This window comes from Paenibacillus xylanexedens, assembly GCF_007676705.1.
Taxonomy (GTDB): domain Bacteria; phylum Bacillota; class Bacilli; order Paenibacillales; family Paenibacillaceae; genus Paenibacillus; species Paenibacillus xylanexedens_C.
The window spans coordinates 56556-171898 of sequence record NZ_VEBF01000004.1; the positions used below are offsets into that span (position 1 = coordinate 56556).

Annotated in this window: 101 protein-coding genes and 1 riboswitch (2 of these 102 cut by a window edge); of the genes, 76 read left to right on the top strand and 25 right to left on the bottom strand. The window is 46.3% G+C overall.

Annotated features, from left to right (window positions below):
- From FS628_RS21620 to FS628_RS21650, 7 genes are all read left to right on the top strand, one after another.
- Positions 1 to 105: the final stretch of a transglutaminase domain-containing protein gene (locus FS628_RS21620; RefSeq protein WP_145325071.1), read on the top strand. 1041 nt of this gene lie to the left of the window's left edge; only the last 105 of its 1146 coding nucleotides appear in the window; its start codon lies off the left edge, out of view; it ends in the stop codon at positions 103 to 105.
- A 105-nt stretch (positions 106 to 210) separates the two neighbouring features.
- Positions 211 to 2247, top strand: coding sequence for a peptidoglycan D,D-transpeptidase FtsI family protein (locus tag FS628_RS21625; protein WP_145325072.1), 2037 nt, complete (start codon positions 211 to 213; stop codon positions 2245 to 2247).
- Between the two features lie 364 nt (positions 2248 to 2611).
- Complete coding sequence (locus tag FS628_RS21630; protein ID WP_145325073.1) at positions 2612 to 4588, top strand: peptidoglycan D,D-transpeptidase FtsI family protein; 1977 nt, start codon at positions 2612 to 2614, stop codon at positions 4586 to 4588.
- A gap of 236 nt (positions 4589 to 4824) precedes the next feature.
- Positions 4825 to 5769 (top strand): metal ABC transporter solute-binding protein, Zn/Mn family, encoded by a 945-nt coding sequence (locus FS628_RS21635; protein WP_145325074.1) that lies wholly within the window; start codon positions 4825 to 4827, stop codon positions 5767 to 5769.
- A 31-nt stretch (positions 5770 to 5800) separates the two neighbouring features.
- Positions 5801 to 6622, top strand: coding sequence for a metal ABC transporter ATP-binding protein (locus FS628_RS21640; RefSeq protein WP_260871136.1), 822 nt, complete (start codon positions 5801 to 5803; stop codon positions 6620 to 6622).
- A gap of 3 nt (positions 6623 to 6625) precedes the next feature.
- Complete coding sequence (locus FS628_RS21645) at positions 6626 to 7585, top strand: metal ABC transporter permease (protein ID WP_145325075.1); 960 nt, start codon at positions 6626 to 6628, stop codon at positions 7583 to 7585.
- Positions 7585 to 8457 carry a metal ABC transporter permease gene (locus FS628_RS21650; protein ID WP_145325076.1) on the top strand — a complete coding sequence of 291 codons (873 nt, stop codon included), beginning with the start codon at positions 7585 to 7587 and terminating at the stop codon, positions 8455 to 8457. The genes FS628_RS21645 and FS628_RS21650 overlap by 1 nt, the downstream gene beginning before the upstream one ends.
- A 150-nt stretch (positions 8458 to 8607) precedes the next feature.
- On the opposite strand, the gene FS628_RS21655 is transcribed toward FS628_RS21650, so the two are convergent.
- Positions 8608 to 9741, bottom strand: coding sequence for an SMP-30/gluconolactonase/LRE family protein (locus FS628_RS21655; RefSeq protein WP_145325077.1), 1134 nt, complete (start codon positions 9739 to 9741; stop codon positions 8608 to 8610).
- A 358-nt stretch (positions 9742 to 10099) separates the two neighbouring features.
- Here FS628_RS21655 and FS628_RS32050 point away from each other — a divergent pair, with 358 nt between their 5' ends.
- From FS628_RS32050 to FS628_RS21675, 5 genes are all read left to right on the top strand, one after another.
- A complete protein-coding gene (locus FS628_RS32050) occupies positions 10100 to 10375 on the top strand; it encodes a hypothetical protein (RefSeq protein ID WP_222125269.1) in 276 nt (91 codons plus the stop codon).
- 444 nt (positions 10376 to 10819) lie between these two features.
- On the top strand, positions 10820 to 10966 hold the full coding sequence (locus FS628_RS32055) for a hypothetical protein (RefSeq protein ID WP_222125270.1): 147 nt from the start codon (positions 10820 to 10822) through the stop codon (positions 10964 to 10966).
- A 133-nt stretch (positions 10967 to 11099) separates the two neighbouring features.
- Positions 11100 to 11849, top strand: coding sequence for a Cof-type HAD-IIB family hydrolase (locus FS628_RS21665; RefSeq protein ID WP_076211034.1), 750 nt, complete (start codon positions 11100 to 11102; stop codon positions 11847 to 11849).
- Between the two features lie 54 nt (positions 11850 to 11903).
- Entirely contained in the window at positions 11904 to 12344 is a 441-nt protein-coding gene (locus FS628_RS21670; protein ID WP_047841365.1) for a DUF456 domain-containing protein, read from the top strand.
- A 61-nt stretch (positions 12345 to 12405) separates the two neighbouring features.
- Positions 12406 to 14034: a putative polysaccharide biosynthesis protein gene (locus FS628_RS21675; protein WP_145325078.1), complete on the top strand. Its 1629-nt coding sequence runs from the start codon at positions 12406 to 12408 to the stop codon at positions 14032 to 14034.
- A gap of 102 nt (positions 14035 to 14136) precedes the next feature.
- On the opposite strand, the gene FS628_RS21680 is transcribed toward FS628_RS21675, so the two are convergent.
- Positions 14137 to 15423: a DUF2515 family protein gene (locus FS628_RS21680; RefSeq protein WP_145325079.1), complete on the bottom strand. Its 1287-nt coding sequence runs from the start codon at positions 15421 to 15423 to the stop codon at positions 14137 to 14139.
- A 142-nt stretch (positions 15424 to 15565) separates the two neighbouring features.
- Here FS628_RS21680 and FS628_RS21685 point away from each other — a divergent pair, with 142 nt between their 5' ends.
- From FS628_RS21685 to FS628_RS21710, 6 genes are all read left to right on the top strand, one after another.
- Complete coding sequence (locus FS628_RS21685; RefSeq protein WP_145325080.1) at positions 15566 to 15910, top strand: thioredoxin family protein; 345 nt, start codon at positions 15566 to 15568, stop codon at positions 15908 to 15910.
- A gap of 489 nt (positions 15911 to 16399) precedes the next feature.
- Positions 16400 to 17338, top strand: a complete 939-nt coding sequence (locus FS628_RS21690; RefSeq protein WP_145325081.1) for a COX15/CtaA family protein — start codon at positions 16400 to 16402, stop codon at positions 17336 to 17338.
- A 206-nt stretch (positions 17339 to 17544) separates the two neighbouring features.
- Positions 17545 to 18261: a Cthe_2314 family HEPN domain-containing protein gene (locus FS628_RS21695; protein ID WP_145325082.1), complete on the top strand. Its 717-nt coding sequence runs from the start codon at positions 17545 to 17547 to the stop codon at positions 18259 to 18261.
- Between the two features lie 129 nt (positions 18262 to 18390).
- A riboswitch (SAM riboswitch) is annotated at positions 18391 to 18525 on the top strand.
- A gap of 126 nt (positions 18526 to 18651) precedes the next feature.
- Positions 18652 to 19686 (top strand): methionine ABC transporter ATP-binding protein, encoded by a 1035-nt coding sequence (locus FS628_RS21700; protein WP_145325083.1) that lies wholly within the window; start codon positions 18652 to 18654, stop codon positions 19684 to 19686.
- A 1-nt stretch (position 19687) separates the two neighbouring features.
- A complete protein-coding gene (locus FS628_RS21705; protein ID WP_145325084.1) occupies positions 19688 to 20347 on the top strand; it encodes a methionine ABC transporter permease in 660 nt (219 codons plus the stop codon).
- Between the two features lie 75 nt (positions 20348 to 20422).
- The gene (locus tag FS628_RS21710; RefSeq protein WP_145325085.1) at positions 20423 to 21262 is read left to right on the top strand and encodes a MetQ/NlpA family ABC transporter substrate-binding protein; all 840 of its coding nucleotides are present in this window, start codon (positions 20423 to 20425) and stop codon (positions 21260 to 21262) included.
- Positions 21263 to 21380: 118 nt separating this feature from the next.
- Here FS628_RS21710 and FS628_RS21715 read toward each other — a convergent pair whose 3' ends face one another.
- Positions 21381 to 22379: a DUF2167 domain-containing protein gene (locus FS628_RS21715; protein ID WP_186327915.1), complete on the bottom strand. Its 999-nt coding sequence runs from the start codon at positions 22377 to 22379 to the stop codon at positions 21381 to 21383.
- A 174-nt stretch (positions 22380 to 22553) separates the two neighbouring features.
- On the opposite strand from FS628_RS21715, the gene FS628_RS21720 reads away from it, so the two are divergent.
- Positions 22554 to 23333 carry an SDR family oxidoreductase gene (locus FS628_RS21720; protein WP_145325087.1) on the top strand — a complete coding sequence of 260 codons (780 nt, stop codon included), beginning with the start codon at positions 22554 to 22556 and terminating at the stop codon, positions 23331 to 23333.
- A 135-nt stretch (positions 23334 to 23468) separates the two neighbouring features.
- Here the strand turns inward: FS628_RS21720 and FS628_RS21725 are convergent, their stop codons facing one another.
- Complete coding sequence (locus FS628_RS21725; RefSeq protein WP_053783253.1) at positions 23469 to 23714, bottom strand: NifU family protein; 246 nt, start codon at positions 23712 to 23714, stop codon at positions 23469 to 23471.
- 80 nt (positions 23715 to 23794) lie between these two features.
- Between FS628_RS21725 and FS628_RS21730 the strand changes: the two genes are divergently transcribed.
- Complete coding sequence (locus tag FS628_RS21730; protein ID WP_145325088.1) at positions 23795 to 24049, top strand: YuzB family protein; 255 nt, start codon at positions 23795 to 23797, stop codon at positions 24047 to 24049.
- Here the strand turns inward: FS628_RS21730 and FS628_RS21735 are convergent.
- Both FS628_RS21735 and mqnE read right to left on the bottom strand, forming a co-directional pair.
- A complete protein-coding gene (locus tag FS628_RS21735; protein ID WP_145325089.1) occupies positions 24046 to 25107 on the bottom strand; it encodes an NAD(P)/FAD-dependent oxidoreductase in 1062 nt (353 codons plus the stop codon). The two genes, FS628_RS21730 and FS628_RS21735, sit on opposite strands and share 4 nt — an antisense overlap.
- A gap of 235 nt (positions 25108 to 25342) precedes the next feature.
- Positions 25343 to 26449, bottom strand: coding sequence for an aminofutalosine synthase MqnE (gene mqnE / locus FS628_RS21740; protein WP_145325090.1), 1107 nt, complete (start codon positions 26447 to 26449; stop codon positions 25343 to 25345).
- Between the two features lie 445 nt (positions 26450 to 26894).
- Between mqnE and FS628_RS21745 the strand changes: the two genes are divergently transcribed.
- Positions 26895 to 27251 carry a HesB/IscA family protein gene (locus tag FS628_RS21745; protein ID WP_076333177.1) on the top strand — a complete coding sequence of 119 codons (357 nt, stop codon included), beginning with the start codon at positions 26895 to 26897 and terminating at the stop codon, positions 27249 to 27251.
- Between the two features lie 137 nt (positions 27252 to 27388).
- On the opposite strand, the gene FS628_RS21750 is transcribed toward FS628_RS21745, so the two are convergent.
- Entirely contained in the window at positions 27389 to 29686 is a 2298-nt protein-coding gene (locus tag FS628_RS21750) for a helix-turn-helix domain-containing protein (RefSeq protein WP_186327916.1), read from the bottom strand.
- A gap of 297 nt (positions 29687 to 29983) precedes the next feature.
- On the opposite strand from FS628_RS21750, the gene FS628_RS21755 reads away from it, so the two are divergent.
- The 11 genes from FS628_RS21755 (at position 29984) to rarD (ending at position 40795) form a co-directional block, all read left to right on the top strand.
- Positions 29984 to 30943: an ABC transporter permease subunit gene (locus FS628_RS21755; RefSeq protein WP_145325291.1), complete on the top strand. Its 960-nt coding sequence runs from the start codon at positions 29984 to 29986 to the stop codon at positions 30941 to 30943.
- A gap of 13 nt (positions 30944 to 30956) precedes the next feature.
- Positions 30957 to 31838, top strand: a complete 882-nt coding sequence (locus FS628_RS21760) for a carbohydrate ABC transporter permease (RefSeq protein ID WP_145325092.1) — start codon at positions 30957 to 30959, stop codon at positions 31836 to 31838.
- Between the two features lie 36 nt (positions 31839 to 31874).
- The gene (locus FS628_RS21765; RefSeq protein ID WP_145325093.1) at positions 31875 to 33488 is read left to right on the top strand and encodes an extracellular solute-binding protein; all 1614 of its coding nucleotides are present in this window, start codon (positions 31875 to 31877) and stop codon (positions 33486 to 33488) included.
- Positions 33489 to 33538: 50 nt separating this feature from the next.
- Positions 33539 to 34576, top strand: coding sequence for a Gfo/Idh/MocA family protein (locus FS628_RS21770; RefSeq protein WP_145325094.1), 1038 nt, complete (start codon positions 33539 to 33541; stop codon positions 34574 to 34576).
- Positions 34573 to 35595 (top strand): Gfo/Idh/MocA family protein, encoded by a 1023-nt coding sequence (locus FS628_RS21775; protein ID WP_145325095.1) that lies wholly within the window; start codon positions 34573 to 34575, stop codon positions 35593 to 35595. The genes FS628_RS21770 and FS628_RS21775 overlap by 4 nt, the downstream gene beginning before the upstream one ends.
- Before the next feature lie 195 nt (positions 35596 to 35790).
- The gene (locus tag FS628_RS21780) at positions 35791 to 36432 is read left to right on the top strand and encodes an NAD(P)-dependent oxidoreductase (RefSeq protein WP_145325096.1); all 642 of its coding nucleotides are present in this window, start codon (positions 35791 to 35793) and stop codon (positions 36430 to 36432) included.
- Between the two features lie 287 nt (positions 36433 to 36719).
- Positions 36720 to 37085, top strand: a complete 366-nt coding sequence (locus tag FS628_RS21785; protein ID WP_145325097.1) for a hypothetical protein — start codon at positions 36720 to 36722, stop codon at positions 37083 to 37085.
- A 292-nt stretch (positions 37086 to 37377) separates the two neighbouring features.
- A complete protein-coding gene (locus tag FS628_RS21790) occupies positions 37378 to 37851 on the top strand; it encodes an HIT family protein (protein WP_145325098.1) in 474 nt (157 codons plus the stop codon).
- A gap of 263 nt (positions 37852 to 38114) precedes the next feature.
- A complete protein-coding gene (locus FS628_RS21795) occupies positions 38115 to 38999 on the top strand; it encodes an AraC family transcriptional regulator (protein WP_145325099.1) in 885 nt (294 codons plus the stop codon).
- Between the two features lie 175 nt (positions 39000 to 39174).
- Positions 39175 to 39765, top strand: a complete 591-nt coding sequence (locus tag FS628_RS21800; protein WP_222125271.1) for a hypothetical protein — start codon at positions 39175 to 39177, stop codon at positions 39763 to 39765.
- A gap of 151 nt (positions 39766 to 39916) precedes the next feature.
- Entirely contained in the window at positions 39917 to 40795 is an 879-nt protein-coding gene (rarD, locus tag FS628_RS21805) for an EamA family transporter RarD (protein WP_145325101.1), read from the top strand.
- A 524-nt stretch (positions 40796 to 41319) separates the two neighbouring features.
- On the opposite strand, the gene FS628_RS21810 is transcribed toward rarD, so the two are convergent.
- The 3 genes from FS628_RS21810 to FS628_RS21820 all read right to left on the bottom strand — a co-directional run bounded on the left by FS628_RS21810 (position 41320) and on the right by FS628_RS21820 (position 43855).
- A complete protein-coding gene (locus FS628_RS21810) occupies positions 41320 to 41787 on the bottom strand; it encodes a hypothetical protein (RefSeq protein ID WP_145325102.1) in 468 nt (155 codons plus the stop codon).
- Positions 41788 to 42228: 441 nt separating this feature from the next.
- Positions 42229 to 43278: a glycosyl hydrolase 53 family protein gene (locus FS628_RS21815; RefSeq protein WP_145325103.1), complete on the bottom strand. Its 1050-nt coding sequence runs from the start codon at positions 43276 to 43278 to the stop codon at positions 42229 to 42231.
- Positions 43279 to 43627: 349 nt separating this feature from the next.
- Positions 43628 to 43855, bottom strand: a complete 228-nt coding sequence (locus tag FS628_RS21820; protein ID WP_145325104.1) for a hypothetical protein — start codon at positions 43853 to 43855, stop codon at positions 43628 to 43630.
- A 249-nt stretch (positions 43856 to 44104) separates the two neighbouring features.
- On the opposite strand from FS628_RS21820, the gene ppk1 reads away from it, so the two are divergent.
- Positions 44105 to 46186 (top strand): polyphosphate kinase 1, encoded by a 2082-nt coding sequence (ppk1, locus tag FS628_RS21825; protein ID WP_145325105.1) that lies wholly within the window; start codon positions 44105 to 44107, stop codon positions 46184 to 46186.
- On the opposite strand, the gene FS628_RS21830 is transcribed toward ppk1, so the two are convergent.
- Together FS628_RS21830 and FS628_RS21835 are read right to left on the bottom strand one after the other, a co-directional pair.
- Complete coding sequence (locus FS628_RS21830; protein WP_186327917.1) at positions 46146 to 47672, bottom strand: Ppx/GppA phosphatase family protein; 1527 nt, start codon at positions 47670 to 47672, stop codon at positions 46146 to 46148. The genes ppk1 and FS628_RS21830 overlap by 41 nt on opposite strands.
- A gap of 26 nt (positions 47673 to 47698) precedes the next feature.
- Positions 47699 to 47953, bottom strand: a complete 255-nt coding sequence (locus tag FS628_RS21835) for a hypothetical protein (RefSeq protein WP_062837940.1) — start codon at positions 47951 to 47953, stop codon at positions 47699 to 47701.
- Positions 47954 to 48190: 237 nt separating this feature from the next.
- Between FS628_RS21835 and FS628_RS21840 the strand changes: the two genes are divergently transcribed.
- A complete protein-coding gene (locus FS628_RS21840; protein WP_145325107.1) occupies positions 48191 to 48850 on the top strand; it encodes a YheC/YheD family protein in 660 nt (219 codons plus the stop codon).
- 356 nt (positions 48851 to 49206) lie between these two features.
- Positions 49207 to 49350 carry a sporulation histidine kinase inhibitor Sda gene (locus FS628_RS21845; RefSeq protein ID WP_017692430.1) on the top strand — a complete coding sequence of 48 codons (144 nt, stop codon included), beginning with the start codon at positions 49207 to 49209 and terminating at the stop codon, positions 49348 to 49350.
- 21 nt (positions 49351 to 49371) lie between these two features.
- Here the strand turns inward: FS628_RS21845 and FS628_RS21850 are convergent, their stop codons facing one another.
- Together FS628_RS21850 and FS628_RS21855 are read right to left on the bottom strand one after the other, a co-directional pair.
- Positions 49372 to 49623 carry a hypothetical protein gene (locus FS628_RS21850; RefSeq protein ID WP_145325108.1) on the bottom strand — a complete coding sequence of 84 codons (252 nt, stop codon included), beginning with the start codon at positions 49621 to 49623 and terminating at the stop codon, positions 49372 to 49374.
- A 76-nt stretch (positions 49624 to 49699) separates the two neighbouring features.
- On the bottom strand, positions 49700 to 50674 hold the full coding sequence (locus FS628_RS21855) for an NAD(P)/FAD-dependent oxidoreductase (RefSeq protein ID WP_222125272.1): 975 nt from the start codon (positions 50672 to 50674) through the stop codon (positions 49700 to 49702).
- Between the two features lie 551 nt (positions 50675 to 51225).
- Between FS628_RS21855 and FS628_RS21860 the strand changes: the two genes are divergently transcribed.
- Together FS628_RS21860 and FS628_RS21865 are read left to right on the top strand one after the other, a co-directional pair.
- Complete coding sequence (locus FS628_RS21860; protein WP_145325110.1) at positions 51226 to 52419, top strand: NAD(P)/FAD-dependent oxidoreductase; 1194 nt, start codon at positions 51226 to 51228, stop codon at positions 52417 to 52419.
- The gene (locus FS628_RS21865; protein ID WP_145325111.1) at positions 52416 to 52667 is read left to right on the top strand and encodes a hypothetical protein; all 252 of its coding nucleotides are present in this window, start codon (positions 52416 to 52418) and stop codon (positions 52665 to 52667) included. The genes FS628_RS21860 and FS628_RS21865 overlap by 4 nt, the downstream gene beginning before the upstream one ends.
- Positions 52668 to 52937: 270 nt before the next feature.
- On the opposite strand, the gene hemQ is transcribed toward FS628_RS21865, so the two are convergent.
- Positions 52938 to 53684 carry a hydrogen peroxide-dependent heme synthase gene (hemQ, locus tag FS628_RS21870; RefSeq protein WP_145325112.1) on the bottom strand — a complete coding sequence of 249 codons (747 nt, stop codon included), beginning with the start codon at positions 53682 to 53684 and terminating at the stop codon, positions 52938 to 52940.
- A gap of 228 nt (positions 53685 to 53912) precedes the next feature.
- Between hemQ and FS628_RS21875 the strand changes: the two genes are divergently transcribed.
- Both FS628_RS21875 and FS628_RS21880 read left to right on the top strand, forming a co-directional pair.
- A complete protein-coding gene (locus FS628_RS21875; RefSeq protein ID WP_145325113.1) occupies positions 53913 to 54206 on the top strand; it encodes a YuiB family protein in 294 nt (97 codons plus the stop codon).
- A 386-nt stretch (positions 54207 to 54592) separates the two neighbouring features.
- A complete protein-coding gene (locus FS628_RS21880; RefSeq protein ID WP_091037865.1) occupies positions 54593 to 56128 on the top strand; it encodes a helicase DnaB in 1536 nt (511 codons plus the stop codon).
- 112 nt (positions 56129 to 56240) lie between these two features.
- On the opposite strand, the gene FS628_RS21885 is transcribed toward FS628_RS21880, so the two are convergent.
- Positions 56241 to 56933, bottom strand: coding sequence for a hypothetical protein (locus FS628_RS21885; protein WP_145325114.1), 693 nt, complete (start codon positions 56931 to 56933; stop codon positions 56241 to 56243).
- Between the two features lie 293 nt (positions 56934 to 57226).
- Positions 57227 to 58192: a helix-turn-helix transcriptional regulator gene (locus tag FS628_RS21890; protein WP_145325115.1), complete on the bottom strand. Its 966-nt coding sequence runs from the start codon at positions 58190 to 58192 to the stop codon at positions 57227 to 57229.
- Between the two features lie 117 nt (positions 58193 to 58309).
- Between FS628_RS21890 and FS628_RS21895 the strand changes: the two genes are divergently transcribed.
- The 3 genes from FS628_RS21895 (at position 58310) to FS628_RS21905 (ending at position 59839) form a co-directional block, all read left to right on the top strand.
- The gene (locus FS628_RS21895; RefSeq protein ID WP_145325116.1) at positions 58310 to 58732 is read left to right on the top strand and encodes a DoxX family protein; all 423 of its coding nucleotides are present in this window, start codon (positions 58310 to 58312) and stop codon (positions 58730 to 58732) included.
- Positions 58733 to 58868: 136 nt separating this feature from the next.
- Positions 58869 to 59348: a GyrI-like domain-containing protein gene (locus FS628_RS21900; protein WP_145325117.1), complete on the top strand. Its 480-nt coding sequence runs from the start codon at positions 58869 to 58871 to the stop codon at positions 59346 to 59348.
- Between the two features lie 23 nt (positions 59349 to 59371).
- Positions 59372 to 59839 carry a phage tail protein gene (locus tag FS628_RS21905; protein ID WP_145325118.1) on the top strand — a complete coding sequence of 156 codons (468 nt, stop codon included), beginning with the start codon at positions 59372 to 59374 and terminating at the stop codon, positions 59837 to 59839.
- Between the two features lie 390 nt (positions 59840 to 60229).
- On the opposite strand, the gene FS628_RS21910 is transcribed toward FS628_RS21905, so the two are convergent.
- Positions 60230 to 60634, bottom strand: coding sequence for a VOC family protein (locus FS628_RS21910; protein WP_145325119.1), 405 nt, complete (start codon positions 60632 to 60634; stop codon positions 60230 to 60232).
- 483 nt (positions 60635 to 61117) lie between these two features.
- On the opposite strand from FS628_RS21910, the gene FS628_RS21915 reads away from it, so the two are divergent.
- On the top strand, positions 61118 to 61579 hold the full coding sequence (locus tag FS628_RS21915) for a hypothetical protein (protein ID WP_145325120.1): 462 nt from the start codon (positions 61118 to 61120) through the stop codon (positions 61577 to 61579).
- Positions 61580 to 62036: 457 nt separating this feature from the next.
- Positions 62037 to 63020: an alpha/beta fold hydrolase gene (locus tag FS628_RS21920; protein WP_145325121.1), complete on the top strand. Its 984-nt coding sequence runs from the start codon at positions 62037 to 62039 to the stop codon at positions 63018 to 63020.
- Positions 63021 to 63227: 207 nt separating this feature from the next.
- Here the strand turns inward: FS628_RS21920 and FS628_RS21925 are convergent, their stop codons facing one another.
- Positions 63228 to 63722 (bottom strand): arsinothricin resistance N-acetyltransferase ArsN1 family A, encoded by a 495-nt coding sequence (locus FS628_RS21925; protein ID WP_145325292.1) that lies wholly within the window; start codon positions 63720 to 63722, stop codon positions 63228 to 63230.
- Positions 63723 to 63889: 167 nt separating this feature from the next.
- Here FS628_RS21925 and FS628_RS21930 point away from each other — a divergent pair, with 167 nt between their 5' ends.
- From FS628_RS21930 to FS628_RS21970, 9 genes are all read left to right on the top strand, one after another.
- A complete protein-coding gene (locus tag FS628_RS21930; RefSeq protein ID WP_260871138.1) occupies positions 63890 to 64306 on the top strand; it encodes a MarR family winged helix-turn-helix transcriptional regulator in 417 nt (138 codons plus the stop codon).
- A gap of 64 nt (positions 64307 to 64370) precedes the next feature.
- Positions 64371 to 65783: an NAD(P)-binding domain-containing protein gene (locus tag FS628_RS21935; protein WP_145325122.1), complete on the top strand. Its 1413-nt coding sequence runs from the start codon at positions 64371 to 64373 to the stop codon at positions 65781 to 65783.
- 76 nt (positions 65784 to 65859) lie between these two features.
- Positions 65860 to 66888, top strand: a complete 1029-nt coding sequence (locus tag FS628_RS21940) for a flavin-containing monooxygenase (protein WP_260871148.1) — start codon at positions 65860 to 65862, stop codon at positions 66886 to 66888.
- A 19-nt stretch (positions 66889 to 66907) separates the two neighbouring features.
- Positions 66908 to 67087, top strand: a complete 180-nt coding sequence (locus FS628_RS21945) for a hypothetical protein (protein ID WP_145325124.1) — start codon at positions 66908 to 66910, stop codon at positions 67085 to 67087.
- A 139-nt stretch (positions 67088 to 67226) separates the two neighbouring features.
- Entirely contained in the window at positions 67227 to 67556 is a 330-nt protein-coding gene (locus FS628_RS21950; RefSeq protein WP_145325125.1) for an ArsR/SmtB family transcription factor, read from the top strand.
- Positions 67553 to 68989, top strand: coding sequence for an arsenic transporter (locus tag FS628_RS21955; RefSeq protein ID WP_145325126.1), 1437 nt, complete (start codon positions 67553 to 67555; stop codon positions 68987 to 68989). The genes FS628_RS21950 and FS628_RS21955 overlap by 4 nt, the downstream gene beginning before the upstream one ends.
- 2 nt (positions 68990 to 68991) lie before the next feature.
- The gene (gene arsC, locus FS628_RS21960) at positions 68992 to 69417 is read left to right on the top strand and encodes an arsenate reductase (thioredoxin) (RefSeq protein WP_186327918.1); all 426 of its coding nucleotides are present in this window, start codon (positions 68992 to 68994) and stop codon (positions 69415 to 69417) included.
- Position 69418: 1 nt separating this feature from the next.
- Complete coding sequence (locus FS628_RS21965; protein ID WP_145325128.1) at positions 69419 to 69856, top strand: protein-tyrosine phosphatase family protein; 438 nt, start codon at positions 69419 to 69421, stop codon at positions 69854 to 69856.
- 351 nt (positions 69857 to 70207) lie between these two features.
- Positions 70208 to 71785, top strand: a complete 1578-nt coding sequence (locus FS628_RS21970) for a class I adenylate-forming enzyme family protein (RefSeq protein WP_145325129.1) — start codon at positions 70208 to 70210, stop codon at positions 71783 to 71785.
- Between the two features lie 123 nt (positions 71786 to 71908).
- On the opposite strand, the gene FS628_RS21975 is transcribed toward FS628_RS21970, so the two are convergent.
- Complete coding sequence (locus tag FS628_RS21975; RefSeq protein WP_145325130.1) at positions 71909 to 74731, bottom strand: endo-beta-N-acetylglucosaminidase; 2823 nt, start codon at positions 74729 to 74731, stop codon at positions 71909 to 71911.
- 402 nt (positions 74732 to 75133) lie between these two features.
- Between FS628_RS21975 and FS628_RS21980 the strand changes: the two genes are divergently transcribed.
- The 11 genes from FS628_RS21980 to dnaI all read left to right on the top strand — a co-directional run bounded on the left by FS628_RS21980 (position 75134) and on the right by dnaI (position 96493).
- On the top strand, positions 75134 to 76963 hold the full coding sequence (locus FS628_RS21980; RefSeq protein ID WP_145325131.1) for a histidine kinase: 1830 nt from the start codon (positions 75134 to 75136) through the stop codon (positions 76961 to 76963).
- 1 nt (position 76964) lies between these two features.
- On the top strand, positions 76965 to 78479 hold the full coding sequence (locus FS628_RS21985; RefSeq protein ID WP_145325132.1) for a response regulator transcription factor: 1515 nt from the start codon (positions 76965 to 76967) through the stop codon (positions 78477 to 78479).
- Positions 78480 to 78760: 281 nt separating this feature from the next.
- The gene (locus FS628_RS21990) at positions 78761 to 80233 is read left to right on the top strand and encodes an ABC transporter substrate-binding protein (protein WP_145325133.1); all 1473 of its coding nucleotides are present in this window, start codon (positions 78761 to 78763) and stop codon (positions 80231 to 80233) included.
- Positions 80234 to 80310: 77 nt separating this feature from the next.
- The gene (locus FS628_RS21995) at positions 80311 to 81240 is read left to right on the top strand and encodes an ABC transporter permease (RefSeq protein WP_145325134.1); all 930 of its coding nucleotides are present in this window, start codon (positions 80311 to 80313) and stop codon (positions 81238 to 81240) included.
- 23 nt (positions 81241 to 81263) lie between these two features.
- On the top strand, positions 81264 to 82184 hold the full coding sequence (locus tag FS628_RS22000) for a carbohydrate ABC transporter permease (RefSeq protein ID WP_145325135.1): 921 nt from the start codon (positions 81264 to 81266) through the stop codon (positions 82182 to 82184).
- Positions 82185 to 82220: 36 nt separating this feature from the next.
- Entirely contained in the window at positions 82221 to 84521 is a 2301-nt protein-coding gene (locus tag FS628_RS22005) for a glycoside hydrolase family 3 N-terminal domain-containing protein (RefSeq protein ID WP_145325293.1), read from the top strand.
- Positions 84522 to 84525: 4 nt separating this feature from the next.
- Positions 84526 to 87723, top strand: a complete 3198-nt coding sequence (locus FS628_RS22010; RefSeq protein WP_145325136.1) for an alpha-mannosidase — start codon at positions 84526 to 84528, stop codon at positions 87721 to 87723.
- Positions 87724 to 87978: 255 nt separating this feature from the next.
- On the top strand, positions 87979 to 89298 hold the full coding sequence (locus tag FS628_RS22015) for a glycoside hydrolase family 125 protein (protein WP_145325137.1): 1320 nt from the start codon (positions 87979 to 87981) through the stop codon (positions 89296 to 89298).
- Complete coding sequence (locus tag FS628_RS22020; protein ID WP_145325138.1) at positions 89295 to 92474, top strand: beta-galactosidase; 3180 nt, start codon at positions 89295 to 89297, stop codon at positions 92472 to 92474. The genes FS628_RS22015 and FS628_RS22020 overlap by 4 nt, the downstream gene beginning before the upstream one ends.
- Positions 92471 to 95254: an alpha-mannosidase gene (locus tag FS628_RS22025; RefSeq protein ID WP_145325139.1), complete on the top strand. Its 2784-nt coding sequence runs from the start codon at positions 92471 to 92473 to the stop codon at positions 95252 to 95254. Before FS628_RS22020 ends, FS628_RS22025 begins: the two co-directional genes overlap by 4 nt.
- Positions 95255 to 95542: 288 nt before the next feature.
- Entirely contained in the window at positions 95543 to 96493 is a 951-nt protein-coding gene (dnaI, locus tag FS628_RS22030) for a primosomal protein DnaI (protein ID WP_145325140.1), read from the top strand.
- 127 nt (positions 96494 to 96620) lie between these two features.
- Here the strand turns inward: dnaI and FS628_RS22035 are convergent, their stop codons facing one another.
- Complete coding sequence (locus tag FS628_RS22035; RefSeq protein ID WP_017692450.1) at positions 96621 to 96776, bottom strand: hypothetical protein; 156 nt, start codon at positions 96774 to 96776, stop codon at positions 96621 to 96623.
- Positions 96777 to 97039: 263 nt separating this feature from the next.
- Here FS628_RS22035 and trxA point away from each other — a divergent pair, with 263 nt between their 5' ends.
- Both trxA and uvrC read left to right on the top strand, forming a co-directional pair.
- Positions 97040 to 97357, top strand: coding sequence for a thioredoxin (gene trxA / locus FS628_RS22040; RefSeq protein WP_017692451.1), 318 nt, complete (start codon positions 97040 to 97042; stop codon positions 97355 to 97357).
- A gap of 306 nt (positions 97358 to 97663) precedes the next feature.
- Positions 97664 to 99751: an excinuclease ABC subunit UvrC gene (uvrC, locus tag FS628_RS22045; protein ID WP_145325141.1), complete on the top strand. Its 2088-nt coding sequence runs from the start codon at positions 97664 to 97666 to the stop codon at positions 99749 to 99751.
- Here the strand turns inward: uvrC and FS628_RS22050 are convergent.
- Positions 99720 to 101417, bottom strand: coding sequence for a CPBP family intramembrane glutamic endopeptidase (locus tag FS628_RS22050; protein WP_145325142.1), 1698 nt, complete (start codon positions 101415 to 101417; stop codon positions 99720 to 99722). The genes uvrC and FS628_RS22050 overlap by 32 nt on opposite strands.
- Positions 101418 to 101937: 520 nt before the next feature.
- Between FS628_RS22050 and FS628_RS22055 the strand changes: the two genes are divergently transcribed.
- Positions 101938 to 103257 carry a TrkH family potassium uptake protein gene (locus tag FS628_RS22055; RefSeq protein ID WP_440131302.1) on the top strand — a complete coding sequence of 440 codons (1320 nt, stop codon included), beginning with the start codon at positions 101938 to 101940 and terminating at the stop codon, positions 103255 to 103257.
- Positions 103258 to 103396: 139 nt separating this feature from the next.
- On the top strand, positions 103397 to 104068 hold the full coding sequence (locus FS628_RS22060) for a potassium channel family protein (protein WP_091020848.1): 672 nt from the start codon (positions 103397 to 103399) through the stop codon (positions 104066 to 104068).
- Positions 104069 to 104115: 47 nt separating this feature from the next.
- Here FS628_RS22060 and FS628_RS22065 read toward each other — a convergent pair whose 3' ends face one another.
- Complete coding sequence (locus FS628_RS22065; protein WP_145325144.1) at positions 104116 to 105039, bottom strand: LysR family transcriptional regulator; 924 nt, start codon at positions 105037 to 105039, stop codon at positions 104116 to 104118.
- Positions 105040 to 105334: 295 nt separating this feature from the next.
- Here FS628_RS22065 and FS628_RS22070 point away from each other — a divergent pair, with 295 nt between their 5' ends.
- The 6 genes from FS628_RS22070 (at position 105335) to FS628_RS22095 (ending at position 111750) form a co-directional block, all read left to right on the top strand.
- Positions 105335 to 106003: a succinate dehydrogenase cytochrome b558 subunit gene (locus tag FS628_RS22070; protein ID WP_091020850.1), complete on the top strand. Its 669-nt coding sequence runs from the start codon at positions 105335 to 105337 to the stop codon at positions 106001 to 106003.
- A 43-nt stretch (positions 106004 to 106046) separates the two neighbouring features.
- Positions 106047 to 107789 (top strand): succinate dehydrogenase flavoprotein subunit, encoded by a 1743-nt coding sequence (gene sdhA / locus FS628_RS22075; protein WP_036673387.1) that lies wholly within the window; start codon positions 106047 to 106049, stop codon positions 107787 to 107789.
- A gap of 469 nt (positions 107790 to 108258) precedes the next feature.
- A complete protein-coding gene (gene sdhB, locus FS628_RS22080; RefSeq protein ID WP_062837919.1) occupies positions 108259 to 109023 on the top strand; it encodes a succinate dehydrogenase iron-sulfur subunit in 765 nt (254 codons plus the stop codon).
- 175 nt (positions 109024 to 109198) lie between these two features.
- Positions 109199 to 110173, top strand: coding sequence for a metallophosphoesterase (locus FS628_RS22085; protein WP_145325145.1), 975 nt, complete (start codon positions 109199 to 109201; stop codon positions 110171 to 110173).
- Between the two features lie 58 nt (positions 110174 to 110231).
- Positions 110232 to 110963, top strand: a complete 732-nt coding sequence (locus tag FS628_RS22090; RefSeq protein ID WP_145325146.1) for a metallophosphoesterase family protein — start codon at positions 110232 to 110234, stop codon at positions 110961 to 110963.
- A 154-nt stretch (positions 110964 to 111117) separates the two neighbouring features.
- Positions 111118 to 111750, top strand: a complete 633-nt coding sequence (locus tag FS628_RS22095) for a GNAT family N-acetyltransferase (protein WP_145325147.1) — start codon at positions 111118 to 111120, stop codon at positions 111748 to 111750.
- A gap of 231 nt (positions 111751 to 111981) precedes the next feature.
- Here FS628_RS22095 and FS628_RS22100 read toward each other — a convergent pair whose 3' ends face one another.
- On the bottom strand, positions 111982 to 112791 hold the full coding sequence (locus FS628_RS22100; protein WP_145325148.1) for a histidinol-phosphatase: 810 nt from the start codon (positions 112789 to 112791) through the stop codon (positions 111982 to 111984).
- Between the two features lie 30 nt (positions 112792 to 112821).
- Complete coding sequence (locus FS628_RS22105) at positions 112822 to 113724, bottom strand: LysR family transcriptional regulator (protein ID WP_145325149.1); 903 nt, start codon at positions 113722 to 113724, stop codon at positions 112822 to 112824.
- 457 nt (positions 113725 to 114181) lie between these two features.
- On the opposite strand from FS628_RS22105, the gene FS628_RS22110 reads away from it, so the two are divergent.
- The gene (locus FS628_RS22110; protein WP_036605799.1) at positions 114182 to 114640 is read left to right on the top strand and encodes a chemotaxis protein CheX; all 459 of its coding nucleotides are present in this window, start codon (positions 114182 to 114184) and stop codon (positions 114638 to 114640) included.
- Positions 114641 to 114694: 54 nt separating this feature from the next.
- On the top strand, positions 114695 to 115343 hold the 5' portion of the coding sequence (locus tag FS628_RS22115; protein WP_145325150.1) for an SDR family NAD(P)-dependent oxidoreductase. Its footprint extends 125 nt past the window's final position; the window shows 649 of its 774 coding nt (coding positions 1-649); the start codon lies at positions 114695 to 114697; its stop codon lies off the right edge, out of view.

Here is a 115343-nt window from a genome sequence, read left to right on the forward strand (position 1 = left end):
GATTCCGAGAGCTGGGTTCCGCTTGATCCGACATGGGCAATCAGTGGAGACTGGTTTAATCCTCCTAATTTTGCCGACACCCATTTAAAGGATCAATCAGCTTAACATTACAACGGACATGGGTCCGTAATATGACGACGTTGCCAGGTTATCATGCCGGGAAGAACCAGTTTGAGCGGTATGCATCAAGTCATGAAAGAGGTAGGATGGATGAAAAAGCATTCCAATGAGAAGGATGAACTTACAGATAAACGGCGCTTTAGCTACCGGATGAACGTATTTTTCTTCGCTTCCTTTGTTATTTTTAGCGTTATTATTGTACGCTTGGCCTTTTTGCAATTCGTGGAGGGCCCTGAACTTAGTCAGGAAGAAGCAAGTAACATTACCAAGGATGTACCGCTGCCTCCTGTGAGAGGCACGATCTATGATTCGACAGGTGAAGTGAAGCTGGCTTATTCCAAGCCCATTCAGTCGCTATACCTGACGCTGTATAAAAACTATGGGGATGTGGACGGAAAACCGAGTCCTAACATAGGGGAAATTCAGGATATCGCAACCCGGTTACATGACGTGTTTGAACAGTACAAGCTGAAGGATTCAGAACCACTCACGGTGGAGCAGATCATTGAAGCTATGGACTTGAACTCACGCAAGGCAAATGGTTTCATGCCCCGACTTATTAAGAGTGATCTGTCCGAGGAAGAAGTCGCTTATTTCCTGCAGCATAAGGATGAGTTCAAAGGCATTCAGATTGTCGAGGAAAGTGTACGATTCTATGATCCGGACACGGTAGCGGTTCAGACGATCGGTTATCTGAAGAAGTTCAGAAGCTCGAAAACCTTGAATAAGTACAAAGAGGTGGACGAGGCCAATAAAAAGCAAACGGATCCGGGCCTTGTGTATACGGAGAATGAATTCGTAGGCTTTGACGGACTGGAGCTGCAATATCAGGATGCTCTCCGCGGCAAAAGCGGATATACATCGGTTGATGTTGATTTGCGTAACTTGCCTGAAGGCGTGGCAGGTTCTACCCCGCCGGAGAAAGGGTATGACCTGATTTCCAGCATTAACAAGAACGTTCAGATGAAAACGGAACAGGCCATCCTGGACCAGTTGAGCTGGCTACACCGGAACCCGGTTTCCGGTCGATTGCATCCGAATGCCAAGACCGGGTTTGCGGTTGCGATGGAAGTGGATACCGGGAAAATCGTATCTGCTGCCAGTATGCCGGACTATGATACTAACGTATGGAGAACCGGCGGTATAAGCAATGAAGATTACGATAAAATAAAATATATCTATCAAAATGGTACGATCCGTGGATTCCCGCCAGATGATACTGGTAAACGGGCGGAATCTGTTGTGTTGCTCGGTTCAACGATCAAACCACTTAGTGTATTGATCGGTTTGAAAGAAGGTTTCTTCACTACAAATACCGTATATTCAGATAGAGGTTCAACGACCTTTGGTGGAGACAACCGTAGAGTGCAGAACTCTTCAGGCCATGTGTATGGTGCGATGCGTCCGCATGATGCGATTCGTCATTCCTCGAACGTGTTCATGATCGACGAGATCGGGAAGAAGCTGTATTCGAAGTATGGTGCGGAGGGTGTTGATGTATGGGATGAATATATGGAGCAATTCGGCCTTGGTGTATCTACAGGGGTGGATCTGCCGAATGAGCGGCCTGGTCTCAAAGAATACAGGGAAAGCTCCGAGAGTTCCTTGACCAAATTGGTATATGCCTCTTTTGGTCAGCAAGGGAAATATACAACCATGCAGTTAGCACAGTACACCACAATGCTGGCGAACAAAGGAAAACGGATGGAACCACAATTGGTTAGCGAGTTCCGGGATTCGGAAGGCAACGTGGTCGAGAAAGTGAAACCGAAAGTACTGAGCAAGGTAGAGTTTAACGATGCCTACTGGAACGAAGTGCAACGAGGCATGGCCACTGAAGTGTCGGCATTTAGCGGCTTCCCATATGATTTCGCCAGAAAAACAGGGACATCGACGCAACTCGTTGGCGGTAAACTGGTGGATAACGGGGTGTTTATCGCCTATGCACCACGTAATAATCCGAAGCTTGCTGTCGCTGTGGTTATCCCCGAAGGGGGCTTTGGATCGAGCAGTGCGGCTCCGGTTGCACGTGCGATCTTCGATGCCTATGACGAGGAGTTCGGTCTCGACGGTGTACCAAAAAAAGACAAGAATAAAGAATCAGAATCGGAATCAGGCACACAGTGATGTGAGGCATTAGTTACAGAGGGGACCCTTCGTGGGTCCTTTTTTTTTCACGCGGAGAATGGATCGTGGGGATGGACTAATTAATTGCATTAATGTGTAACCAAATGAGCTATACCACGTTTATATAAGGGAAGGGTAAACGCTTTCCGGAGAACTGGATAACGTTGATATGTCAGTGTTTACATTTAAATCGGTAGATTGGTTAATGTAACAGTTCTGTTTACGAAAATGTAACCAAAATTTGAAAGACGTGACAGCTAACCTTTGGTAGACTTGTATGAGAAAGGATTAAATATCGGATTGAACAGGTGCACAATACAGATAGGACATTATTTTTATAGAGGAACGGGAGAGGCTTAAAAATATGTTTAACCGATTGAAAAAGAAACCCATGACTGAGGAAGATACACCCGTCAACAAGCCTTCCACCGCAAGGCTGAATCTGTTTTTTTTCGCGGCATTTGTCATATTCAGTATTCTCATTTTCAGGTTGGCCTTTGTGCAATTTGTGGAGGGTCCTGAACTCACGTATATGGAAACGAGTCGTAATACCAAAGACATTCCACTCGCACCTGTTCGTGGTCCCATCTATGATGCGACAGGGGAAGTCGCGCTCGCTTATTCCGAACCTGTACAGTCCCTGTATGTGCTGTTGTATGAGGATTACCGGAATGATGAACGTAGACAGGAAGCAGAGGAACTGGCTCATGATCTGGCGGCTGTGTTTAAGCAGTTTAATCCAGGGGACAAAGAGCAGCCGGACGCGGAAGAGATCATCAAACGATTGGATCTGGATTACCAGAAAACGTTTGGCTATGTGCCGAGGCTGGTGAAGTCTGATCTATCGACCAAAGAAATTGCCTTTTTCATGGAGAAAAAAGCGGATTATCCGGGCGTTATGGTGCTGGAAGAAAACATAAGAAAATATGACCCGGATGGCGTAGCCGTTCAGGTTGTGGGATACACAAGAGAGTTCAAACGAGCACCAGATTCCATTGCCAAATATAAGGCCATCCGTGAAGGGGCAAGTACCCAGCGTGATCCAGGGCTTGTCTATCATGAAGAAGAGAAGGTTGGCTTCGATGGGCTGGAGCTTCAATACCAGGAAGAACTCCGTGGACGAAGCGGTTACCAATCCATTGATATTGACGCACGTAATCTGCCAGATGGAACGATGTTACAAACACCACCGGAGAAAGGCTACAGCCTGGTCTCCACCATTAACAAGGAAATTCAGATGGCCGCACAAGAGGCGATAACGGATGAGTTGCGCAGACTCCCTAAGGCAATTACCGGATACGCAGTAGCCATGGAAGTGGATACGGGGAATGTGGTGGCTATGGCGAGTATGCCGGATTATGATCCGAATGATTGGGATTATGACAAAATCAAATATGTGTTTCGGAATGGAACCACCGAGTCGTTCCCACCGAATGATGATAAGCCTAGTCGGGCGGAATCCGTTGTACTTCTTGGGTCAGTGATCAAACCGCTAAGTGTGCTGATTGGATTGAAAGAGGGATTATTTACAGCAGGAGAGACCTATCATGATCAGGGATATGCGGTTTTGGGGAAAGACGGACGACAAGTGAAGAACTCGCATTCTGCTTATAATGGTTCTATTACGGCGAGAAGAGCGATTGAGAAATCCTCCAATGCCTTCATGATTGATATGGTGGGTAAACGTTTGTTACGTAATTATGGCTCAGAGAAAGGCATCGATGTCTGGCACAAACACATGCAGGAATTTGGCTTGGGTGTGTCCACTGGTGTAGATCTGCCTAATGAATTTCTGGGTAGGCTAGAATATAATAATAAAGACGAATCAGCTCTAACACGTTTGGCATTTGCCTCCTTTGGACAACAAGCCAAGTACACCACGATGCAACTCGCACAATACACGACCATGCTTGCCAATAAAGGCAAACGGATGGAACCACATCTGGTGAAGGAAATTCGTGACGCGGATGGCAATGTAGTGAAAGAGATCAAACCTAAAGTGCTCAATGAAGTTGATTTTGCCGATGCGCACTGGAATGAAGTGCACAAAGGAATGGTTACCAAAGTAAGTTCATTTGACGGTTTCCCTTACGATTATGCCCGGAAAACAGGAACATCAGAGCAGGGGACCGGACCGAACAAGAAAGAGAATGGTGTATTTATTGCCTTTGCACCACGAGATAATCCTAAGCTTGCTGTAGCTGTTGTTGTACCGGAAGGTGGGTTCGGGTCAGTCAGTGCCTCGCCGATTGCACGGAAAATCTTCGATGCATACGATGAAGTATATGGTCTCGACGGAACGCCAAAAGGGAAGAAAGACGAAGGAAAAGACAACGAGTAATGTAAAAGAACGTCGCGGAAGTTAGCTCTTTTAATCTCATATCTAACAGGTTAATGAAGTGAATTAAATATATTTGGACAGGCAGGGGAAATTATCCCTTGCCTTTTTTTTTGGCTTCGGATAAAATTTGCACAAGGGAAACATTATTAGTCTTGATTAAAACTTAATACCTTGTACAACAAAATTAGATGTGGACAAGTATTTTAGGAGAGGGAAAGGGGACGGTTGAATTGTTAATGGTGAAGATGAGGAGTATTCAGAGGGGATTCATTACGCTAGCGGCTCTGGTGCTAGTTGTGGTGCTTACAGCGTGTTCAAGCAATGCAGAGACAGGCAGTGGAGGGAAAGTACAGGTAACAGCGACAACGGGTATGATTGCGGATGTAGCACGTGAGGTAGGCGGGGCATATGTTGATGTTACCGGTCTGATGGGCCCGGGCGTTGACCCCCACCTGTACAAGGCATCCCAAGGTGATATTCGCAAGCTGGAGCAAGCGGAAGTCATTTTCTATAATGGACTGCATCTCGAAGGTAAAATGACAGACATTTTGGAGAAAATGTCCTCAAACAAGCTGGTTACAGCCGTTACAGAGACCATTCCAGTCGAGGAACTGCACTCAGGCAAAGATACAGGCGGCACCGAATATGATCCACACGTCTGGTTTAACGTCAGCCACTGGATGCATGCGGCAGAAGCCGTACGCGATACGCTCGTGGAGGCGGACCCGGACCATACGGAAGAATACAAGGCTCAGGCAGAGGCGTATCTGGCGAAGCTCGAAGCACTGGATGCCGAGGTGCGTGAGAAGATTCTGGAGATTCCGGAAGCAAGCCGGGTATTGGTTACGGCGCATGATGCATTTGGATATTTCGGTCAGGCTTATGGCATGAAAGTGATGGGGCTTCAGGGCATCAGTACAGCAGCCGAATATGGTGCAAAAGATGTTAGCGAACTGCGGGATTATCTCGTAGATAACCATATCAAAGCAGTATTTGTTGAATCGAGTGTGCCTGCAAAAGCAATGGAAGCCATCATTGCCGGAGCAGCTCAAAAAGGACATACGGTCAGCATTGGTGGAGAACTGTTCTCGGATGCCATGGGGGCTGAAGGAACGGAAGAAGGCACATACATCGGTATGATTCGCCACAATGTTGAGACGATTGTAGCAGCCCTGAAATAATGAATCACATGAAGAGAGGAGTTACAGGATTATGGAAGATACAACTTTATTGGAACAAACTCCTACGAGACTGAACAACAGCCACTTGCAGGGAACGCAGCCAACATCGGCTCCTCTTAGTGTGAGGGATCTGGCTGTTGCGTATCATAAAAAACCAGTACTTAGCAGCGTATCCTTTGATATTCCGGAAGGACAACTCATCGGAATTCTCGGACCTAATGGCGCAGGGAAATCCACCCTGATCAAAGCGGTTCTGGGACTGGTACCGAAGATGCATGGCGAGGTTCGGATATTCGGACAATCGTACCGGGAACAACGTCGTCGTATCGGATATGTGCCACAACGGGAATCGGTCGACTGGGATTTTCCAACGCATGCACTCGATGTGGTTATGATGGGACGGTATGGTCATCTGGGTTGGTTCCGTCGTCCGGGAAAAAAGGAGCGGGACCTGGCTGCACACTGCCTAGAGCAAGTCGGCATGGGCGATTATATGTACCGCCAGATCAGTCAGCTGTCCGGTGGACAACAGCAGCGTGTCTTTCTGGCGCGGGCACTTGTGCAAGACGCGGATCTGTATTTCATGGATGAGCCGTTTGCAGGTGTGGATGCCACCACGGAGAAAGCGATCATATCGCTTTTGGAACAGCTGAAGAAACAAGGCAAGACGGTACTGGTCGTTCACCATGATCTGGCGACAGTCGAGGAATACTTCGACCATGTGCTGCTGCTCAATGGACGACTGGTGGCTGGCGGACCGACAAGCGAAGTATTTGTACCGGATACACTGCAAGAGACGTACGGAGGCCGGATTGCGATGATCGGAAGCCGGACGGAGAAAGGCCAGGTGTAGTGCATGTGGAACTGGATCATTGCCATCTTGTCCGACCCCAATACACGTTGGATATTGCTTGGCTGTCTGCTGCTGGGATTCAGTAGCGGAATTATTGGCACCTTCACCTTTCTTCGTAAGCAGAGCCTGATGGGGGACACCCTCGCTCATGCTGCTCTGCCCGGGATCTGTATTGCATTTATGTTGACGGAAACGAAGTCTGTAGGCTTATTCCTGTTCGGTGCTCTGGTGGCTGGCATTGTCGCAACCTTCGGAATCTCGTGGATTACACGCTACTCACGGATCAAGCAGGATGCGGCAATGGGAATCGTGTTAACCGTATTTTTCGGGGTTGGCGTAGTGATGCTGACGCGCATCCAGCATGGGGCGAGCGGAAGCCAAAGCGGACTTGATAAATATTTGTTTGGGCAGGCAGCCTCCATGGTCATGACGGATGTGTATGTCATGGGTGGCGTATGTCTCGTATTACTGATTGCCTGTCTTGCCTGGTTCAAGGAATTCAAACTGGTGAGTTTTGACCCGGGCTTTGCACGAGGTATGGGACTTCCAGTTGCCATGTTGGAGCAACTCATTTTGCTCTTGACGGTGATCGCGGTGGTTGCCGGGATTCAGGCCGTTGGTGTCGTGCTTGTTGCGGCCTTGCTGGTAACTCCGGCAGCAGCGGCACGTTGCTGGACCGACTCACTCGCACTCATGGTGTTGCTCGCTGGCATATTTGGTGCATTGAGCGGAGCAACAGGAACCATCTTCAGCACACTCGTACCTAATCTGCCGACAGGACCTGTAACGGTTCTTGCGGCCACGGTATTGTTTGCCGGATCAGCATTGCTGGCTCCACGTCGTGGACTGTTAGCTCGACGGTTGCGCAGTATTCAGGCGAAGTCCGCATATATGCGTGAAGAGCGAGCTACACTTCAGACTCTCGCCGCACAGCGAAATCAGCAGGAACGGGGGGAGATGTAATGGCAACGTTTTGGATTATCTTGACGGCCGTACTGGTTTCTTCTGCCTGCGCCATCCTCGGTTGTTTTCTGATCCTGCGGCGAATGGCTCTGGTCGGTGATGCGATCAGCCATGCGGTTCTCCCCGGTATTGCGATTGCTTTCCTGTGGAGCGGTTCCAGAGATTCGTTATGGATGCTGCTCGGTGCCACCGTGTTTGGTCTACTGACGGTATTCTTCATACAGAGTTTGCAGGCGGGTGGTCTATCGTCTGATGCTTCCATCGGAATTGTGTTCACGGCACTCTTTGCAGTAGGTGTCATTCTCATTAGTCTAAACGCCCAGCACATTGATCTGGATCTGGACTGTGTCTTGTTCGGTGAGATCGCTTATGTGCAGTGGGATACGCTAACCCTTGGGGGCACGGATGTCGGGCCGAGGGCGGTCTGGATGCTAGGCATCACTTTGCTGGTCATCCTCATTGTCATCGGACTGTTCTACAAACAGTTCAAGCTGTGTGCCTTCGATCCGGCGCTGGCTGCAGCCTGTGGCATTCCAGTAGTGCTGTTCCACTATTTGCTCATGGGACTCGTTTCCATGACGTCCGTAGCTTCATTTGAAAGTGTTGGGTCGATCCTCGTTGTGGGTATGTTAATTGTACCTGCGGCGACGGCTTACCTGCTTACAGATCGTCTGGGCAAAATGATTCTGTATGCTGTCCTGATCGGAGCAGCTTCCTCGGTTGGGGGTTACATCATGGCTTACGCCCTGGATGCTTCCATCGCGGGCTGCATGGTGGCTGTTGCTGGAATGTTATTTGTTCTCGCACTGCTGCTGTCCCCGAAACATGGCATTGTATTTCGTTATGCTCGTCGCAAATTTGCGGCACGTTAATTCATGGAGATTGTTAGCCGCCTGCTTTGCAGGCGGTTTTTTTGATTGGACTGTGAACTAAGAAAAATCCTAATAGCAGCTCCTCCTGCCAGAGTGAGCTGCTATTAGGATGCCTAAAGGTGGCAATGAGGTAGATGAATATAACAATCCTTACGGTTTCAAAGGCACCCGATGAACCCCTTGGCTTCCTCCCGGTGCGGTTCCGAGATACAAATATTTCCCTTGGCTTACGGCCGTGGTGATGCCATACAATGTTCCTTCCGGATCATGCCAACTACTAATAAGCTCTCCTTCTGGTCCATATTCTGCAACAAGACCGTGTTTCACCGGGGCACTGGCTCCATTTAACAAGGACTGTGGAACTTTGGACATCGTCGCTGCTAACCAAGGGTGACTATGCATGTAATCGGCAAAAGACAGACGGGTTGTGAATACCCCTACCCAGAAGTGTCCCTGTGCGTCACGGGTGATATTGTCCGGAAACCCAGCCAGATTCTCCGCAAAAATATCAGAGGTGCCTTGTTTGGGGCCCTTCAACCAGTACCGGGTCAACTGATAATGATACGATTCTGCGACAAGCACGAAGTCTTCTTCGGCAGACAGTACGACCCCATTGGCAAAATATAAATCCTCAAGCAGAACGGTCGTCTGCTTGGTCAGTGGATCATATTTCAACAATCGTCCATGCGGTTTATTCTCGGCAATTTCCTTGAACATGACTTTGCCATAGTTAGAGGTATCGGAGAAATAAATCGATCCGTCTTGCGCGATGTCCAGTTCGTTCGCCAGATAGATCGGCCCCCCATCTACTTCAGTAGTTAGTACTTCGATGTTTCCGTTCGGGTCAATGGACAGGAGCCCTTTCTGAATATCCGCCACAATCAAATTTCCGGCAGCATCAAATTTCAGGCCGTTAGGTGTTCCGTGGGTATCGGCGAATACCTCTGCTGGCTGTGCCTTGTCCTCGGCGTCAAAGGTCACTCTGTAGATTTTGCCGTCGGAGTCACCCGCATACAGTCGCCCTTCTTTATCAAAAGTGATAAATTCCGGGAACTCCGCGCGGTCTGTAACCAATTCAGCGGAGCTAAGTTTGTTGTTCTCTTTCCAGGGACCCTCCTTCTCAAAAGAAGGAGCAGCAGGTGCAGACCAAACAGCGGGTTCTACCGGGGCGGGTATCAGCAGGAATGCAACGATTCCCAGCACAATTACCCCTAGCAGGGTCAGGCTCCATCTACGAATTTGTTGACCAGTGGATGGTTTGCGTTGTTTTTGTTCTGTTGACATATTAATCCTCCTAATAGTGTTTCTGTTGTTGTCATAGCGTGCAGTATAACTGCCACTACACGTTCCGGCGTGTCCTTCGCGCCGACAGAGGCATCCTCCCCCTGTGCCATTCACGTTGAGAAACCCATCTCCGTCGAGCCTCGCACATAAAGAGAAATTGCACGCGACGGTTACGATTCTTCCACCCAAAGGGCATCAATTAACAATACGTTGTTTTTTTAAAGAAACGATGTTACCTTAACTTCAAAAAAAATAATACAAAGTTAAAAATGAGCATAAGACCATATCTGGTAACACTGTTTCCTGTAAGAATCATAGTAACCAAAATGAAACGAATGTGTCAAATTCTTTTTTTATCATGATGACTCCATTGCAACTTTTCTGCAAATGGTTAGAATGCCTGTTAGAACTAATTAGCACTGCCCAGAAGCAAGGGCAGATTTCGGACCAGGAAGAGACCGGGACTCTTGTCAGCACTATATGGGCATCGCTGCACGGTGTAATTCACCTGCATATGGGCGGGTTCCTTGGTGATGTAAAGGCAACCCATACCGTATACAAACAAACCATGAATTTGATGTCCCAATCCTTGTTTGCAGTATCCAAGCCAGACAGAGGAGCGAACAGGGGATAATTGGATTTAATCTTAGCTACGGGTTAGGCTGGTAAAACAGGCAGAGTGAAAAAAGTTAAGCTAAAAGCGGTTCATCCTGTAGGAGGTGGATCGTTTTTTTATTTAGGAAAATATACATCACATAAAATGTAATAACTTCGAAGTTTAATCCTGAGCGGGTTATTTTGTTGCAGGTCGACGATCTGTGGTAAAATGTCGTTAGCTGTGACGTCCGGAGCGTCCGTTTTTGCGGATGCCGGGCGACCTTGTCATGAGAGAATGTTTAAAATTAGATAAAGAGAACCTTTAAGTTGAACTGGAGAACCATCAAGGACGGAGAGGGCAGATAGGACCTAGAGAAGGGAAATTTGTTTATGAATTTCCTTCTTGATGGTAGGTGTTATGAGCTCTAAATACAAAGGTGATGTAGTGAAGGGGGCGGAATCGATCTGAAGAAGCGATAGCGTGCGCCTGAAAGCTTTCTGCAAGAAAGCTGCTTCGAAAGCATACGCTGTCTCCGAATTTCTAACCTTTAAGAAGAGAGAATCTAGAAAATTCGGAGACAACAGCGATCGGAAGACGATCCGTACACGTAACGGTTACCTCGTATAATCTCAATACACTAAAGAAAAAGGTAATTCTAAAACAAAGATACTACGACTCGAAAAATTTTCTGCCCGCTTAGTGCATGAATGGATATCCATGAGTTCAACTTGGAGAGAGACAACCTAGGAGGAACTACTGTATGAGTGAATTGAAATACAAATTGCTAGCATTGGATATGGATGGAACATTACTTAACGATAATCATGAAATTACACAGGAGACCGCCAAGTGGATTCAAATTGCCATTCGTCGGGGTGTACATGTGTGCCTTTCCACGGGAAGAGCCGTATTCCACGCGATGCCTTATGCGGTTCAACTTGGACTGGAGACACCAATGGTTACCGTTAACGGTAGTGAGGTCTGGAAAGCTCCGCATGATCTGCATATGCGTCATCTGATGGACCCGGCATTAATTCGCAAAATGCAGGAAATTGGTGAGAAATATAACAGCTGGTACTGGGCATACTCGGTGGAAGAGCTGTTCAACCGTGATCGCTGGACGGACAATATTGAAGGTCTGGAATGGCTAAAATTCGGTTTCAATACCGAAGTGGATGAAGCTCGTCACCAGATTATGATGGAACTGCAACAAATGGGTGGTCTGCAGATGACGAATTCTTCACCTGTTAATATCGAGATCAACCCTGCTGGAATATCCAAAGCCAGTGGTGTAGCTGAGGTTTGCAAACTGCTGGGTATCGAGATGTCCGAAGTCGTTGCTGTCGGAGACAGTCTGAATGATCTGGCTGTCATTGAGGCCGTAGGTCTGGGTGTAGCGATGGGCAATGCGCAAGAGCAGGTGAAGGAAGCGGCTGATCTGATCGTAGCGAGTAATAATGAAGACGGCATCGTCGAAGTGATCCGTGAACATATTTTGAAGGGGGAGTAACTTTTGCTTGCAACCATTGCCTGGATTTTAATTGTACTGCTGTTTGCAGTGGGGATGGCTGGAACGGTATATCCCATACTGCCTGGTGCTGTAGCGATTTTCTTCGCGTTTCTGGTCTACGGCTGGTTCTTCAGCTTTGATCCGTTCGGTGTGTGGTTCTGGATCATCCAGATTCTGATTGTTGTTGTGCTGTTCGTGGCTGATTATGTTGTCAGTGCATGGGGCGTGAAGAAGTTCGGTGGCTCCAAACTTTCGACCACGCTCAGTACCATTGGTGTTATCATTGGCCCATTTGTCATTCCGGCATTCGGACTGGTGCTGGGACCATTTATCGGTGCTTTTATCGGGGAACTGATCGGAGGGTCTTCACCTTCCAAAGCGTCGAAAGTTGGGTTTGGTTCTGTGGTGGGGCTGTTTACGAGCACCGTAATGAAAATTATTTTGCAGATCGTCATGATAGTTCTCTTTATTATCTGGGTGGTAAGATTCGCCTAAACATGAGGGATTAGTTTCAACGGGATGCACGTCCGGTGTGGAGGAAAGAAGGGGAATTGGTTTGTCTAAGAAAGAAACATTCATTAAGGGTACGCTCATTCTGGCGGCAGCTGCACTGATCGCGAGGGTACTCGGATTGGTTCAACGGGTGCCGCTGGAGCATATCCTCGGGGATATCGGTAACGCATCGTTTACCATCTCCAATACGGTATATTTAATGCTGTTAACTGTAGCAACGGCAGGCATACCAAGTACACTTAGCAAAATGGTGTCGGAACGCTACGCACTCGGTCGCGCGGGTGAAGCACAACAGATCTACCGTGCAGCCCTGATCTTTGCGGCTGTCGCCGGGGTAGTCATGTCTGCTTTATTGTGGTTCGCGGCGCCTTATTATGCTACCTATGTCTCCAAAGTACCGGAATCGGTCAGCGCCATTCGTGCCTTGGCCCCAGCCTTGCTGCTCTTCCCAGCCATTGCGATGATGCGTGGATATTTCCAGGGACGCGGCAACATGACAGCAGGCGGTATTTCACAGATTGTGGAACAGTTCGCCCGTGTAGGTACAGCCATTATCGTGGCATATGTCATGCTGCAATGGAATTATGATGATCAGACAATTGCCGCAGGTGCCTCATTTGGTGGGGTATTGGGAAGTGTTGGTGCCTTCGGTGTCATGCTGTACTTTACCTTGAAGCTGCGTCGTAGCGACCGTGCTGCGCAATTGAATTACGAGCGTGCAGAGCAACTGCCGATGCGAGGCATCTACAGTGATATCTTCAAATTGTCTATTCCAATTGTGCTGTCCTCGCTTGCAGTTCCAGCCATTAACTTTATCGATTCATCCCTTGTGGTTCCACTGCTTAGTGGCCAGATCGGACTTGAAGAGGCGACAGGCGTACTTGCGATCCTCGGTGCCAAAGCCCAAAGTATTGCGGGTATTCCGCCAATTCTGGCTATCGCTTTAAGTCAATCGTTGGTGCCTGTCATTTCGGCAGCATTTGCCCGGAAGGATGAAGCCCATCTGAAGAATCAGGTTACACTTGCATTGCGCATTTCGATTCTGACAGGTATGCCGATTGTTATTGCACTTTGTGCGGCAGCGTATTCGGTTAATGGATTGCTGTTTACCAATCTGGATGGAACGCCGATCATTGCCTTACTGACATTCGGCACCATTTTCCAGATTACAATGATGACCACCAACTCCATTTTACTCGGGGTGGGAAAACCACGGATTACGATGATCAGTGTCGCAGCAGGTGTTGTGATCAAACTGATCGCAAGTCTGATTCTGGCGCCGTTCTTTGGCATTTACGGCATCATTATTGCAACGGCCCTTTGTTTCCTGGTTATCACATACCTGAATCTGCGGGTCCTTCGCAAAATCGTTGATTTCTCCATCATGGGAGACCGCTGGAGAGGGTTTATCATTACAGTGGTGCTTGCAGCAGGTGTAGGATTTGCAGCGAACTGGATTGGCAATATGATCTTTGGGCTCTTCCTGCCAGCACGCGTATCCTTCTTGCTTACATGCCTTGTGGTCGGTGTGCTTGTTGTGGTGGTGTATCTGGTTCTCATGGTCGTGCTCCGTGTATTGCGCAAGGACGAGCTGGGCGGTTACCCCCGTATCCTTCAAAAAATTCTCCGTCCACTCATGCGTCTCCAACGTGGAGGCGTGCAAAGAGGATAATCCTGCACGAAACATCTGGCGCATCATTCGGTTAGATACGATACAAGCTCTGTCTGCTGTTGAAGCGGACAGGGCTTTTTGTATATTTAACGGTCGCCAGCATTAGTGAATGGCCGCTTTGGCATCATGAGCCAGTGCTGTTTTCAGCATGCCATACCGGTGTTCGTGACTCATCTCAAATAGCCATGGACGGCGCGGTGCCGTCAGATAACCGAGACAATCCCGAGTCTGAAGCCAGTCCTGTCTGGTGATCGGTTCATAAGGCGTGTCCCCCCATACAGAGAGCAGTTCTGGACTATACAATCGTTGCCCTTCTGGAAGCCATTCTTCATCCAGTAGCGCCTGAGCGTAAAATGTACGATCACCCGCCTTGTTTTCGCGCTCGGTAAACAGACCGGGCCAATACTCGGCTCGCGAGCCATGATGGGGAACTGCACGAGCGAATTCCAACACTTGTGTGTGGACTTGCTCCAAGCCAAACAACAGGGCATATAGGCCTTTGCCAAACATAATTCGCTCATCCAGCTTGCCAAAATGTTCAATGACTCGCCCTGCGAGCCCGGCTTCCCGTCCGAGTGGAAAGACGATATGATTCAGACCCGCCAGATTATGCAGATGGAATGCGGGTTTGGAAAGTACTTCTTTTTGAAAATAAGGATGCTGCACCACCCGGCTCTCGATATAGTTCTGCTCATTAATAATTAATGCCACACTAAGCAGTGAACTGCACCGTTCCAGCCAAAAGCGTTCCCAAAACGGCGTCATGAACGCCGATACGTGAAAGTGCGATAACAGATGGAAACAGCTTCGTCCGATCCGGCGACTGTTCATATACAGCAGAAGCTGGGGATATGCATCCTGGAAAATGAGTGCATTGCACCGTTCTAACAGTCGATACATATGCTCACGATCGTTTGGATCCTGTAGATTATGCATCAAGTCACTCTGTAGATCGGTCATATGATATCCGCCGTTGCGGGAGACCATATGAGCTAATAGAGCCCAATGCAATTCGGGACATTGCTCATAACATTCCAGATAGGCAGCCGTGCGCGTGATGTTACTCCGATTATGTTCCTGGGTCAGTGTCTTAATCTCTTCCAGAATGATGCAATCTTCCTCGCATACGAGTGCACTTTGGACCTGATCAGTGCGTGCAAAAGACTTGCCGCTGGCAGGTAACAAACGCTCCACCTCAGACTGTAAGGCGGCTGCAGTATCTGTATCCCACTCGATCTCACGCAATGGGTGACGAAGCTGTGCTGAAGCTTGCCATGCCGCCTGTTTGCCACGCCAGATTTCCAGGGCAGCACCTGAAATGGAACGAACAATCTGCAGAAGGGACCCGTGGTGCTGTTCGCTGGAAGAATCGGTTCTGGTGGAAGTCATGATGTGACATCCTTTCATGATGTTCTGGGTTTAATTTTACAGACCATGTGGTTTATTCTAAGTATGCGCTGATTATTTGACTTCCACTCGCCAATTTGCTTCACTTAGGGTAAGACAAGGTACAGAAAGGGAGATGAACCGAATGGAACAGATTACTTCCAAACCGGCTTTTGATGTAGCCATCCAATCCCCACGCTTGACGATTGCCGTATTCAAGGCAGACTGGTGTGGTGACTGCAAATACATCGATCCGTTTATGCCTGAAGTTGAAGAGAAATATGCACGTGAACTGACTTTGGTTGAGGTCGACGTGGATCAGGTTGGAACCGTTAGTGAAGAGCAGAATATTCTTGGCATTCCGAGCTTTGTGGCCTACACGGATGGCCGGGAACTGGTGCGGTACGTAAACAAGCTGCGCAAGTCGAGAGAAGAGATTGAGCAGTTCCTGGATCGCGCAGTTGAGGTGTACAACACGATCCATAAATAATGTTATATAAGTTTGATAAATGAATATTTACACAGACACTCCGATGACAGAATAACCTTCCGATCGCTGTTATCCCCAGATTTCTTTGATCCCTTTTATAAAGGGGAAATCTGGGGATAAAGGCGAACGCTTCGCTTCTTCTGGTTATTTCTGTCCTCTCCGTTATTGTGTAAATGTTTAATTGAACTTATATAAAAGTATGACAGGTTCATGTTGTAAAAGGGTAGACTAAAAAGAACGCCATTTCTCTTGAAATAGGGAAATGGCGTTTGTGTGTTCGACACGTTCTACATAAGAAACGTTTCTGTACATATCTTTCGATGACCTACGGGTCATTATTTCACCAGACGTTAACATTTTGTCACAAAGCGCGACGTCAATGAACATTTTATCCGGTATAATGAATTTAGTTGTGAAATAAGTGTCAAAGTACCGAAACAAGCGGAGAATATTCTTCGCCATCTTAAACCAACAGCAGGTGAGAAAAAATTGAAGCACTTAACTTTGTTTAAATGGTTAACCGTATTAACCTGTCTTGTCATGTTTCTGGCCACTTTTGGTGGAGGCATCGTAACCAAAACGGAATCGGGCCTTGGCTGCGGAACGGAATGGCCTTTATGTAACGGAAAACTCGTTCCCGCACATACTGTGGCTTCACTTATTGAATATTCCCACCGCGCTGTAAGCGCACTGGCTGGACTGTTGTCCATTGCCTCGTTTGTTGCTTTTCTGCAGTTCGGCAAGTCACGCCGTGACCTGCAATTGTTTTCTTTCTTAACCCTGGTATTTGTTATAGTCCAGGGAATCATGGGGGCTTTTGCCGTCGTTTTCTCCCAATCTTCAGCAGTTATGGCACTTCATTTCGGCTTTGCGCTGATTGCCTTTGCCAGTTCGCTTATGATGGCATTGGGCATAAGGCAGGAGGCAAAAGATGGTGGATTGGAGCGTCTGAATAAATACCCTCGGGTCAGTAAAAAATTCAGAAATCTGGTCTGGTTCTCCACGATCTACACGTATCTCGTGGTATACACAGGCGCATTTGTGAGTCACACGGATTCTGCCGGTGGTTGTTCCGGATTCCCACTCTGTAACGGGCAGATTATTCCTGAGCTTTCAGGCGGGGTAGCCGTTGCTTTTGCTCACCGTGCGGCAGCTGCGTCTCTTGTAATTGTAATCGCAATTCTGGGTCACTTCGCGTATCGTAATCATCCGGATAACAAGGAAATGCGTACCCTTGGCGTTGTATCCGTTTTTCTGATTTTGATGCAAGTGGTCATCGGTATTTTCATGATGGTGACGATGAACCGTCCGGAAGTATACATGTTCGTAGCTCTTGCACATATGCTGGATATCGCCATACTGTTCGGGATCTTAACGTATATGAGTTTCCTGGTTTACAAGCTGCACCGCCCGGTTAATCGTTTCTAGATCCATTTCTTGGTCTTTGGGCTCAATATTGAAAGTCCACCATCCAGTGATGTACATCATTGGACAGGTGGACTTTGTTTGATGTCAGGGGGATCAGGGCAACCTATGGCAAGCAGCGTTTATACGTTTACTCGGAATGAATTAGCATTATGTATTATGGTAGTGAATCTTTATGGATCAGCAGAGTGGAAAAGAGGAGGTTATATATGCTGCGAACGTTGCTGGGGGAAAAGCCGCGTATAAATGAAGGTTTGCTGAAAGAAGCAATGGAGTCCATGGCGCATACGCTTGAGCTATTTCAGCGACAAATGCATGTGGATCATGATCCTACTCACGACTATCGGAAACTGTATGTGTGGACACAGGGGCTTATCTCTTCCCTGGATGAACTGGAGCAAAGCTGCTTCGCCGCTGCTCATTTTCGACAAAAGGTCGTTGCAGGTTCTACGGATGATATGACGCCGAATGAAAAAGCCGAATATGCCCGGTATGTGTATTTTTACAAAGATGGCTTCATTCGCTGTTTTGCCATTCTGGATAAAGTCGGCACCGTATTGAATGAGATATTCCAGCTGAATACCTCAAATACCAAAGCGCATTTTTCTTATTTTACCGTGTTAAGGCAGTTCGACTATGCGAGGGAGCATCATGATCTTGCCTTGCGGTTGATTCAGATCAAGGACTCTTATCGTGAGCCGATGAGTAAGTTGCGCAAACGACGTAATATGGAGATTCACTACATGAACTCCGAAATGCACGATGATCTGTGGCAGTTACATCAGACCTTGCAAGGTAAAGTGAAATTGGAGGATCTGAATCAACATGTGCAGGAAATGCGTCAGGGCGTGGATATGGTCTGTGAAACGTTAACGGCCTCTTATAGCTATATTAATAAAATATGGAAAAGAAATAATTCCCTTTGACAAATCGGAATACTTGGAATATACTGAGTTTCAATCAAATGTTACACGGATCTAACTGATATTTCGGAAGTTACGTTCACATTATAAAGCATAAACTACATGAACTTATAGAATCCTACAACAACATATTTCTTATCGAGAGCGGCGGAGGGACAGGCCCGATGAAGCCCGGCAACCGATTTGTAACGACATGTGTCATTCGTTATAGATGTTAGGTGCTAATTCCTACAAAATGGTGCAAGACACGATTTTGGCAGATGAGAAGGTATATTCTTTCACGTAAAGAGCCCTCTTTGTATCTGCAAAGGGCTCTTTTTTTGTATGTATAGGGGAGTTTTCCTTTAGATCGGGTAAAGATACATGTAGGTGGTTGGAAAGGGGCAAGTGCGATTGATTGAATTAAAAGGTTTAACGAAAACGTACGGCAAAGGGGCAAAATCTACAACGGCACTATCCGAGCTGAATTTGAGCATCCAAAAGGGTGAAATCTACGGAGTGATCGGCCATTCTGGAGCGGGTAAAAGTACACTGATCCGATGCATTAATTTGTTGGAGCGCCCTACGGAGGGTGAAGTATGGGTAGACGGGATTAACCTGACTGAACTGAACAAAACCGAATTGCAGCAACAGAGACGCAAGATCGGTATGATTTTTCAACACTTTAATCTGTTATCCTCGGCAACGGTGTATGACAATGTAGCTTTTCCGTTAAAGCTTGTGAATACACCCAAGGAAGCCATTGACCGCAAAGTGAAGGAAATGCTCGCCCTGGTTGGTCTGGAGCACCATAGCAGCAAATATCCGGCTCAATTATCGGGTGGACAGAAACAGCGTGTAGGGATTGCGAGAGCACTCGCCAGTGATCCGAATGTACTCCTATGTGATGAGGCCACCTCGGCGCTTGATCCGCAGACGACGAATTCGATTCTGAAGTTATTGCTCGACATTAACGAAAAGTACAATCTCACGATTGTGCTGATTACACATGAGATGCACGTCATCCAGAATATCTGTGACAAGGTAGCTGTCATTCATCAAGGCGGCATAGTGGAACAGGGACCTGTAACCGAAGTATTCCTGAAGCCGCAGCATGCCATTACACGGGACTTTATGATGCGTGATCATGAAGTTGGACTTGCCCTTGAAGAGACTGCTTTGGCGGATGCAGGCTTGGAATTACAGGCAGGTGCTGCTTCCAAACTTGTGAAGATATCCTTTCTGGGTAACAAAACGTATGAAGCGATTTTATCCAGAACGGTACGTAAAACCGGTGTGGATTTTGCCATCCTGCAAGGTACGATCTCTACGATCAAACAGGTTCCTTATGGGCAACTGACCGTTCGGTTCGAAGGCGATACCAATGCGATTGACCGGACAATATCAGAATTAACCGCAGAGGGACTTGATGTGGAGGTGTTACGTTAACATGGATTTTTCAACCGTACGTTGGGAAGAGGTTGGTAAAGCTTCTATTGAAACACTGCAAATTTTGGGTGTATCAGGCTTGTTCACGGTAATCTTTGGTTTACCACTCGGGGTGCTGCTGTTCATGACAGCTCGATCTGCTTCAACCAAATCACGGGTGGTGTACATTATACTGTCCCTGATTGTTAATATTTTGCGATCGATCCCATTTATTATATTGATTGTTGCTCTTATTCCATTCACTCGTTCGCTCGTCGGTACAGCTACTGGGGTGCTTGGTGTTATCCCACCTTTAGTTATTTCAGCAGCTCCTTACTTCGCTCGACTGGTAGAGACAACAATGCGTGAAGTGGATCGTGGTGTCATTGAAGCGGCTCAGGCGATGGGTGCATCGACCGGACAGATTGTAAGACGGGTACTGTTGCCTGAGGCACTACCTGGTCTGCTTGCTGGTATAACCATCACTATCGTTACGCTTGTCTCGTATACGGCGATGGCAGGTATGGTTGGCGGTGGAGGTCTGGGAACGCTGGCAATCAACTATGGGTATTATCGTTATCAGAATGAAATCATGATCATATCCGTAGTGTCGATGATCATTCTAGTGCAAATTCTCCAAATGGCTGGAGATCGCTTGGTTACATTTTTCACCAGGAAATAACACATAGATAACATGATGGATATGCATTCTTGCGGACGCCACATGAAAAAAATGATTAGAGAAGGGGTTTTACACATGAAAAAATGGTCTTTTGCTCTACTTAGTCTTATGCTGATTGCGGTTCTTGCCGCGTGCGGAAACAACAAGGACGCCGACAGCGGCGCTGACAATGAAGGGGGAGCTCCGCGTACAGTAGAATTGAAAGTGGGAGCTTCACCTACACCGCATGCAGAGATTCTGGAAAGCATCAAGCCTGAACTGGAAGCACAAGGTATTCGTTTGCAAGTCGTTACATTCAATGACTATGTACAACCCAACCAGCAATTGGCTGACGAAAAATTGGATGCAAACTTCTTCCAGCACCAACCTTACCTGGACACAGAGAATAAAGAACGTGGTTTCAACCTCGTTGCTGTAACTCCTGTTCATGTTGAACCTTTTGGTGGATACTCCAAAAAGATTAAGTCTTTGGATGAATTGGCAGATGGTGCAAAAGTAGCAATTCCGAATGACCCATCCAATGGTGGACGTGCACTGTTGTTGCTTGCGAAGGAAGGCGTTATTACCCTGAAAGACAACACAAATATTACATCGACGATTCAGGATATCACAGCAAATCCAAAAAACTTGGATATCATCGAGCTGGATGCAGCCATGATGCCTCGTCAATTGGATGAAGCGGATCTGGTTTTCATCAACGCTAACTATGCATTGGAAGCCAATCTTAACCCTGAAAAAGATGCTTTGCTAATTGAAGATCTGCAAGGTAACCCATATGCTAACATCCTCGTTTCCCGTGAGGATAATAAAGATGCAGATGCAATCAAGAAACTGGCTGCTGCACTGCACTCCGAAGAAGTTAAAACATTTATCAAAGAACGTTACAAAGGTGCAGTTGAACCTGCAACTGAATAATATTACGGAATGTATGAAATGATATGAAGCTTGTGAGCAAAAGCCGTATGTCTCTCTAGAAGAGACATACGGCTTTTTTGTATTTCCTAGTCTGTGCTGACGTGGAAATCAACAGAAGTTATCGTTTATCAGATTTATCAACATTAGATGGATGTGTAGATTGGCGGTAGTAGGATAATTCATTTTGATCAGCATATTGCTGTTCATCTGCTTCTTGCAGGTACGTTCTCTCGGTGGGAGAGAGTTTTTCTTCATCTCCATTAGAGCTTTTGATTTTATATCTGATCCACCCAATCAGACCAAGAACGACAACGAGTATCAAGGCCCATCCTTTTTGGAGCAAAAGAAGAGCACTGAATTTTTGGGAAGCCGTGTACCCGATCCCGCCCATCAGAAGGCTATTAAGCCCTATGGTGGATGTTTTGTCAGTCGAAGCATTATATTCCTCGTAGGTATAACCGGTATTGATGCTAAGTTGATTAAGGACCGTTTCCTCGAATGCCTGACGGCTCTGTTGAAAGTTGGCCGTATCTGTAACCAGAATGGCTGTGATATACCCTTCACGTGTCAGGAGCTTTACATTATAATTCACCATGGCTTGCTGATAAGCATTCTTGAAACCAAGGGAGTAGACCAACTGATGCTTGGTCTTGTCGTATGCCGGTTCGATTTCCCATCCTGTTATGTACGTTCTATATTCAGGTTCGAGCTCTCTGTTGTCTTCTTCTGTGCCACGGATATAACTGCTTAACAGTTCTTCAGCACTCAGATTTTGATCGTCATCATGAATATGACCTGTCTTCACGTATTCGAACACAACATACCACGAGCCGAATTCGCTATTGCTGGTTAGGCTTCCAATTTCATTCCCATTAGGCTTTCCATCACTGTTAAGTATCGAGCGTTGGGTATTGGCCTTATCCAGATAGGAATGGCTTTCAGGGACTTCCAGGGTGGCCTTACCGTCCAGAGAAACGGACGCTGGTCCAGTAATCCAATCATACTCATCAGGCGCTTGGTCAGTCTCACTTTCCGCGGAAACCTGTAAGGCATTAGAGAATGCTAATAAAATGACCACGACTAGTGTGAGAAATAATATCGATCTTCTGTTTTTCATGTTCATGTAGAGATCCTTTCAAGTTATATCATCGACAGTACCATAGGTGTTTGATTTCAATCAAGATATATTTGGGATTTCAGGTGGATACTTCCTAAGAGAGATGCGAGTTGTAGGGGGAGGATAAATCTTTTATACTGGATAAGTGACTGCTCTTTGAAGAGGGGGATGAACGTGAAGGGTAAGATTGCCCTCATAACGGGAAGTGCCAAAGGTCTTGGTAAAATGACGGCCCTCAGTCTGGCAGATCAGGGGTGTCATATTGCCCTTAACTATGTACACAGCAGAACAGAAGCTGAGGCCTTAAGGGCTCAGATTACAGCCAAGGGTGTGCGGTGCATTGCCATCCAGGCGGATATATCCAAGGTGGAAGATATTACTTCATTGGTGGAACAAGTGGAAGACAAGCTGGGCACCATTGATATTCTGGTGAATAACGCGGGTCCATTTGTTCGTGAACGTCGATTATTTGCGGACTATTCGGAAGATGAGGTTCAGATGCTTGTACAGGGTAACCTGTTAGGACCCATGTTACTGGATCAACGTGTGTTGCCGGAGATGAGACGCAAGCAGTGGGGGCGCATTATCCATTTTGGCTTCAGTCATGCTGGAGAAGCGAGATCCTGGCCTCATCGTGCAGTCTATGCGGCTGCCAAGGTAGGTCTGGTATCTTTTACGAAGACACTCGCAGTTGAAGAAGCCCCGTATGGAATTACGGTTAACATGGTATGTCCAGGTGACATTCGTGGGGCGAACAAAGAGAAAACGATTGATGAGATGGCAGGCATAACCGACGTAGAGACGCCAAGAGGGCGTCCAGGCAGTGGTGAAGATATTGCGCGAGTGATTACGTATCTGTGTCTGGATCATTCTGATTTTATAACAGGCAACATTATGGATGTATCTGGAGGACTTGATCCGATTCGTCCGACCATACAGCGCGAGGATTCTTAAGGTGAGCTGGAAGAATGTACATCGAAACTGGTAAAGGTGACAGTAAATGAACTCTCTATGGATATGTACACAAAAAAGAGCCCTCCGCTTCATGCGAAGCGAAAGGCTCTTGAGGTTTATTTCGTGAAGGATTGATTAGAATACTTGTACGACTTCTTGTACACCCTCAACTTCTTCGAGAAGGGCGCGTTCAATCCCGGCTTTTAAGGTAATAGTGGAGCTTGGGCAACTGCCGCAGGCACCGACCAGTTTCAGCTTAATGATGCCGTCCTCCACGTCGACCAGTTCCACGTCACCGCCATCGCGTTGCAGGAACGGACGAAGTTTGTCAAGCACATCAGATACCTCATCGTACATGGTGCTTTGTGCGTTTTCGCTCATTTTTTTCAACTCCTTTCCTTACTATATTATATTACAAATGGCCATAAATTAAAATGGTCAAACAAAGCAGGTGAACCTATATGAGACCGATTATTGAATTTTGTGCCAATAATATGCATTTTGGCACAGATGAAGTCATGGATCAACTGGAAGAAAATCCAGACTATGACGTGATTGAATACGGCTGCCTCACCAACTGCGGCCAATGTTCTATGACCCCATTTGCACTGGTGAATGGCGAAGTTGTCATCACAGACAAAGTGGAAGATCTATATAACGCCATTCTGGCCAAAATTGCCGAAGCCGATGCCTGGGACGAGCTCGAACTCGACTAACCGAGATGGCGCTTGGACATCCAGAGCACACCACTTTTTAAAATACGAGGTACACGTCCCATCATAGACGTTTTACCCATCAGCCCAAACCCAGACTTCTTGCCGAGTGCACCGAGTGTGCCACGAAGCTTGAGTGGATGTGGATTGGGCTTTTCGCCTTTCCAGAGGGCATGCTGAATATGGGCGATCTGCTCACCCTGCACTTCCGCAGCTTGACCGCTAGGTGCATAAGGGACACTCGCACAGTCACCAACGACATATACATCGGTATATTCCGGGATTTGGTAGTATTCATTCAGGACGACACGACCTTGCGGGTCTTTGGTTACGTCCAGATCCTGTACCACTTTTACGGGCTGAATGCCTGCAGTCCACACGACAGCATCGGTTAGGATCTGTTCATCCCGGTTATAGATGGCGTTCGGTTCAACGCGTGAAATGGCGATATGCCCGCGTGTCTCTACCTGATGTTCGTTGAACCATTCATGCACATACACGGACAGACGTTGCGGGAAGGCGGATAATACACGTTCACCACGATCCAGAATGCTGATGTTCAGATCCGGTCTGCTCTCACGAAGTTCGGCTGCCATCTCGACACCACTTAATCCGCCGCCAACGATGTGCACATTGCCATAGGCTTTGATCTCATTAAGACGCAGGTAGGTCTCGCGTGTTTTGCTAAAGCTCTGAATGGTACAGCTATAATCTTCGGCGCCTGGTGTGTTGTGGAAACGGTCTGTACAACCAAGTCCAATGACAAGCTTGTCGTAAACGAGCGGGTCTTGGCCTTCAAATTCAATCTGACGCTGTTCCAGGTCAATCGAAGTAACTTCTCCATAACGGTAAGTAACTTTATCGCTCACTGGAAATTGGATACGCAGGTCATAATCGGATACGGTTCCTGCTGCGAGTGCGTAATATTCTGTCTTTAATCCCTGAAAGGGGCTGCGGTCCACCAACACAATCTGTGTATCGGCTGGAATTTTACCTTCCAGAAGTTCCTTGATAATGGTGAGGCCGCCATAGCCGCCTCCAAGAATGACGAAATTTTTCATGACTCGGCTTCCTTTCTGCATCAGTCCCACTGAAATGGGGCTGTAACCTGTGGAGCAGCTATGCAATGACATAGCTGCTCCTTTTGTTGGGATTTGAATAATTGAAAAGTAAACATTGAAAATTGAAGATATCATTCAGCAGTTTGCACCACTCGGATTCAAACGTCTCCCTATCATGAAAGTAGCGTTCTGGAGTGATGCGGGTGCAATATTGGTTTTAGATGTGGTTTATATACTATTCGTACACTTGAATTTCATTGTAGAACGTATCACGTTCTACCGGAATGCGTCCTGCACCTTTAATGAGCCATATCAGCTCTTTGCGGGTGAGTCCTTCAGGTGTTAATGCACCTGCTGCATGACTAATCCGTTCGCGAACAATCGTGCCGTGTGCATCCGAAGCACCAAATCCAAGTGCAACTTGAGTCAGCTGTGGACCGATGTTGATGAAGTAGGCTTTGATATGATCAATGTTATCCAGCATCAAACGGCTGATTGCAATTGTTTTGAGATCCTCATACGCCGAGTTACGACGCATAATGCTCGCGTTTTTACTTTTTGGCTGCATGGAAAGCGGGATGAAGACCATGAATCCATTCGTCTCATCTTGCAATTCACGAATCTGCGCCATATGGTTAACGCGGTCCTCATAGGATTCGATCGATCCATACAGCATTGTTGTATGAGTGCGCATGCCCAGGTTATGAGCTGTACGGTGCACCTCAAGATAACGATCCACGTTCGCTTTGTCTACACGCATTTTTTTGCGATATTCATCCGACAGAATCTCAGCGCCGCCGCCAGTCAGGGATTGCAGACCTGCTTTTTGCAGCTCCTGCAGTACTTCCTTAATACTGAGTCCACTGATTCGAGTGAAGAAGTCAATCTCGGCTGCCGTGTAGGCTTTCAGCGTAACATTCGGATATTTCTCGTTTAAAGCACGCAGGGAATCGACATAATACTGAAAAGGAACATGGTTGTTATGTCCGCCTACGATATGGAACTCACGTACACCTGGATGAATATGCTGTTCCACATAATCGATCATCTCCTGACCGGATAATGTGTAAGAGCCATCTTCCCCCTGGTCTTTGCGGAAATTACAAAAAGCGCAGTGAGCTTCACATACGTTTGTAAAATAAAGACTCATGTTCTCGATGAAATATACTTTCTTACCATTCTTCCGCAGGTTGGCCTCATTGGCCAGCTGGCCCAAAGTCAGCAGATCATCTGTTTCATACAGATATACGCCGTCTTCTACGCTCAGCCTTACGCCGTTCTGTACTTTCTCAACGATTTCAGCCATTCTTTTGTCTGTGAACGGTGTTACCAATGTAGACATATTGTTTCCTCCTGTTCTTAACCGGATTGGAGTTGTATGTAGGATCTGCATACAGAACTACATAGCAAAGATGCGGTCATCTGCCGCTTTCTTATAAGGACTAACTCTTATTTACCCGGTGCAGCGTATGCTGCATATGAAAGCTAAATTTTTTCAAAAAATGGAGTCGATTGACTCATATATGCATTGGGGACTGCGTTGCAGTCTCGAAATGTGAAAAAAATTACAACTCCAATTATGACCATCGTCTGAATAAGTCATGACAAAATACCGACATTTCAGTGCGACCACCTATTCATTATAAACCTCGTATCCCGGGGGTTCAATACACTGGGAAGAAAAAGGAGTCGAGGGGGAACGCGGAAAGAGGCAAACATGACTTGAGACCCTTGACGGGGTGGAGTATAATTTAAAGAAGAGTTAATGAAAAGGAGAGTGACCTGGCATGATTAACATCAGCGAAACGGCTGCTGACAGATTGAAAGAGATGCTTGCACAGCAAGAGACACCTGGTATGTTCCTGCGTCTTGGCGTAGCACCGGGCGGTTGTACCGGATTTTCGTACGCCATGGGCTTTGACGATAAAGAGTCCGATGAGGACCTGTATATGGATATTCAGAACATGAAGGTTGTAGTCGAAAAAGAAAACCTGAAATATCTGAATGGTCTTGAAATTGACTTTGAAGAGTCCGGCATGACGGGTGGGTTCACGATTCATAACCCGAACGCGGTAGCGACCTGCGGATGTGGATCTTCTTTCCGTACGAAGGAAGAAGCGGGCGTTCCGGATAAAGATTGTTAAGAATATAGAAATAAGAATAAATGAGGCGCAGTTTCAGCGGGTAAAACCGTTGAAGCTGCGCTTTTTTATGTGCTTCAAAGTCAGATGGTCTCGGACATTCAAGGTGTTACTACTTTCTGTTACTTGGCGTAATCATTTCAGTTCACATGTTTCTGTTGGTGGTGAATGTCCATAAGATGTTGTTTTCGAAAAGTTCCAGGCGAGATGCCGGTTGTCTTCTTGAATATTCGATTGAAGGAAGTAATGTTCTGGTATCCCACGCGGACACTAATTTCGTTAATCGTCCAGTTCGTCGTAGCCAGCAGCTCACATGCTTTGCGCATGCGGATTTTTTGCAGATGCTCGCTAAAATTGATGCCGGTTTTATCTTTGATATACACGGAGAGATATGTCGTCGACAGATTCAGTTTCTCGGACAGATACTCGAGTGAGATATCCTCCATGTAATGAGAGTTGATAATCTCGTAGAACACGACGATGGTGGGTTCTTCCACAACTGGGAGTCCGCTATCCTGCATGATGGCAAGGGATGAGTTAATGATATACTTAAAAACAGTCTCATAGTCTTCCTGCGAATGGCAATCCTGAAGCATACTTTTCCATTCGTGCAGAGATGTATCCGTTCTTTTGTATGACAAATGCTGATCCATAACTTCAATGATATGATTGGTTATGGAGAGAGCCAATTGCCTAAACTGAAGCACACCTGCCTCTTTTTTGACGAATTGGGCGAACGCCTGACGTATCCATTCCATGCAGGTGTCTTCTTCCAGTGAATGGAGTGCCTGATCGAACTCACGCCCCCGTTTTAACAGAGGTTGATCCAGATCGGGCAGGGGACGGGCCTCACTGATCAACTGCGTTTCCTCTAGCAGGCGGGCTTCGGAGGCAAGATCTCGTAATTGCTGGTAGGTTTCACTGAATTTGGTCGGTTGATTCGTAGCCGGAAGGGTACAGATGGTCACGACGTAATAATGGCTTTCTTCATCCAGACTTGCTTTAAGTTGCTCTAGCAGAGTTTGAAGCTGGACGGTCGAAGCTCCTTTTAATATGGAGACGATCTCGTTTTTCTCCATTTGGAATGTATGATTGGCTTGAAACATCTCTTTGGTTTGCAAATGAATATAATCCAGCAAGTGACGTACTGCCCGCTCCCGGTCAAGGGGCATACTTCCAACTTCCGATATCCGGAAACGGATGTCGTAATACACAATCTGATAACTTCCTCCATCCGCCAGGAAATCATTCCATTCACTTAGGTCTGTATTAATATTCTTCAGTTGATTCATATAGGAGTAATTGGTTAGAATTGCGTTCTGACGGTTAAGCTTGTCCACAATCGTATCCTTTTCTTTCTTCAAATCCTCGATCCTGCTCTGAATCAGATCATATTCCCAGATACGACTATCTCTTGCTCTGACATCACCGGCTTCATAACGTGATGTACGGTCCAGCAGGGAGGATAACATATGCTTGACCGGTGTATGCAGGCGGCGGCTTAAATAAAGGGATACCAGCGTTGCTGCCAGAAGTGAGAATACAAAGATAAGAACCATATAACCGGTCAATCGCTGTAATTGATCTGCAATGCGAGTATCTGCCAAAGAGGTAATGTAGGTGAGCCCATCCGCAGCCTCTGTCTTGAAATAATATCTTCCATTCTCTTTGAGTGCAGTTGCTCCATTCTGAAAAACAGGTGTTGCTTCTTCCTCTGCTGTTGAGCCCGAGTGGTAAAGGATGTTGCTATGATCATCCGTAATAGTCAAGGTATGTCCAGCTGTGGTGCCGAAAAAGGACTCCACTGCTTTCTCGATATCCACCATTGCAATGATCTGGTAAGCCGTGCCGGGTTTCTTGAACGTGTATGGCAGAAGCCGCCTGCTCTCGGGAGACCCTGCGTTCATATGAAAAGAAGTTGAAGGCGAGATCAGGAAAGTGTGAGGCTGATCCGCGAGTGTCTCCCAATGTTCCAATGGATAGGAATCGCTTTGATACGATGTGTTGAACATGTAATCCGAACTGCCGCTGCCTGATTTACCGAACGCGAAGTGGTCCCCAGGAAAATGCACGATAACATCTTCCAGCAAAAACAAAGAATTGTACACATATCCCCGAATGTCCATCATCACATTTTTGGCCTTCAGATAGTCTGCCTGTTCCAATCCCACTCTTTGCAATTGCCGGTTGAAGGCGACCAGATCCTGATTGTTATACATATGGAACAGCATGATCTGAATTTGTTCCATATGATTGGAGAATCGTTCCGCTGTATTCTTCGTTTCATTGTGACTGTTTTGGACAATTTCCTCCTGCAGACTCGTTTTGAATACATAATAAATCAGAATATAGAATAGGCAGAACAATGAAATGATCGCCAAAAAGCTGACAAATAACTTAAAAAACAGGGTTCGTTTTTTGTTCAACATCCAATTCATAGGCCAACCCCTCATTTTATTCTTCTACAGAGAACAAGTTATTTGGCCCATTCTACGCGTGAACTATTAAGCCGCAGAAAGCAGAGTATGAACGTGGTGTAAAAAGGGGCTATACCTTTTTTGCGAAAATGGCTGTTTTTTCAGGAAAGATCACGAATGATGTAAATTCCATAAGGATCGGACAAGATCCCAAAAACGGTGTATACCCATTGCAGATAGTAAGCTGTAACATTCAACTTGAAGCTGAGCCAATTGCAAATAGGCAGGCAGAAGGGGGAATTGCTGATTTTGGAACAGATGACATCCGTCAAGGAGCAGGCATACGGAAGTCGGGGGAATGGAAGCAGAGCGAAGAAATCCCGATTACGTTCATTTCGTAGAAATTGGGATCTGTATCTGTTATTTTCGCCTGTCCTCATCTACTTCATTGTGTTTCATTATGTACCCATGTATGGCATGCAGATTGCCTTCAAGGACTTTATTGCCAATAAAGGCATAACCGGAAGCCCGTGGGTGGGATTTAAGCATTTTGAACGGTTTTTTGACAGCTTTTACTTTTGGCGAGTTATTAAAAACACGATGGGGATTGGTTTGTATGAATTAGTGGTTGGCTTCCCTATTCCTATTCTTCTGGCATTGATGATCCACGAAGTCAGGTCTGGGAAATTCAGAAGATTTGTGCAGACGGTGACCTACATGCCTCATTTTTTATCTACCGTCGTTATGGTGGGTATGGTCATGATGTTTTTGTCTCCTGTCAGTGGATTGATTAATTTGGCAATTACGGCTTTGGGTGGAGAAGCCATCTCGTTCATGACAGAACCGGGTTGGTTCAAGAGTATCTTTGTATGGTCAGGTGTCTGGCAGACAATGGGCTGGAGCTCGATCATCTATTTGGCGGCTCTTGCCGGAGTCGACCCACAGCTACATGATGCAGCCAAGGTGGATGGTGCGACCAGACTTCAACGAATCTGGCATGTGAACATCCCGGGTATTGCCCCGACCATGGTTGTGCTGTTAATTCTTAATGTGGGGTCCATTATGGGCGTGGGATTTGAGAAAGTATTCCTCCTGCAAAACGCGTTGAACATGGAAGCATCGGATGTGATCGCAACCAATGTATATCGTAGCGGAATTCTTGGGGCACAGTACAGCTATTCCGCAGCTGTCGGCCTGTTCAACTCGGTTATCAATTTTATATTGCTGCTGACCGTCAACCGGCTCGCCCGCAAAGTCAGCTCCAGCAGTTTATGGTAAGGAAGGTGAGGAGATGGCACAAAGTCGTGGTGACCAGGCAGTCGAATGGATAATCTATGCAGCTCTTGCGGTAGTCTCTCTAGTGGTGTTGTATCCCGTATTCTTTGTAGGTATTGCATCGATTAGTAATCCCGAAAACGTCATGCGCGGTGAGGTCTGGCTGTGGCCCAAGGAACTCTCGCTGGTTGGTTATGAACGTCTGTTTGCGAATAGCGAGCTGATGAAAGGATATGGGAACACCTTGTTATACACGGTGGCCGGCACATTGCTCAACCTGGTGATGACCATTGCGGCAGCATATCCGTTATCCAGAGCCGATTTTAGCGGAAGAACTGTTTTTACGGTTTTGATTGTATTCACCATGTTTTTCAGTGGAGGCATGATTCCGACCTACTTGCTCATCAAGGACCTGGGTATGCTGGACACCTTTTGGGTCATGATTATTCCGTCGGCGTTATCCGTATGGAATATGCTGATCATGAAGACGTTTTTTCAGAACTCCATACCGAAGGAAATTCAGGAAGCGGCTTTTATGGATGGTTGTTCAAACATAAAGGTACTGATGCGGATTGTTCTGCCTCTTTCCGGGCCGGTATTGGCCGTCATGGTTCTATTTTACGCAGTGGGGCACTGGAACAGTTATTTTAACGCCCTAATCTATTTGTCAGACCGGGACAAGTATCCGCTGCAGTTGTTTTTACGCGAAATATTAGTTCAGGGTCAGATGCAGGAAATGGTCGATATCAGTGACGATTCCCTGGGTCGAAGCATGATGGATGCTGAAGCCATCAAATATGCTGCTGTAATTATTACTAACCTTCCTATGTTGATCCTGTATCCGTTTTTGCAGAAATACTTCATTAAAGGCGTCATGATTGGCGCAGTAAAAGGGTAAACCATAATCCATTTGATTATAAGGGAGTGCATGGAGATGTTGTTTAAAAAGTGGGGCAACTTGACCTTATCCATCGTGATTACAGCGGGTTTAATGGCTGGATGCAGTTCAGGGGAGGCGCCTGCAGGGCAGAGTCAGGATAGTCAATCTAATCTGAATGCTACAGGCATGCCAGTAGTGAAGGAACCGATTGAACTGGATTTTTTCACAGGGAAGTCTACCACCAACGGGAGTAAATTCGAAGAAACACTAATCTGGAAAGCGTACAGTGAGATGTCGAACGTGAAGGTGAACTTCAATCTCGTTCCTTTTGAGACATTGACTGAGAAGCGGAACCTGGCTCTGGCAGGCGGTGACTACCCGGATGTGTTTTACTCTGCTCGTGTGACTTCGGATGAATTGACACGTTATGGTGCCCAGGGTGTTTTTCTTCCGCTCAATGATCTGATTGATGACTATGCCCCAAATTTTAAAAGATTGATGGAGCAGTACCCGGATATTCGTAAAGGGTTGACGATGCCGGATGGCAACATCTATTCGATGCCGTCCTTCTATGATCCCGCTCTGTTATCCATGTTGATTGGTGCACCGCTGTGGATTAATGAAGATTGGTTGAAACAGTTGAACATGGAAGAACCGGATTCAACCGAGAGCTTCTATGAATATCTGAAAGCTGTCAAAACGACAGATCTTAACGGCAACGGCAAAAACGATGAAATTCCTTTTAGCGCTACAGGCATTACGGGCATTATTGATCATGTAAAAGGGGCATGGGGGCTTGGTAACCGTGGACTCGGACACAAGTTGGTTGATGTGGACCCCGGCACAGATGAGCTTCGCTTCACCAAAACATTGCCTCAGTACAAGGAAGTGCTCCAGTATGTGAACAAGCTACATCAGGAAGGATTGCTGGACCCCGAAATATTTACACTGGATGGCGGAGCACTGAATGCGAAAGGTCAGGCAGGAACGCTTGGTGCGACAACGGTGCCCAATCCGGAAACGGTCATGGGACAGAAAAATTTCATCGGTCTTGGTGCCCTGAAAGGTCCTGATGGGGAACAGCTGTATTCTCATGTAAAGGTACCTATGGTCCATGTAGGAGCGTTCGCGATTACGGACAAGAATGAGAACCCTGAAGCAACGATCCGCTGGATGGATCATTTCTATAGTGATGAAGGAGCCCTGCTCTACTTTATGGGGAAAGAAGGGGAGACCTATGAAAAGGATGCAGACGGAAATCTGCAGTACACGCAGGGTATTACAGCGAATCAGGATGGTCTCACCCAAGACCAGGCATTGGCGAAATATTTCACCTGGCTCGGTGGAAGTTATCCGGGCTTAGTGAAGGAAGATTATTTCAAAGGCTCAGAGACACTCCCAAGCTCCCTTCAGGCAGCCGACAAAGCGAAGAACCAAGCCGTAGAGGACATCTGGTACAACTTTAACTTCACGCAGGAAGAATCCGAATTTATGTCCTCAGTTGGAAAAGACATTCAGGATTACGTGACCGAGATGGAAGCAAAGTTTGTGAATGGCAGTGCAGGTTTTGATCAGTGGGAAACGTATGTGAACACTCTGAATAAAATGGGGCTGGACGAGTATATGAAGGTATATCAGGCAGCCTATGACAGGTATAAGACAGAATAGCGATATGAATTGATGACTGGAACAAAGGCTTGATGAAGGAGGGATAAGCTGTGAGAGCTGCTGTACTCGGATGCGGAACGATGGGAGCCGTACATGCCAAAAGTTATGCCAAGTTGAAAAATGTTGAACTGGTTGGGGTTTGTGATGTGGAGAAGGATGAGGCTGACAGGCTGGCTGATGGTTACGGAACGACAGCGTACAGCCGTTTTGAGGATTTGTTGAGCGGGGAGCGCCCGGATGTGGTGAGCATCTGCCTCCCTACATCTTTGCACTGCACGTATACAGTCATGGCCGCTGAAGCGGGCGTGCATGTAATCTGTGAGAAACCGGTCAGTTCGACGGCCAAAGAAGCCGAAATGATGGATGTCGTCTGTCGTTCGAACAAGGTTCATTTGTTTATTGCACATGTGGGTCGCTTCTTCCCTGCCTATATCGATGTCGCCCGTCAGATCGCTGCCGGAGTTATAGGGAAGCCTGGGGTTGCCCATGCCAGTCGTATCGGACCCCATCCGGGGCTGATGAAGAACTGGTACAACGATGAGAGGCATAGCGGTGGTGTCATTATGGATCTGATGATCCATGACATCGATTATATGCGCAGTGTGCTTGGAGAGGTACGTTCCGTGTATGCCCAGCGACGAACCCTTCCTCATTTGGACTATGCTTGGGTAACCTTGAGATTCGAACAAGGAACTATCGCCAATCTGGAAGGGATGTGGGGATACCCGGGGCCGTTCCAGACAGCGATGGAATTCGCGGGAGATCGGGGAATCCTGCATGCAAATTCCGAGAAGGCCAAATCAGTGGTTATCCGTCAGGATGGAGGAGTAGGCCGTATGTCAACGACGGGAACGGACGACAGGACACACACACCTATCGTTTTAAGGAAAAGTCCTGAGTTTGAAACGGCCTATGAACGTGAACTGTCTCATTTCATTCAATGTATCCAATTCGGGGATCAGCCTAAGATCACGTTTCAGGATGCCTGTAATGCGTCTCGAATTGCCCGTGCTGCACTCCATTCTGCCTACAGCGGAGACTCTGTCAATATGAAAGGTTTTGAGGAGAAGGAGGGAGCATTCAGATGAAACGATTGCGTATTGGCATGATCAGCTTCGCTCATCCCCATGCGTTCAGTTATTTTCGGGAGCTCGCCGCGATAAAGAATGTAGAGGTAGTCGCCATCGCCGATGATAACATGGAGCGGGTTATGACTCTTCTTGATCAAGGCCATATCTCGTATTACGAAGATTACCGCATCATGCTGCAGCTTCCTGAGATTGATGCCGTAATTATATGTTCAGAGAATGTGAAGCATGCGAGCATGGTGATGGAAAGTGCCCGTGCGGGTAAGCATATTTTATGTGAAAAACCGCTTGGAATTAGCATGGATGAAATGAAAATCATGATCGAAATCTGCTCCAAATACAGGGTACAATTGATGACCGCATTTCCCTGCCGATATTTGCCTGCTGTATTGGAGACGAAAAGGGCGCTTGAGCGAGGAGACATTGGTCAAGTGGTTGCGGTTAAAGGGTACAATCGTGGTACAGCACCAGAGGGCTGGTTTCTGGATCCTTCCCAATCCGGGGGAGGAGCGATTCTGGATCATACAGTCCATGTAGCTGATCTGCTTCGATGGTTGTTTAACCTTGATCCGACCGCTGTATATGCAGAGCAAGGACATTTGTTTCATGATCTGGCGGTGGAAGATTCGGGCATGGTGCATATTGAATTGGATCAGGGAGTGATTGCGTTCATTGATACAAGCTGGTCGAGAAATCGGACATATCCCTTCTGGGGAGACGTAAAGCTAGATATCATCGGTACGGAAGGCGTCATACATATGGATGCTTTCGCACAGACAAATGAGGTATACAGCGATCTCGAGGAAAGAGCAAGGTGGAGCTATTGGGGTGAACGTATGAATTATTATATGCTGCAAGATTTCGTGGACTCACTCCTGTCTGGAAGAAGTGTTTTAGTCTCCGGGGAAGATGGTTTACAGGCCACAGCAGTCGCTCTGGCAGCATATGAGTCGATTCAGAAAAAAGGCAGGGTGATACTCAGGAAAGTGGAGGAACATGAAACACGTTACGAACAATAAGGTGTGTGGTAAACCCATAATTTAGACCCGAAGTGATGGGATTAGTCTGTAATAGATGATCTATCAGGGTCTTTTTTTGTTGTACTGAGGGGAATTCTATAATTTTGCAGAGAGGAATAGTTGACAAAACAAGTTGTAACTACTATAGTTACAATATGAGTTCTTACTACAAAACAAATCAGAGGAGAGATCATGATGAACATTGCAATCATTGGTGCAACAGGCAAAGCAGGAAGTGTGATTTTGAAAGAAGCAGCAGACAGAGGGCATAAAGTAACGGCAATCGTTCGTAATGCATCCAAATTGGAAGATAAAAGTCTGAATACGCTGGAGAAAGATGTATTCGATCTTACAGCTGAAGATCTTAAGGCGTTCGATGTAGTTGTAAATGCATTTGGTGCTCCAGCGGGTAAAGAAAACCTGCATGTGGAAGTAGGACAAGCGTTGATCAACATCCTGAAGGATGCACCAAACACTCGTCTGATCGTCGTGGGTGGAGCAGGAAGCCTGTTCACGGACGAGTCCAAGACATTGCGTGTCTTTGAATCCCCAGGATTCCCTGATGCTTACAAAGCGACAGCAACGAACCAAGGCCAAAACTTGCAGGATCTGCAAGAATCCTCTGGTGTTCAATGGACATTCCTGAGCCCAGCTGGATTCTTCAATCCGGAAGGCGTACGCACAGGTAAATATCAAGCAGGCAATGATGTTCTCCTGGTCAACAGTGAAGGCAAAAGCTACATCAGCTATGCTGACTATGCCATTGCTTTGGTTGACGAGATTGAAAATCCGCAACACAAAAACGAACGCTTTACTGTGGTTGGCGAAGCGAAGTAATACTTTCATATCATAGTATAGAACATAACAAACGGACGCTGATCTCAACAGATCGGCGTCCGTTTATTTTAGGTTATGGAAGAGAGATGTTCTGCAATAAAGTTAGACAGGTTAGATTATTATCGTTCAACTTCCAACTACTCCTTTGAATCTATGTTATATTATTCTAAAGATGGGAGGAAGATTTGATTGTGTGAAAGCCATCTGCTCTTCATTGGAATTTCTGCGAGCCTAAAAGTATAAGGGAGTGAACAGTTGTGAAGATGTATTCTAAAGGAGTTATACTATTGATCTCTGTGGTTTTGATGATTAGTGTATCGAGTGGTTCAGGGTTATCCCAATATACAAACGTTAAAAATACGCTGAATCAAATTCACTTCACTTCTCTTTATCCGAAAAATAAGAATGGACAGACATATGGTTCTGCCGCATATGCGACTTCTCCAGAAACGGAACCTGATTTAATCTTGGCTACTGGTGTGGATGGTACAGAAGGATATCTGCTGAAAAAAGACATGGATGGCGAGCAACCAAAAACACCTGAAGAAGCTATTGCGATACAGAACAGCAGATCACCAGATGGTCGTGATATTCCACTGTATGACAAGGATGGTGAAACCGCAATTGGTGTGTTTCGTGTTGGAGGAAAGTGAAAGTAACCAATCGGCAGTTGATCAAAAGGATCGGCTGCTTTTTGATTTTAAGATTCATTTAGTTTGCTAAAGGATGTGACGGTAATATGAATTACTTCATTGGAATTACTCCTCCGGATTGAAGAAATGAAGCTCTTAACAATGAAGGAATTGGCTCCTTTTCCAACCTTTGATATCAATTATGTACGCGTATATAAAGAAGTTGAACTAAATAAATACGTACCATTTGAAGATATCCAATTGGGATCTAAAAAGTAATATAAAATCTGCAATAAGGAGTTGAATGAGAAAAATGACAGCATCATTTTCACATAAGCCCGAAGGATACGAATGTCCATTTTGTTGTATATGGGGGATCGAACGATCTGATGAGGGAACAAAACAAAGAGATATCATCTATCAGAATGAAAAGGTAACGGCATTTATAGCGGGCAAATGGTGGCCAAATAATAAAGGGCATGTTCTCGTTGTCCCTAATCAGCATTTCGAGAATATCTTTGAACTCCCAGCGGATTACGCTGTTGAAATTCACCGCGCGGCTCAGCTTACAGCATTTGCGATGAAAGGTACATATGGATGTGACGGGATTTCTACGCGGCAACACAATGAGCCTGCTGGCAATCAAGACGTGTGGCATTATCATCTTCATGTTTACCCTAGATATGTGAATGATCAACTTTATCTGTCCAAGGGTTTTCCGTCCGATCCAGATGAACGCGCTTTGTATGCTGATAAGTTGCGTTCTTGGATAAAGGAAAATATATAAGGTTCAGAGGACGCAACTGATAATCCCATTATATAGCTATTCAGTAACAAACCATCTTTGGGAAAGCTTAATATGTAAAAAAGAATAAGTAACAGACTGATTTTTCAAAAATGGAAAAAGAAATACGGTACTTAAAAAGGATAAGCCAACGGACTGGGGAGTTACGACATAAACTTTTCGACGGTTACGAAACTTAATTGCGCACAAATAGTTGCGATACGAAAACCTAACGAAACTATACTTTTGTTAAGAGGAGGGATCAGATGGATTGGCTTATGAGAATGAATCGGGCATTGGATTACATTGAGATGAATCTAGTTGGCGAGATCGAATTGAAGGAAATTGCTCAATGTGCTTATTGTTCTTCGCATCAGTTTCAGAGAATGTTCTCGTTCATTACCAATGTTTCACTTTCGGAATATATACGAAGAAGACGGCTTACTCTCGCTGCAATTGAATTGCAGAATAGTGATAGGAGAGTTGTTGATATTGCCATAAAGTATGGGTATGAATCACCGGTTTCATTCGCAAGAGCTTTTCAATCGTTGCATGGTGTTAATCCAGCGATGGCTCGTGAAGAAGGGACTTCCCTCAAAGCCTATCCTCGGATTTCCTTCCTTATTTCGATAAAAGGGGAAGAGCCTATGAACTATCGAATCGAAACAAAAGAAAGCTTCGAAATATTTGGAATCGAGAAAGTGTTTCAATTAAACGGAACAGAGACTCCGGCAGAGCTATGGAAGCAAAGCCACGAAAACGGTGAAGTTGAAAGACTTGCTACAAATGCTGGTGATTTACCAGACTCGTTGAATCGGAATTATCATAAAGTACATGCTGTGTGCAGCTACAAAAAAACTGGAGAGGATACTTTCCCATACATGTTGTGTACATTTAAAGGTGAAACAAGTAAAGCCGATGGTTACACAAGTATAACGATACCAGCACACACGTGGGCGATCTTTTCATCTGATCCCTTTACATGGGATAAATTCGATGAAACCATTGAAACCTTATATAGACGCTTCTTTTCTGAATGGCTTCCTACTACTGGATATGAACAGGTAGACGGAATGGAGTTCGAAATTACTGGAGGTAAAGATGGATTGAATTTTGTCGAGCTATGGTTTGCTGTAAGAAAAATATCTTAGTTTTATTTTTTTGAAATTATTGATTGTTTCGAAATAATAACTGAATAAATGTAAAGGGAGTAAGCAACCGTGTCCGATCGGTTGCTTCTTTATTCATCTAAAGGACAGATAGTGCAACATTTTATCTGTTGAAAAGGTCAATAAAGATGTACGAAAATAAGGTCATGAGAAGAAGGTGGAAAAATTGAAACTTCGTATACTCACGTTAATATTATTATTCTCTACCGTGTTCTTTATATCAAATGTACAAGATGTTAAAGCTCTGTCATGTGCTGAATCGGGAAGTCCCCAAGAAGAGTTAGAAAGAAATACTGGAGCTGTTTATGGTGAAGTAAAGCAAATAAAGGTCGACTTAAAGCAAGAGGGGTTTACGGGCACAAAAGAGAAATTCAGATATATTTTAGTGGAAGTTGAGAGGAGTTGGAATACCGAAGTTGACTCTCAAATCCTTGTCGCAACTAACTATACTTGGGGGTTTGATTTCAAGGAAGGCAAAAAATACTTAATATACTTTAGTGAAGCGAATGGCGAGTTAAGCAGTAGTCCGTGCAGTGTGACCATCGAAATGAATAATCTTAATCAAGCAACTGAACTATTCGGAGAAGGATTTGCACCAAAACAACAAGTGAATTTAGAACACAAGATGTGGTTTATGTTTGAGCAAGATATTGATTTGTATATCGTAGGTGCAATCATATTTATAATTTTGGCGATTTTTGTCTTCATCATGATCATGAGACTAAGAAAGAAAAAGGGCAAAGTGTAATCTCGATACGCTAACGGGAAAATTCTGCTTAGAGACAAAGTCGGTTGCACAAGAGCTTGGCTTCCTGCATGACATATTACCCCCTTTACTTAAACGAGGATCGAGGCGTATAATCCGTTGAGACATCAGAGAGTTAAGAGGGGAAATGGTTATGAACAATGGATTAATCAACGCGATCATTGCGTATATCATGTGGGGGGTTCTCCCGCTGTATTGGAAGCTGTTTGAAAATGTACCAGCAGGCGAGATTCTGTCCCATCGGGTTGTCTGGTCGTTCGTCTTCATGGGTATTCTCGTTGCCGTCCAGCACCGTTGGGGTGACATGAAACGGATTGTGGCTGACCGTTCGCTCATGTTATCGCTCACAGCTAGCGGACTGCTAATTGCTATTAATTGGCTGATCTTCATCTGGGCAGTTAACAATGGTCATGTCGTTGAGACAAGCCTTGGTTATTATTTGAACCCGTTGCTGAACGTGCTACTGGCAGTTGTCTTCCTTCATGAAAAGCCAAACCGTGGGCAGTGGCTCGCGATTGCTATTGCTGGTGTTGCAGTGCTCATCATCGCTATCGACTACGGACGTTTCCCATGGGTTGCGATCTCGCTGGCTGTGTCATTTGGCTTGTACGGTCTAGCGAAGAAGAAGATTAAGCAAGACGCTTCTGTGGGCTTATTTTCGGAGACAGCTGTAGTTCTGCCCATCGCACTCGGCTACTGGATCTACTTGGCCATCGTGGGAAAAGCAACAGCATGGACGCTGCCTGCGCCGATGTTCTTCGAATTGCTTCTATCTGGCGTGGTGACGGCGCTGCCGCTGCTTTTCTTTGCACGGGCGGCTGCCCGGATGTCGTTGTCCACGCTTGGCTTCGTGCAATACATTGGGCCGACGATCATGCTGATCCTGAGCGTGTTCGTGTTCAAGGAAACAGTCTCGCCAGTTCTGCTCGTTGGTTTCGCGCTGATCTGGACAGCGCTCATCGTATACGCGACCGCATCGATGCGTGCCACGAGACTGGCTAAGACAAGCTGAACAGAGGGATCTGGTATCGTTATAAATGCCCTGCCCGCCGATGAGGTGGACAGGGCCATTTTTACGTTTATGAAGAAAAGATAAGATAACCCAGCAAAATGAAGAAGGCATAAGATCAATGGAGTGGTAAAATACAGGAGTAATAATCAAAAAGTAGTAATAAGAAAACGAGGAGGCAACAGATAGATGATGGTTAGTAACCGTTACCGTAAACGTGATCCATTCTTTGTAAAGAATGCTGTAGTTCAGATACTATTTCAGTTTGCAGTTTCAGCGATAATCGGTATTATATATGGATTTATGATGGTCAACGAGACGATAGGTAGATTTTTTAATGAAAGATTACCGAGCACTAATGGTCCGGATCTTCATTTATATCTGCCCATCGTGGTTACGGTGTTCATCTACTCGTGCTTTATTCAGAAGAAACAACGGATTCTACTTGAAAAAATCTCATTTAGTTGTCTCCATATTTTTGTTGCCCTAATAAGCTGTTTTTCTTCAGTTATCGTGTTATTGATAATCTAATCAGATTCTGCCGTTTCTACACCTTCAGCCCCATCAACTGCATCAACCATACCGACAGCGAGTGTTGTTACGGCAGCAGCAGCTAGAAGGTGTTTGGCGCCAAGCTTGGCACGCTCCATATCATCTTCTTTCATACCTACGACAACATCTTTACCGCTGTTATACACATATTTGGCTGATATCGCTACACCTTTTGCAGTATTAGTCACGGCACCTCCAATATCGGCAAGCCCGGCGTCTAAGGCTGCATCATCTTTTCGGATCGCACCACTTGCCAGATCATATGTCCCGCTAGCCAGTTGTCCAACGGTTTTGCCTGTATTAATCGTAGCTTTTTCTACGCCGTTCCCAATTTCTTTGATAAAGGGACTTCCCGCAATCTCACCGACAACCCTCACACTGCCGCCTAGTACTTTCCCGGTAACTTCTCCAGCCAATTGGCCCATCCCTTTTAAAAAACTCATCCATATTCCCCCGCTCTTGAAATAAGCTAACCGATGTTCTTCATGATTTATTTTATTATATTCATATGTAAGCGAAAAAACCATTCTGCATTCAGCCTGCTTCATAAGAACAATCCGCCCCCGAAATGCCCAGCATGGTGCGCCCTCACGCTACGTATAACTCGCCAACGTAAAAAAGGCGCTCCCCCCACCGGGAACAGCGCCTTCCGCATTTCGTTACCCTAATAACTTGCCTACACACGGTTTTAGAAATGTCTCATAGAGCAGTAACGTAGTGGAGGGGGCGGAATCGATTCTGAAGAAGCGGAGCGGTCGCCTTTATCCCCGGATTTTCCCCTTATCAGGGGAATTCATAAAATCTGGGGATAACAGCGATCATAAGAACGATCCGCCACCGGAACGCCCACCACGCGCCCACCAATACACTTCTACCCACCGTACCTAGTCAATAAATCCTTCCATGACCACCGTTGGCATCATGTTCGATTGCCATGCACCTTTGCCATAGCCGCTGTTGTATCCTGGTGTAGCCTGAGGCTCCCAGTAAAATACGCCTTTGCCTTTGCCATTCGGCAGATTGCGGATTTGGTTTTTCATCGCCGCCACAAAACTTTTACCAGCCGCAGCCTGGTTATTGTCCATGCCGATTTCGGAAATGATGATCTCTTTGCCATAACGGTTGATCATATCCTTGGCATTGTTTACCGTATTCGTCACAGCGGTGTTCCAGCCGGAAGCCGAAGGGTAGAGGGACATGGCAATCATGTCAAAGTTAGCTCCGTTATTGATCAGGCCTCCAATATTCCATACATAGAGGGCGTTATCATCTCCACCTGCCAGATGCACAATGGTTTTGGTGCCGCTGCTCAGGGATTTCACTGCATTATGGCCTGTGTTTACCAGCCACGCATAGTTTTTCATGTTGGTAGATGCTTTGCCATCTTCCCATAACATGCCGTTGCTTGTTTCATTCCCGATCTGTACCCAGTCCGGGGTAACGCCTTTGCTTTGCATCGTAGTCATGACATCACGTGTGTGATTCCACACCGCATCCATGAGCTGTTGGAAGGTGTAGTTTTTCCAGGCAGCTGGTTTGGTCTGTTGACCCGGGTCTGCCCAGGAATCGCTGTAGTGCAGGGTGAGCATTACGCTCATACCGGCATTCTTGGCACGTTGTGCGAGGGCAGCCGCACGATCCTTATTCATGTAACCGTTCCCATAATCATTCGAAGGATTAACGAATACCCGAATACGAACGGAGTTAATTTGATAGTCCTTTTTCAAAATATCAATGATATCACGCTGTACCCCGTTTTTATCTTTCCATTTGTAGCCTTGGGCTTCCATTCCGGGAACCCAGCTGATGTCGGCTCCTTTGGCGAAACTCGGTGCTGCGCTGGCATGCTGACCTGCGGGCAGCATAATGGAGGTGAATAACAAAACAAAAGCCAGCATGATGGATGTCTTGAAACCCCTTACATTTTTGAACATTACAAGATGCCTCCTCGGATTTAGGTTGAGTTGCCTCCTAATTATAGCCATCCTGGTTTACTCAACTAAAGGGTCTATTTCCAATATTTTGGCTGTTTTTTCAACCTCTCTACAAAAAAAAGACAAAACAAAAAGCCGTCCGAAGACGGCTTTTCTACCCGTGGCGCTTTTTAAAACATTGATCCGTATCCCGCGCCTCCACCAGACTCATTTTATTTTGAGCTAGTGGATCGGGTAAGGGACACGTTCAACATGTGATTAGAAATGTTGACGCACCTCCTTTCCTTGTGGCAAGAGTATACAACACCTGGTTTCGGAAAGCTAGTCTTTTTTACGTATTTACGCAAAATTATTTTTCGGTCTGGAACATCGTTATATCTCTTGCATAGTGACTCTTCGTTCCGTCATTGTTTCGAATGCGTACGCTGTCTTCACTGATCCGCTCGACAATGCCGCTACCTACTTCACAGTAGACGCCAGCCGGGTCTTCCTGCCATGCGCTTACGATACATTGAGAGAGTGCAGCCGTGAAAAACTCTATATTTTTTTGTAATGTTCTAGGTTTGTTCGATTTCATTATATACTCCTTTAGACACTGATATTTGGAAATGATAACAAGCAACCGGACCAAATCACACTGTACATCACTTTACTCTGTCTATTGCTCTTTGTAAAGGGATGGAAAAAGTTGCGCCCATAAGGTATCATTTACATAAATTTTACGTAGCGTTTACACTGCGCTGACGCTTGATGTTGATTACGAATAGTACAATTATATGAGAACTTCTAACCAAGAATAGATATGCAACACATTCGGAGGCCATACATGCATAGAGACGTCAAAACAGGTAACTACGTTAATCGCGATTTGAGTTGGGTTGAATTTAATCGGCGCGTACTTCAAGAGGCCCAGGATCCAACGACACCCCTGCTGGAACGCATGAGATTTCTCGGTATTGTCGCCAGTAATCTGGACGAGTTCGTCAGTGTAAGAGTGGCGGAGACCAAAGAGAAGATCAAGGCCGGATTTACACAAAAGGATTTTACAGGGTATACGCCTTCGGGATTGTACCGCAGATTGATCAAACGAACCGGGACCATGGTCGCCGAACAGTATAAAACGTATCGTGAACTTATTCGTCTACTCGCCAAGAAAGGCATAAACATTCAGGAATATACCGATCTTAATGTGACACAGCAGCGCGCAATGGATCAGTACTTCCATGAGATTATTTTCCCGGTACTCACACCGATGGCGATAGACCAGAGTCGTCCGTTCCCACTGGTACACAACAAGTCTGTCTATCTGTCCGTGATGCTGCAGAAAGAAGGGGAGCAAGAGGGCGATCCGTTTATGGCTATTGTTCAGGTACCTTCCAATCTGCCGCGTGTGGTTCAAGCTCCCATTCGGGCGAATAGCAAAAAGAAAACGTTCATACTGATTGAAGACCTGATCAAACATCATATTCATACGCTCTTCAGCGGATATATCTCGCTTGCTGCACAGGAATTCCGGGTGACCCGCAACGCGGATCTGTTCATTAATGAAGAAGAAGCGGAAGATCTGCTTGAGGCGATTGAGAAAGAATTGCGACGTAGACGCCGTGGGGCTCCTGTACGACTGGAAGTCTGCAAGGACTTTCGTTCGGATGCTTTGCTCGAATTGCAGGATGAATTCGATATTCAAGACCCGGTGTACGAGATCGATGGACCACTTGATCTGAGTTTTTTGGCTGGATTCGTAGATAGTCTGGAAGGCTTCTCGCATCTGAAATACAGTCCGGTGAAACCCGTCTATCCACTGGAGTTCCTGCCCAGAGAAAGTCATTTCGAGCTGCTGCGCAGACGGGATGTATTGGTGCATCACCCGTATGAATCGTTTGAACCGGTCACCGATTTCATATTGGAGGCTTCGGAAGATCCAAGAGTGCTGGCCATCAAGATGACATTATATCGCGTCAACGGCGATTCACGCCTTATTCCGGCACTTGCACTGGCTGCTGAAAGTGGTAAGCAGGTCACGGTTGTGGTGGAACTAAAAGCCCGGTTCGATGAAGAGCGCAACATTGCGTGGGCTCGTAAGTTGGAGAAGGCCGGTTGTCACGTGGTATATGGACTGGTTGGACTGAAGACCCATGCCAAAATCATTCTTGTCGTCCGCAGGGAACAGCAGGGATTGAGACGTTATGTTCATGTAGGAACAGGTAATTATAATGAGAGTACAGCCAAAGTGTATACGGACGTGGGACTGTTCACCTCCAATCCGGTTATTGGAGAAGATGCATCCGAATTATTCAATGAGATTACCGGATATTCCGGTCCGAAGGCATTGCAGGCGTTCCACGTCGCTCCGGATGGTATGAAGGATGAATTGTTCGCACTGATTCGTCGTGAGACAGAGCATGCGCTGAAAGGCAAACCTTCCAGAATCATTGCCAAGATTAACTCCTTATCCCATCAGGATATAATTGATGAATTGTACGAGGCTTCTCAGGCTGGAGTGCAGATCGATCTGATCGTGCGCGGCGTATGCTGTCTGCGTCCAGGGGTGGAGGGACTCAGTGAGAATATTCGGGTCATTAGCATTGTGGATCGCTTCCTGGAGCATTCGCGGTTGTTTTATTTTGAAAACAGCGGCAACCCCGATGTATTCATCTCCAGTGCAGACTGGATGACACGTAACCTGAATCGAAGAATTGAACTGATGTGTCCCGTATTCGATCCAGAGTTGAAGAAGATGCTGGTGGATATTCTTAATCTGTCGCTTATGGATAATGTCAAAGCCAGAGAACTTATGCCTGGTGGCAATTATGTGTTTGTAGAAAATGAAAAGCCCCCGCTGAGAAGTCAGACGGAGGCCATGGGTATTATCCCTTGGAAGCCTGCTGAATGGAGTGCGTTAACTTAACTCCCCAGGCTTCCTGTAAATCCTTGACGGCCTCTTCCAGGCCTTCAAGTTCCAGTAACGGCTCAGCTGTACAGGTGAATTGCACCTGCAGCGAGTCGTTTTCTTTTTTTGCTTCGATTGCAGCGATGCTCTCGGATCGATTGATGGCTTCGGCTACGCGCAGCAGAGAGCCTATACGATGAGCATGTCGCTCATCCGAGTTTTTCAGAATGTCCCGGTGCTTATTCAGCAGCTGAGGCGTTCTTTTTTTGGGATGATAATCGGCTGCACTGGCACTGAGAATGGTCTCCCGATGAGAGAGCCCATAGATGCTGGCGTTCATGATCCAATAGGCCGAGTGTTGCGCATAACGGAAATAGTTAATCTGCTTACCAGCCATATGCAGCATGGAGGACGCATACAGGATTCGGGCATCTGCTTGATCAGGCGCAGAGCCTTGTAGTGCCGTATACAGGGTAACCGAATCCTGATGAATCCGTTGCAGACGTTTCTCTGGAATAGGCGGACCAAAATGGATAAAGTTGCGGATGCTGTCCTTCAGCGCGTCCGGAACGACCGGCTGACCTCCAGCCATGTAATCTCGCAACAACCCGTCTCGTAAACCCGCACCACTAACCACATAACGATCTCCCTTTATTAACCGAAAGACTGTTCTCAGGATCAATACGCCCGGTACAATGATATCTGCGCGATCTTTGGCGAGCCCGGGGACCTTTTTGCGCTGTGCGGAGGTGAGATGTGGCAAGGACCGAGCGATGTTCTCCATCGCTTCTTCACCGATCTCATAATGATGGGTGACAGGCAGAGAATACTGGATTCGCTTCTGTTCCACTTTGGCGAGTGTACGCATCGTGCCGCCAAGTCCGATGAGTGGCAGGCCAGGATGCTCACGAATCCAATCCTGTCCACGGAGAGCTAGAATGACTTCGTTACACAGTGCATTCGCATTCTCCTCGGTCCACTGATCTTCGCCTCCGTAACGGGCATGTGAATTCACTGCACCAATAGGGAGGGATATGCTATGTAACCTTTTCCGATCCCGAAAGACCGTAATCTCCGTGCTACCGCCTCCAATATCCACAACGTAACCGTCGGCCAGATCAATGGATTGAGTAACTCCTAGGAAACCATAGTAGGCCTCCCGATCTCCAGATACACATTCAATGGTAAGCCCTGTCTCTGTCTCCAGCCATTCGATAATCTGCAGGACATTGCTTGCATTGCGAATAGCTGCCGTAGCTGCTGCACGGATCAATTTGGTCTGATACGCTTCACAGGTCGCTTTGAATTGACGCAAGATGGTGATGGCTTTATCCAGAGAATGGCGCAGAATGGTTCCATCCGGCTCAACAACGCTGCTCAGACGAGCGGCGAATTTGTCTTCATGAATAATGCGATAGGCTTCATCCTGATCCAGTTCATATATAACTAGACGAATGGAGTTCGAACCGATATCAATAATCCCTAAAGTTTCATTATGTGTCATAAGCATCTCCTTCTACAGAGGTTCAACTACCCGAAGTGAAGCAGGGCAGCCATGGCTTCCGGTGAACCCGGCGGTGTGGCAGAGAAGGGCGTAGTGAGCATAACAACGATGATAAAGACGATGAAACAGGCAAATATAAGACAACTCACGGCAAAGCCGCGATTGCGCTTTTGAATAAACAGTCGGATACCTGTAACAAAGAGAAGTACCGTGACGGCTACCAGAACGATCGACATTGCAAAATAGGCTACGCCATACAGTGATTTAAAAAATGCTTCCATTTCTTCTAAACGCTCCTTAGATCCTCATATTTAAGCCCTTCCAAGCCATTCCTTAGTAGCATACGACAGATTGATTGGTTTGAAAAGCAAACCGGGCGCTTGTTCCCGTTTCCGCCATGATCATGGGACAAGTTTCATGGAAAAGGGGCCCCTGCCGTGGACAGACATCCAAGAAAGCAAGGCTTCTGTTGAGTATGTATAAGGAAGGACTATTGTTTCAAGGAAGGAGATCAACCCATGTCGAGACAGCTTGCAAGCAAATGGCGGAAGACAGCTGCACTGATGAAATACCCGGTAGCTGCTGTCCATATCCCACAGACCAAGGCATTCAACTCGGGGAATCTGCTGCACATGCTTAGTCGTTATGGAATGGTGTATATCAAACCGATTGTAGGTGGCGGAGGTTACGGTGTCATCCGGGTATCGGCGAGCGGAGGAGCTTATCGATACACGCATATGAAAACGACCCGTTCTTTCGCAAGTTTTAGCCAGATGTACCGCTCTCTGGTACGTGTGAAGGCAAGACGCAGGTACTTGATCCAGCAAGGCATTCATTTGGCAACGATTCAAGGAAGACCTGTCGATTACAGAGTCAAAGTCGTCAAGACCGAAAGAGGCTGGGTATTCCGTTCCTTGGTAGGACGACTCGCTCGCCCAGGACTTTGTGTAACGAATCTGAGCAAGGGTGGCACCATGCTCTCGGGAAGGAGAGCACTTGGTATGTCCCTGCCACATATATCCGGTCGGCACAAACGCCGGGAGATGCGCTCCCTTACACTGACATGCACGTACATTATGGAGAGCCAGTTCCCGGGTGTAGGACAGCTTGGATTTGATTATGGACTGGATTATTCAGGCAAGATCTGGATTCTGGAAGTGAATACCAGACCTCAATAGAAAATCGATGGAAAACATTAAGAAAATTCAAGAAAAACCGATAATATATAGAAGAAAACAGTTTGAAAAACGTTTGAAATTTTACATTACTGGGTAATTTACTCGCAACAAGTCTTGAAACTATGAATTTATTCCAAAAAAAATACGCTCATAAACGTTCTGATGGTAGTACATCTCCCCCTGTGCATAAATATTGTCCACACTATACACGTTGATTACTCAACATTTTTACCAATTATCAACAAACTATGCACAGGATTTCCACAAATCGTTGTGGATAACAAGAACGCTTGTTCTCTATATGAATCTCTGATATGATAGTTTTGAGGAAAAAAAAGGAAAGGTTGTGGCGGGAAATGGCTATGTTATCCGATGAGATGTTGTTGGATTCCTACCATAAAGCGATTGAGTTGAATCTCGAACGAGATTTCATCGCACTGCTGTTGGCAGAAATCCATAAGCGCAAACTGGGTACCGACGTATCTGCCATTCTTCACTAGAGATCCTCATTGCAGGCAATGTTACAGGTTTCCGGACAAGTCCCATAGTGAGACAGGCCATAGCGTGCTCTTCTGACAATGGTGACAGTACATCACATGATTGCAAACGTTTTCGGCTTCGTCTGCCGTGTCAGAGGAAGTTTGGAGTGCGTAGGGGCTGTATGGTCCGGTGTAATCATCCAATTTGCCGCATTCTAACAGTCCCTGAAGGCAGTGGGGGCAAGCCTGCTCCGGTACAACCAGACCGTTACACAGCGGGCATATATAAGACAAGGGTATCCCTCCTGATATGGATTCACTCAGGAGTAAGATACCCTTTTTTGTATCAATTATGTTATTTCATCGAAAACTAGCGTTTCATGTTGCTGCTGTGTCCTGGGGACAACTTGGCATCCGGATCGAAGTATACTTTCGCATTGTTGACTGCTGTTGGAGCTTCACCAAATCCGACAGCGATCAGCTTCAGTTTACCTGGGTATGTTGTGATATCTCCGGCAGCGAAGATCCCTGGAATAGACGTTTCCATGCGGGAATCAACGACAATGGAGTTGCTGTCAATTTCGATTCCCCATTCGGCAATAGGTCCGAGAGAAGAGACGAATCCAAAGTTAACAATCACGTCATCCACTTCGATTTCCTGTGTTTCTTTGGTTTTCACATGGGAGAGGGTTACTTTGGTAATCGTGTCATCTCCGTGAAGTTCCGTGATTTCGGTCGGTGTAACGACATTAACCTTGGAATTCATCAGGTTTTCGACACTATGCTCATGTGCACGGAACTTGTCCCGGCGATGGATCAGCGTTACTTGCTCAGCGATTGGCTCCAGCATGAGTGCCCAGTCTACAGCGGAGTCACCACCGCCACTGATCAGTACCTTTTTGCCAGCGAAGGCATTCAGATCACTGATGAAGTAGTGCAGGTTGCTCTTCTCGAACTTGGCAGCCCCTTCAAGCTCCAGGCGACGTGGTTCGAATGCACCTACACCAGCTGTAATAATAACAGCTTTGGCATGATATTCATTCTCATCCGTCTTCACGACGAAATGTTGTTCTTCCTTTTTCTCAACCGATACAACCTTTTCTTCAAGGCGGATGTTCGGGTTAAAATGACTCATTTGCTCAACCAGGTTATTCACCAGTTCCTGAGCCGTTACTTTCGGGAATCCGGCTACATCATAGATGTATTTCTCCGGGTAAAGAGCGGCAAGCTGTCCGCCAAGCTGTGGCATACTTTCAACCAGTGTAACGGATGCCTGACGCATCCCACCGTAAAACGCGGCGAACAGACCCGCAGGGCCTCCACCGATAATAAGTAAATCAGTCATATCATGACTGGAATTTTGTGCAGTCAAGAATCAACAACACCTTTCATATTTTAATAGGTAGTTAACAGAAAGAATGTGCAGGCTACGTATCGTAACCGGCATTGGTGCTGAACTGTCTTTCCTATTATAAACGGTGTACTCAGGGTTGCAAAGTTAGCTGCATCACGAATCAGAGAATAATTGATGAAGATCAGATGAGAATAGGATGAAATTGGAAATGAAAGGTTATGAAAAATAACAAAAAAAACCTTGATCTTTACCAGAAATACAGATATCCTTGACCTGTACTATGTGTTTTTTTGTCTAATTTAGAGTCAATATGTAATGTGAAGACAACTCCCGTGTTTTGTGAAAACTTGTGGTTAATTTCACAACTAGAAACGATAACTTGCGTGCAAACGAATCAATTTTGATGCAAACGTTTAAATAAATTCGCGAAGTTAACATTTGTCGTCATAATGGGCAAGACCTCATCAATATTTGTAAGTATGTGCATTTTGCATCTCACCCAAGATCGGGATGATGCAAGTGAAACCGGAAGGGGTATAGACATGAGCAGTATTCCCAAAATCGTCATCCTCGGCGCGGGCTATGGCGGGATTCTGACAGCCCAGCGGCTGCAGAAGGAATTGAACTATAACGAGGCCGACGTCACATTGGTGAACCGGCATGATTATCATTATATTACTACACATCTACATATGCCGGCAGCTGGCACGGATACCATTGAGCATGCAAGAGTTCCCATTTCCAAGCTGATTGATGAGTTCAAGATTGATCTGGTTAAGTCTTCTGTGAAGGAGATTCGTCTGCAGGATCGGAAGATTATTCTGGAGGACGGCACGTTATCGTATGATTATCTGATTATTGGACTAGGCGGCGAACCCGAGACCTTCGGTATCCCGGGTATGCTCGATCACGCCATGACAATCCGCAGCATTAACTCGGTCAGACTGATTCGGGAACACATTGAATATCAATTTGCGATGTACAAAAACGACAACAAACGAAATCGTATTCGGTTTGTCGTAGGTGGAGCTGGTTTTAGTGGTGTTGAATTCGTAGCTGAGCTTGCAGATCGCATTCCACAGCTGTGCAAGGAGTTCGACGTGAATCCCAAGCATGTGCACATCTACAATGTAGAGGCAGCGCCTTCAGCTTTGCCTGGATTTGATCCGGAACTGGTAGAGCATGCGATGAACGTGCTGAAGAAGAAGGGCGTTACTTTCAAAATTGGTGTTCCAATCAAGCAATGTCTCCCGGACGGGGTTATTGTAGGTGAGGGTGAAAAGCTTGATGCTGCTACAGTCGTATGGACCGGCGGTATTCGAGGCAACTCACTGCTTGAACAGGCAGGCCTTGAAGTGATGCGGGGACGTGTGAAGGTAGATGAGTATCTGCGTGCGCCTGGACATGAGCATGTCTATGTCATCGGTGACAATTCACTAGTCTTCAACCAGGAAGGGCGTCCATATCCGCCAACAGCACAGATTGCGATGCAGCAGGGCGTGAACTGTGCCAAGAACGTCGTGGCATCCATTCGCAAGAAACAGCCACAACCTTTTGTATTTACGAGCAAGGGTACGGTTGCTTCATTGGGTAAAGGTGAAGCCATTGCTGTTGTAGGCGGCAAGAAATACAAGGGCTGGAAAGCGGCTCAGTTGAAGAAGCTGGTTGATCTGCGTTATTTGTTCATCATTGGTGGTATTCCGTTAGTCCTGAAGAAAGGGCGGTTTTTTGGATGAGACATTGCAGTGTTCAGGTCCGGGGACTATTAACGCGTGAGGAACTGGATCGATACAACGCCCTGATGCAGGTCGGTGGTTATCTGGAGGAACAAGATCAGTATGATCTGGCCTATATCGTGCAGAAAGAAGTGGATATTCTCATTTTGCCGGCGATTGAGCGACTTAAAGAGAAGGGTCGTGACCGTGACCGGGCCACAGCAGAGTTTCTGGAATCGCTGAAAGCGGTAGATGAGGAGCAAGATTAGAGACGATATAAGTTGAACTAAAGATGTTTACACATACACTTCAATGACAGAATAACCTTCCAATCGCTGTTATCCCCAGATTTTTTTGATTCCCTTTTTTAAAGGGAAAATCCGGTGATAGCGTATGCTTCCGATGCAGCTTTCTTTCAGAAAGCTTTTAGGCGAACGCTTCGTTTTTTAAGGTGGTAGAATATTGATACATAATAAAGCACCGCGGACAGTATCCTTTACAGGAGATGTCGCGGTGCTTTATTGTGCTTTGTGCTATTTTTACAGCTTAAGCATGTCTTCCAGTGTTCCTTCGTTCAACAGACTTCCCACATAGAACGAACCGAATTCGCCATAACGGGCGCTAACTTCATCGAAACGCATCTCATAGACGAGTTTCTTGAACTGAAGTGCATCATCCGCAAACAGTGTAACGCCCCATTCCCAGTCGTCGAAACCGACAGAGCCGGTAATGATCTGTTTCACTTTACCCGCATAGCTGCGGCCAATCATGCCGTGACTGCGCATCATGGTGCGACGCTCGTCCATGGACAGCATGTACCAGTTGTCATTCAGCTCACGCTTTTTGTTCATCGGATAGAAGCAGATGTATTGTCGTTGCGGCAGAACAGGTTTCAGACGGGCGATAATATCCGGATTCTGCATCGGGTCTTCGCCTTCTTTGGAAAGGTAGTTGCTCAGTTCCACTACACTGACGTAGGAATACGATTTGGTTGTGTATTGAGCAAACATCGTTTTGTTAAACGCGTTCTCAACAGCCTTCAGATCTTCCAGCGTTTCACGCAGGTGCATCATGACGAGGTCTGCTTTTTGACCTACAACCGTATACACGACCGTACTTCCTTTGGATGAATCCTCGACTTCTTTCCATTCTTTCCAGAATTCCTGAAGCTCGTCCAGTGCTACAGCACGCTCTTCATCATCTGCTGCTTTCCAGGCGGCCCAGTTAATCGAGCGAAAATCATGCAGGGCGTACCAGCCCTCCAGTGTTGATGCTGCTTCGTTCATTGGTTATGTTCCTCCTGCAAGGTATATTTCCAAATCCCTATAAGGGACGGGTGAGTACTTTATCGTTTACATTGTATCCCAAGATGAAGCAGAAGGGCAAATGAACAGAGCATGAATATAGGGAAATTTGTCCAGAAAGTTCGTTGCTTCGCCACATTTTTTGCGGTACACTAACTACTATCCAGAAGTGAAACCCGAATGTGTGAAAGAAGAGGTGAACGTCGCCCGATGCAATTTATACCTGTGTTGGTATTAATGGTATTATTTTTCGTTATGATGTTTGGTATCGGTTTCATTCTGAACATGTTAATGAAGACTACCTGGTTTCCTTCCTATCTGTTCATCATTGTGATTTTGCCTATCGTCGTGTACTCTCTATGGGATCAAACGTCGTCTCTGATGTCACATCTGGGTTCTTTCCAGATTGTAGACTATATGACGGGGATCGCTGGACTGGCTGGTGCGGTAATCAGTGGCTGGACGATCCAGAAGTTGCGTCTGGGTGGGTACAGAATGTTTTAGTTTGCTGGAAAGAGGTAACACGTGCATGACTGTAATCGCGTAAAAGTCTTGTCTTTGTCGTAAACGCTTACGCGTACAAAGGGAAGGCTTTTTTGCTGTTCATTGATATAAGATGAATGATTGTACAGTTGTGCTTCATATATATCTGGAGAACATTCTCTTCAGATCTTCACTTGTATTCTGCTGCCAGAGCTTTTATAGTATTCTAGCGACTCTCGACATGTTTTTTTCAAAAGTTGCTTAATTCGGCGAAAACGTGAATGATGTCGACCTAGGACGAAACGGAGCGAGAACAGGCCATCTTTTTACCTGTTTTTGAGCATTTGAGGATCAGACATTTATGATAGAATAGATAAACATACTTTTGGGGAGAAGGAGATCAGGCTATGCGCATGAAGAATCTGCACCATTATACTGAACATCATCGCTACTGCGTATACAGGGAGTTTGGACTTAGCGCCCTGGATGACCGTATGCTTACAGGAGCATATCAGCCCATGGTAGGTGCTTTTGCGGTTGGCTTGTATCGGCTGTTGTTTCAGCATCTTCCCGGTGAACAGGTCGGTTATTCGCCGCTTGAACAGCAACGGAGGCTGTTCATGACACTTGGACTGGAGCCAAGTGAGAAAGGGCGTAAATATCTGGTAGAGCAGGCGTCCAAGCTTGAAGCAGTGGGGCTGCTTCAGACTTCACGGCTATATATACCGGAAAATGATGATTACATCTACGAATATGAGCTGCAACCGCCGCTCTCTCCGGCAGAATTTTTCCGGACACAGCATTTGACACTGCTGCTTCGTGACAAAATAGGCAAATTCGCCGTCCTTTCCCTGCGTTCCGGTTTCTCGGCAGTGGAAAATGGGGACGCACCTTATCCGGCAGCCAATAAAGAGAATATTTCCGTTCCCTTTTACGATATATTTGAATTGAATACCCATGTGATTGATTACGAATTGGAGCAAGCATTGTCGGAAGTATCGACTACGGCCCAGCGGACAGGCACGAATGATGCAGCGGAAGAAAACAGTTTGAACTATGCCGACATTATTTTGCGTTTTCCGCGGGAGTCGGTTAATCGCCGTCATGTAGAGCAGCTGCGGTTCGATCACGAACAACTGGGCATTGTAAATTATGTCGTAAACAAGTTTAATCTCAGTGTGCAGGATGTATGCCGACTGCTGGACGAAGATGATATCTTCAGTCCGCAGGGCCAGCTGATTCTGGATGATCTCCAGCATAAGGCGAGCATGCAGTTCAGGCAGACGAAGAAGCGTCATGAGCAACAGACCGTCCAGGCAGCCAAAGTCGTGGCACTGAGACAGCATATGGAGGAGCCTGAACGGAAAGAGGATTCTGGTGAACCACCTGTCGAGCATGGTGTGCAGATGGAATACTACGTTGAAGTACCTCCGCAATTTATGACCAAGTGTGATATTCATCAATACAACATGATGCTGCGTAATGAGCCATATACGCGTCTGTTGCAGACGTTCTTCCCAGGTGCAGTACCGGACAATCTGATCGATATATTTGAGAAAATTGATCTGAGTTACAAGTTGCCTGGTGAAGTCATCAATGTATTGATTCATTATTTGATGGCATTGCTTGTATCCGGCGGAGAGCAGCGGATTAACCGTAACTTCGTTGAGGCAATCGCCTCCAACATGTTGCTCAAACAGGTGAACTCCTACGAGAAAGCTGTTCAATATATTCGCGACCAGGCCAAGGTCAAAGGCAAACAGGCTGCTGGTGCAGCTGGAACCCGTACCCGTACATACGGCAAAGGAACCAAAGCCAAGCCCGAAATTCCGATTGTACAAGACATAAGCACCGATGGAGATGCCGTATCCGAGGAAGAGTTCGAAGAAATGATGCGATTCGCCCAGCAGATGCAGGCGAGTAAGCAAAAAGGCACTTCTTAAATATTTGTAATAAAACCAAAAAGGCGAGTCCCCCGATTAATGGAGACTCGCCTTTTTGCTATATAAGTTGAACGAAAGAAGCGTATTTTATTCGTTCAATCAACTCTTTTCATTATTTCGTAGGATATTTATCTAATGTAAACCACTGCTGAAATTCTTTCTGAGTCATTTTTTTAACAGGCTTAACTTTTTTGGTTTCTGTATCGTATCTGAAAAGAATCCATTGATCTGAAGGATACTCACTAATGAAATCAATACTTTTTCCGTTCTTATGCCATAATATTAGACCTGTGCTAATATAGTTGGTTGCCCGAGGGGGATAAACAAAACTGTCTTTCTTAGTATCGTATATTGCCAGAGTGCTTTTCTCCGTATTTCCGTAAGAAAATGCAATGATGTCTTCTTTTGGTGACCAATTATATGAGGCAATTGTTTCTACACCTTGTTTACCTGCTTTTTCAAGACGTTCTTTTAAAATCGTGTACTTTCCTGTTTTAAGGTTCACGAGAATGAGGTTGCTGCCGGCACTTTTTTCTGCTTGGATAGCAATCCATTCATTCGATGGAGATTGAGCAACACTAGTGATATCCAATAATTTAACTTCAAAATCTCTCGTTTGTAGGGTGTGCTTTTCTTTACTATGAGTAATTACAATTGTGTCAATTATGTTTTGCTCAAAGTCGGCAGCAGCATCTTGCTTTAAGGTGTTCGCGGTTATCGTGATGTTGTCACCTTTCCAGACAATTTTATTTGAGCCTGTCGTTTTTTTTAACTTAGGTATACTCTGATACGTCGAAGAGTTCACAGAAGTTGATATAGCAGCAATTGGAACTACTGACTTATCAAGAGTATGGAACGAAGCTGATGCAGTTGATAATGTAGTTGGGGAGGCGGTTACGTGATGTTATTCCCTCCAGATCGTTGTGATAATCCAGAAAAAACTACCTAACTTAAGGGCATTGCTTCTCTCTGCATGCGGAAAATCAGACGACACGGATACTATTTCTAATAGAGAAGAATCTAGCAACCTAACAAGCCAAGCCTCTCCAATCAACACTACACCAACAAACACAGAAAGACTTATTGAAAAAATTATCTTCAAGAGTTCCCTAATAAAGCTATACTCTCCTGCAAACTTTCCACAACCTCTATCGGCATTTCCCTGACCTTAATATCTCGACCTAGGAAAAGCAGCCAATTTGTTATTTCGGCCAACTCATCCGGATGATGAACATTGATGAAAGTCTTTAAAATAGCCGTAGTCTGAAAAGGGTTTGTGTATGAAATTGAGATTTTTAAGGGATGGTATTTTTTGAACTGGGCAATCGATTTTGGACCAAGTTCTAGGACAAGGTTGATGGCTTCTTCCTGCTTGCTTAGTTGTTCTACAATCTTCTTCTTATTTATTCTTTTTTTCTTAGGGTATGGTTTGACATCTGTGAGATTATCGACAGGAATAATCCGTCTCTTTTCCTCCTCGAGATCAAAGCCTTCAATTTGCCAAGAGCTTTTTTCGCGGTAAAGGTGCAACAAATAGATGGGATAAGACTTTATTTGTCTCGATTCCTCGACGGAAACCATTAAATAGCTGTCCATAAGAATGGTTTGGATCAATTGTTCTAACATAGGATGGGGCAGATCTGACAGATCAAGCAGGTCGGGATTGTGGGGGTTGGTTCCTTCGAACAACAGGGTTTGATTTAACAGAACGAGATCATCTTGCTGGCTTTCCGAGATAAGACCGAGTAATTTTTCCGCTAAAGAATGGCGACTCTTGAGATATGGGAGCTGTTGATTTTTTGTGGCCATGAAGGCAATAAATAGAGCTTTAATCTCATTATCGGTAAAGCGGACAGTCGGCAGGACAGAGTTGTTCATAACAAAATAACCCCCGTCCCTCCCGACCTCGGCGACAAGAGGCATCCCCATTGCTTCAATTTCTCTAATATCTCTAATGGCTGTTGAACGAGAGATGTTAAATTCTCGCATGATTTCAGAAATGGTAAATTGAGCGCGGTTATTGATGTACCGCATGATGATGTTAATCCGTTCAATTTTTTTCATTTGGCCCTCTAAACAGTATCATATTTTGACATGATTTATAGCTATTATAAACGTATCAAGTGAAATAACAAATCATTTGATCAATTCAAAATAAACGAGATCATTGGAGGAATGAAAATGAGTACGATCATCGGTAATGAAAAAATTGCAAAAGAAGAATACCGTCCTATTGGAAGGATGGTCACTTATTGGGTTGTCACAATAGTACTCGCATTCTCCATTGCATTAAGCGGTATCGGGCAACTGATGCGATATGGGGGGAATGTCGATCTAGTGACTGATATTGGTTTCCCTTTATATGTCACGAACATTCTTGGGGGTTGGAAATTGCTTGGAGTCATCGTGATCGTAGTGCCAGGTTTCCCCCGGCTTAAGGAATGGGCTTATAGCGGTCTCTTTTTTCTCATGACGGGCGCTGCCCTATCCCATGCGTTCGCTAACGATTACGGCGATTACGGATTCCATATTATTCTTCCGCTTTTATATGCCTTGCTTGGCATTGCCTCCTGGGCGCTGCGTCCGAAAAACCGCAAACTGTAATGGGTAGGGAATTTAACACAAGGCCGTGCATGGCTCCGATAAACAGTATCACATTTTGACATGATTTATAGTTATTATAGACGTATCAAGTGAAAGACAATTCATTTGATCCATTTCAGAAAAAGGAGTGTTAATCATGGCAGTGTATACCCTTGAAAAAAAAGACAGCTTTATCGTTCTAGGTATTGGCACGGAGCTGAAGAGCGATTACACGGATTATGCAGGTATGAACAAGGAGAAGCAAGACTTTTGGCAATCTGTGGCGCAGGATGGAAGGCTTGACGCTTTAAAGGCCGTCGCTGCGAACGACTACATTTTTGCCGTGAACGAAGCGATAAATCACAAGATGATGTATTATGCCGGCGTCATGACCGAAGCGTCGGTACCAGAAGAACACCGAGTGATCCAATTCCCTGAAGGACAATATCTCGTCGTCAAAGGGGAAGGGAAGACGGCTGATGAGTTGAGTAATAGGCTGACTGGTATTGCCTTTGGTCAAGTCTTGCCAGCAGCCGACGATTTTGCTTATGTTGGCGGGCCCAATGCAACGGTTGAGATGGGGCAGCGAGACGGCCTAGTATATGGGGAAATGTGGATTCCGGTTGTGGAGAAGTAAATGAAATCAGAGGAGGAACGAGGATGTCCCCTATCGTTGGTTTTAAAAATGTGTCCACAGTTGGTCTAGAATCTTCACCAGTAGCAGAAGCGCTTGCTGGTATGCGAGCGAATGAAGCCCGTTACTTTATGAACAAATACCAGCATGAATTTACGGTCGTACCAGCCGGCGAGAGCCAGGAGACGCTTGCGTATGTGAGCCGAATTTTGAAAGAAGAACGTGGTATTGAGTTTGCGGCCAAACCATTGGAAACATCTCACTTTCAAGTGGATAATATTAGATGGGCCTACGTCTTTTATGAAGATGGTCTGGCGGTCAACGTCATGTATACATTGGATAACCCCAAAAAGCGGGCCGTTGGTTTTAAGCTTTCAGAGGGGATGGAAGTGCCTCAAGAGCTGGAAGAAAAGAAGTTTAAATTTGCTAGACAGAAGTCCAAACTGGCTGGGACAATTCGAGGTACGTTCTTTGTAATAAAAGGAGAATATTGAAGCAAACAGCACCCATAAGTTCAATTCCATTCCGTTATATTTGAGCGATTTCTTGTACATTTTGCACTACGTATCGACGCCTTCTCTTAATTGTGTTGGCTCCGTCGGGAGGACATGATGAACTAATCCACCAAGAGCACCTGAGCTATTAAGGTACCCTTTTCGCTGATAGACCCGTTAAGCTGAACCCTAATACAACGCTAACGGGAAACGATAGCGCAATTACAAACAGGTTGCCAGCACCTGCGAGATCGCGAAATAGATCCATTACTCGATAATTAATGAAGAACCTAGATATAATGAAGAGACCATAGCTCGTCGCTATGGTCTCTTTATGCGTTCAGTAACATTGCTAATTACGAAATTCGCCTCACTGACTTCAACTGTCCGTCAACGCCTACCGCTGAACCGTCTGATTGCTTCCTCGGTCACCGGCGCGAAGAGGTTAACAAGGTTACCGTCGGGATCGCGAAACAGAACGGCACGGTTCCCCCACGGCATCGTAGTAGGTTCCTTTACCCACTCGTTGATAAACGGCTTCAAACGCTCGTATTCGGCATCGACATCATGGACGCGGAACTCGATAATGACAGTGTGATTGTCGGCCGCCACTGCGGAACCATCACCGAACAGTTGCGCCGTCTGGGAGTGGCCGATCGCCAGGGTGCACGATGGCATAACGAATTCGGCAAAGACAGGCGCGGGGCGTTCCGCCGCAACCCCCGTGATTTTCTCATAGAACTCGATGAGACGATCTACGTCGTCGGTAATAATGCGTATAGAAGCAAAATTCACGAGATACCATCCTTCCCATAATAAGTGATACAACGTATCGTATCATTTTGAACCAAAATACTTCGCATTGATCTCCTACCCCTTTACGATTACTTACTCCGACTATACAAAAACACTACTGACAACTGTATGTCAGTAGTGTTTTATGAAGAAACCGGGCGTTTATTTATGAAAGGGGGATACCAGAAGAGAATCCTGACTGGGACCGCTCCCATCCCCTAAGTGGATATTTTGTTAGATTCGGAGGGTTACCTAAATCTGAATGTAGAAGGGGCATATCGGTTGGCATCAAAGTGTGAGACTATGACTATATCCGGGGCACCGGATATTGAGAGGACAAGAACATGTACTGAATGTCGAATAGACATATACTTTGATCGCTTTAAGCTAATAACGGGCAGGTTAGTTGAAGGAGGAGTTTCAAACTTCTCATAGAAGGTTTTTTAACTAGAGGTTCCAAAGAAGGAGGTAACGGGTAGGAATATGATAAAAAATGATGATGAGTTCGAGAGTTTATTATCAAAGAGGAATTCAGGTAAAGTTACATACGGTATAGAATTAAAAAATAATATTGAGAAAGGAAGTATATTGGAGGCATTTTTGAAGCGAATGGGCCATATTGCAGATAAGTTAGAGGGTAACTGGAGAATGGTTGATAAAGATTATGCTAAAAAAATTTTAATATATGTTCTTTCAAAAGACATGACCCATGATATTGATTTGAAGACAAAACCGATGGCAGATGAATTAAGTGAATATTTTTTAGATCAATTTCAGAAAGATGCCATTTTCTATACAAACGCAAGGTTTGACTCGAAATCTGGTTACTTTAAGCTCTACTCTTGGACAACGATAACTAACTCACATTGGCATACGTTTGATACGGGAATAGTTGCAGTGGACAAAATAAATATTGGAATCCTATGGGCAACAGACCCTTTATAAGTGGATTTAAGACTGATTAATGATGAGCCATATCTAAATTCATGTTCAACTAACGGGCATATCTGAGAGTAAGCACTTTTAAGAATAATTTCGGCACCGATCAAATTCTAAAAGTGCTCATAGACAACAAAAAAACTAAAACTTTAAACTAAACTTAAACTTGGTCGATACTTCACCTTAAACCTGGAACCATATGATGTTCCAATATGATAATCAAATGAACAACACATGATTGGAAAGGCAGGTGTTTCGAAGACTTGGTATGGAAAATCTGCTGTTAAAAGAATTCAGATAGCAAATAAAAAGGGGGATTGCGGTTTTTCGGATCCCACTGGAGCCGGAAAACAACAATGTTTTCAGTGAGCCTGTATATCAAGCGGAAGAAATTTAAATGCACCGTATGTGCTCTAATAGGGCATTTCAAGACGAGAAAATATGGATGGGAGAAAAATACTACATGAGTGTCAAAAAGAAAAATAAGATTCTAACCATCTTTAAAAGACTGCTTCTGTTCATGTTGTCCGCTGTGATCGTCTGGATTGGCTTTCATCATATCATGAAGCTGGTAGAACATTATAAATACCCGGCAAGAGGGCAGTATATCCAAATTGAGGATAAACGGATGCATGTCTACACAAAAGGTAACGGACCCAAAACCATTGTATTATTAACCGGACTGGGAACAGCGTCACCTGTGCTAGATTTTGAGCCTTTAATGAATGAAATGTCCAAGCATAACAGAGTTGTCGCCATAGAGCCATTCGGATATGGCTGGAGTGATATGACGGATAAGAATAGAACGGTGGAGCACATCGTTGAGGAACTAAGAAGTGCGTTGCAGCAATTAAATATAAAAGGACCATATGTATTAATGCCGCATTCAATTTCCGGAATTTACAGTATGTACTATGCTCATGAGTATCCTGAGGAAGTTGAAGCGGTTGTAGGAATAGATGCGACGCTACCGGCGGCCCTTGCCTATTTCAATGAATCCCCTCCGACTATGCCGCGTTATATGAGATATGCGGCGCCCATCGGATTAACTAGACTCGTGATATCCTTGAATAGTAGTGGTTATCTTCCCCTTGACAGTGAGGGTACTTACTCGGAAGAGAATTTAGCAATCACAAAAGCCATGACGGCATGGAACGGTTACAATAATAATGTTGTTCAAGAGGCAAATGAACTGGGTGATAATGTGAAAAAAACTGCTCGTATGTCATTCCCCTCAGATCTGCCCGTATTATTTTTTACAAGAGACGATGGCAGGGAGAGTAGGGACGGGAGATCAAAGTTTACTTTTTTACAAACACAGCTTACGAATAATCCTTCAAGTACAATCATTCCTTTAAAAGGTCATCATTATCTTCATTGGACCAAATACAAGGAGATAAGTGAGGCTGCCCTGAATTTCATGGAAGATATTAAAGATAAGGAATAACAATATTTCTATCATTACGATAAAATCAGTATTTGCAACACGATATATTGATTGCTCGTCATCATTTGTTAAGCTAACGGGCAGGTTAGTTTAATGTATTGCGTTTGAGTAATTCGTAAACCAAGGTACAATTTTTGCTAGCATCATAAATTTCGACGATTAAAAGACCTATTGCTACTGGACATTAAACAATAAAGATATCAATGCTTATAATAATTTTTCCATTGCCATCACATCTACAAAATTCCCTTCTAGAACGCCTTGGCTCTGGAATACACCTACCTCTCGGTATCCGGCTCTATGATATAAGCTCTGACCTAGCGTATTAAATGGAAATGTAAAAAGAACAAACTTATAAAAGTTATTCTGTTTACCGATTTCCTCTAATTTCTGAAGCAACTGTTTTCCGATCCCCTTGCCGCGATGATCACGATGAATATAAATGGAGAGGTCACCGACACCGTCATACGCGCTTCTAGGGTTATATGAATTGATAGAAGCCCATCCGACCACTTGATCATTCTGTTCGGCTATAAGTACCGAGTATCGCCCCTGGTGCTTGTTAAACCATTCAGACATGTAAGCTTCATCTTTTATATCTGTTTCTAGCGTGGCAATGCGGTCTTCAATACCTTGGTTATAGATAGTTAGAATGCTTCCCAGATCCACTTCGGTAGCTTGCCGCAGAATTACTATGTTGATCACTCCTATGGTTTTGTTTTTGTATATGTTTATATATCACAATGTAATTTGAAATGGGAAGGGGGAAAGAAAAATAAAAAAACATTTGTATTTTGCAAATAATAAGGGTATAACTATAACGAGAGGTGAGGTAATTGGAAAACAACGTAAGAGAGATGTTTCAGATCATGACACGGCGTTTTGGATTGTTGGATAAAAACTGTTGCACCGCAGGAGGATTAGATATTTCACTTGTTCAAAGTCATATTATTTATGAAATTGATCGTAAGCATAATCCATCCATTCAGCAAGTGGCAGATGCACTCTCCATAGACATCACGACGTTTAGCCGCCAGGTTCAAAGTCTCGTAAAGTTGGGTTTGGTTCAAAAAACGCCCTTACCTGAAGATCGACGGATTTACATATTATCCTTGACTACACAAGGTAAGTTTGTTGCTACGGTCATTGATGAGCAGATGAATGATTATTTAAAAGAAGTCTTTTCGCATATGTCTGAGTTTGAACGGGATATGGTCATCAACGCCGTCAAACTGCTAAACGAAAGTATGGCGAAATCCAGCGTATGCTGTACACCACTGGGATAATACTTATCCCATTTATTTAATATAATACTTGCAAAATACAAATAATCATGAGGAGGAAACTAACATGATTAAAAATATTCCTGTGAACCAAGTAAACTGCTGCGAAGCACCAGTACAAGAGAAGGGTAAATTACCTGTTGCAATCATTGGAGCTGGACCGGTTGGACTTGCGGCAGCGGCACAACTTATTTCAAAAGGTGAGCCGTTTATGTTGTTTGAAGCTGGAGATGAAGTGGGGGCAAACATTAGAAAATGGGAACATGTACGACTGTTCTCGCCATGGCAGTATAACATCGATAAGGCTGCTAAAGAGTTGCTGCTGAAGGCGAATTGGGTTGCTCCACAAAACGAAACGATCCCAACGGGTAAGGAGATTGTTGAGTATTATCTAAAACCTTTGGCTGAGATGCCTGAATTAAGTCCAAATATAGATTTGAATACGAAAGTTACTGCGATCAGTCGCAAAGGGTTAAGCAAAGTGAAAACAAGTGGGCGTGAGAAACTGCCGTTCGTGATCCATGTTGAACAAAACGGATCTTCGTTTATTTATGAAGCGCGGGCTGTTATCGATGCTTCTGGGACATGGTCCAATCCTAACCCGCTTCGTTCAGACGGTATATTTTCAGAAGAGGAAAAAGCGCTTAAAAGTCACATTTCATACGGTATTCCTGCTGTATTAGGAAAAGAGAGAAATCGTTATAGAGGCAAGAAGGTGCTTGTTGTAGGGAGCGGACATTCGGCGATCAACACGTTGCTTGAACTTGCCGAGCTTCAAAAAGAAGAGTCGGGAACTGAAATCGTTTGGGCTATTCGCAAGGCAAATATTGAGGATGTTTATGGTGGACGCGAATTAGATGGGCTTCAGGCAAGGGGAGAACTGGGTACTCGAATTCAAAAAGTGGTTGAATCCGGTGCCGTAAAGGTCCTAACGGCATTCCATATTGAAGAACTTCAAAAACAAGGTGAAAAGATCCAGGTTTCCGGAACCATTCGAAATGAAAAAGTGGTTATGGATCACATCGATGAAATTGTAGGTAACACAGGTTCTCGCCCTGACTTATCAATGGTGCAAGAAGTACGGGTATTAACGGACCCAAGCTTAGACTGTGTTTATGAGCTTGCGCCATTAATTGATCCCAATATACACAGCTGCGGCACAGTTAGACCACATGGCGAAAAAGAACTGCGTCAACCTGAAAAGGACTTTTATATCGTGGGTGCCAAAAGTTATGGAAGAGCGCCAACCTTCTTAATGGCAACGGGATATGAGCAAGTCAGATCCATTGTAGCGGCTTTGGTGGGAGATATGGATTCAGCGCAAAAAGTAGAGCTGGAACTGCCGGAGACGGGTGTTTGCAGTCTAGGTGCTAGTAGCACGGACAGCTGCTGTGAACCAGTTCAGGTAGAGGAAGCCACTACAAATTGCTACTCTACTTCAAAAACGGAAAAGGCAGGATCAGATTCTTGCTGCGGATAAATCAGGAATTCAGAGCTACTGCATCCGAATCGTGATGCAGTAGCTTTTTATAGAAGGAGGGAGAAAATTGAAAAACATGATTTATGATTGCATCGTTATTGGTGGTGGTCAATCCGGTTTGGCAGCGGCCTATTACTTACAAGAAGCTAAATGGAACTTTATCTTACTGGAAAAAAGTGAAGAACATTTAGGATCATGGGCAAATTATTATGATAGCTTAACGTTGTTCTCGCCTGCACCCTATTCCTCATTGCCAGGGCTCCCATTTCCAGGCGGTGCAAATGTTTATCCGCGTAGAGATGAGGTTGTACAATACTTAAAGTCTTATGCGGCTACATACAATTTTCCAATACACTCAGGGCAAGAAGTAATCAAAGTGGATAAGGAAAGTAATATCTATACAGTCCATACCTCAAGCGGAGAACAGTTTCCTACACGGTCCATCATTTGTGCAAGCGGGGCATTCGTAAATCCTCATATTCCAGACATTCCTGGCATGCATGAATTTAAGGGGGAAATGCTTCATGCCAAGGACTACCGAAATGGGAAAGAGTTTAAAAACAAACGGATCATTGTTGTTGGAGGCGGAAATTCGGCGATACAAATAGCGGTTGAACTTGCTAGTACGGCTCATGTTACGATTGCATCCAGAAGCCCGATCAAATTCAAGCCGCAGGTCATTGCGGGGAAAGATATTCACTTTTGGCTAACCATACTTAGGCTTGATCAATCCAATTGGGGCAAACGATTATTGCAAAAAAGTAGTGACGGTGTCCTTGATACGGGTATATATAAAAATGCTATCGATCAAGCTAAGCCAGGTGCCAAACCGATGTTTAAAGCTTTTACGGAAAATGGGATAGTGTGGGCAGATGAGACTCGTGAAGATGTGGATGTCGTTCTTTTTGCCACAGGTTATATTCCGGATTTCGAATATCTTAGTGGATTAAACGCTCTTGATTCATCAGGTGTACCTTTAAAACAAAGCGATGAAAGTATCCATTTCGTAGGTATACCGTGGCAGACCTCATTTGCGTCTGCGACGATTCGAGGTTCTGGGAAAGACGCGAAAAAAGCTGTACAATCGCTTGTGAAAAGATTGTGAGCTATCGAATTTCAGGAGGATGGCAGCACAACTTAGTGATGCAATCTTAAAACAATGGCACGTAGAGGTATATCAACATGATGAATCATTAGATCAAGGTGGAGTCATTGATTATCAAACAAAGGATATTATTAAAATGAAAGACGGTCATTATTTTATTAAGTCAAAATGTAAATATTTAGTTCGAGAGCAAAGATAGCAATGGTAAAGTAGGCAATTTTTATTGCCGACTTTTTGGTGTAGTAAACCTAATATATTCGTGATTGATTATATAAGTGGTTTATTATATGATTATATTATTAAATGAAACCAACGAGAATATCACAGGAGGTGTACATATGGAACAAAAAATTCAGGAGATGGCTGAGGCGTATAAGTTATTGGCTGATAAAACACGGTTGACCATCGTTGCATTACTTAAAGAACAGGAACTTTGTGTATGTGATATCACAGATATTATTGGCATGTCTCAACCAAACGCCAGTCAGCATCTTCGAAAACTGAAAGCAGCTGGTTTTCTTAATGAAAAGAAAAAAGGGCAGTGGGTTTACTACTCTCTTAATCCGGACGCGAAAGCATATGTTCAATGTGTGTATCCGTACCTGCCTTCCATGAAAAACAAAATAGCAGGATTGAAAAACTGCTGCGGTCCTCAGGAGGAAGCATGACCATTATCGCAATTTTAATCTTTTTGCTTACACTGACTTTTGTGATTTGGCAACCTAAGGGACTTAATATTGGATGGTCAGCGTCAGCTGGAGCTGTCCTTGCTCTCCTTTTTGGAGTCGTCAGTCTATCCGATGTAGGTACGGTCACAGGAATCGTATGGAACGCCACGCTTGCTTTCGTAGCCATTATTCTAATTTCGCTGATTTTAGATGAAATCGGATTTTTTGAATGGGCTGCATTACACATGGCAAGGCTCGCAAGAGGTAATGGCAAGCTGATGTTCGTTTATGTTGTGCTGCTTGGTGCAGGAGTAGCAGCGTTCTTTGCAAATGACGGCGCCGCACTGATATTAACACCAATCGTACTCGCCATGGTTCGAGCGCTCAAATTTGATCAAAAGATGATTTTACCTTTTATTATTGCAAGTGGTTTTATTGCAGATACAACTTCGCTCCCACTTGTAGTCAGTAACCTCGTCAATATCGTTTCTGCGGATTACTTCGGTATCGGTTTTGTGGAGTACGCCAGTCGTATGATTGTTCCCAATTTCTTTTCAATTTTAGCGAGTCTCTTGGTCTTGTTCTTGTTCTTTAGAAAAAGTATTCCAGGGAACTACGAAGTCAGTCAGCTCAAAAAGCCAGCTGATGCGATCAAGGACAAGAAACTGTTCAAAATATCTTGGGTGATCTTAGCCGTGCTATTGGTTGCGTACTTGATGAGCGAGTTCATTCAAGTTCCGGTGTCTGTTATCGCTGGGGTGATAGCCATCTTGTTTATTTTAGCTGCACGACGAAGTCACGCTATTCAAACATGGAAGCTCATCAAAGGGGCTCCATGGGCAGTAGTTATTTTCTCCATTGGTATGTACGTCGTCGTTTATGGACTACGAAATGTGGGATTGACGGATGAACTTGGGAAGGTCATTCAAGCTATTGCCGACCAGGGGCTCTACATCTCCACACTTGGCATGGGCTTTCTGGCTGCGATATTGTCTTCGCTTATGAACAATATGCCGACAGTGATGATTGATGCGCTTGCTATTGATGGAACCAATACGCAAGGTGTCATCCGGGAATCGCTGATTTATGCCAATATTATCGGCAGTGACTTGGGTCCAAAAATTACACCGATCGGATCGCTCGCAACACTTTTGTGGCTACATGTACTGTCCCGTAAGGATGTAAAAATCACGTGGGGAAGTTATTTCAAAATTGGGATTGTACTCACCATCCCAACGCTCTTTATCACGTTAACAGGACTGTATTTGTGGCTACACTTGATCCATTCAACAAACATAAACGTTTGGTTAATGATTGCCGTAATCACAGCCATATTGGTTGTTATCGCTTGGATCATCAAAGCGTTGATTAATCCAAAAATGGGCGAAGCGAAAACACAAGTAAGCCAAACCGAAGATAAAGGAGATCAATAATCATGAACAACAAACCACTTGTTTACTTTTTGTGTACAGGGAACTCTTGCAGAAGCCAAATCGCCGATGGATTTTTGAAGGCACTCGGTAGTGAACAATACGAGGTGAGAAGTGCAGGGTTAGAGGCACATGGCTTAAATCCTCGTGCTGTTCAAACGATGAAAGAAGCTGGGATCGATATCTCCAATCATACATCAGATGTGATTGATCCTGATATTTTAAAACAAGCAGACTACATCATCACTCTTTGTGGTCATGCCAACGATAATTGTCCAGTTGTACGTAATGACAAAGCTGAAAGATGGCACTGGGGCTTCGATGATCCAGCCAAGGCGACAGGTACAGAGGAAGAAATCACAGCTACATTCGCTGAGGTCCGCGATTCAATTAAAGCTCGAATTGAACAATTCTTGAAAGAAGGTAAGTAAGATGAATCATGTCAAAAAGGAGTACCATGCACTCGTTGCTGATAAAATCTTTATGGGCGGAGCTGCAGACGTAGAGGCAATGGTTCTTAACGAAGGTATTGAAGTCGTGGTGGATCTGCGGGAAGAAGCAACAGAATGTGCGTATCCAGCAGCTCAAGTGAAGTGGGTAAAGGTTCCGCTTGATGACGATACGAAAGAACATGAAGCCGAGCTTTTTAAACAAGCCATTCATGAGGTTGTCGGAGCGTATAATGCCGGCAAGAAAGTTGCCTTTCACTGTGGAGGGGGCAAAGGTAGAACAGGGACCGTAGCAGCTGGCACTCTGTTAGAACTAGGGTTAGCCAGTTCAATTGAGGATGCTGAACTAAAGGCAAAAACCATCAGAAGTATCATTAATATTAAGCCAATGCAAAAGGAATTATTAAATAAAATATTCTGAAACAAGGCTTTTAATCGTTACGCTAACTGGGAATGTTAGCCTAATAAAACTTAAGAAGGCATCAAAGTGATCAGCTGCTGATTTCAACTAGCGGACTGACAATAGGGATCGTTGCAAAAATGCTAACGATCCTTTTTTGTACCTTTAAGGACGAGAATCATGATGCCTAATTAAGCTAGAGAGAGTAGGTTAACGGCAAGGATCGTCTGTGGGCAGAACTGTAATATCAGGAGAATTTATGGTTTTAATAGAGGATAATGATTACTTATTATTCCAGATATATGCTACTCTCTTTTTATTCCATAGTTTTCTTAACGGATAAATGGAAATTTAAATGTTGGGGGCGATTGCTTGCTTCTATCCGAACGATTGCCAATTGCAGCAAGTCTGTACCCTGAGGAACCAGCGTTAATACGACACGGCCAAACAATGAGTTATGGGGAGCTTTACGGTCAAGTTGAGAGGCTGAGTCATGCCCTGTATCTTGAAGGTCTCCGGGCGGGCGATCGGTTTGCCCTTTTAGGTGATCCAGATCCCCAACTCGTCGTTGCGTTCTATGCTGCAGTTGGGATCGGAGCTATACCGCTCGTGCCGTCTCCTTTGCTAACAGTGCCTGAACTCGCTGCCATATTTCAGGATGCAGAACCGCATATGATTATTCATGATGAGCAACATGCTGAAGCAGCTATCGCCACGGTAAAACTGCTTGGGTATTGTCCAAAACTGTTCACGACAGACGAAGAATGGCCGAGTGCCAGTTCGCTCGCCGTTCTTTTACAGCAGGAACTCGAATTCCCTCCAAACTTTCATTTCAATCGAAGTGTAGACGATACGGCAGTCCTGATTTATACGGGCGGAACAACCGGTCGACCAAAAGGGGTAATGCATTCGCATCGAGGTATGGCTGCTTGGAATCAACTTACGCCTTCTGCAGGCTTCGGTCATGATCTCAGGCGTCGTGTGTTAGTACTCAACCTATCCCATCTGGTTGGTCAGTTCCAGTTGTGGGCGACCATGGCTGCCGGAGGCTGTCTTGTATTCCTAGACGAATACCCGGCGGATGTACACCGCATTATGGAAGCTGTTGAACGTGATCAGATTACACAACTCAGCACAGTAGGCCAACTGCTCCGTGATCTTACCCGCGAGGCATCCGTCGGGGGTAGAAACTTGAAGAGCCTAAAGCTTATTGGCTGTGGAGGGTCCATTATTTCCCCGGATACACTTCAGGATGTCGTATCGCAATTCCCTGAAGCTTTAATTGTTAACAACTACTCACAAGCAGAATGTGGAATGTCCATAAGCCGTCTTTTTCCTGCTCAGCATATGAACGATCCTCTTCGCCTTCGATCCGTAGGACGTCCCGCTGACCTGGCTGCCCAGGGTGAGCAGGCCTTCGAAGTTCGGATATTAAATACGGACGGAAGTGAGACAGTTACGGGCGAGGCTGGAGAAATCGTTGTTCGAGGTGAACAGACCATGCTGGGGTATTGGCGCCAGTTGGAGGCTACTGCCGAGACCATGCCTGATGGCTGGATCCGAACTGGGGATGTCGGTTGTCTGGATGTCGAAGGCTACCTTTATGTGTTTGATCGCTTGAAGGATATGGTTATTGTGGGCGGTTCCAATGTGTTTTGTGCCGAAGTGGAGCATGTTATTGTGACCCATGAAGCGGTAATCGAGGCGGCCGTAATCGGACATCCTCTTCCTGACGATGGCGAGGAACTCGTCGCTTTCATAGTGTTACGGGACGGTGACAGTTTGGATCTGACACGGATGCAGGCGTTTTGTGAGCCACACCTTGCTCGGTACAAATGGCCGACTCAACTGTTCATTGTGGATACTTTGCCCAGAACAGCTGTGGATAAAATAGACAAAAAGCGGTTGCGCAAGCATCTATCCTCAATATTATCCGAAAGACTATGCTAACGGAAAATGGTGTTCAAAAGGTAGTTGAGATCAACAAATACAGCCCTTCAACTTCCTTTGGGAAGTGAAGGGCTGTACGTTTCTTTTCTGTTATGCAGGCGGGCACGAAAATACCTTGCAGTGTTACCTCAAAATCGTAGTAGCCTGGTTACCCGCATAATCTTCAATGACCAGCTTCAATGAGCTGTTGCTGGACGATGGCGTGAAGGTCAGTTCACTCAGCTTCGTTCTTCCCCGAATGATATACGGGAATTTCTGCGAAACATAAGTGACTCCGAACTCGCGTGCCACCCCATTTTCATATACATAGATCTTGTACCAGTCCTCCAGATCCGGGAGGGTTAATGTGTACTTTCCATCTTTTACCGTCACCTTTTCCTTGGCGTATGGTGTAATCTGAAGATCTGCGAGCTGTCCGGTATGGGTAACCGGATTCTGCCCGCCAATAGCGATGTTCAGCACGTAATGCTCACCGTTGGTCGGAAGTCCGGACAGGACGGCAGACTGTTTTCCTTTTTTGACTTGAAGTGACTTGGTGAAGGGTTCTTTTGTGTATTCGGTTTCTAGTGTGAGCTGAATAGACTCATTGCCTTTATCTTTGTCTTTATCCTTGTCTTTATCTTTACCGGTATTCTTATCTTTCTCTTTGCCCGAGTCTTTCGCTTTCTTCGGGTTTTTCCAGCTTACAATAGCATCGCCATTCTTTTTGAATTTCACATCAATATTCTGAACGGATGCATTCAGATCATAAGGCAGGACGGTTGCTTCACTTTCGGTACCGTCTGCACCAACAGCACGTATAGACAGTTCACCAGACGGCTGTTTTAGCGATTTGATATAAAAAGTGGAATCATACACGCCGCCTACATAGGCGCCATTTTCATATAAATTGTATTGCTTGACCTCTGAATAGTCCTTCATGTCCCATGCGACAACCAGTTCGTCGGTGTTGGTCAGTGCTTTGGCAATATGGAATCCGGTCGGTGCATCCGGTACAGCCGCTGAACCATCGAATATACGGATCTCACCAATATTCATCTGATAATTCTCAATTGGCTCACCGTTCGGGTCAAAGGATAATCCCATAGCGGCAATGGTTTTGCCTTGATAGGCGCTCAAATCCAGTGAAACGGTCTTCCAGCCTTCCGTATGCTGGCCTGAATTAGGCACATTTACGTTGACCACGTTGGATGGATCATCTTCGAAGATCAACCCAACATGCAGGGAGGAAGCGTCACTAGTCGACGGTTTGTTATACGTCAGTTCCAGTTTCGATTGTCCGTTGACGGACAGATCGGTCTTGTACAGGCGCAGGAAGTTGTCCGCGTTCAGTGTACCGTTCACCACGAGAGAGCTGCCGCCATTGAACGCGCCAATGGAGTCATAGTTGTACCTTGCGCCTTTCTCATAAGATGGACCATAGTCAAAATCAACACTGAGCTTGTCACCTTCACTATCCATCCACCATTGCCAAGTGACAGGGATATCCTGAATGTTGATATTCGACCATTCTTTATCGTTCGAGACAGCGCCGTCTTCATAATATTTCAGACCGTGGCCCGTATTGAAGCTGGTCGCAAAATTAGAGCCGTTGATGACGGAGCGTTCGGTCAGATAAGCGGCGATTCCATCCCAATTCGCACCGGAAGCATACACATCTGACAGATCGGCAGACGCATTACGACGTGCATCTGTCGGGTCCTGATTTGGACCAGACCACCAGGCACGATCACGTACAAAGGTCATCCACTGGTACTCATCCTCAGCTCGGTGATTGGTGCTGCCATCGCCCATCTCTTCATCCAGAGCGTTGTGGGTGAAGTCGGCACCCAATGTCGCGATGCTGTTCATAGGTTGACCGTTCTCATCCAGATTATGGCGCAGGTCATAGGATTGCTTCCAGCGGCCGAATTTGTCATGTCCACCTTCAACACCAGCAAACACGGTTTCCAGTGGATCCAGTCCCAGGCTAAGGGCATGATCACGGGAATCGCGGAGCATCTTGTGGTTCCATACATAGTTCAGGAAGATGGAATCGGAGACTCTGCCGAGAACGGAATCCTGTACAAAGGGGCTGTTGAGCCCATTAAATTGGTTCTGATACTGAATCTTGCCTGTTGTATTGACGGTGGAGTCATACCACTGAACGTACAGGCCTTCATCTCTTAGATATTTCATGAATTTCTTGTAGGAAGCGATATCCTCAGGGGCTACACCCCGGGCAACCTCTTCCTGATTGAAAAAGTATCCATCATAGTTATAATACTTCGCCATCTCAACCAGTTTCTTGGCTACAGGGAAGTTGCCGTTCTCATCCTGAATCAGCATTTGTTTGTACGTCTGTGGTCCACGGTCATTGTCCGAGAAAAAGATATTGGCAATGGACTTAACGCCATTCTTGTGGGCTGCATTGGTGTAGGCCGGATTCGGAATGTTCAGAATACCGAACTCGAAGTATTTCTCCGTCCACTCTTTACTCGGGTCGTACAGTTCCTCTGGTACTCCTGCAGAGGCCATACCGTGCCAATAGCTGTAGTAGTCTGTATATTGCCAATAATTAAACAGATACTGACTGAATTCATTGGTATAAGGTGTGCTATCAAAAAATGCATTGCCGTAATCACCACTCATTGTGAACAGTTGGGTGTCCGGGCTAAGCTCAGGATAAGCTTGGGTGGCAGCGAAGGCTTCATTACGGGGCTGCAAGGGAACATGGGCACGAAGTAAATCGCCATGGATATCACTTTCCGGTGTCCAGTTCAGAATCTGGGCCGAGGTGTATCCGTGTTGATAGGGCTGATTCACCCCTTTGGCACTTTCACCGGTGTAAGGGAGCGTGTCTCCGGCATAAACGGATGATGCAACAACTTGTCCAAGCAGAGCCGTGGTCAGGACCATGGCAGTGACCTTGGGAATGAGGCCTTTCGGTTTGAGTTTGCGTGTCATGCTGTTCCTCCTTCAAGTGGAATGAATGTAAGGTATTCTTTTACACAAAGCTAAACTTATGGTTAACGATAGTGGATGAAAGCGTTTTTAAATAGGGCGAAATTAAAGAAACACAGATATAAACTAAAGAAAAGTTGTAGGTGACAAGTTAATGTCAGAAGCCTAATGATATAATTCTATATAAGTTAAACTAATCATTTACACGAAAACGGAGAGGACAGAAAAAACCTGAAGAAGCGAAGCGTTCGCCTTTATCACCGGATTTTCCCTTAAGAAAAGGGAATCGAAAAAATCTGGGGATAACAGCGATTGGAAGGTTATTCTGTCATCGTAGTGTCAGTGTAAATAATCTTTAGTTCAACTTATATAGTCAGGAAAACAGCATCGGAGGGAACATGCAACTTGAAAATTGTTAGCGTTTACAATAATTTCTTCAAAAATAATATGTTTATGAAAATGCTCCTGATCTTCTCGATGATATCGATTGTTACGATTATTACGTTGTCTTATATTATCTTCCTGTCAGTGTCCGACTCCACGATTCGCCGGGAACTGGCGATCCAGAAAGCGGCGATGGAACATGTGGACCGATACATTCATCAGCAGTATGAAGCGGTGCAAAACATGGTGAGGGACATGCATCAGAATGAGGCACTCTCCGCCAACATTACGTATCTGATGAATCACTCGTACGCTGAATATGTTCAGCACATGACGAATGGATATTACGCCAATCAGGACGATTATTCGGCCGATGTATTGAAACATTTTCAGAACATTATGGATCGCAATTCGCAGATTAACCAACTCATGTTCTATAGCGCTGAGCAGCAGGATCTGTCTACCTTCAATCAACACAAGCAGTTCCGCAAGCTGGACGCGAATGTGGCTCATTCCTATATTCCGGACGTGATGGCGATGGAAACGCCCAATATTAGTGCACCCAACTACTGGATTCGCAAAGAGATTAATCAATGGGACCCTACGCTCTACTCCATCCGCGTACCGATTAACAATACACAGACTCTTCGGAATCTGGGCCAATTTCTTGTCTTCTTTGACTCGGAGGGGATCGGCAATGCGCTGGATAACTACGAGAGTAATCTCAAGGGAGAAATCGTGGTGTTATCGGCGAAAGGGACTGTGTTATTTGACTCCAACAATCATTATTACGGGAAGAAGTATCCCTACGTGAATGTGGCGGATTCCCTGTTTGATCAGACGGATATGGATTCGATGAAAAAGGAGCAGAACATGTACGTGAACAAGTTCGTCTCCGCAGATCAGGGTTATGTGGTCATTGGGACCGTTCCGGTAGAAGAGATGGCTGAAACCTATGCGGGTATTCGCAATACGATCATCTCCTTTAGTATTGTATGTATTTTGTTTGCCGTGCTGGTTCCGGCGTTTTTCATTATTAACTTTGCCAAACGAACCCGTCGAATTATTCGTTTCACCCAAAAAGTAAAGTACGGCAACTTGACGGCTCGCATCGACGATCCGCGTGATGATGAACTGGGGCAGATCTCGCATAGCTTCAACGATATGCTGGACGAGCTGAATCTGTATATTGAACGGGTCTACAAAGCCGAGATCAAACAGAAGGAGACCGAACTGGTCGCATTACAGGCTCGGATCAATCCTCATTTTCTCTATAATACGCTTGAAGTTATTCGAATGAGGGCCATATCCCAGGGGGCGCGGGATGTCGGCGAGATGATCTATAGCCTATCCGTATTGTTCAAGAGCCTGGTACAACAGAAGAAAAACTATACACTGAAGGATGAGATGGAAGCGTGCCGGTTATATCTGGAATTATTCCGAATCCGCTACAAGGACATTTTCATCTATACGATCCAGATCGACGCTGCTTATTATCAACACCCTGTGGTGAAACTTTCCCTGCAACCCATCATTGAGAATTATGTTGTACACGGCATTCAGACAGAACGTTCGGATAACCGATTATCCATTGTTGTTGAGGAGACAGATGATGTGGTACAGGTGGAGGTCAGAGATAATGGTAAAGGCATTGAACCGGCACGCCTGACGGAAATTCTTGAAGAACTGGAGCGTCCTGAAGAGTCCGGTCAGATGTTCGGGCTGCGCAGTGTTCATAGTCGATTACGTTTCCTGTACGGACCAGAGTTCGGCATTACCATAGAGAGCACCCTTGGTGAAGGAACACGGATCAGGGTGCGTTATCCACATACAGAAGGGACAGGTGTTTAACATGTACAAGGTGTTTATTGCGGACGATGAGCCATTCATCATTGAAGGCTTATACGATATTGTGGACTGGTCTTCGTTTGGAATGGAAATTGTGAGTCATGCGGGCAATGGGCAGGCGGCTTTACATGCGCTCTCTTCTCAGCCTGTGGACATTCTGATTACGGATATATCGATGCCACTCATGAATGGTCTCGATCTGATTCGGGAAGCAAGGCGAGTACAACCTGAGATTAAGGTCATTATCCTGAGTGGTTTCAATGAGTTCGAATATTTGAAGGAAGGCATGCAGCTGGGTATCGAAAATTATCTCCTCAAACCGATTAATGTGGAGGAACTGGAATCCACGCTGAGCAACACGGCGTCCAAGCTGGATCATACGGTATCACCTCAAGCCGATGATGCTTATGGCATCCAGATTCTAAAAGATAACATTCTTCATCGATGGCTTACGGGACAGATTGCAGCTACTGAATTCGAAGAACGCGCCCAGTTTATGAACCTTTCGCTGGATGCACCCGACGTTGCTGTGGCCGTCTTGCGTGACAAAGAGCAGACAGCTGGCATGTTTGAACGCGTTGAGGGGATGCTGCGAGACAGACCCCAACTGAACGTATTTCATGATATCGATGGAGACATTGTCATTATTGCCAACATTCATGGTACTCGCGACGAGGAACAGGAGTTAATGGATGGCCTACAGGCATTATCTGATGCGATAACAGTAACCCATCCTGCGGTACGCATTGGAGCAGGCAGGTTGATGAAGGGGCTGTACCAGGCGCCGACCAGTTATGCTGAGGCCAAAAAAGCACTCCAGTATGTGATGATTTATCCCGATCTTAAAGTAATCGACCATGCCATACTGGAAAGGCGCGGAAGTTCAACGGCAACCTTCTTCATTGATTGGAGGGAGTACGCCAAACTTATTCTGTCCCGTAATACAGAACAGCTTGCCGACCAGATTCGCATGGATTTTGAACAGCATCGGGATGGGCTTACGCCTGGGGAACTTCAGAATACTGCATTGGAAGTTGTGATTCGCTTCAAAATGGAACTGGAGGGCATCAAACATTCGGATGAGTCTGCCATATACCAACAAGGGCTTCAACTTGTACTGGACAGTGGCACTTTTGATGAACTCGTGCGGGCGCTTCAGCAGGTTGGGTCGCAGACGATCCAATCCCTATTGCAGGATCTGAAAAATCCGATTGTGAACCAGGTGCTTCAGCATATCGACAAACACTACGCAGAAGAGCTGTCCCTGAAGCTGCTGGGTGCCCACTATCATCTGCATCCGGTGTATTTGGGACAATTGTTCCATAAGGAAACCGGGGAGACGTTTGCCGAATACATCAACAAATACCGGATTGAACGTGCAAAGGAACAATTGCGTAATTCCAATCTGAAGGTACATGAGATCGCCCGAAATGTGGGGTATTGGGAGACGGGGTATTTCTATAAGCAGTTCCGTAAATATGTGGGCATTTCACCGACGGATTTCAAGGTGTTTGGTTGATGTTCTGGCTGGTGAGTTAGTCCTGCGGATTAAAATACAAGAGACATACTGGGAACAAAAATGGCATGTAATGAGATTCGTGCCATAGGTTACCCGGCATGTCTCTTTCATGTAAGCGATTTATTAAAACAGGGATAAAATTAATCCTTAAGGACGATTTCTCTTTAATTTGTACCTCGAAAACTTAAGTTTATCTTCTTTTTGTAAATGCTTTCATTCGATAAGGTTAAAGCAGTTAGTTTGTAGAGACTAAGGGAACACGAAAAGGGAGGATCAAAGAAATGAGTAAACAAAGAAAACGCTTCTCACTCGTTCTTGCATTGTTAATGGCCGTCACACTTGTTCTTAGTGCCTGTGGAGGAAGCAAAGATGCTTCAGAATCCGGGGAAGCTGGAGATGACGCGGTAGAGTTGATCTGGTATACCATCGGTACCCCTCAGAAAGACGTCAATAAAGTAATGGAAGAAGTCAGCAAGTATACCAAAGAGAAAATTAATGCCACGGTAACGATGAAGATGGTTGACTGGGGTGATTACCCACAGAAGATGCAGGTTAACGTAGCTTCCGGTGAGCCAATGGATATTCTATTCACTTCATCTGGTGGATTCGACTATGTACAAAATGCCAGAAAAGGCGCATTCCTCGAACTGGATGACTTGCTTGCTGAATACGGTCAGGATCTCACCAAGACCATTGATCCTGCATTCCTCAGTGGTTCGAAGGTAGACGGACACAATTACGGAATTCCAGCCAACAAAGAACTGCCTCAACAAGAGGTATGGCGGTTCAACCAAATGCTGGTTGATAAATACAAGTTGGACATCTCTGGCGTCCGTACGTTAGACAGTCTGGAGCCTTTGCTCAAAACGATCAAGGAAAACGAGGCGAGTGTAACCCCATTTGCCATGGATAAGAACTATGTTCCTTACGTGCCTTATGACTATGTCATCCAGAACCTGCCGATGGCAATCAAGCTGGATACAACAGACTATAAGCTCGTGAACATACTGGAAACGCCTGAAATGAAAGAAGCACTCACCACAATGCACAAATACTACAAAGCTGGTTATGTATCGGCAGAAGCAGCAACAACAGGTTCCACGAACGACCTGACAACATCGGGCAACTGGTTCCTGGATCGTGCACAGACCCAGCCGCTCGCGGATAATCAATGGTCTGCAAGTTACGGTTATGAGGTCGTTTCGACTCCAGCCAGTGATGCGATCATCACAAATACTTCTGTACAAGGCTCCATCATGGCGATCTCTGCCAACTCGGAATATCCGGAGAAAGCGATGGAATTCCTGAACCTGCTGAATACAGATCCTGTGCTGCGCAATATGGTGGATTCCGGTATCGAGGGCACACACTACAAAAAAGTGGATGACACGCATATGGAAAATCTGCCTGAATCGAAAAACTACGATATGCCTTCATACTCCCTGGGGAACAACATGCTGCTCTTCCTGAACAGCAATGACCCGGACAACAAATGGGATGAGTTCAAGAAGTTTAACGCTGAAGGTGTCAATTCTCCAATCCTCAGCTTCAACTTCGATGCAAGCAATGTATCTTCCGAACTGACGGCGGTACAGAACGTGAAAGAGCAATATTGGGCAGCACTGATGACAGGTACACTGGACCCGGCGACCAATCTGGATCAAGTGATTGAGAAGTTCAATCAAGCCGGACTGGAGAAAGTAATGGCTGAAGCCCAAAGCCAACTGGATGCCTGGAGAGCGGAAAACAAGTAACGATACATCGTAAGGATCGGGCGGCTGCTTATCGCGTCCGGTCCTTTTTCATTCAAGCCTGAAGGAGGATCTCCACAATGACTACATTTTTGAAAAACCTGATTAGAAACCGAGTCATGCTGCTTATGGTGCTGCCAGGCGCCATCTGGTTCTTCTTCTTCTCCTACTTGCCACTCGTGGGCACCGTGGCTGCCTTTAAGGAATATCGATTCAGCCGCGAAGGGTTCTGGGCAAGTCTGATGAAGAGTGAATGGGTAGGCTGGGACAATTTCAAATTCCTGTTCAGCACAAGTGATGCATGGCTAATTACACGCAATACCCTTTTTTATAACATCGCTATTATTTTCCTGGGACTCGTATTCGCTGTAGCATTGGCGATCCTGCTCTCGGAACTGATTAATAAACGACTCGCCAAAATATATCAAACGGGCATGTTCCTGCCGTATTTCCTATCCTGGGTTATCGTTGGATACTTCGCATTCAGCTTCCTGAGCATGGATCGCGGTATGTTGAATCAGATCATTGGCTGGTTCGGGATGGAACCAATTCAGTGGTACTCCGAGGCGAAATATTGGCCGTATATTCTGATTTTCGTCGCACTATGGAAAACGATTGGTTACAACAGTATCGTCTATCTGGCTTCCATTCTGGGGATTGATAAATCGCTGTATGAAGCAGCCATGATCGATGGAGCAAGCAAATGGCAGCAAATTCGCAATATTACAATTCCCTTGTTATCGCCCATCATTACAATCATGACCTTGCTGGCTGTAGGCCGCATTTTCTATGCCGACTTTGGACTGTTCTATCAGGTGCCAAGGGATTCGGGTACGCTCTATTCCGTGACAAATGTTATTGATACGTATGTATATCGAGGTTTGAAAACTAGTGGTGAGATCGGCATGAGTACAGCAGCGGGATTGTATCAATCCGTGGTGGGCTTTGTGCTTGTTATTATCTCCAACTATGTTGTGCGCAAAGTCGATAAAGACAGCAGCCTATTCTAGACAAAGGAAAGGAGTGAACCACTATGGCTCAAGCTCAACTCGTTAAAAAACGCGACTTCCACCACGTATCCAGCGGCTGGAACGTGATCATGAACATCATCGCCGGTCTATTCGCTCTGATCTGTGTATTTCCTTTTATATTTGTAGTCATCATCTCGTTTACGGACGAGAAAGCACTGGCCCGTGATGGGTATCGTCTGATTCCGGCAGAATGGAGTCTCGCGGCATATCAGTTTGTCTGGCAGAGTGGGGACACGCTGCTGCGGGCGTATGGAGTTACCATTCTGGTGACGGTACTTGGTACCATCATCAGTCTGATTCTCATGTCGCTGTATGCGTATGCGATCTCCCGCAAGAGCTTCAGATATCGGAGATTTTTCTCCATCTTTGCCATTCTGACCATGTTGTTCAACGGCGGGATGATTCCAACCTATATGGTCGTTTCCCAGCTGCTTGGGTTGAAAGATACGTTATGGGCACTGATTCTGCCGCTGGCGATGAATGCCTTCTATATTATGATTCTGCGTACATTCTACTCCACCAGTGTGCCGGATGCAGTCATTGAATCGGCGAAAATTGATGGTGCCGGTGAGTTCTATACGTTTATGAAAATCGTGATTCCACTCTCCTTGCCGGGACTGGCAACCATCGGGTTGTTCAGTACACTCGGTTACTGGAATGATTGGTTCAATGCGCTATTATACATCGATAATCCGAATCTGGTACCGCTGCAATCCATGTTAATGCGGATTGAATCGAGCATCCAGTTTATTCAACAGAACTCTGCTAACAGTTCGATGAGTCTGGCAGCCATGCAGTCCATTCCACAGGATACGTCCCGAATGGCGATGGTCGTGCTTGCCACGTTGCCGATTATATTCGCTTATCCATTCTTCCAGCGTTATTTCGTACAGGGTCTGACGGTGGGAGCGGTCAAAGAATAACCGGATCACGCTATAGGATTGGAGAGATGCAGATTGATGACTTACAAGGACAAGAGCAAATCCGTAGAGGAACGGGTACAGCATCTGCTGAGCCTGATGACTACGGAAGAAAAGGTAGGCCAACTTACTCAGCCCTTTGGCTGGCAGACATATACGAATGATCAAGGGAATATCACGTTAAACGATTCATTTAAGCAGCAAGTGGAAAATGGGGGCATCGGCTCGCTCTACGGTGCGCTTCGGGCAGATCCCTGGACTGGCGTTACGCTGGAAAATGGACTGTCCGCGAGAGAAGGCGCTGAGGCGGTCAATCTGATTCAACGTTATGCGGTGGAGCATTCCAGACTGGGGATTCCCATCTTAATCGGGGAAGAGTGCTCGCATGGACATATGGCCATTGACGGGACGGTCTATCCTGTCCCCCTTTTATTAGGGAGCACCTGGAATGTGGATCTATATCGGGAGATGTGCCAGGCAGTAGCACGGGAGACACGTGCCCAAGGTGGTGCGGTCACCTATTCTCCGGTACTGGATGTTGTGCGTGATCCGCGCTGGGGTCGTACGGAGGAATGTTTTGGTGAAGATCCTTTTCTTATTGGAAAATTGGCAGTTGCCTCCGTGGAAGGACTTCAGGGTGAAAGTCTTGATCGTGACGATGCAGTAGCGGCAACGCTGAAGCATTTTGTTGGTTACGGCAGCTCGGAAGGTGGACGTAATGCAGGACCTGTGCATATGGGCTGGCGTGAGCTGCTGGAGGTGGATCTGTATCCATTCCGCAAAGCGGTGGAAGCTGGCGCGGCATCGATCATGCCGGCATATAACGAAATTGATGGCACGCCTTGCACCGTGAATACGGAATTGTTGGAAGATGTTTTGCGTAAGGATTGGGGCTTTGACGGTCTGGTCATTACGGATTGTGGTGCGATCAATATGCTGGCAAGTGGGCATGATGTCGCGGCGGATGGACTGGAAGCTTCCGTACAGGCCATTGAGGCAGGGATCGATATGGAGATGTCCGGCGAGATGTTCGGGCAATATCTGGTGCAGGCAGTGGCAGAAGGCAAGCTTGATGTGCAGGTTCTGGATCAGGCTGCTTCTCGCGTGCTGGCGTTGAAGTTCAGATTAGGCTTATTCGAACAGCCTTATGTGGATGCGGATCGTGCAGCAGAAGTGATTGGCAGTGAGCAGCATATTCAACTGGCACGCCAGTTAGCTGCGGAAGGGGTTGTGCTTCTCAAAAATGAGGCGCATACGCTACCTCTATCAATAGCAGATGTGGGCCAGGTTGCCGTAATCGGTCCAAATGCGGATCAAGCATACAATCAGCTCGGCGATTACACGTCACCACAACCTAAATCCAAAGTGGCAACGGTGCTGGATGGCATTCGCAGTAAACTGGCTGACCAAGTGGAGCAGGTACTCTATGCACCAGGCTGCCGGATCAAAGGTGATTCAAAAGAAGGATTCGAGCGTGCCCTTGAAGTTGCCAGCCAGGCAGATACAGTCATTATGGTGGTTGGTGGCTCCAGTGCGCGTGACTTTGGAGAAGGAACGATTGATCTGAAGACGGGTGCTTCCAATGTCTCGGATAACTCATGGAACGATATGGAATGCGGCGAAGGGATCGACCGTATGACGTTGGGTCTTGCCGGAGTACAGTTGGAACTCATTCAGGAGATTCACAAGCTTGGCAAAACACTTATCGTTGTCTACATCAATGGTCGTCCCATCACTGAACCTTGGGTAGATGAACATGCCAATGCAATTTTGGAGGCGTGGTACCCAGGTCAAGAGGGCGGGCATGCCATTGCAGACATTCTGTTCGGTGACGTTAATCCATCTGGTAAATTGACGATCTCCATTCCGAAGCATGTTGGTCAATTACCGATCTATTATAACGGCAAACGTTCCCGAGGCAAGCGTTACCTCGAAGAGGATTTGGAGCCACGTTATGCATTTGGATACGGACTTAGCTATACCACATATGAGTATAGTGAACCCAAGCTGAGTGCTGCGTCTATGACAACTGGTGATTCAGTAACGGTATCAGTGAATGTGACCAACACCGGCCGTTATGCAGGTGCAGAAGTTGTACAGATGTATATCTCTGACGTGGTCAGCTCGCTAACTCGTCCCGCCAAGGAGCTGAAGGGTTTTGCGAAAGTGAGCCTGGAGCCAGGAGAGACAAAGACCGTGGAGTTCCAGATCGGGGCAGAGCATCTGCAGTATATCGGACGTAACTTGAAGCCTGTCGTTGAACCAGGACAATTCCATATTCATATCGGCAGCAGCGTAAATGATACGCAAATGGCCGAACTGACCGTAAGGGAGGCGTAAGACCTTGGAACGTATCAGACGATTTATTCGCGAGTTGTCCGAACATCAGTGGCTGGAGCAATTACAGCTGCGCAGCTGGGACATTACCCGCGCTTATTATAACGTGCCAGGACAGTATGAGGATCAGGGTGAATACCCCGAAGGGCAGGATTTTGAACGTTTTCCGAGCAAACAGGGAACAACCTACTTCTTTCGAACGCGTTTGGAAGTGCCTGCTACATGGCAGCAAGCGCCTTATGGGCTTGTATTTGAAACAGGGGGAGAAGGCTTGCTGCGGGTGAATGGACACTCTTATCAGGGTCTGGACCGCAATCACACCTACGTCACGCTTGATCCGTCCAAAGTTGGAACTAATCCGGAACTGGAGATTGAGATGTTCGATCCGGTGCCTGAACCCGTGGACCCGTTGAATCAACAGGCCGTTATTCAGCCGCCGATCACATCAATTACGAGCCTGCTGGTCAGACCAAATGAAGCGGTTCGCAGTCTCATGTATACGGTCATCATTGTACGTGATTCGGCTGTGCTGCTGTCGGAAAGTGATTTCAGACGGGTTCGCCTGTTAGAACTGGTGTATCGTGCGATGGATCAATTTGTAGGCATGTCAGAAGAAGAGATTAAGCAGGGAGAAGGTATTCGCCAGATTGAGAATAATCTGAAGCATCATGTGCGTGAGATTGGCGGCAACGCAGAAGGTCTGGAGCATATGGTGGGACAATCCCATATCGATATTGCCTGGCTGTGGCCTGTGCGCGAGACCGTACGTAAGACGAGCCGTACCTTCTCCACCGTGGATGCACTCATGAATGAATATCCCGACTATGTCTATTCCCAGAGTCAGCCTTTATTATATGCATTTCTGAAGGAACATGATCCTGAGCTGTATGCACGAGTGAAGCAGCGGATTGCAGAAGGCCGCTGGGAACTGGTTGGCGGCATGTGGGTTGAGCCGGATCTGAACATCCCGAGCGGGGAGTCCCTAATTCGCCAGATGTTGTATGGTCAGCGTTTCTATATGGAGGAGTTCGGCAAGACATCACAGATTGAATGGTTGCCGGATACATTCGGGTACTGTGCTTCCCTCCCGCAGATTTTGAAGCATGGCAATGTGGAATATTTCATGACGACGAAGCTGGGATGGAATGACACGAATGTATTTCCATATGATCTCTTCCACTGGGTGGGCATTGATGGAACACCGATCCTGTCCTACCTCAATCATGGTGTTAACGAGCACACGCTGCCGAAGGATATTCATGATCACTGGCAGTCCTACCGTGAGAAAGCCGCGCATCCGGAGCATATGCTTCTATACGGACACGGAGATGGCGGCGGCGGGGTAACACGCGAGATGCTGGAGTATGTGGATCGCGCAGACCTGATGGTAGGACAGCCCGCCAGTCGATATAGTACAGCTGGAGCTTTCTTTGCGGGAGTTGAAAAGGAGCAACCTGTACTTCCGAAGTGGCATGGGGATCTATATCTGGAGTTACACCGGGGAACCTACACGACACATGCGCGCAATAAGCGCAACAATCGAAAAGCGGAAGTTCTATATCGTGAAGCTGAGTTGTGGAACACACTCGCTCTCCCTGAGATGGGGGAGGATGCAGAAGCTGGCGTGCGTTCGAATCTGCATGACGGTTGGAAACTGATTTTGCTGAATCAATTCCATGATATTATTCCGGGCTCGGCAATTACGGAGTCGTACGTGACGTCGGATGCGGAATATGTACAAGTATTTGAGTTGGGTAGAACCGGACTGGAGCAAGGAGTAGCAACACTGACAGCGGGAATCAACACGCAAGGCCCAGAAGGTTCAGTGGCCTACGTTGTGTTCAACAGCCTGGGGTGGAAACGCAGTGCAGTCATTCAGTTGCCTTTGCATGATGGCTTGGAACGCTACGGCATCGATGAAGAAGGTCAGCGCCTGCGGATGGATCGGGAGGATGGCAGCCTGTCTATTCTCGTGACGGACATTCCGGCGTTTGGATATCAGACAATTTGGCTGGTACCGGAAAATACAAGGGAAACGAATGTACGGGAAACGGCCAACCTTGCCTCGAAACCAACTTTCAATGATACATGGGATACCGCATTTTATCATGTGCAGTTTAACGAACGTGGAGAGATCACTCGTCTGTGGGATAAGACCGCTGAGCGCGAGATGCTGAAGCCGGGTGAACGAGGCAATCAGCTTCACTTCTTCCACGATCGTCCGACGCTATGGGATGCATGGGATATAGACAATCGTTATGAAGAACAGATTGCTGGCGAAGTGGAACTGTTGGAGAAAAAGCTGGTGCTGGCGGGTACAACGAAAGATGTCCTGCGCTTCCACTGGAAGCTACATCAATCGGAAATCACACAAGATATCGTCTTCTATCATGACTCACGGCGAATTGATTTCCAGACACAGGTGAACTGGAATGAAGATCACAAGCTTCTGAAAGTTGGCTTCCCAATTGATGTGGTGACCTCCAAGGCAACATTCGAAATTCCATTTGGCGCACTGGAACGCCCAACACATCGCAACACAAGCTGGGAACAAGCGCAGTATGAAGTCTGTGGACATCGCTTCGCGGATGTATCCGAATATGGATACGGCGTGAGTCTGCTGAATGATTGCAAATACGGGTACGACGTACAGGGAAGCACCATTCGTTTGTCCTTATTGCGTGCACCCAAATGGCCTGATCGCACTGCTGATCTGGGAGAACATGAATTCACCTATTCCCTCTACCCACACGACGGTGACTGGCGAACTGCACACACCGTACGTCAGGCAGCTGAGCTGAATCATGAGGTGACGGTACAGCAGGTGAAACAAGTGCAACAAAAGGGTCAGATACAACAGAGGGATCAAGTACAACATGGCGCAGGAGCTGGCGACGATCCAACCGCAGATGCAGCTGCTAATGTGGCACCTGTACGCCCGGCAACCGGAGCATGGATTGATTTTGATAGTAATCATGTCATTCTGGATACAGTCAAAATGGCAGAGGATGGGCACGGAACAGTCCTTCGTTTCTATGAATCGTCAGGAAAACGCGAACGCATTACGTTGCAATGGCCGCATGCCTTTGAGCAAGCCTATCACTCCAACGCACTGGAAGAACCGGTTCAACCACTGGCCCATACCAATGGCCAGATTACACTATCTTTTAAACCTTACGAAATACAAACCGTGCTACTGCGGTAAATCTTTTTGAAATATTTTTGAGCTATACATGTTCAACTAAACATTTACACGATAACGGAGAGGACAGAAAGAATTCGAAGAAGCGAAGCGTTCGCCTTTATCCCCGGATTTTACCCTTTAGAAAAGGGAATAAAAAAAATCTGGGGATAACAGCGATCGGAGGATATTTCTGACCGCGCAGTGGTCCCGTGTAAATTTTTTGTTTCATCCTTTATAGCTACACCATTCAATTTGTTTAAGGAGTTGCACTCATCCATGGAACAGTTCAAATTACCCAAAATACCCATGCCGCCTGTTGCTTTGCCACAATCCATTCAGGCCGTGCTCGAAGAAGCAGAACAGAAACTGGCTCACCGACCGAAACTGCTTCAATTATTCAAAAACTGCTTCCCCAATACTATCGAAACGACAACGAAGTTGATGGAGGATGGTACGACTTTTGTTATCACGGGAGATATTCCGGCTTCCTGGCTGCGTGATTCCGTGGAGCAGGTGGTACACTACATTCCGTTTGCGAAGGAAGATGAGGACCTGCAGCGCATTATTGGCGGGCTGATCAAACGTCATATTCAGTATGTCCATATCGATCCATATGCCAATGCCTTCAATGAGACGGCGAATGACTGGCACTGGAATACCACGGACGAGACCGAGATGTCACCTTGGGTATGGGAACGCAAGTTTGAGATCGACTCATTATGTTTCGTTGTACGGCTAGCTTATTTATATTGGAAGGAAACCGAGCTGACCGATATTTTCGATTCAAGCTTCAAGGCAGCGATGCGTAAAATCGTGGACCTGTTCAAAGTCGAACAGCATCACATGGAACAATCTCCGTATCGCTTTACTCGCAATAACGGTATCCCAACAGATTCCCTCCGCAATCACGGAAAGGGCATGCCAGTCAATTATACAGGCATGATCTGGTCCGGCTTCCGTTCTAGTGATGATGCGTGCGATTTCCACTACAACATTCCAGGCAACATGTTCGCGGTTGTCGCTTTGCGTCAGATGCAGGAGTTTGCCGAGTGGGTGTTCCGGGATATGGAGTTTTTGCAGGAATTGAAGGATTTGGAGCAGGACGTGGATCACGGCATTCAGCTGTATGGTATTTATCGCCATCCGGAATTTGGACCAATCTACGCGTATGAGACGGACGGTTACGGCAACCACTGTCTCATGGACGATGCGGGTACACCAGGATTGATGTCCATTCCATATCTCGGTTACGTCACAGCGGATGACCCGATCTACCAGAATACCCGCCGCTTCGCTCTGAGCAAAGAGAACCCATTCTATTATGAGGGCAAGGTTGCCAAAGGAATCGGTAGCCCGCACACCCCGCCAGATTATATCTGGCATATGGGGTTGTCCATGCAAGGAATGACTGCGCAGTCTGCCGAGGAGAAACTGGAGATTATTCGCATGCTCGAAGCAACAGATGCAGATACAGGTTATATGCATGAAGGTTTCCACGCCGATGATCCAACGATTTTTACACGAAAATGGTTTGCATGGTCCAATAGTTTGTTCTCCCAGTTGGTCTATAAATCCATGAAGGATGGCCTGTTATGAGTATCCAACCTAATGATAAAAAGCTGATTATCTTCGCTGACTCTACTTTTCCATTGGATGGTACTTTTCCAACTGAGCAGGCTCTGAATACATGGAAAGCAGTCAAAGAGATCACCGTTGTAAACGCCGAAGAACTCGCAGAGACTTTGAAGACTACAGCAGGTGAAGGATGTCTGGTCAATCTGCATGCACCCTATTTCCCCAAGTCCGCCTGGACGGAGATTGCAGCTTACCTGCACCAGGGCGGAAGCCTGATCAGTGTGGGGGGTGCGCCCTTCAAACGTCCGGTTCGATATGAGAATGGGGCATGGATTGTAGAGTCAGAGCAGACCGCGTATCATCAGGAACTCTATATTCATGAGGCACTGAACGTATCTTCTGCAAATGTGCAATCGTACACTTCATCCGAACGGATCCCGCTTCTCATTGGGAAAGAGGGGCTGTTTGAGAAGGCAGATACATGGAATCTGGTTCCACATACAACCAAAACAAGTGATCTGCCTCACCAGATGGGTTCATCAGGACCGATGAGTACGCAGATTTATCCATTACTTTGTGGTATGAGCAAGGATGGACGCAGCATCGCCGCTCCGGTCGTTCTGTGGGAAAACTCGCGCGGGACTTTCGTAGGTTCACGATGGATATTTGTACATCTGCCGCTGACCACCTCATTCTGGACGCAGGATGGCGCTGACGAAATTGTGAAGTGGGCGCAATTCTGTGCGCAAGGTGTAACTGAGTTATCCCTGAAAACGAATTATGCTTCGTATGAGCCAGATGAGCGGGCTGTACTCACACTGCAAGGCCAGATTTTACAGCGAGCAGGCAACAGACTTGCGGAGTCCGAACTGTGGACGTTTGATCTGAGCGTTGAGCGAGAGAACCGTACTAGCGGCATGACGGAGAAGGTATGGGACCATCGACTGGAGATGGAACTTTCCGGTGAGCAGCGTTTCGAACGCATACTTCTCCCGGTTTCCATTGAAAGTGGGCTGTATCGGATCATATGCCACGCGCAGGCTCCTGACGGTGAAGTTCGGACCTTGCGTCAAGGCTTCTGGGGACAGGATGCGGCACTGCTGGCAGAAGGGGAAGTGATTACCCGCAGCAGGGATTATTTTGTAAAAGACGGACGTCCTCTCCCTGTTGTGGGCATGACCTACATGACCTCCGATGTGGCAAGGAAATTTCTGTTTCTGCCCAATGCGGATATCTGGGATCGAGACATGGCTCAGATGGCAAAAGCCGGCATCAACTGGATTCGGACGGGAATCTGGACCGCCTATCGCAACATGATGCAGGTGGACGGACATATGGCAGAGGATGTGCTTCGTGCCATTGATGCATTTATTTTAACGGCGAAACGCCACGGCTTGCAGGTTACGTTCACTTTCTTCTCCTTTACACCGGAGACATGGGAAGGAACGAATCCGTATTTGGACCCGCAGAGTGTCGAAGCACAGAAACGTTTCATCCGCAGCATCGTCAGTCGTCACACGCATACAACACATGTGGACTGGGATCTGATTAACGAGCCGTCCATGTTTGATCCGGTGCGCATCTTCTCAGCTGGCCCACGCTCGGCAAGGGATTCATATGAACTGCAGGCTTATATCACTTGGCTTGAGCAGCGGCATCAGACAATTGAAGCGTTGCAGGAGGCATGGAACATGTCACCGAAGCAGCTTCCGAACTTTGCAGCCGCGGTGATCCCGGAGGCAGAAGAGATTAACTTTGATGTACAGGACATGCACAAGGCCAAAAAAGGAACACGCTGGCTTGATTACTGTCTTTTCTCTATGGAGATGCACAATGTTTGGGCAAGAGAGCTTGTAGGTACGATCAAGGATCTGGTACCGGATCATCTGGTCACTGTGGGTCAGGACGAAGCCCTTGGTGCACAACGTCCTTCGCCTTTCTTCTATGAACGTGAAGTGGATTATACAACTGTGCATTCCTGGTGGTTGAACGATGATCTGATCTGGGACGGTATTTTCGCCAAAACGCCACATAAGCCAAATCTCATTCAGGAGACGGGCATCATGTATGTGGAAACTCCAGATGGACGAGCCAAACGTACAGAAGAAGAGCTTCGTGGCATTCTCGAACGCAAGTACGCCTATGCTTTCTCTACAGGCGGCGCAGGAGCGGTGCAATGGATCTGGAACACCAACTTTTATATGGATAACGCCAATGAGTCTCATATCGGAGCCCTTCGTGCAGATGGTACGGAGAAACCGGAGGCGGATGTATCTTATGATTTTGGCCGATTCATGCATAGCATTCGTGATCTCTTTGAAGACCGCGAGCTGGAGGATATTGCAGTGGTGTTCCCGTATTCCAATGACTTCTCCAACCGTGCCCTGGCCTATGATGCCACAACAAAGCTTACTCGCGTGATGTCCTATGATCTGAAATTGCCATTCCGTGCGTTATCCGAATATCATCTGGAAGCGTTGGAGCAGCAGCCACCGAAGTTAATTATCGTGCCGAGTCCGCATAATATGGACAGCGATGCACTTCAACAATTGCTCAAGTTTGCGGAGAAGGAAGGTACAAGTCTGCTCATCACTGGACCACTGGGGCTGGATGCATACTGGAAGGCAACTGACCGGGCAGATCATATCGTAGGCAAACGCAGTCTGGGTAACGTACAGCGGGAAGAACTGTTGAATATTAATGGCGTGAATCACCGGGTGACCTATGGACGGCGTCGGATCGCCGAGGTGGCAAAGGAGACGTTGCTTCATGGGGATAATGCTACAGCAGATGAACTAACCGTATTGCCTTTGGGTAAAGGAAAATTAATCTGGACCCCGCTGCCGGTGGAGTTAAACGGACGGGACGAGCCACTAGCTGAATTATATCGTTATGCAACCGAGATTTCGGGCATCGAACAGGAGTTGGAATGGATATCTGGCGGAGATATCGCAGGGATCTATGGCCGGAAGCTGAGTTTTCCAAAAGGAAATCTGTATGTATTTGTATCGGAGTTTGCCTTGAACCATGAAGTTCATGTGAGAGATCAACGTACAGGTGTATCGTATGCATTCCAATTGGAGAAAAATCGTTCCGTGTTATTTGCCACAGATGCTTCCGGAAAGCTGAATGGTGTGTATCGGCCGGATGAGGTTGAGATTGTACAACAAGACGAAAGAGGTGGGATAACACGATGACCAAGAAGAAGAGAGCACACATTATTTCACATACCCACTGGGATCGGGAATGGTATTTGCCTTATGAGAAGCATCATATGCGGCTCATTCAGCTCGTCGATTCACTGTTGGATCAGCTTGATGAGGGATCGGACTACAAAAGCTTTTATTTGGATGGACAAACGATTATCATCGATGATTATCTTCAGGTTCGCCCAGAGCAGAAGGAACGACTGGAGAAGCATATCCGCAATGGGCGGATTGTGATTGGGCCATGGTACATTTTGCAGGATGCTTTTCTGACGAGCGGAGAAGCCAATGTGCGCAACATGCAGGTTGGTCATAAGGACGCCAAGCGTTACGGCACACCTTCGAAAATTGGTTACTTTCCAGATACATTCGGATTGGTCGGACAGACTCCGCAGCTGATGCAGCAATCGGGCATTGATAATGTGTTTTTTGGTCGTGGTGTGAAGCCGACTGGCTTCAATAATACAGTCTCGGATGCCGGATATGAATCAAGCTTCTCGGAGCTGATGTGGGAAGGACCAGACGGATCGAAAGTGCTCGGCGTATTGTTCGCCAACTGGTACTCCAACGGGAATGAAGTTCCGGTAGACGAGGCTTCGGCTCGCAAGTTCTGGGAAACCAAGCTTGCAGACGCGGAGAAATATGCATCAACGAATGAGCTGCTTTACATGAACGGATGTGACCACCAACCAATTCAGCGTGATCTGCCAGAAGCCATCCGTATGGCTGAGCAATTACATCCCGATATCGAGTTTGTTCACTCGAATTTTCCGGATTATCTGGAAGCTTTGAGAGCATCGTCTGAACATGAGCTGTCCACGGTCAAAGGCGAACTGCGCAGCCAGCGTACCGATGGCTGGGGAACTCTGGTGAACACGGCCTCGGCTCGTGTGTATCTGAAACAGATGAACCAGCTGGGCCAGACCATGCTGGAAAAAGTGGCTGAACCCCTGGCATCCTATGCCTTTCTGCTTGGTCATGCTTATCCACATGATCAACTGACATATGCCTGGAAAACGCTGATGCAAAATCACCCGCATGACAGCATCTGTGGATGCAGTGTGGATGAGGTGCACCGCGAGATGGTGACACGGTTTGATAAGAGCCGTCATGTGGCAGAGGCACTGATTGAAGAGAGCACAGGCCAGATTGCTTCAGCCGTCGATACCTCCATATTTGAGCGTTACGGCGAAGTTGCCCGGCCTGTTGTGGTGTTTAATACAACGGGTTGGGAACGAAGCGGTGTAGTTCAGATGGAACTGGACGCGGCTCGGTTGTATTTCCGGGATGGATATACATTGGAAGAGATGGCGGCCCAGATGAAAGCCGTTGATCTGTCAGACCGCATACTTGTAGATGAAGAGGGTAACCACATTCCATGTACGGTGGAGGATCTGGGTCTGCAATTCGGCTATGATCTGCCGGATGATCGCTTCCGCCAGCCGTATAGTTGTCGGCGAGTACGTATTCGTTTTGAGACAGAGCATGTAGCTGCATTGGGCTTGAAGACTTATGCTTTGGTGAACTCAATGGATCATGCCAAGAGTGGCTCTCAACTGAAAACAAATACGTTGTTGCGTGGTGAACGCAGCATGGAGAATCAATATTTGATTGTCACGATTGCAGACAATGGTTCATTCACACTTACAGATAAACGAACAGGCAGGACTTATAAAGAGCTTGGCGTGTACGAAAATGTGGGCGATATCGGCAATGAATACATGTTCAAACAGCCAGAGAATGAAGTGGCACGGACAACACAAGCGCTTCAGGCTGAGATTCGGGTCCTTGAAGATACATCATACTCAGCCTCGTTCGAGGTGATTCATCATTGGGAAATACCGGAGTCAGCAGATGAGATGCTGGATCAGGAACAGCGGGAACTGATTTATTATCCGCATCGCAAAGCCCAGCGTTCAACTAAAATGATTCCGCTCCAGATCCGCACGGTTGTATCCCTCAGTCGTAGTGGAAAAGGAGTACAAATGGAGACAACCTTCAACAATCAGGCAAAGGATCATCGGGTACGTGCTCTTTTCCCAACGGATCTCGTATCTGCTATTCATCATGTGGATTCCATGTTCGAAATTGCAACGCGTGATAACAAGCCTGCACCGGAGTGGCAAAATCCAAGCAACACACAGCATCAACAGAATTTTGTGGATGTGAGTGAACAAGACGCCGGATTGGTTGTTGCCAATCTGGGCCTGAATGAATATGAAGTTCTTCAAGATGGGCGTAACACCATCGCCGTAACGCTGCTTCGTGCTGTGGGTGAACTTGGAGATTGGGGCTTGTTCCCGACACCGGAAGCACAATGTCTTGGTGAACATTCGTTTCAGATCGAGATCATTCCGCATGATGGCAATGGTGCAGCGTCAGGTGCATATATCGAGGCCTATCAGTTCCAGGTTCCTTGGACGTTGGTACAAACTGAAGTGCACACGGGTTATCTGACGCCTAGTAACACACCGTTTGCATGGCAAGGGGACGGCTTGGCGTTTTCATCACTCAAAGTGAATGAAGATTCCGGTGATGTGATGCTTCGCTGGTTCAATATGACCACCGAACCCGCCACGTTGAAGCTTGCTGCATCGCAAGCGAATCCACAGCCATTCGAAACGGCGTACAAGAGCAACATCCTGGAGGAAGAGGGCGAAAAACTTCATTCCCACAGCATAGAAGAGGCATCAACATTATCATTTGCCAGCAAGGAATGGAACATACAGACTGGCTCATGCGAAATCATCACGGTCGGCTTACGGCGCTAATAGAGGTTGTTCAGAAACTCCATTTTCTTGGTACTGAAAAACAGACTTTTTGAACACGCACAAATACGTACAGGACTGCAAGTGTACTATCATACTAGGCATTATGCATTACGCACCATGGTGGAAGGGTTACGCTATTTACCAGATGTATCAGTTGAGTTATTGGTTGTTTTTCTATAGAATGAACAGTAGAATTGCAAGAGATCGAAAGTTACCATCCCATCCTGATGGTCACAGGTCGACTTCAATTGTTCATTCTATATTGATACATTAAGGGGGCTTGAAGCCATGGAATCCTTGGGAGGACTGCTTCAGCAGCTGAACCCTGCCTTTCGTGAGCAATCGCGGCGGATTGCGGCGGATTTGATGGAAGATCCGTACGTACGCGAATTCCGCGCAGGTCATCCTGAACTGCAAGATGCACAGCTCATGACCGATCTGAGCAAGCTGTTTCAGTACGCCAAAGACTCAAAGAACTGTGCGAATTGTCCGGGACTCGACAACTGCCCTAACGATTTTCAGGGCCACTTTTGCAAACTGGAAGTAGAACATTTTAACGGTAAACCCGAAATCATAGATATAAAAGCACCTTGTTCCAAACATACCGCCCGGCAAAATGAACATGTGATCAAGCAACGAATTCGCAGTTTCTATGTGGACGAGCGTGCACTCAGTGCCGGATATAACGATGTGGAGATTATGGGCAAGGATCGCATGCGTGCTCCGGCAGTGAATCAGGTGCTTCGGTATATTAGGGAGACCAAGGAGAACGGCTTGTCTCCACAAGGACTGTTTCTCGAAGGAACTTTCGGGACAGGCAAGACGTTCCTGATGTGTTATCTGCTGCATGAACTGGCGGTTGCAGGCCATACGGGTGTCATTATCTATATGCCTGACTTTGTGGAGGATCTGAAATCCATGATTAGTGAAGGGCAGAAGCTGAAGGAAATGACGGATATTCTGAAAAGTTGTGATCTGCTCATCTTTGACGATATTGGTGCAGAGAATCTAAACCCATGGGTTCGGGATCATGTAATGGGGTCCATTCTGAACTATCGGATGAATCGCAAACCCACGTTCTATACGTCCAATTACAATCTGGATGGGTTGGAAAAACACCTTAGCTTTACCAACCGGGACGGCGAGGAAATGAATAAAGGCCAGCGTCTAATGGACCGTATTCGTCCATTCGTGGATGTTATCTCCGTTCGGGGTGAGAATCAGCGCGGCAAGCGTTAATTGGTTAGTCTTTTGGTCTGATCTACAAATTATACTTTTTAAACAATAAGTAGTCCCAAAAAAAGCCTGGCTTTCGCATTGTCGCGAAAACCGGGCTTTTCTGGTCCTGCGTGAGCCTGGAAGCATCCTATTCGGTGAGGAATTTGAAGATCACCATACCGAAAAAGATTACTGTCATCAGGCCGGCCATGCCGGCAACACCCGCGATCAGATCAAATAGATCGTTGCGGGGTTCCTCATTCACATGTTCACGCGGGTCGCTGATCCGCACATTTGCATCCATGTTATTGCCTCCTTATGGGGAATACAGCTTGCCCGTGTGGGGGCTGAAACCCGGAGTAATTTTAGTATACTTGGAAAAGAAAGCGTTTGTAAAGATTTTGCAGTTGGTATGCCACATCCTGTAATTGTGAAGATTTGATGTTGGGAAGATGAACATTGCGGCGTTCAATTCACAAGTTTGACGTACCTGTGTTATACTGGAAGTGTCGTTCACGACGTTACAGGTTAAAATAAACCGTAAGTATATATAAGGAGGACAATTTCATGGCTATTGTTAACGTATCCGATCAATCCTTCAACGCTGAAGTAGAAGGCGAAGGAACGGTTCTTGTTGATTTCTGGGCGCCTTGGTGTGGTCCTTGTAAAATGCTCGCTCCAATCCTGGAAGAGCTGTCCACAGAAGTTGGCGATGCAGTGAAAATTGCTAAAGTTAACGTGGATGAAAATCCGGAATCTGCTTCCCGCTTCGGCGTAATGAGCATTCCAACTTTGATCTTCTTCAAAGACGGTCAACCGGTAGATAAAGTGGTTGGTCTGAACTCGAAAGATGCGCTCAAAGGCATCATTGCAAAACACCAATAATTTACCAGGCTTACACATACGCCTCCGGTTTACACGCCGGGGGCGTTTTGCGTCGAATACCTTTATATAGGACAATATAAAGTATACTATTTATATAAAAATGAACTTGAAATTTACATGTTTAACGGAGAAGACAGAAATGAGCTGTAGAAGCGAAGCGTTCGCCTTTATCCCCAGATTTTCCCCTTAACAAAAGGGAATGAAAAAAATCTGGGGATAACAGCGATCGAAAGGTCATTTTGTCATCGGAGTGGCTCATGTAAGGTGAGGATTTCAGCTTTTTCGGGAAGGAGGATTCACCGAATTATGGATCAATTCATTAATGATTTGCAGGATCAGGAGAAGGCATTGGAGCAGATTCGCCACAAGCTTGCTTTGCTGCCAGATATGTCTGGTTGTTACCTGATGAAGAATAGTGAAGGCACCATTATCTATGTAGGTAAGGCTAAAGTGCTGAAGAACCGCGTACGCTCTTATTTTATCGGCAGTCATAACGGAAAGACCCAGCGTCTGGTGTCCGAAATCCGAGATTTCGAATATATCGTGACGGGCAGTAACATGGAAGCACTCATTCTGGAGTGTAACCTGATCAAAAAACATATGCCGCGGTATAACGTGTTGCTCAAGGATGACAAGACATTCCCATATCTTAAAATTACAAATGAAAAGCACCCCCGGTTGGAAGTAACCCGGCGTGTGCTGAAAGATAAAGCCAAATACTTCGGACCTTATCCGAATTCGTATGCGGCACACCAAACGAAAAAATTACTTGACCGCATGTATCCACTGCGCAAATGTGGTGTAATGCCCAAAGAAGTGTGCCTGTATTATCACATGGGACAGTGTCTTGCCCCTTGTGTGAAAGAAGTGGAGAAGGAGCAGTACGACCAGATTTCACAAGAGATTGGTTCATTTCTAAGCGGTGGTCACGAAGAGATTAAGAAGGATTTGCAGCGTAAGATGCAAGAGGCTGCGGAGGACCTTTATTTTGAACGTGCCAAGGAATTGCGCGATCAGGTGATCGCCATCGATGCGATGATGGAAAAACAAAAAATTACGATGGCCGATGCCAGAGACCGCGATGTGTTTGGTTTTGCCATTGATAAAGGCTGGATGTGTGTCCAGATTCTATATATGCGTCAGGGAAAAATGATCGAACGCCACGTCTCTACTTTTCCGTTTTACGGTGAGGCGTACAGTGACTTCATGTCCTACGTGACGCAGTATTACAGCGATAATCCGGCATTGCCTCAAGAGATTCTGTTGCCGGAAATGCCTAAAGACCTCGCAACAGATCGTGACAGTGAGGATTTGGAATCTGTTACTGACGTAACAGTACCTGCGGCTGTTACAGCGGAATTCGAACAGACGGAACAAGTGGAGCAAAATACTGCTTCCCAGCCACTGGTTGCCGAGACTCGTGCAGCTTATGGAAGTTCTGCTGAGGTAGAAGGTGAACAACCTGAGAGTATGCAAGAGGACGCTCTCGAAACTAATCCATCTGTATCAGCTGAGAAACTCTCTGCAGGGTTGGAAGACCCAACTCAGGTTGCTGCTGCATTACAGGAGTGGTTGGAGATCAAAGTGCTTATTCCGCAACGTGGATTGAAACGTCAGATGATCACCATGGCCGTGGATAACGCACGTGTGGCACTGGAAGAGAAGTTCCGCCTGATTGAGCGAAATGAAGAACGGACATCGAAAGCCGCCGAAGGACTGGGACGTTTTATTGGACTGGATCAGCTTCACCGTATTGAAGCGTTTGATAACTCGAACATCCAGGGAACCAACCCGGTATCTGCCATGATCGTATTTACGGATGGTAAACCGGATAAGAAGGAATATCGGAAGTACAAGGTCCGTTCGGTCGAAGGACCGGATGATTATGAAACGATGAGAGAGGTCATCCGTCGCCGTTACGAGCGGGTATTAAAAGAAAACCTGACTCAGCCTGACCTGATTGTGGTCGATGGCGGTAAAGGGCAGATCTCGGCTGCGGTTGATATTCTGGAAAATGAGTTGGGGCTATATATTCCAGTATGTGGTCTGGTGAAGGATGCGAAGCATAAGACTTCACAGTTGATGATCGGGAATCCACCGGAAGTCATCTCCCTGCCTCGGGATAGTCAGGAATTCTACCTGTTGCAGCGTATACAGGAAGAGGTTCACCGTTTTGCCATCTCGTTCCACCGCGAGCAGCGCGGCAAATCGATGGTGACTTCACGTTTGGATGCCATTCCAGGTATCGGAGAGAAGCGGCGTAAGCTGCTGTTGAAGCATTTTGGCTCTTTACGCAAAATAAAAGAGGCCAGCGTCGAAGACTTCCGGCCTCTATCGATTGGTGACAAATTGGCAAATCAAATTATTGCAGCACTTCGGGATGAGGAGTCGTAACATACGGCTTCTCTTTTTGTTTTGGATTGAATCTGTAGACCACATATCCAACGATGGCCGGGAGTACGATCCAGAAGAGTCCGGCAGCCATATTCAGGGCATCGCCCATAAAGATCAGGCTGAGTCCCATCAGCAAGCTATCGAAGATCACATGCGCGAATACGACGGCAATGAAGCCGTGACGCAGCATGATCAGGCTGAACAGTAATCCAATTACCATCAACTCAATTGGACGGGTGATTACCGGGTAGATCGGATACAATGTGTGTCCAAGTGCCCAAATAATGGTTGGGATCAGACAGGCAATAAACGTGTTACGCACCATCTTCTGCATCATGCGAATACCGAACAGTCGATATACGGTTTCTTCACCAATACCGGCCATCCAGGCCATAATCGGGAAGAGCCAGGCATAGGTCATATTAAATGTAGATTGATCTGCTGACGTTGTTGACCATGTGCCGATGCTTCGCTCCAGAATGAAGAACAGGACGGATTGCACACCCAGCAGAATGAAGGCCCACAGGTAACCAGCAACCATGCTGTGAAGTACATATTTACCGTATCCCGGTTCTTTGGCACGAGGCCATGGGTTCAGACCAATCTTCCGCCACATGCCGTCACCGGCAACGAGGGATAGATAGATGGTTGCACTCATGACCAGCGTAATGCCCGTCTGCATTAACATCAAGAACGCGAGCATGAAGCTGGAGAGTCCCTGTGCCTGGAAGAGTGGAATCATGTTCAACGTCCCAATTACCGAAGCTGCGAAATACACCAGTGAGAGAATGATCCCGCGTTTAAAAGATGTATGTGCTCGGGTCAGAATGCTATAGATGATGGCCAGTACACCCAGAACAAAGGTCAGGAATGCATAGCCGCCATAAGTCATCCAGTTGGCTTGGCGCGTTTGAGCTTTCACATAATCGGTATGGGATTCAGGGACCGAGAAGCCAGGATCGAATGATCGTACCGCACCCTCTTCAAAAGTAAAGCTCAGTTCAAGCTTTGAGTCTCCAATGGCTTTTGCAGAATCCACATACTTCAGTCCCGCTTCACCATCGCGAGTCTCCAGTTGAAGTGCCGGTACTTCATAACCGAATTCGGTCAGAACGCCAGCCGCGAGCTGTTGTTTCTCGTCCAGAGATATATTGCCTTCAGCAAGTACTTGCGATGTGGTCACTCGTCCACTGACCTGCTCCGCCTCAATGGCGGTATAGAGCGAAGAAGGAAGTTCTCGTTTGAAAGCGACGACTTTTCCTGTTTTCATATGTACGTCAACATTAAGATAACCGCCTTTGTGTTGATCAGGCAAACGAACGCGGTATACATCGTAAGGATAGTTTGTTTCCCACTTCTGATTATACGTGTCGAGTTGTTTGGTTTTGGCCATATACCCGTAGATATCGGAATGTGTCTGGTAGGTCACCAGGGTGTTTCCGCCATCATTTGGCAGTGTATAGTCATCCACAGAAGCTGCGAAAGATCGTGCGGATTGCGTCGCCTGCTCCTTGGTTATGAAAGACGTGGACGAAATTTCAGTTGTTTGCGATGAGGTAGCAGGAAAGATCTGAAATACAAAAAATAGAATCAGGCCGATCGCCGCAAGCAACCCCAGACGCTTGAAGTTAGCCTTGAGTAGCAAAGGCTGCCCTAAGGGATTCATGTAATGGTGTTCCTCCTTTATTGATAGAGGTTGTTCAAAAAGTTTCTAGCTTCATCCCATCTTCTTGGTACTAAAAACCACCCTTTTTGAACACGCACTAATATGGATATTAAAGTAAACATAGCACAGGGCAAGCACCGAATGCCAATCATGTAACGAAAACAGGTGTAAATCCTTGAAAATGAATGAAAAGGACCGAAAGAATCTGATCCATCCGTCGCCATATCTGAGTGTTTCCCTTTTTGGCTGAATTCGATCCGATTTACACAAAAAACGTTTTGTTTGTAATCGCCGCAGCGCTTATAATTTTGAAGCAAATGTGCAACGATTCGCATGTCTTTCGCCCAACAAGGGAACGAATAGAATATTCCAACTTCATTATATATGTCGTTTTTCTCTGAATCATACATGTTTAACGTTTGCAAACAGCATTTCAAGTAAAGAAGGCTTCACGGGGTGTGGAGTTATTTTCATTTTAGCAGAGGTGGTTGATACTCAAGTGAGACTGAATGTTCAATGGATGCGATTATCGCCACCCCGCATTCTTGTGTTAGGGTTTGCCGGCATTATATTCGTAGGCACACTGCTGTTAATGCTTCCGGCATCCAGTCGAAACGGTGACAGTCTTGCATTTATTGATGCGCTTTTTACCGCAACTTCTGCGGTCTGTGTCACGGGTTTGGTAGTGGTGGATACAGGGACTCACTTTTCGGTGCTGGGTCAGGTTGTGATCGCGATTCTGATTCAGATTGGCGGACTGGGCTTCATGACGATGTCCACATTGGTTGCGATTGCGTTCAAACGGCGGATCTCGCTCAGGGAACGGTTGATTCTACAGGAAGCGATGAACCAGAGTACGATGGAGGGCATCGTCCGGCTGATCCGCAAAGTTGTGATCTACTCACTCATTCTCGAAGGCATATGTGGCACACTGTTTGCCATTCGCTGGTCGTTCGACATGCCAGTCGGACAGGCGATCTATTATGGCTATTGGCATGCGATCTCCATGTTCAACAATGCGGGCTTTGATATGTTTGGGGAATTCCGCAGTCTGACCGGTTATGTGTATGACCCATTGGTTAACTTTACAGCGATGTTCCTGATTGTCTCTGGCGGTATCGGTTTTGTGGTGTTGTCAGACCTGGTGGATTACCGCAAAACGCGGAAGCTTTCCCTGCATTCTAAAGTAGTATTGCTAATGACCGGATTGTTAATTGTGTTTGGTGCACTTGTTATTTTCGTATTTGAATTTAGCAATCCGCGTACGCTCGGAGGTCTGAACTGGGGTGGCAAAATACTCGGTTCCTTCTTCCAGTCGATTACACCGCGAACAGCAGGGGCCAATACGGTAGATATTGCCGGGCTCAGGCAGGCAACACAGTTCTTCATCATCATTTTGATGTTCATTGGTGCTTCCCCGGGTTCTACCGGGGGCGGGATCAAAACGACGACATTTATGATTATGGCTGGGGCAGTCATCGCCATGATGCGTGGACGGGAGGATATCGTATTTTTCCGCTACAGGCTCGTACAGGAACGGATATTCAAGGCGCTTACGATTACATTACTGGCGCTCTTGTTCATCATAGCCGTAACGATGGCACTAAGTACCACAGAAGACGCCAGTTTTATGATGATCTTATTTGAAACGACATCGGCCTTTGGCACCGTGGGATTATCACTCGGACTGACGCTGAAGCTGACTACATTGGGTAAGCTCCTGATCTGTTTTACGATGTTTGCAGGAAGGCTTGGGCCGATCACATTAGCGTATGCACTTGGGCAGAAAAAGGGTAAAGAGTTATACAGGTATCCGGAAGGCAAAATGATTATTGGATAAATCAATTTCATAATACCTTTGGCTGCTTCAATCAGGGCTAGATATAGATCAAAACGATTCAATTTGTCTATATCTAGTTACATAAATCTATTTTTAGTGAGTTATGAAATTGATTTGGATAAGGGGTTCGTGAAGAACAATGAAAACACAGCAGTTTGCGGTGATTGGGCTTGGACGGTTTGGCTCAAGTCTGGCACAGGAATTAATGGAACTCGGCTACGAGGTGCTCGGGATCGATAAAAATGAAGAAGTCGTCGAAGACATGAGTGAACTGGTCACCCATGCCGTTGTAGCCGATGCCACAGATGAAGAAGTGCTGCGTTCACTGGGTATTCGAAATTTCGATTGCGGTATCGTAGCCATTGGGGATGATATTCAGACGAGCATTCTCACCGCGATCCTGTTAAAAGAGCTTGGCGTCAAGACGGTCGTGGCCAAGGCCATATCCGTGCTTCACGGTCGAGCGCTGGATAAGCTGGGCATCGATCGTGTCGTCTATCCCGAGCGGGATATGGGCATTCGGGTTGCCCATCAGCTGGTTACCCCGAACTTGCTGGACTACATTGAACTTTCCAATGATTACAGTATTGTCGAGATGAAGGTTCCCGCCTGTCTGCACAACAAAACCCTTTCGACCCTGAATGCACGTGTACGTTTTGGTTGCAGCATTGTAGCGTTACAGAAGGAAGCCGGGGTCATTATCGCTCCGACTGCACTGGATTCGCTTCAAATGGGGGATATCATGGTCATTATCGGTAATAATGCAGACATTGACCGGTTTGAGGAAGAGGTTATCAGCCAGGAAAGCTGATAAGACAAGGAAGCCAGGCGACGTAGCCTGGCGGATTAAGGTATAGACTAAGGCGTCGTGGTCCTCCGTGAGGGCAACGGCGCCTTTGCTGTAAATAGCGCAGCCGTCTCCTTGACCCATTGTCTGGAGGTCTCGCTGAGGTCTTCTTTGTCCCCATAGATCATGCAGGTTGTTCTTCGGGTCTCTTGTAGTTGTGGCAAATAGACAGAAACCAGATCATTGTCCGCGAGCAATTGTGGACGGAGATACGACTTGGGCAATAGAGCAGCGGCTTTGGCAGAAGGCAAGAGTCGGATAATCGCTTCAAACGAGTCAATCTCCATACGAATGTCAGGCATCACGGCACAGCGCTGAAAGAGGTCGTCCGTTAATTTACGGTACCAGGTGCCTTTGGAGAACGTGATCATCGGCAGATCCTGCAAATGCTCCATCCCGGCTTCCTTGCCGGATAAGGGGTGCGTGAGCGGTACAACCAGCTCCAGATGATCGTCAAATAGCGGTACGCAGTTCAGACCCACTTCGCTGATGGAGGAGGCGACAATGCCCACATCGGCTTTTTTATCACGCACAAAAGAGACAATCTCATGTGTTTTCCCCGTCAATAATTTCAGTTCGGCATTCGGATGTTTCTCCATAAAGGCATTAACCAGAGGTGGTAATGTGGTTTGAAGTGTCGTCAGGCTGGCGCCAAGTGTAATGGTGCTCTGTTCTTCGTCTTTATACTGGGCCAGCATGGTCAGGAATTTTTGTTGCTGCTGCTTCTGTTCCACAGCGAACGTATAGGCGAGCTGGCCCACACTGGTTAACTCGAGCCGTTTGCCCCGGCGATGGAACAGGGCAACCCCAAGTTCATCCTCCAACTTGGCAATTTTGCGTGAGAGTGCGGGTTGGGACAAGTTCAGTAACTTGGATGCGCGGTTCAGACTGGACTGCTCCACGACCGCCGCAAATGCGTTTAATTCCTCGAACATGAACAACAACCTCTTTTCTGCGAGTGTGATTCTTGCCCTTGATTAATCGTTTTCCATGTTGTATAGCCTGTAAACCCAATGTTTCACTGCTTATACCTATAGGTTATAACATTTAATAATTATATTGCAATTCCCTTATAAGAAAAAAAGGAGTAACATGAATCGTGACACAAGTTGTTCACACCTGGCGAAAACGGAACAATTTGTCGAACCTTTTCATGGAAAAGGATTCGTGTCATGATAAGTGAAATCATTTATGAAAACGTTGTATTTAGCGAAAGGGGATCGACATTTTATGAAAGGGTTTTACTCCAGAAAGCTGCACTCCTTGCTTGGCGTCATTCCGCTCAGTCTGTTCTTTGCCGAGCATTTGGTGACGAACTTCACGGCAGTTGAAGGCGGCAAAGAAGCTTTTTACGGTGCCGTTGCATTTCTGAACGGTTTGCCTCTTGTTATTGTGATCGAGGCGTTACTTATCTGGCTGCCGTTGTTCTATCACGGTGTTTACGGTCTTTACATTGCCTATCAGGCCAAGCCTAACGTGGGCCGTTTCGGCAATGAGCGCAACTGGCGCTACACGTTACAGAGGGTAAGCGGTATCATTACATTTGTATTCGTCATCTGGCACGTATGGGAGACGCGTGTACAGATTGCGCTGGGTAATGTATCACATGAAGAGATTGGCGGCGTCATACATGATGCGGTGACAAATCCGATAACCTTTGCGATATATATGATCAGTGTGGTTGCGGCGTCATATCACTTTGCCAATGGTCTGTGGTCGTTCCTCGTTAGCTGGGGAATTACAGTTGGTCCGCGTGCGCAGCGTGTATCCTCTTACGTATGTATGAGCTTGTTCGCTATCGTTTCCATCATGTTTATTGCTTCACTATTTGCTTTCCGGAGCATTGATTTCCAGACAGCTACTTCGATGATAGACGCAGTTAAAACAGTTCTAATTTAAGCATTTAGCGTATAAATGCTGACTTATAAGGGAGTGAACAGCAATGGCATCAACGAATGTAATTATTGTGGGCGGCGGTCTCGCAGGCTTGATGGCGGCGATCAAATCGGCTGAAGCCGGAGTCCATGTTCATTTATTTTCACTGGTTCCTGTTAAACGATCCCACTCTGTATGCGCACAAGGCGGCATTAACGGAGCGGTAAACACCAAGGGTGAGGGTGACTCCCCATGGGTACACTTTGACGATACGGTATACGGCGGTGACTTCCTCGCGAACCAACCTCCGGTTAAAGCGATGTGCGAAGCAGCACCTGGCATTATTCACCTGATGGACCGGATGGGCGTCATGTTCAACCGGACACCGGAAGGATTGCTTGATTTCCGTCGTTTCGGGGGCACAAAGCATCACCGTACGGCGTTTGCCGGAGCGACAACAGGGCAACAATTGCTCTATGCATTAGACGAGCAGGTACGTCGCTGGGAAGCAGCAGGTCTGGTTACGAAATATGAGAACTGGGAATTCCTGCAGGCAGTTTTGGATGATGAAGGCGTATGTCGCGGGATCGTAGCACAGGATCTGAAAACGATGAAAGTACAGACCTTCCCGGCAGAAGCTGTTATTCTGGCGAGTGGTGGTCCGGGTATCATCTTCGGTAAAACAACCAACTCGGTCATCAACACAGGTACAGCGGCAAGTGCCGTGTATCAGCAAGGTGTAAATTACGCCAACGGGGAGTTCATCCAGATTCACCCGACAGCGATTCCAGGGGATGACAAGCTGCGTCTCATGTCCGAATCAGCGCGTGGTGAAGGTGGACGGATCTGGACTTACAAAGACGGCAAGCCTTGGTACTTCCTTGAAGAAAAATATCCATCCTACGGTAACCTGGTTCCGCGTGATATCGCGACTCGTGAAATCTTCAGCGTCTGCGTGGACATGGGTCTGGGTGTGAACGGTGAGAACATGGTTTATCTTGACCTGTCGCACAAAGATCCGAAGGAACTGGATGTTAAACTCGGCGGAATCATTGAGATCTATGAGAAGTTCATGGGTGATGACCCGCGTAAAATCCCGATGAAAATCTTCCCGGCAGTCCATTATTCCATGGGTGGCATGTGGGTAGATTACAATCAAATGACTAACATTCCGGGGCTGTTTGCAGCTGGTGAATGTGAATATCAATACCATGGTGCGAACCGTCTGGGTGCAAACTCACTGGTGTCTGCGATTTATGGTGGTATGGTGGCTGGACCGAAAGCAGCTGAATATATCAAAGGACTCAAAAAATCGTCCGCCGATATCCCATCTTCCGTATTCGAGAAACACACCAAACAACAAAGCGACAAATACGAAGGCATCTTGAAAATGCAGGGCACGGAAAATGCCTATGTCATTCATAAAGAGCTTGGCGAGTGGATGACAGCCAACATGACGGTTGTGCGTTACAACGACAAGCTTGAAGCTACGATTGGCAAGATCAAGGAATTGAAAGAGCGTTATGGCAAAATCAACATGTATGACAGCTCCGGTTGGAATAACCCGAGCGCAGCGTTCACCCGCCAACTGTGGAACATGATTGAATTGGCAGAAGCGATGACGCTGGGCGCACTGCTGCGTAATGAAAGCCGTGGCGCGCATTACAAACCGGAATTCACGGAACGTAATGACGAAGAGTTCCTGAAAACGACCATCGCAAGCTGGTCGAAGGAAGGCCCGAAAATCTCGTACGAGCCAGTAGACGTATCCTTGATCCCACCACGTATCCGGGACTACTCCAAGGATTAAGTAAGTATCGCAATATTGATGCAATGAATAGTTAAACACCTGAACGGAGAGGCAGGAGAACTTTGGAGAAGCAGAGCTTCTTCAAAGTTACTGCCATCAACGTGATGGAATTCTCAGTAAAGTGACACTATGAGGACCACTCAACTGAGAAAACGAAAAGCCTGTTCACAAGCAAGCAACATATTTGAGAGGCTTGAAATTCTAAAAAATTACGGCAATCCAGCATGAATGGAGTGCAGTTTCCAGCAAAGTGACCTAAGTGCACGACGTAGCGGAGGAAGCGGAAATGCCCAGAAGAAGCGAAGCGCTCGCCTTTATCACCGGATTTTAACCATGGTAAGGGTTGATCAAAAAAATCCGGGGATAACAGCGATCAGAGGGGCATTCCGCTGACGAAGCGTCTCCCGTGCACCAAAACATTTTGCGCATCAGCAATACAATCATCGTCACCAGAGGAGGGGACAACGATATGGCGGAACAAGCTACAGCCAACAAAACCGTCAAGTTTATCATCACCCGTCAGGACAGCCCGGAGTCATCTTCGTATAACGAAGAATTTGAGCTTCCGTACCGTCCCAACATGAATGTAATCAGCGCCCTGATGGAGATACAGCGGAACCCGGTCAACACAGATGGCAAATCCATTGCTCCCGTGTGCTGGGATTCCAACTGTCTCGAAGAAGTCTGTGGAGCTTGCTCCATGGTCATCAATGGCAAGCCGCGTCAAGCGTGTGCAGCCCTGATCGACAAGCTCGAACAGCCCGTTCGCATCGAACCGATGAAGACATTCCCGGTGGTACGTGACCTGGTCATCGACCGTACCCGTATGTTCAGCGCCCTGAAACGCGTAAAAGCATGGATTCCGATCGATGGTACCTATGACCTCGGTCCAGGTCCACGGATGCCTGAGAAGAAGCGTCAGTGGGCATATGAGCTGTCCAAGTGTATGACATGTGGTGTATGTCTGGAGGCATGCCCGAACGTCAATGAGAAAACAGACTTTATCGGTCCAGCAGCACTGTCCCAAGTGCGTCTGTTCAACGCTCACCCAACAGGGGAGATGAACGCCGACGATCGTCTGGAAGCGTTGATGGAAGATGGAGGCATTGAGGGCTGTGGTAACTCGCAGAACTGTGTGCAATCCTGTCCAAAAGGTATTCCACTGACAACCTCCATTGCCGAAATGAACAAACAAACGACCAAGCATATGTTCAAACGCTGGTTGGGTGTATAATCTCGTCAGAGCATGTGCAGAAGTGTAATCTGCAACTTAGAAGAAGTCGTGATCCCGTGCAGCAACATGCCGGAGATCCCGGCTTCTTTTTGTGATGCAGCAGAGGAACCGGGCTATCCATGCAGAATATGGTATACTAAGGGGATGGATATAGAGCGTAGAAGGAGGGGGAGATATGGCAGAGACACCGCGTCAGGGCAGCAACAACTCGCCGTCCCAGCGTTCGCACAAAGCACCAGGTGCAACAGAGTCTGTGTTTCCTGGAGAAGAAAAGGATCATGATCCCTCTCGTCGAAGTTTCTTATTGCGCATGGTTTTGATGACAGCGGGTGCCAGTTTGCTTACAGGAGGTTATGCCTGGCTTTGGGAACCGCGTCGTCTGGAGATCAAGCAAGTGGAGCTGAAACTTCCGAAGTTTCCAAAGGCATTTGACGGCTTGCGTGTAGTTCAGTTCAGTGATGCCCATCTTGGTTTTCATACCGGAGTGAAAGAGATGAAGAAGCTGGCAGCAACGATGGAGGAGCAGCAACCGGACTTGATTTGTTTTACTGGAGACATAGTCGAGAGGGAATCAGAACCGATGCGTGAATGTATTCCGGTATTGGCCTCCATGCAAGCCAAGTATGGCAAATTTGCTATTTTGGGGAATCATGATTATCGGGGCGGACAGCAGAATGAAGTGGCAACCATGTTCCATGAAGCAGGATTCACCTTGTTACGGAACGAGCATGTGGTGATTGAACAAGGGGGCGAACGTCTGGCCATCGTTGGTCTGGATGACGCACTGACAGGCAGACCTGATCCCGCCCAAGCCATCAAGGAACTGGATCACGATGTGTGGAAATTACTGCTCATGCATGAACCGGATTATGCCGACATTGCCACTCCCTATGGTTTCGGATTGCAGCTTTCCGGTCATAGCCATGGCGGACAGGTACGTTTCCCCTGGATCGGGGCAGTGACGACACCGCGAGGTTCGCATAAGTATGTTCAGGGGCTGTATTACACGGATGTCCAGGGGGTATATTACTCCACCCAGACACAGATGCCGGTGTATGTGAATCGTGGTTTTGGCATGACCCAACTGCCCATTCGTTTTCTGTGCAGACCAGAGTTAACGGTGTTTGAGCTTAAAGGATTAACCACATAAAAGGAATAGAAAATGAGCGCGAAACATAAAGGATTCAACATGAATGGAGGTTATCCAGATGGAACGAATTGCGATTGTATCCGACATTCATGGCAACATGACTGCCTGGGAAGCAGTGCTAAAAGATATCCGAAGTCGTGGCGTGGAGCGAATCTTTTGTCTTGGTGACCTCGTGGGCAAGGGACCAGAACCGGTGCAGGTTGTCGATCGGGTGCAAGAGACGTGCGAGCTTGTCATCCGCGGCAATTGGGATGAACTGGTCGCGGTTAACCAAGACAATGAGAACTTCACCTGGCAAGCAGAACGGTTGGGTGAGGAACGATTGGCGTACTTGGCGAGTCTACCCTTTAGCCATCAGTTTCAACTGAGTGGTCGCATCATCCGCCTGGTCCATGCTTCGCCTCAAAGTGTATACCATCGTGTACAGCCTTGGGACGCCATGGAAAAGAGGTTAACGATGTTTGATCCTCCCGCTGATGAGCCTGACCAAGGTATTGCAGATGTCGTAGGTTATGGGGATGTGCATAACGCTTACTTGCAGTACATGAGTGGCAAGTTGCTGTTTAATGCAGGTAGTGTCGGTAATCCGCTTGATCTTCCGCAGGCTTCCTACTGTATTTTGGAAGGCGAAGACAGCAACGATAATAATACCCCGTTCAATGTTCAATTTGTGCGGGTGCCTTATGATATCGAGCGAGAAGTTCAGGTTGCACAGTCGGCGAATGTTCCTGCACTGGATTATTATATTCGTGAGATACGTACCGGGATTTATCGCGGGTTGCAGGAGTAACCAGCACCTGTACACTCTAGCGATAGGAATCGAATGATACAAATTGCGAATACTAAAGTTCGTGGATCAGTTCAAATGGTATTAAGCCGGATCATCTTCAGAGCATGCTTGTCTTACCGGACTAGAGCCCGTTTAGGCAAAAGGAGCGATTGTCATGCTTACCCGAAAAATGCTGGTTCAAGGCCTGCCGGCTTTGTGGACAGAGCGTCTTGTCCTGCGATCATTGCGTCAAAGTGATTACAGCACATTATCGGAACTCTTTTCCGATCCTCAAGTCATTCGATATGTGAATAGGGGAAGCCAGCCCACACCGATCAGGGCGAGAAGGTTATTGAACCAGATACGGAGCAGCAGCGCCAAGCTGGATTCGTTACATTATGGGATCTGCTGGAGAGGTAAAGAACAGGTCATCGGGATCACTTCATTCCAGCACTGGAATGATCAGAATGGTACCGCACAGATTGGTTATATCCTGAACAGATCCTGTTGGGGTATGGGGGTGGCTACCGAGGCGGTAGAGCGTCTGCTGCAGTTTGGATTTGCCGAGCTTCACCTTTGGAGGGTGGAGGCACGTTGTTATGAGGCCAATGTATCTTCAGAACGAGTTTTAAGCAAAATAGGGATGTCCTACGAGCGGAGTCTACCCTCATTCGGACTGCATGATGAGGATGATGAGGCATCAGAATCCTTAATGGATGTCAAAGTGTACAGTATGTACCGGGAACAATACGTCAGTCCGCTTCAGAAAAAAGACCTGCAAACTCTGGTATCTGACAAGCCGCAATAACATAGAGTAAGAGTAGTAAAACGTGAATGAATCGAACTTCAATCATTTGTTACACAAATGAAATATAGCTGCAATTGAACTCTAACAGACAGGGGGTAAACTTATCTCATGACCCCCTTTTTGATAATAGATAATGCTGTTGGGACCCGCGCGAGCGGGTTCATTTTTTTGCCTAAAAAACCCCCATGGCGTGAACAAGCGCACTGTGGGGGGCTTTGTGTTTGCTCTCTTTTACAGTGATACAACCTGCATCTGTTTCTGCTTGAAATATACCCAGTCGGTGAATCCGATCTCCAGCAAACGTGTACGAACGTCATCCAGCTCGTCTGCAACCCGCTGCGGTTTATGAGCGTCCGATCCGAAAGTCACCTTTACTCCGTAATGATGGGCCCGTTCCAGAATGGCATCTGAGGGATACCAGCCACCACTGATCTTGGTTTTGCCTGAAGTGTTAATTTCGATGGCTACGTTGGATTCTGCAATAACCTGCAACGTTTCATCAATGGCCTGATCAGCGATAATTTCCGAGAAGGGTGGATAGTTTCCTTTCATCGCATCAATATGCCCTAGGATCTGGAACATACCGCTGCGAGCCGATTGCCGGATCAATGAATAATAACTCTCTTTCACTTCAACTTTGCGAGCATCGCTCAGTCCTTTCCACCGGGTTTTGTTGAAGATGCTCACATCCTCGGTATGATGAACTGAACCAATAATATAGTCAAAAGGATACTGTCCCAGCGTGGTACGGTACAACTCCGCATGAGGAGGGAAGTAGTCGGATTCAATGCCGAGCAGCACATCGATTTTACCGGCGTACTCTTCTTTTAGAGCAAGGACTTCTTCCACATAATGTTGCAATTCCGACTTACCCATTGCGATCCGGGGAAACGCCTGCTCAAGCTCACTGCCAAAGTATGGCGTATGATCCGAGATGCCGATAGCCTGAAGTCCTGCCTCAATACCTGCCTCTATATAGTCGCGGATGTTGCCGTCAGCGTGACCACAACGAAAATGATGTGTGTGAAGATCGAATTTCATATGGAATCCTTCCTTTCTCATGGCTCATTGTCATTCTGAACTGATGAATTGGGTTTCCGGCATGCCTTTGAGGTCACTTATGAATTGCTGCATTGCCGAGTTGAGGTATCTGCTGGACTTATAGATAACACCAACAGGGTGGCTGACCTCCAGCTCACTTAAAGGTATCATACGCAGAGTACCTTGTCGCAACTCATGCGCAACAGATTGTTTGGATATAACAGCTGCTCCGAGATCAATTTCGACCATCCGTTTAACTTCCTCGCTGCTTGATAACTCCATTACAATATTGGGTTCAATATTGTGTTTTTTGAAGATGGTTTCCGTAAACCGTCGTCCTACGGTATCAGGAGACAGCAGAATCAATGGTGTACTCCGGAGCACATCCACGGCAGCATGTTTTTTCTTCGCCAGTGGATGGGAAGGAGATACGACGAGTTCGAATGTGTCATAGTACAGTACAGATGTATTCAGGTTGGGATTACGCTCCGTGAGATAACCGATACCAATATCAACCAGACCATTTTCGACCTGGGTATAGATCTGTGACGAAGGAAGGGATTGGATACTGGTTTTGATGAGCGGGAATTGATCCTGGAAATAGGATAACACCCTAGGCAGTATCTGAATAGCAATGGAAGTCGTTGTCCCCAGCACAATATGTCCTTGAGGCGTTTCGTCAAGATCGGACAATTTCTGTTTTAATTCATCAACGATGTCGAGCATCCGTTCAGCGTGCTCCAGAAATACCTGTCCGCGGTCTGTCAGGGTAACGGGTTGATTGCGATCCACAAGAACGGTGCTGAATTCATCCTCCAGGCTTTTGATCTGGGCCGAGACGGCAGGTTGGGTCAAGTTCAGAAGTTCCCCCGCTTTACGGAAGCTCATCGTTTTGGAAATGGTAATTAGTGTCTCCAGTTGGCTTATGTTCATAGGTGACCTCCTTGCAGGCAAAGTATCTTCGGTATGTAGTGTTTGATGCGATGAAATCCCGTAACTGGTTATTGTTCCGTTATCTTAAATTATAGGTGATTCAGGACAGCAGAGCAATGAAGGTGATTGTCGGCTATAAAAGTAGTTCAAGAGACTGTGGAAAAAACGCGAATGCAAGAATTTGATTTTTTTAACAGTTGTGAGAAAACAGTAATAAAGTCCTAAATGCCTTTTGCCACGCACAATGATCGAAAAGCTTTCCTCAAAAGAAGAGAAAAGCTCTGTTTATTCGCTAGAATCAGCTATAAACATTTGCCCCACGGATGACGATAAATTATAGTACACATGGTTTAACGAATTCTTAATGAATTCTTGTACGTGATAAAGTATAATAAATTTATTGAATATGGGACTTTTGGTGTGTGACCAATAACCCAGTGTGAGGGGGACATAGACAGTGAAAGCGGAAGTGATTAATCCTTTCCTGGAATCGGCACGGAACGTATTCGAACAGCTCATCCAGGTTTCGCCTTCCACCGGGAGTCTTGGCGTAAAGAATGTAGAGTACATTGCAGACCATGTCTGGATCGTGATCGGAATGACCGGACAACTTAGCGGAAACATTGTATTTGGAATCAACGAACAAGTTGCACTGAAAATTGTATCTGCGATGATGGGCGGATTCGTCATTACAGAAATGGATGAAATGAGCAAAAGTGCTATTTCGGAACTCGGTAATATGATCAGTGGTAATGCCAGCACCATCCTGTCGAACCAGGGTGTTGTGGTCGATATTACACCTCCACAAGTGATGAAGTCCGAACATCTGACTACATTTAGTGCAACGAAAGCACTGAGCATTCCTTTGCTGATGGACGGCATTGGTGAGATGGATATTCAGGTCATGATCTCGTAGAATAGAACCATACGCCTCAAGAGGCAATGTGTTCAATACGGGAGGACGTCGGGTATGCTGAAAGATCAGGTAGTGTTTATCACAGGTGCATCGAGTGGTATCGGTGCGCTTTGTGCACAGATGCTGATAGAAGAAGGAGCCATCCCGATTCTGGCTGCCCGTTCACGGGACAAGCTGGAAGAGATAGGTGCCTCGCTGAAAGGGCGACATGAATTGCTTACGCTGGATGTTACGGATAGTGAGCAGGTTCAGTCAGCTGTGAATGCGATATTGCATAAATACGGACGAATCGACATTTTGCTGAACAACGCAGGTTACGGGAAATTCGCAGCAATGACGGATATGCCTGTGCAGGAATTCGATGAGATGATGGACGTCAATTACATGGGCATTGTCCGCTGTACCAAAGCTGTACTGCCACAGATGCTGGAACGGGGCAGAGGACAGATCGTGAACGTGGCCTCCATGGCTGGCAAAATTGGTACGGCCAAATCCGCTTCCTATACGGCTACCAAACATGCCGTACTCGGATTCAGTAATGCCCTCCGTCAGGAGCTTCGCAAGACCGGAGTTACGGTTACAACGATTAATCCAGGTCCGATTGATACGCCATTTTTCCATCGGGCTGATCCATCCGGCAATTATGTCAACAATGTACGCTGGATGATGCTGAAACCTGAAGATGTTGCTGGTCATATGATTC

Bases quoted from the DNA above. Each gene is read 5' to 3' on its own strand.
- FS628_RS21625 (WP_145325072.1), top strand. From the start codon at position 211: ATGAAAAAGCATTCCAATGAGAAGGATGAACTTACAGATAAACGGCGC.
- FS628_RS21630 (WP_145325073.1), top strand. From the start codon at position 2,612: ATGTTTAACCGATTGAAAAAGAAACCCATGACTGAGGAAGATACACCC.
- FS628_RS21635 (WP_145325074.1), top strand. From the start codon at position 4,825: ATGGTGAAGATGAGGAGTATTCAGAGGGGATTCATTACGCTAGCGGCT.
- FS628_RS21640 (WP_260871136.1), top strand. From the start codon at position 5,801: ATGGAAGATACAACTTTATTGGAACAAACTCCTACGAGACTGAACAAC.
- FS628_RS21645 (WP_145325075.1), top strand. From the start codon at position 6,626: ATGTGGAACTGGATCATTGCCATCTTGTCCGACCCCAATACACGTTGG.
- FS628_RS21650 (WP_145325076.1), top strand. From the start codon at position 7,585: ATGGCAACGTTTTGGATTATCTTGACGGCCGTACTGGTTTCTTCTGCC.
- FS628_RS21655 (WP_145325077.1), bottom strand. From the start codon at position 9,741: ATGTCAACAGAACAAAAACAACGCAAACCATCCACTGGTCAACAAATT.
- FS628_RS32050 (WP_222125269.1), top strand. From the start codon at position 10,100: ATGATGACTCCATTGCAACTTTTCTGCAAATGGTTAGAATGCCTGTTA.
- FS628_RS21665 (WP_076211034.1), top strand. From the start codon at position 11,100: ATGAGTGAATTGAAATACAAATTGCTAGCATTGGATATGGATGGAACA.
- FS628_RS21670 (WP_047841365.1), top strand. From the start codon at position 11,904: ATGGCTGGAACGGTATATCCCATACTGCCTGGTGCTGTAGCGATTTTC.
- FS628_RS21680 (WP_145325079.1), bottom strand. From the start codon at position 15,423: ATGACTTCCACCAGAACCGATTCTTCCAGCGAACAGCACCACGGGTCC.
- FS628_RS21685 (WP_145325080.1), top strand. From the start codon at position 15,566: ATGGAACAGATTACTTCCAAACCGGCTTTTGATGTAGCCATCCAATCC.
- FS628_RS21695 (WP_145325082.1), top strand. From the start codon at position 17,545: ATGCTGCGAACGTTGCTGGGGGAAAAGCCGCGTATAAATGAAGGTTTG.
- FS628_RS21705 (WP_145325084.1), top strand. From the start codon at position 19,688: ATGGATTTTTCAACCGTACGTTGGGAAGAGGTTGGTAAAGCTTCTATT.
- FS628_RS21710 (WP_145325085.1), top strand. From the start codon at position 20,423: ATGAAAAAATGGTCTTTTGCTCTACTTAGTCTTATGCTGATTGCGGTT.
- FS628_RS21715 (WP_186327915.1), bottom strand. From the start codon at position 22,379: ATGAAAAACAGAAGATCGATATTATTTCTCACACTAGTCGTGGTCATT.
- FS628_RS21725 (WP_053783253.1), bottom strand. From the start codon at position 23,714: ATGAGCGAAAACGCACAAAGCACCATGTACGATGAGGTATCTGATGTG.
- FS628_RS21730 (WP_145325088.1), top strand. From the start codon at position 23,795: ATGAGACCGATTATTGAATTTTGTGCCAATAATATGCATTTTGGCACA.
- FS628_RS21735 (WP_145325089.1), bottom strand. From the start codon at position 25,107: ATGAAAAATTTCGTCATTCTTGGAGGCGGCTATGGCGGCCTCACCATT.
- mqnE (WP_145325090.1), bottom strand. From the start codon at position 26,449: ATGTCTACATTGGTAACACCGTTCACAGACAAAAGAATGGCTGAAATC.
- FS628_RS21745 (WP_076333177.1), top strand. From the start codon at position 26,895: ATGATTAACATCAGCGAAACGGCTGCTGACAGATTGAAAGAGATGCTT.
- FS628_RS21750 (WP_186327916.1), bottom strand. From the start codon at position 29,686: ATGAATTGGATGTTGAACAAAAAACGAACCCTGTTTTTTAAGTTATTT.
- FS628_RS21755 (WP_145325291.1), top strand. From the start codon at position 29,984: ATGACATCCGTCAAGGAGCAGGCATACGGAAGTCGGGGGAATGGAAGC.
- FS628_RS21760 (WP_145325092.1), top strand. From the start codon at position 30,957: ATGGCACAAAGTCGTGGTGACCAGGCAGTCGAATGGATAATCTATGCA.
- FS628_RS21765 (WP_145325093.1), top strand. From the start codon at position 31,875: ATGTTGTTTAAAAAGTGGGGCAACTTGACCTTATCCATCGTGATTACA.
- FS628_RS21775 (WP_145325095.1), top strand. From the start codon at position 34,573: ATGAAACGATTGCGTATTGGCATGATCAGCTTCGCTCATCCCCATGCG.
- FS628_RS21780 (WP_145325096.1), top strand. From the start codon at position 35,791: ATGAACATTGCAATCATTGGTGCAACAGGCAAAGCAGGAAGTGTGATT.
- FS628_RS21790 (WP_145325098.1), top strand. From the start codon at position 37,378: ATGACAGCATCATTTTCACATAAGCCCGAAGGATACGAATGTCCATTT.
- FS628_RS21795 (WP_145325099.1), top strand. From the start codon at position 38,115: ATGGATTGGCTTATGAGAATGAATCGGGCATTGGATTACATTGAGATG.
- rarD (WP_145325101.1), top strand. From the start codon at position 39,917: ATGAACAATGGATTAATCAACGCGATCATTGCGTATATCATGTGGGGG.
- FS628_RS21810 (WP_145325102.1), bottom strand. From the start codon at position 41,787: ATGAGTTTTTTAAAAGGGATGGGCCAATTGGCTGGAGAAGTTACCGGG.
- FS628_RS21815 (WP_145325103.1), bottom strand. From the start codon at position 43,278: ATGTTCAAAAATGTAAGGGGTTTCAAGACATCCATCATGCTGGCTTTT.
- FS628_RS21820 (WP_145325104.1), bottom strand. From the start codon at position 43,855: ATGAAATCGAACAAACCTAGAACATTACAAAAAAATATAGAGTTTTTC.
- ppk1 (WP_145325105.1), top strand. From the start codon at position 44,105: ATGCATAGAGACGTCAAAACAGGTAACTACGTTAATCGCGATTTGAGT.
- FS628_RS21830 (WP_186327917.1), bottom strand. From the start codon at position 47,672: ATGACACATAATGAAACTTTAGGGATTATTGATATCGGTTCGAACTCC.
- FS628_RS21835 (WP_062837940.1), bottom strand. From the start codon at position 47,953: ATGGAAGCATTTTTTAAATCACTGTATGGCGTAGCCTATTTTGCAATG.
- FS628_RS21840 (WP_145325107.1), top strand. From the start codon at position 48,191: ATGTCGAGACAGCTTGCAAGCAAATGGCGGAAGACAGCTGCACTGATG.
- FS628_RS21845 (WP_017692430.1), top strand. From the start codon at position 49,207: ATGGCTATGTTATCCGATGAGATGTTGTTGGATTCCTACCATAAAGCG.
- FS628_RS21855 (WP_222125272.1), bottom strand. From the start codon at position 50,674: ATGACTGATTTACTTATTATCGGTGGAGGCCCTGCGGGTCTGTTCGCC.
- FS628_RS21860 (WP_145325110.1), top strand. From the start codon at position 51,226: ATGAGCAGTATTCCCAAAATCGTCATCCTCGGCGCGGGCTATGGCGGG.
- FS628_RS21865 (WP_145325111.1), top strand. From the start codon at position 52,416: ATGAGACATTGCAGTGTTCAGGTCCGGGGACTATTAACGCGTGAGGAA.
- hemQ (WP_145325112.1), bottom strand. From the start codon at position 53,684: ATGAACGAAGCAGCATCAACACTGGAGGGCTGGTACGCCCTGCATGAT.
- FS628_RS21875 (WP_145325113.1), top strand. From the start codon at position 53,913: ATGCAATTTATACCTGTGTTGGTATTAATGGTATTATTTTTCGTTATG.
- FS628_RS21880 (WP_091037865.1), top strand. From the start codon at position 54,593: ATGCGCATGAAGAATCTGCACCATTATACTGAACATCATCGCTACTGC.
- FS628_RS21890 (WP_145325115.1), bottom strand. From the start codon at position 58,192: ATGAAAAAAATTGAACGGATTAACATCATCATGCGGTACATCAATAAC.
- FS628_RS21895 (WP_145325116.1), top strand. From the start codon at position 58,310: ATGAGTACGATCATCGGTAATGAAAAAATTGCAAAAGAAGAATACCGT.
- FS628_RS21900 (WP_145325117.1), top strand. From the start codon at position 58,869: ATGGCAGTGTATACCCTTGAAAAAAAAGACAGCTTTATCGTTCTAGGT.
- FS628_RS21905 (WP_145325118.1), top strand. From the start codon at position 59,372: ATGTCCCCTATCGTTGGTTTTAAAAATGTGTCCACAGTTGGTCTAGAA.
- FS628_RS21915 (WP_145325120.1), top strand. From the start codon at position 61,118: ATGATAAAAAATGATGATGAGTTCGAGAGTTTATTATCAAAGAGGAAT.
- FS628_RS21920 (WP_145325121.1), top strand. From the start codon at position 62,037: ATGAGTGTCAAAAAGAAAAATAAGATTCTAACCATCTTTAAAAGACTG.
- FS628_RS21930 (WP_260871138.1), top strand. From the start codon at position 63,890: ATGACACGGCGTTTTGGATTGTTGGATAAAAACTGTTGCACCGCAGGA.
- FS628_RS21935 (WP_145325122.1), top strand. From the start codon at position 64,371: ATGATTAAAAATATTCCTGTGAACCAAGTAAACTGCTGCGAAGCACCA.
- FS628_RS21940 (WP_260871148.1), top strand. From the start codon at position 65,860: ATGATTTATGATTGCATCGTTATTGGTGGTGGTCAATCCGGTTTGGCA.
- FS628_RS21945 (WP_145325124.1), top strand. From the start codon at position 66,908: ATGGCAGCACAACTTAGTGATGCAATCTTAAAACAATGGCACGTAGAG.
- FS628_RS21950 (WP_145325125.1), top strand. From the start codon at position 67,227: ATGGAACAAAAAATTCAGGAGATGGCTGAGGCGTATAAGTTATTGGCT.
- FS628_RS21955 (WP_145325126.1), top strand. From the start codon at position 67,553: ATGACCATTATCGCAATTTTAATCTTTTTGCTTACACTGACTTTTGTG.
- arsC (WP_186327918.1), top strand. From the start codon at position 68,992: ATGAACAACAAACCACTTGTTTACTTTTTGTGTACAGGGAACTCTTGC.
- FS628_RS21965 (WP_145325128.1), top strand. From the start codon at position 69,419: ATGAATCATGTCAAAAAGGAGTACCATGCACTCGTTGCTGATAAAATC.
- FS628_RS21975 (WP_145325130.1), bottom strand. From the start codon at position 74,731: ATGACACGCAAACTCAAACCGAAAGGCCTCATTCCCAAGGTCACTGCC.
- FS628_RS21985 (WP_145325132.1), top strand. From the start codon at position 76,965: ATGTACAAGGTGTTTATTGCGGACGATGAGCCATTCATCATTGAAGGC.
- FS628_RS21990 (WP_145325133.1), top strand. From the start codon at position 78,761: ATGAGTAAACAAAGAAAACGCTTCTCACTCGTTCTTGCATTGTTAATG.
- FS628_RS21995 (WP_145325134.1), top strand. From the start codon at position 80,311: ATGACTACATTTTTGAAAAACCTGATTAGAAACCGAGTCATGCTGCTT.
- FS628_RS22000 (WP_145325135.1), top strand. From the start codon at position 81,264: ATGGCTCAAGCTCAACTCGTTAAAAAACGCGACTTCCACCACGTATCC.
- FS628_RS22005 (WP_145325293.1), top strand. From the start codon at position 82,221: ATGACTTACAAGGACAAGAGCAAATCCGTAGAGGAACGGGTACAGCAT.
- FS628_RS22015 (WP_145325137.1), top strand. From the start codon at position 87,979: ATGGAACAGTTCAAATTACCCAAAATACCCATGCCGCCTGTTGCTTTG.
- FS628_RS22020 (WP_145325138.1), top strand. From the start codon at position 89,295: ATGAGTATCCAACCTAATGATAAAAAGCTGATTATCTTCGCTGACTCT.
- FS628_RS22025 (WP_145325139.1), top strand. From the start codon at position 92,471: ATGACCAAGAAGAAGAGAGCACACATTATTTCACATACCCACTGGGAT.
- dnaI (WP_145325140.1), top strand. From the start codon at position 95,543: ATGGAATCCTTGGGAGGACTGCTTCAGCAGCTGAACCCTGCCTTTCGT.
- FS628_RS22035 (WP_017692450.1), bottom strand. From the start codon at position 96,776: ATGGATGCAAATGTGCGGATCAGCGACCCGCGTGAACATGTGAATGAG.
- trxA (WP_017692451.1), top strand. From the start codon at position 97,040: ATGGCTATTGTTAACGTATCCGATCAATCCTTCAACGCTGAAGTAGAA.
- uvrC (WP_145325141.1), top strand. From the start codon at position 97,664: ATGGATCAATTCATTAATGATTTGCAGGATCAGGAGAAGGCATTGGAG.
- FS628_RS22050 (WP_145325142.1), bottom strand. From the start codon at position 101,417: ATGAATCCCTTAGGGCAGCCTTTGCTACTCAAGGCTAACTTCAAGCGT.
- FS628_RS22055 (WP_440131302.1), top strand. From the start codon at position 101,938: ATGCGATTATCGCCACCCCGCATTCTTGTGTTAGGGTTTGCCGGCATT.
- FS628_RS22060 (WP_091020848.1), top strand. From the start codon at position 103,397: ATGAAAACACAGCAGTTTGCGGTGATTGGGCTTGGACGGTTTGGCTCA.
- FS628_RS22065 (WP_145325144.1), bottom strand. From the start codon at position 105,039: ATGTTCGAGGAATTAAACGCATTTGCGGCGGTCGTGGAGCAGTCCAGT.
- FS628_RS22070 (WP_091020850.1), top strand. From the start codon at position 105,335: ATGAAAGGGTTTTACTCCAGAAAGCTGCACTCCTTGCTTGGCGTCATT.
- sdhA (WP_036673387.1), top strand. From the start codon at position 106,047: ATGGCATCAACGAATGTAATTATTGTGGGCGGCGGTCTCGCAGGCTTG.
- sdhB (WP_062837919.1), top strand. From the start codon at position 108,259: ATGGCGGAACAAGCTACAGCCAACAAAACCGTCAAGTTTATCATCACC.
- FS628_RS22085 (WP_145325145.1), top strand. From the start codon at position 109,199: ATGGCAGAGACACCGCGTCAGGGCAGCAACAACTCGCCGTCCCAGCGT.
- FS628_RS22090 (WP_145325146.1), top strand. From the start codon at position 110,232: ATGGAACGAATTGCGATTGTATCCGACATTCATGGCAACATGACTGCC.
- FS628_RS22095 (WP_145325147.1), top strand. From the start codon at position 111,118: ATGCTTACCCGAAAAATGCTGGTTCAAGGCCTGCCGGCTTTGTGGACA.
- FS628_RS22100 (WP_145325148.1), bottom strand. From the start codon at position 112,791: ATGAAATTCGATCTTCACACACATCATTTTCGTTGTGGTCACGCTGAC.
- FS628_RS22105 (WP_145325149.1), bottom strand. From the start codon at position 113,724: ATGAACATAAGCCAACTGGAGACACTAATTACCATTTCCAAAACGATG.